100 protein-coding genes and 2 pseudogenes (1 of these 102 running past the window's edge) are annotated in these 114022 nt (G+C 63.8%); 58 read left to right on the forward strand and 44 right to left on the reverse strand.

Going from position 1 to position 114022, the window contains the following annotated elements; translation table 11 throughout:
- From L6639_RS21695 to L6639_RS21705, 3 genes are all read right to left on the reverse strand, one after another.
- Window positions 1-1373, reverse strand: the start of a protein-coding gene (locus L6639_RS21695) for a hypothetical protein (protein WP_237863659.1). 1486 nt of this gene lie to the left of the window's left edge; the window shows 1373 of its 2859 coding nt (coding positions 1-1373); it begins with the start codon at window positions 1371-1373; its stop codon lies beyond the left edge, outside the window.
- Between the two features lie 312 nt (window positions 1374-1685).
- The gene (locus L6639_RS21700; RefSeq protein ID WP_237863660.1) at window positions 1686-2363 is read right to left on the reverse strand and encodes a potassium channel family protein; all 678 of its coding nucleotides are present in this window, start codon (window positions 2361-2363) and stop codon (window positions 1686-1688) included.
- Window positions 2364-2369: 6 nt separating this feature from the next.
- Window positions 2370-3590: a cytochrome P450 gene (locus L6639_RS21705; RefSeq protein WP_237863661.1), complete on the reverse strand. Its 1221-nt coding sequence runs from the start codon at window positions 3588-3590 to the stop codon at window positions 2370-2372.
- Window positions 3591-3696: 106 nt separating this feature from the next.
- Here L6639_RS21705 and L6639_RS21710 point away from each other — a divergent pair, with 106 nt between their 5' ends.
- The 10 genes from L6639_RS21710 to cnbZ all read left to right on the forward strand — a co-directional run bounded on the left by L6639_RS21710 (window position 3697) and on the right by cnbZ (window position 16163).
- Window positions 3697-4242 (forward strand): phosphonopyruvate decarboxylase, encoded by a 546-nt coding sequence (locus L6639_RS21710; protein WP_237863662.1) that lies wholly within the window; start codon window positions 3697-3699, stop codon window positions 4240-4242.
- Window positions 4239-4829 (forward strand): thiamine pyrophosphate-dependent enzyme, encoded by a 591-nt coding sequence (locus tag L6639_RS21715; RefSeq protein WP_237863663.1) that lies wholly within the window; start codon window positions 4239-4241, stop codon window positions 4827-4829. Before L6639_RS21710 ends, L6639_RS21715 begins: the two co-directional genes overlap by 4 nt.
- Window positions 4830-4970: 141 nt before the next feature.
- Window positions 4971-5672, forward strand: a complete 702-nt coding sequence (locus tag L6639_RS21720; RefSeq protein WP_237863664.1) for a TetR/AcrR family transcriptional regulator — start codon at window positions 4971-4973, stop codon at window positions 5670-5672.
- A gap of 1 nt (window position 5673) precedes the next feature.
- A complete protein-coding gene (locus tag L6639_RS21725) occupies window positions 5674-6867 on the forward strand; it encodes an efflux RND transporter periplasmic adaptor subunit (protein WP_237863665.1) in 1194 nt (397 codons plus the stop codon).
- Window positions 6868-6939: 72 nt separating this feature from the next.
- A complete protein-coding gene (locus L6639_RS21730) occupies window positions 6940-10035 on the forward strand; it encodes a MexW/MexI family multidrug efflux RND transporter permease subunit (protein WP_237863666.1) in 3096 nt (1031 codons plus the stop codon).
- 123 nt (window positions 10036-10158) lie between these two features.
- On the forward strand, window positions 10159-11142 hold the full coding sequence (locus tag L6639_RS21735; protein ID WP_237863667.1) for an ABC transporter substrate-binding protein: 984 nt from the start codon (window positions 10159-10161) through the stop codon (window positions 11140-11142).
- Between the two features lie 53 nt (window positions 11143-11195).
- Window positions 11196-13775, forward strand: a complete 2580-nt coding sequence (locus L6639_RS21740; RefSeq protein ID WP_237863668.1) for a sensor histidine kinase — start codon at window positions 11196-11198, stop codon at window positions 13773-13775.
- Window positions 13772-14161: a response regulator gene (locus L6639_RS21745; RefSeq protein WP_237863669.1), complete on the forward strand. Its 390-nt coding sequence runs from the start codon at window positions 13772-13774 to the stop codon at window positions 14159-14161. The genes L6639_RS21740 and L6639_RS21745 overlap by 4 nt, the downstream gene beginning before the upstream one ends.
- Window positions 14158-15408, forward strand: coding sequence for an adenylate/guanylate cyclase domain-containing protein (locus L6639_RS21750; RefSeq protein WP_237863670.1), 1251 nt, complete (start codon window positions 14158-14160; stop codon window positions 15406-15408). The genes L6639_RS21745 and L6639_RS21750 overlap by 4 nt, the downstream gene beginning before the upstream one ends.
- An 8-nt stretch (window positions 15409-15416) precedes the next feature.
- On the forward strand, window positions 15417-16163 hold the full coding sequence (gene cnbZ / locus L6639_RS21755) for a 2-amino-5-chloromuconate deaminase CnbZ (RefSeq protein ID WP_237863671.1): 747 nt from the start codon (window positions 15417-15419) through the stop codon (window positions 16161-16163).
- On the opposite strand, the gene L6639_RS21760 is transcribed toward cnbZ, so the two are convergent.
- The 12 genes from L6639_RS21760 to L6639_RS21815 all read right to left on the reverse strand — a co-directional run bounded on the left by L6639_RS21760 (window position 16160) and on the right by L6639_RS21815 (window position 29888).
- Window positions 16160-17047, reverse strand: coding sequence for an ABC transporter permease (locus L6639_RS21760; RefSeq protein WP_237863672.1), 888 nt, complete (start codon window positions 17045-17047; stop codon window positions 16160-16162). The genes cnbZ and L6639_RS21760 overlap by 4 nt on opposite strands.
- Before the next feature lie 3 nt (window positions 17048-17050).
- Complete coding sequence (locus L6639_RS21765; RefSeq protein ID WP_237863673.1) at window positions 17051-17992, reverse strand: ABC transporter permease; 942 nt, start codon at window positions 17990-17992, stop codon at window positions 17051-17053.
- A 10-nt stretch (window positions 17993-18002) separates the two neighbouring features.
- On the reverse strand, window positions 18003-19511 hold the full coding sequence (locus L6639_RS21770) for an ABC transporter substrate-binding protein (protein ID WP_237863674.1): 1509 nt from the start codon (window positions 19509-19511) through the stop codon (window positions 18003-18005).
- 22 nt (window positions 19512-19533) lie between these two features.
- Entirely contained in the window at window positions 19534-20640 is a 1107-nt protein-coding gene (locus L6639_RS21775) for an ABC transporter ATP-binding protein (protein WP_237863675.1), read from the reverse strand.
- The gene (locus L6639_RS21780; RefSeq protein ID WP_237863676.1) at window positions 20640-21623 is read right to left on the reverse strand and encodes an ABC transporter ATP-binding protein; all 984 of its coding nucleotides are present in this window, start codon (window positions 21621-21623) and stop codon (window positions 20640-20642) included. Before L6639_RS21780 ends, L6639_RS21775 begins: the two co-directional genes overlap by 1 nt.
- The gene (locus L6639_RS21785) at window positions 21620-22330 is read right to left on the reverse strand and encodes a DUF1028 domain-containing protein (RefSeq protein WP_237863677.1); all 711 of its coding nucleotides are present in this window, start codon (window positions 22328-22330) and stop codon (window positions 21620-21622) included. The genes L6639_RS21780 and L6639_RS21785 overlap by 4 nt, the downstream gene beginning before the upstream one ends.
- Before the next feature lie 9 nt (window positions 22331-22339).
- Window positions 22340-24145: a gamma-glutamyltransferase family protein gene (locus tag L6639_RS21790; RefSeq protein ID WP_237863678.1), complete on the reverse strand. Its 1806-nt coding sequence runs from the start codon at window positions 24143-24145 to the stop codon at window positions 22340-22342.
- An 82-nt stretch (window positions 24146-24227) separates the two neighbouring features.
- Window positions 24228-25217: an ABC transporter ATP-binding protein gene (locus tag L6639_RS21795; RefSeq protein ID WP_237863679.1), complete on the reverse strand. Its 990-nt coding sequence runs from the start codon at window positions 25215-25217 to the stop codon at window positions 24228-24230.
- Window positions 25214-26200, reverse strand: coding sequence for an ABC transporter ATP-binding protein (locus L6639_RS21800; protein WP_237863680.1), 987 nt, complete (start codon window positions 26198-26200; stop codon window positions 25214-25216). The genes L6639_RS21795 and L6639_RS21800 overlap by 4 nt, the downstream gene beginning before the upstream one ends.
- A gap of 13 nt (window positions 26201-26213) precedes the next feature.
- On the reverse strand, window positions 26214-27176 hold the full coding sequence (locus tag L6639_RS21805) for an ABC transporter permease (RefSeq protein WP_237863681.1): 963 nt from the start codon (window positions 27174-27176) through the stop codon (window positions 26214-26216).
- A gap of 1 nt (window position 27177) precedes the next feature.
- Entirely contained in the window at window positions 27178-28158 is a 981-nt protein-coding gene (locus L6639_RS21810) for an ABC transporter permease (protein WP_237863682.1), read from the reverse strand.
- Between the two features lie 131 nt (window positions 28159-28289).
- Window positions 28290-29888, reverse strand: coding sequence for an ABC transporter substrate-binding protein (locus tag L6639_RS21815; RefSeq protein WP_237863683.1), 1599 nt, complete (start codon window positions 29886-29888; stop codon window positions 28290-28292).
- 375 nt (window positions 29889-30263) lie between these two features.
- Between L6639_RS21815 and L6639_RS21820 the strand changes: the two genes are divergently transcribed.
- Genes L6639_RS21820 through L6639_RS21845 form a run of 6 tightly spaced genes read left to right on the forward strand, consistent with a single transcriptional unit; the run spans window position 30264 to window position 37904 of the window.
- Complete coding sequence (locus tag L6639_RS21820; RefSeq protein WP_128953009.1) at window positions 30264-30521, forward strand: DUF6489 family protein; 258 nt, start codon at window positions 30264-30266, stop codon at window positions 30519-30521.
- Window positions 30521-31321 (forward strand): alpha/beta hydrolase family protein, encoded by an 801-nt coding sequence (locus L6639_RS21825; RefSeq protein ID WP_237863684.1) that lies wholly within the window; start codon window positions 30521-30523, stop codon window positions 31319-31321. Before L6639_RS21820 ends, L6639_RS21825 begins: the two co-directional genes overlap by 1 nt.
- 46 nt (window positions 31322-31367) lie before the next feature.
- Window positions 31368-32918 carry a wax ester/triacylglycerol synthase family O-acyltransferase gene (locus L6639_RS21830; RefSeq protein WP_237863685.1) on the forward strand — a complete coding sequence of 517 codons (1551 nt, stop codon included), beginning with the start codon at window positions 31368-31370 and terminating at the stop codon, window positions 32916-32918.
- An 18-nt stretch (window positions 32919-32936) separates the two neighbouring features.
- Window positions 32937-33932 carry an alpha/beta fold hydrolase gene (locus L6639_RS21835; protein ID WP_237863686.1) on the forward strand — a complete coding sequence of 332 codons (996 nt, stop codon included), beginning with the start codon at window positions 32937-32939 and terminating at the stop codon, window positions 33930-33932.
- A gap of 31 nt (window positions 33933-33963) precedes the next feature.
- Entirely contained in the window at window positions 33964-37200 is a 3237-nt protein-coding gene (locus L6639_RS21840) for a bifunctional cytochrome P450/NADPH--P450 reductase (protein ID WP_237863687.1), read from the forward strand.
- Window positions 37201-37229: 29 nt separating this feature from the next.
- The gene (locus L6639_RS21845) at window positions 37230-37904 is read left to right on the forward strand and encodes a spermidine synthase family protein (RefSeq protein WP_237863688.1); all 675 of its coding nucleotides are present in this window, start codon (window positions 37230-37232) and stop codon (window positions 37902-37904) included.
- Here L6639_RS21845 and L6639_RS21850 read toward each other — a convergent pair.
- Window positions 37901-38860, reverse strand: coding sequence for an alpha/beta fold hydrolase (locus L6639_RS21850; RefSeq protein ID WP_237863689.1), 960 nt, complete (start codon window positions 38858-38860; stop codon window positions 37901-37903). The genes L6639_RS21845 and L6639_RS21850 overlap by 4 nt on opposite strands.
- 130 nt (window positions 38861-38990) lie before the next feature.
- Here L6639_RS21850 and L6639_RS21855 point away from each other — a divergent pair, with 130 nt between their 5' ends.
- The 16 genes from L6639_RS21855 to L6639_RS21930 all read left to right on the forward strand — a co-directional run bounded on the left by L6639_RS21855 (window position 38991) and on the right by L6639_RS21930 (window position 52988).
- A complete protein-coding gene (locus L6639_RS21855) occupies window positions 38991-39371 on the forward strand; it encodes a hypothetical protein (RefSeq protein WP_237863690.1) in 381 nt (126 codons plus the stop codon).
- Entirely contained in the window at window positions 39368-40450 is a 1083-nt protein-coding gene (locus tag L6639_RS21860) for a PHA/PHB synthase family protein (protein WP_237863691.1), read from the forward strand. Before L6639_RS21855 ends, L6639_RS21860 begins: the two co-directional genes overlap by 4 nt.
- Window positions 40447-41040, forward strand: a complete 594-nt coding sequence (locus tag L6639_RS21865; RefSeq protein ID WP_237863692.1) for a GNAT family N-acetyltransferase — start codon at window positions 40447-40449, stop codon at window positions 41038-41040. The genes L6639_RS21860 and L6639_RS21865 overlap by 4 nt, the downstream gene beginning before the upstream one ends.
- Window positions 41041-41267: 227 nt before the next feature.
- The gene (locus L6639_RS21870) at window positions 41268-41723 is read left to right on the forward strand and encodes a phasin (protein WP_237863693.1); all 456 of its coding nucleotides are present in this window, start codon (window positions 41268-41270) and stop codon (window positions 41721-41723) included.
- A gap of 199 nt (window positions 41724-41922) precedes the next feature.
- On the forward strand, window positions 41923-43209 hold the full coding sequence (locus tag L6639_RS21875; protein ID WP_237863694.1) for a DUF445 domain-containing protein: 1287 nt from the start codon (window positions 41923-41925) through the stop codon (window positions 43207-43209).
- A 202-nt stretch (window positions 43210-43411) separates the two neighbouring features.
- Window positions 43412-44182, forward strand: a complete 771-nt coding sequence (locus L6639_RS21880) for an esterase/lipase family protein (RefSeq protein WP_237863695.1) — start codon at window positions 43412-43414, stop codon at window positions 44180-44182.
- Between the two features lie 209 nt (window positions 44183-44391).
- Window positions 44392-45258 carry a phenylacetic acid degradation operon negative regulatory protein PaaX gene (paaX, locus tag L6639_RS21885; protein WP_237863696.1) on the forward strand — a complete coding sequence of 289 codons (867 nt, stop codon included), beginning with the start codon at window positions 44392-44394 and terminating at the stop codon, window positions 45256-45258.
- 76 nt (window positions 45259-45334) lie between these two features.
- Window positions 45335-46327, forward strand: coding sequence for a 1,2-phenylacetyl-CoA epoxidase subunit PaaA (gene paaA, locus L6639_RS21890; protein WP_237863697.1), 993 nt, complete (start codon window positions 45335-45337; stop codon window positions 46325-46327).
- A gap of 10 nt (window positions 46328-46337) precedes the next feature.
- Window positions 46338-46625, forward strand: coding sequence for a 1,2-phenylacetyl-CoA epoxidase subunit PaaB (paaB, locus tag L6639_RS21895; RefSeq protein ID WP_008136594.1), 288 nt, complete (start codon window positions 46338-46340; stop codon window positions 46623-46625).
- Complete coding sequence (paaC, locus tag L6639_RS21900; RefSeq protein ID WP_237863698.1) at window positions 46625-47401, forward strand: 1,2-phenylacetyl-CoA epoxidase subunit PaaC; 777 nt, start codon at window positions 46625-46627, stop codon at window positions 47399-47401. Before paaB ends, paaC begins: the two co-directional genes overlap by 1 nt.
- Window positions 47395-47898 (forward strand): 1,2-phenylacetyl-CoA epoxidase subunit PaaD, encoded by a 504-nt coding sequence (paaD, locus tag L6639_RS21905; protein WP_237863699.1) that lies wholly within the window; start codon window positions 47395-47397, stop codon window positions 47896-47898. The genes paaC and paaD overlap by 7 nt, the downstream gene beginning before the upstream one ends.
- A gap of 2 nt (window positions 47899-47900) precedes the next feature.
- Window positions 47901-48983, forward strand: coding sequence for a 1,2-phenylacetyl-CoA epoxidase subunit PaaE (gene paaE / locus L6639_RS21910; RefSeq protein WP_237863700.1), 1083 nt, complete (start codon window positions 47901-47903; stop codon window positions 48981-48983).
- A 55-nt stretch (window positions 48984-49038) separates the two neighbouring features.
- Window positions 49039-49488: a hydroxyphenylacetyl-CoA thioesterase PaaI gene (paaI, locus tag L6639_RS21915; protein WP_237863701.1), complete on the forward strand. Its 450-nt coding sequence runs from the start codon at window positions 49039-49041 to the stop codon at window positions 49486-49488.
- 30 nt (window positions 49489-49518) lie between these two features.
- Window positions 49519-50850, forward strand: a complete 1332-nt coding sequence (paaK, locus tag L6639_RS21920) for a phenylacetate--CoA ligase PaaK (RefSeq protein ID WP_237863702.1) — start codon at window positions 49519-49521, stop codon at window positions 50848-50850.
- Window positions 50851-50925: 75 nt separating this feature from the next.
- A complete protein-coding gene (locus L6639_RS21925) occupies window positions 50926-51930 on the forward strand; it encodes a quinone oxidoreductase family protein (RefSeq protein WP_237863703.1) in 1005 nt (334 codons plus the stop codon).
- Between the two features lie 2 nt (window positions 51931-51932).
- Complete coding sequence (locus L6639_RS21930; protein ID WP_237863704.1) at window positions 51933-52988, forward strand: YeeE/YedE family protein; 1056 nt, start codon at window positions 51933-51935, stop codon at window positions 52986-52988.
- Here L6639_RS21930 and L6639_RS21935 read toward each other — a convergent pair.
- Window positions 52967-53884, reverse strand: coding sequence for a DMT family transporter (locus L6639_RS21935; protein ID WP_237863705.1), 918 nt, complete (start codon window positions 53882-53884; stop codon window positions 52967-52969). The genes L6639_RS21930 and L6639_RS21935 overlap by 22 nt on opposite strands.
- A gap of 100 nt (window positions 53885-53984) precedes the next feature.
- On the opposite strand from L6639_RS21935, the gene pdxR reads away from it, so the two are divergent.
- Entirely contained in the window at window positions 53985-55415 is a 1431-nt protein-coding gene (gene pdxR / locus L6639_RS21940) for a MocR-like pyridoxine biosynthesis transcription factor PdxR (RefSeq protein ID WP_237863889.1), read from the forward strand.
- On the opposite strand, the gene L6639_RS21945 is transcribed toward pdxR, so the two are convergent.
- The 5 genes from L6639_RS21945 to L6639_RS21965 form a co-directional block, all read right to left on the reverse strand.
- Complete coding sequence (locus L6639_RS21945; protein ID WP_237863706.1) at window positions 55412-56635, reverse strand: bifunctional alpha/beta hydrolase/OsmC family protein; 1224 nt, start codon at window positions 56633-56635, stop codon at window positions 55412-55414. The genes pdxR and L6639_RS21945 overlap by 4 nt on opposite strands.
- Window positions 56636-56659: 24 nt before the next feature.
- Window positions 56660-57322: a sulfite oxidase-like oxidoreductase gene (locus L6639_RS21950; RefSeq protein WP_237863707.1), complete on the reverse strand. Its 663-nt coding sequence runs from the start codon at window positions 57320-57322 to the stop codon at window positions 56660-56662.
- Between the two features lie 17 nt (window positions 57323-57339).
- Window positions 57340-58662, reverse strand: coding sequence for an MFS transporter (locus tag L6639_RS21955; RefSeq protein ID WP_237863708.1), 1323 nt, complete (start codon window positions 58660-58662; stop codon window positions 57340-57342).
- Window positions 58663-58695: 33 nt separating this feature from the next.
- A complete protein-coding gene (locus L6639_RS21960; protein WP_237863709.1) occupies window positions 58696-59916 on the reverse strand; it encodes a cytochrome P450 in 1221 nt (406 codons plus the stop codon).
- Between the two features lie 110 nt (window positions 59917-60026).
- On the reverse strand, window positions 60027-60236 hold the full coding sequence (locus tag L6639_RS21965; protein ID WP_237863710.1) for a ferredoxin: 210 nt from the start codon (window positions 60234-60236) through the stop codon (window positions 60027-60029).
- Between the two features lie 153 nt (window positions 60237-60389).
- On the opposite strand from L6639_RS21965, the gene L6639_RS21970 reads away from it, so the two are divergent.
- Entirely contained in the window at window positions 60390-61037 is a 648-nt protein-coding gene (locus tag L6639_RS21970; RefSeq protein ID WP_237863711.1) for a TetR/AcrR family transcriptional regulator, read from the forward strand.
- Here L6639_RS21970 and L6639_RS21975 read toward each other — a convergent pair.
- The 4 genes from L6639_RS21975 to L6639_RS21990 form a co-directional block, all read right to left on the reverse strand.
- Window positions 61034-61684 carry an aspartate/glutamate racemase family protein gene (locus L6639_RS21975; protein WP_237863712.1) on the reverse strand — a complete coding sequence of 217 codons (651 nt, stop codon included), beginning with the start codon at window positions 61682-61684 and terminating at the stop codon, window positions 61034-61036. The genes L6639_RS21970 and L6639_RS21975 overlap by 4 nt on opposite strands.
- Before the next feature lie 149 nt (window positions 61685-61833).
- On the reverse strand, window positions 61834-62847 hold the full coding sequence (locus L6639_RS21980) for an amino acid ABC transporter substrate-binding protein (protein WP_237863713.1): 1014 nt from the start codon (window positions 62845-62847) through the stop codon (window positions 61834-61836).
- A 12-nt stretch (window positions 62848-62859) separates the two neighbouring features.
- Complete coding sequence (locus tag L6639_RS21985; RefSeq protein WP_237863714.1) at window positions 62860-64209, reverse strand: aspartate aminotransferase family protein; 1350 nt, start codon at window positions 64207-64209, stop codon at window positions 62860-62862.
- 3 nt (window positions 64210-64212) lie between these two features.
- Window positions 64213-65085: a MurR/RpiR family transcriptional regulator gene (locus L6639_RS21990; protein ID WP_237863715.1), complete on the reverse strand. Its 873-nt coding sequence runs from the start codon at window positions 65083-65085 to the stop codon at window positions 64213-64215.
- An 87-nt stretch (window positions 65086-65172) separates the two neighbouring features.
- On the opposite strand from L6639_RS21990, the gene L6639_RS21995 reads away from it, so the two are divergent.
- Window positions 65173-66360: an amino acid ABC transporter permease gene (locus L6639_RS21995; RefSeq protein ID WP_237863716.1), complete on the forward strand. Its 1188-nt coding sequence runs from the start codon at window positions 65173-65175 to the stop codon at window positions 66358-66360.
- A 2-nt stretch (window positions 66361-66362) separates the two neighbouring features.
- Complete coding sequence (locus L6639_RS22000) at window positions 66363-67469, forward strand: amino acid ABC transporter permease (protein WP_237863717.1); 1107 nt, start codon at window positions 66363-66365, stop codon at window positions 67467-67469.
- 49 nt (window positions 67470-67518) lie between these two features.
- Here the strand turns inward: L6639_RS22000 and L6639_RS22005 are convergent, their stop codons facing one another.
- Together L6639_RS22005 and L6639_RS22010 are read right to left on the reverse strand one after the other, a co-directional pair.
- Entirely contained in the window at window positions 67519-68937 is a 1419-nt protein-coding gene (locus L6639_RS22005) for an amidase (RefSeq protein WP_237863718.1), read from the reverse strand.
- Window positions 68938-68986: 49 nt separating this feature from the next.
- Window positions 68987-69763: an SDR family oxidoreductase gene (locus tag L6639_RS22010; RefSeq protein WP_237863719.1), complete on the reverse strand. Its 777-nt coding sequence runs from the start codon at window positions 69761-69763 to the stop codon at window positions 68987-68989.
- A 156-nt stretch (window positions 69764-69919) separates the two neighbouring features.
- On the opposite strand from L6639_RS22010, the gene L6639_RS22015 reads away from it, so the two are divergent.
- Window positions 69920-70993 (forward strand): tartrate dehydrogenase, encoded by a 1074-nt coding sequence (locus L6639_RS22015; RefSeq protein ID WP_237863720.1) that lies wholly within the window; start codon window positions 69920-69922, stop codon window positions 70991-70993.
- Between the two features lie 59 nt (window positions 70994-71052).
- Here the strand turns inward: L6639_RS22015 and L6639_RS22020 are convergent, their stop codons facing one another.
- The 4 genes from L6639_RS22020 to L6639_RS22035 all read right to left on the reverse strand — a co-directional run bounded on the left by L6639_RS22020 (window position 71053) and on the right by L6639_RS22035 (window position 75357).
- Entirely contained in the window at window positions 71053-72126 is a 1074-nt protein-coding gene (locus L6639_RS22020; protein WP_237863721.1) for a malate/lactate/ureidoglycolate dehydrogenase, read from the reverse strand.
- An 11-nt stretch (window positions 72127-72137) separates the two neighbouring features.
- A complete protein-coding gene (locus L6639_RS22025) occupies window positions 72138-73049 on the reverse strand; it encodes an NAD(P)-dependent oxidoreductase (RefSeq protein ID WP_237863722.1) in 912 nt (303 codons plus the stop codon).
- 12 nt (window positions 73050-73061) lie between these two features.
- Window positions 73062-74312, reverse strand: coding sequence for a Zn-dependent hydrolase (locus L6639_RS22030; RefSeq protein ID WP_237863723.1), 1251 nt, complete (start codon window positions 74310-74312; stop codon window positions 73062-73064).
- A gap of 127 nt (window positions 74313-74439) precedes the next feature.
- Complete coding sequence (locus tag L6639_RS22035; protein WP_237863724.1) at window positions 74440-75357, reverse strand: LysR family transcriptional regulator; 918 nt, start codon at window positions 75355-75357, stop codon at window positions 74440-74442.
- Window positions 75358-75476: 119 nt separating this feature from the next.
- Here L6639_RS22035 and L6639_RS22040 point away from each other — a divergent pair, with 119 nt between their 5' ends.
- From L6639_RS22040 to L6639_RS22065, 6 genes are all read left to right on the forward strand, one after another.
- Window positions 75477-76292, forward strand: a complete 816-nt coding sequence (locus L6639_RS22040) for a putative hydro-lyase (protein WP_237863725.1) — start codon at window positions 75477-75479, stop codon at window positions 76290-76292.
- A gap of 91 nt (window positions 76293-76383) precedes the next feature.
- A complete protein-coding gene (locus tag L6639_RS22045) occupies window positions 76384-77628 on the forward strand; it encodes an ABC transporter substrate-binding protein (protein WP_237863726.1) in 1245 nt (414 codons plus the stop codon).
- A 199-nt stretch (window positions 77629-77827) separates the two neighbouring features.
- Window positions 77828-78661, forward strand: coding sequence for a branched-chain amino acid ABC transporter permease (locus L6639_RS22050; RefSeq protein WP_237863727.1), 834 nt, complete (start codon window positions 77828-77830; stop codon window positions 78659-78661).
- A complete protein-coding gene (locus L6639_RS22055) occupies window positions 78661-79644 on the forward strand; it encodes a branched-chain amino acid ABC transporter permease (RefSeq protein ID WP_237863728.1) in 984 nt (327 codons plus the stop codon). The genes L6639_RS22050 and L6639_RS22055 overlap by 1 nt, the downstream gene beginning before the upstream one ends.
- Window positions 79641-80372, forward strand: a complete 732-nt coding sequence (locus L6639_RS22060) for an ABC transporter ATP-binding protein (RefSeq protein ID WP_237863729.1) — start codon at window positions 79641-79643, stop codon at window positions 80370-80372. Before L6639_RS22055 ends, L6639_RS22060 begins: the two co-directional genes overlap by 4 nt.
- Window positions 80356-81060 carry an ABC transporter ATP-binding protein gene (locus L6639_RS22065; RefSeq protein WP_237863730.1) on the forward strand — a complete coding sequence of 235 codons (705 nt, stop codon included), beginning with the start codon at window positions 80356-80358 and terminating at the stop codon, window positions 81058-81060. Before L6639_RS22060 ends, L6639_RS22065 begins: the two co-directional genes overlap by 17 nt.
- 120 nt (window positions 81061-81180) lie before the next feature.
- Here the strand turns inward: L6639_RS22065 and otnC are convergent, their stop codons facing one another.
- Window positions 81181-81855 carry a 3-oxo-tetronate 4-phosphate decarboxylase gene (otnC, locus tag L6639_RS22070; RefSeq protein WP_237863731.1) on the reverse strand — a complete coding sequence of 225 codons (675 nt, stop codon included), beginning with the start codon at window positions 81853-81855 and terminating at the stop codon, window positions 81181-81183.
- 96 nt (window positions 81856-81951) lie between these two features.
- Between otnC and ltnD the strand changes: the two genes are divergently transcribed.
- From ltnD to L6639_RS22100, 6 genes are all read left to right on the forward strand, one after another.
- Window positions 81952-82878, forward strand: a complete 927-nt coding sequence (gene ltnD, locus L6639_RS22075; protein ID WP_465251678.1) for an L-threonate dehydrogenase — start codon at window positions 81952-81954, stop codon at window positions 82876-82878.
- A 13-nt stretch (window positions 82879-82891) separates the two neighbouring features.
- Window positions 82892-83674, forward strand: coding sequence for a 2-oxo-tetronate isomerase (gene otnI / locus L6639_RS22080; protein ID WP_237863733.1), 783 nt, complete (start codon window positions 82892-82894; stop codon window positions 83672-83674).
- Window positions 83671-84948: a 3-oxo-tetronate kinase gene (otnK, locus tag L6639_RS22085; RefSeq protein WP_237863734.1), complete on the forward strand. Its 1278-nt coding sequence runs from the start codon at window positions 83671-83673 to the stop codon at window positions 84946-84948. Before otnI ends, otnK begins: the two co-directional genes overlap by 4 nt.
- 159 nt (window positions 84949-85107) lie before the next feature.
- Entirely contained in the window at window positions 85108-86799 is a 1692-nt protein-coding gene (locus L6639_RS22090) for a methyl-accepting chemotaxis protein (protein ID WP_237863735.1), read from the forward strand.
- A gap of 246 nt (window positions 86800-87045) precedes the next feature.
- Window positions 87046-90225: an efflux RND transporter permease subunit gene (locus L6639_RS22095; RefSeq protein WP_237863736.1), complete on the forward strand. Its 3180-nt coding sequence runs from the start codon at window positions 87046-87048 to the stop codon at window positions 90223-90225.
- Window positions 90212-91408 carry an efflux RND transporter periplasmic adaptor subunit gene (locus tag L6639_RS22100; RefSeq protein ID WP_237863737.1) on the forward strand — a complete coding sequence of 399 codons (1197 nt, stop codon included), beginning with the start codon at window positions 90212-90214 and terminating at the stop codon, window positions 91406-91408. Before L6639_RS22095 ends, L6639_RS22100 begins: the two co-directional genes overlap by 14 nt.
- Before the next feature lie 103 nt (window positions 91409-91511).
- Here L6639_RS22100 and L6639_RS22105 read toward each other — a convergent pair whose 3' ends face one another.
- Window positions 91512-93020, reverse strand: a complete 1509-nt coding sequence (locus tag L6639_RS22105) for an acetyl-CoA acetyltransferase (protein ID WP_237863890.1) — start codon at window positions 93018-93020, stop codon at window positions 91512-91514.
- Between the two features lie 197 nt (window positions 93021-93217).
- A complete protein-coding gene (locus L6639_RS22110; protein WP_237863738.1) occupies window positions 93218-94351 on the reverse strand; it encodes a nitronate monooxygenase in 1134 nt (377 codons plus the stop codon).
- Between the two features lie 314 nt (window positions 94352-94665).
- Between L6639_RS22110 and yghU the strand changes: the two genes are divergently transcribed.
- Entirely contained in the window at window positions 94666-95538 is an 873-nt protein-coding gene (yghU, locus tag L6639_RS22115) for a glutathione-dependent disulfide-bond oxidoreductase (protein ID WP_237863739.1), read from the forward strand.
- Between the two features lie 48 nt (window positions 95539-95586).
- On the opposite strand, the gene L6639_RS43295 is transcribed toward yghU, so the two are convergent.
- The 5 genes and pseudogenes from L6639_RS43295 to L6639_RS22145 form a co-directional block, all read right to left on the reverse strand.
- The gene (locus L6639_RS43295; protein ID WP_338076552.1) at window positions 95587-96312 is read right to left on the reverse strand and encodes an N-acetyltransferase; all 726 of its coding nucleotides are present in this window, start codon (window positions 96310-96312) and stop codon (window positions 95587-95589) included.
- A 20-nt stretch (window positions 96313-96332) separates the two neighbouring features.
- Window positions 96333-96951: pseudogene (locus tag L6639_RS22130) on the reverse strand (flavin reductase family protein).
- A gap of 59 nt (window positions 96952-97010) precedes the next feature.
- Window positions 97011-98288, reverse strand: coding sequence for an acyl-CoA dehydrogenase family protein (locus tag L6639_RS22135; RefSeq protein ID WP_237863740.1), 1278 nt, complete (start codon window positions 98286-98288; stop codon window positions 97011-97013).
- Window positions 98289-98578: 290 nt separating this feature from the next.
- Window positions 98579-98959, reverse strand: coding sequence for a VOC family protein (locus tag L6639_RS22140; RefSeq protein WP_237863741.1), 381 nt, complete (start codon window positions 98957-98959; stop codon window positions 98579-98581).
- Between the two features lie 110 nt (window positions 98960-99069).
- Window positions 99070-99849, reverse strand: a complete 780-nt coding sequence (locus L6639_RS22145) for an SDR family NAD(P)-dependent oxidoreductase (RefSeq protein ID WP_237863742.1) — start codon at window positions 99847-99849, stop codon at window positions 99070-99072.
- A 180-nt stretch (window positions 99850-100029) separates the two neighbouring features.
- On the opposite strand from L6639_RS22145, the gene L6639_RS22150 reads away from it, so the two are divergent.
- Genes L6639_RS22150 through L6639_RS22160 form a run of 3 tightly spaced genes read left to right on the forward strand, consistent with a single transcriptional unit; the run spans window position 100030 to window position 102182 of the window.
- Window positions 100030-100818, forward strand: coding sequence for an enoyl-CoA hydratase/isomerase (locus L6639_RS22150; RefSeq protein ID WP_237863743.1), 789 nt, complete (start codon window positions 100030-100032; stop codon window positions 100816-100818).
- Complete coding sequence (locus tag L6639_RS22155) at window positions 100815-101801, forward strand: phosphotransferase family protein (protein ID WP_237863744.1); 987 nt, start codon at window positions 100815-100817, stop codon at window positions 101799-101801. Before L6639_RS22150 ends, L6639_RS22155 begins: the two co-directional genes overlap by 4 nt.
- Before the next feature lie 3 nt (window positions 101802-101804).
- Window positions 101805-102182: a DUF6285 domain-containing protein gene (locus tag L6639_RS22160; RefSeq protein ID WP_237863745.1), complete on the forward strand. Its 378-nt coding sequence runs from the start codon at window positions 101805-101807 to the stop codon at window positions 102180-102182.
- A 164-nt stretch (window positions 102183-102346) separates the two neighbouring features.
- Here the strand turns inward: L6639_RS22160 and L6639_RS22165 are convergent, their stop codons facing one another.
- Window positions 102347-103126 carry an enoyl-CoA hydratase-related protein gene (locus L6639_RS22165; protein ID WP_237863746.1) on the reverse strand — a complete coding sequence of 260 codons (780 nt, stop codon included), beginning with the start codon at window positions 103124-103126 and terminating at the stop codon, window positions 102347-102349.
- A gap of 212 nt (window positions 103127-103338) precedes the next feature.
- Between L6639_RS22165 and L6639_RS22170 the strand changes: the two genes are divergently transcribed.
- A complete protein-coding gene (locus tag L6639_RS22170; RefSeq protein WP_237863747.1) occupies window positions 103339-104613 on the forward strand; it encodes an acyl-CoA dehydrogenase family protein in 1275 nt (424 codons plus the stop codon).
- Window positions 104614-104728: 115 nt separating this feature from the next.
- Here L6639_RS22170 and L6639_RS22175 read toward each other — a convergent pair whose 3' ends face one another.
- Together L6639_RS22175 and L6639_RS22180 are read right to left on the reverse strand one after the other, a co-directional pair.
- The gene (locus tag L6639_RS22175) at window positions 104729-106306 is read right to left on the reverse strand and encodes a fatty acid--CoA ligase (RefSeq protein WP_237863748.1); all 1578 of its coding nucleotides are present in this window, start codon (window positions 106304-106306) and stop codon (window positions 104729-104731) included.
- A 117-nt stretch (window positions 106307-106423) separates the two neighbouring features.
- Window positions 106424-107296, reverse strand: a complete 873-nt coding sequence (locus L6639_RS22180; protein ID WP_237863749.1) for an SDR family oxidoreductase — start codon at window positions 107294-107296, stop codon at window positions 106424-106426.
- A gap of 104 nt (window positions 107297-107400) precedes the next feature.
- Between L6639_RS22180 and L6639_RS22185 the strand changes: the two genes are divergently transcribed.
- Window positions 107401-108210, forward strand: coding sequence for a crotonase/enoyl-CoA hydratase family protein (locus L6639_RS22185; protein WP_237863750.1), 810 nt, complete (start codon window positions 107401-107403; stop codon window positions 108208-108210).
- A gap of 161 nt (window positions 108211-108371) precedes the next feature.
- A complete protein-coding gene (locus tag L6639_RS22190) occupies window positions 108372-109916 on the forward strand; it encodes an acyl-CoA synthetase (protein ID WP_237863751.1) in 1545 nt (514 codons plus the stop codon).
- Window positions 109917-109959: 43 nt separating this feature from the next.
- On the opposite strand, the gene glgX is transcribed toward L6639_RS22190, so the two are convergent.
- Window positions 109960-112077 carry a glycogen debranching protein GlgX gene (glgX, locus tag L6639_RS22195; protein WP_237863752.1) on the reverse strand — a complete coding sequence of 706 codons (2118 nt, stop codon included), beginning with the start codon at window positions 112075-112077 and terminating at the stop codon, window positions 109960-109962.
- 538 nt (window positions 112078-112615) lie between these two features.
- Between glgX and L6639_RS22200 the strand changes: the two are divergent.
- Together L6639_RS22200 and L6639_RS22205 are read left to right on the forward strand one after the other, a co-directional pair.
- Window positions 112616-113462, forward strand: a pseudogene (locus tag L6639_RS22200) (rhomboid family intramembrane serine protease).
- 49 nt (window positions 113463-113511) lie between these two features.
- Window positions 113512-113916: a YccF domain-containing protein gene (locus L6639_RS22205; RefSeq protein ID WP_237863753.1), complete on the forward strand. Its 405-nt coding sequence runs from the start codon at window positions 113512-113514 to the stop codon at window positions 113914-113916.
- Window positions 113917-114022: the final 106 nt, after the last annotated feature.

Below are 114022 nucleotides of genomic sequence, written 5' to 3' on the forward strand. Positions count from 1 at the left end.
CGATAAAAGATCTTGAGCGGCAGGCTCGTGATCCGAAAGTAGGAAGCCGCACTCATTCCATACGCATCGAGCCGCAGGAAGAATTGCCTGACATTGTTGTAGGCGCTGATTGCCGCGAAGCCGTTCGATCGAACGGGAGGCGCGGACGTGCCAGGCAGATCGACTGTCTTCGGATCTCCCGGCTTGGGGTAAGGGGGAGGAGGATAGGGATAGGGAGGGGGAGGACCGTCGGCAATGACAAATCCGGGGCAAACCACCACCCTTTCATCTTCGGTGAATCCTGATGGCAGCGGAAACGTCGTTGGCGGGAAGATCAACGGATCCGACCGATACGCGGTGATTGCCTCATCGTCGCGATATTGGTCGAGTGTCTCTTCGCTGCGTGTCGGGCGCCGCTTGCGAAGATCGGCCGGCGGCTGCTGCGAGGCAGGATCAATCGGAAACACCCACGCGTGTCCAGGCGTTATCGCGTCGGCGACGAGCTCAACCTTGCTGACAAGAGCCCCAGCCTCAGTCGGCGTCCCGGAGAACACGAACGAATATGGTGTGGCCCCGGTTCGCCCGCCCTCCGTTTCGGGCTTGCTCGTAGCTTGCCATTGGACAAGCGCTGTCTCTCCGTCGGATGTGGTGGCGATCCGGACGCCGCGAATGGAGACGGATTGATCTTTCAAACCAAGCTGACCGGACATCTCGGCTTTGACCCGAGCAAGCTTGTCCGTATTGAAGATCGCTGCGAACGCTTTCTCGTCCTTGTTCAATAAACCGAACACTTCGGCGGTGCTGTAAGGACCGAACGGAAGTGACGCGGTCATCCCGGTGATGCGTATTTCGTATTTTTTATTCTTGGGCCGCACATGCGCGACGACGCGGATGCCGAACCCCGAGCCCAGGAAATGGCCGGTCGATTTAAGTTTGGAGCTGGGATCGGGAATCCACTCGGAAGCCACCAAAATCACGGTCTGATCGAAGATCTCGCCCGCCCGCTCGCGCTCAACTCGGAACGACACGAACGGGTCGCCGGCCGTGTCATCGTGTGGATCGGCAGGAGGCCAGCCAAGGGGCAGCCACCGCATCAAGCCCGAAAAGCGACGCTTGAAGAAGTCCGGCGAGTTGGTCTTGAACACTCGCGGCAGACGGATGGGCGGATCGATATCGGGATTGCCTGCCACCGCTTCGAGGTAAGCATTTCCCACGCGTTGTATATTGGAATCATCAATTTTGGGAACGGTTCTCAGAAACGGAGCCGTTGGATGACGCAGCACGATAGAGGTCGGTTCGTTGACCGCATCGCCCCAGCGCTCACTCCAGAGCGCATATTTGCTGGGATGCCATTCTGCTAAATCGCGCGGTCGGCGAGCAACTTTATCTGCCATCTGCCACCCCTCCTGCTTGAGGCCGCCTCGCTGTGACGGAGCTCAATGGTGTGCGCACTTGTGCCTGGCGTCGTTGTCGATGAATTCTACTCCATGCCGCCATCTCGCGATAGCCAATCGCACAGGCAAGCAGCTTGCCGCCAAAGGTTGAGCCCTGCTGCCGGGGGGCGCAATGTCCCGAGCGCCTCGTCATGCGCGATGCTGCCGATTTGCTCTGGCGTATCAAATGGTTCTGTGTGCCCACCTGTTATTGTCGATCAACCCGCCGTCTACTGTGCATGGGGTTGTTTTCGACTTTTGGATCGTTGGGGCTCAGGAATCCTGCCTGCGATGCTCGATCTCGAGCGTGACCAGCCGGGCCAGCAGCGTCGCCGGATAGAGCTGGCCGAAAATCGCCTCCATGTTGCACAGGCTGCGCGCGACGGGATGCAGCGGCGCGACGTCGCCATATCCGGTCGTGGTCATCGTCGCGAAGCTGAAGTAGATCACCTCGCTCGCGAGCTTCGGACTGTCCTCCACCTTCATGCTGACAAAGGCGGCTGGATCGAGCGAGCCGATGAAAGTGTAGAGCGCCGCGAAGATCACCGCGACGGTCAGATAGAGCAGCACCGCGCCGATCACGCGATGGTAGGTCACGCGACCCGGCGCAAAGGTCTGCCGCGCCACCGCCCAGGCCATGGTTGTTCCCACGATGAACCACGAGCCGGCAAACAAATTCAGGTCGAGGATGGATGGCGATCTGATCCTCAGGATAGCGCCTGTTACGATCATGCCGAGCGCGATCAGCATGCCGACCACCGCGAACGGGCTGCCTGATATCACGAAGATGCCGACGACGAGCAGCAGCGCCAGCACCAGCTCGGACACCTGGAACGCGAACAGCCCCAGCGCCTGCAACGGCGCGACCACGAACATCATGACCACCATCAGCACTGTCAGCACCGTCAGGGCGGGATCTGCCCAGCGTTCGCGCAATTGATCGATGGTCATGACGCCTCAGCCGATCGAGCAGGGGACGCTCAGAAAGCCACGAAACCGCACGCGGCCGCCGCGCACGGGCTGGCCGCTCACGGCATAGTTCGGGAAGCGCGCCAGGAAGCGCGAAATCGCAATCGCGCCCTCGAGCCGTGCCAGCGCCATGCCGGCGCATTGATGCGCGCCGGTGGCAAAGGCAAGATGCCGGTTCGGCGTGCGCGCGATGTCGAAGCGTTCAGGGTCGGGAAACTGCGCGGGGTCGCGGTTGGCAGCGCCAATGCACAGCGTCACCGATGTGCCGGCCTCCAGCATGACGCCGCCGAGCTCGACCGGCTCGGTCGTCATGCGGTTGCCGAGCTGGTTCGAGCTTTCGTAGCGAAGGATCTCTTCCACCGCGGTCTTGATCAGGTCAGGGCTGTCGATCAGCCTTTGCTTCTGGTCGGGATTGCGATGCAGCGCCACGAGGCCGTTACCGATCAGATTGGTGGTGGTCTCGTGACCGGCATTGAGCAGGAAGATGCAATTGTGCAGCAGCTCCTTCTCGGTCAGCCGCTCGCCGTTGTCTTCACCCTGGATCAGGCGTGTCAGCACGTCGCGATCAGGGTTGCCCGGCTGCTGGCGCCGGCGCGCGACCAGCGTTTCGAGATAGGTGAGGAAATCCGTCACGGCCTTGTTGCCGCGCGCGGCAACCTCCGGCGAGACGACCGGCTCGAGCGCGCCAAGGATCGCCAGCGACCAGTCGCGCAGCGGCGCACGTTCGTCATGGGGCACGTCGAGCAGATTGCCGATCACCTCGATCGGGATCGAGGCGGCAAAATCCTCGATCAGCTCGCAATGGCCCTTGGCGGCGATGGCATCGAGCAATCCGTCGACCAGCTTGACGAGGTCGCCCTCCATGCCGGCGATCGCGCGCGGCGACAGCGCGCCCATGATCAGGCGCCGCACGCGGGTGTGAGCGGGCGGATCATTGAAGACGAGACTCGTGGTGTGATGCTCGTAGAGCGGCGTATCGCCATATTTCGGCGCGAACTCGCGCTTCTTGTCGGAGCTGAACGACTTTGTGTTCTTGTAGGTGGTGAGAAGGTCGTCGTAGCGCGTCAGGAACACGGTGCCGCTCGCAAGGCGCTTGACCGGTTCGTTCTCCCGCAGTGCACGATAAGTCGGGTAGGGATCGTCGTAGAATTCACTGGTCAGCTTCGCCAGATCGAACCTGGCCGCCAATTCTTTCGCACTTGCGTTCATCCGCCATACTCGCCTGATGAGACCGATATGCCGTTTTCGCTCTTTCGAGCCGTGCGGATCACCGTCTACAGTCTCGCCGTGATTTGCTAGCCGACCGGACAGAAAAATGCACGCCCGCGCTGACGCTGCCGACACGACGACGCCGACCTGGCCCGACGACATTTTCGCGACCTTGCAACGCTTCGACGTGCGGCAGGTGCCTTACGTGCCCGACGCCGGCCATTCGAAGCTGATCCAGCGTGTGCTCGGCTCATCCACGATGCGGGGCATTCCCCTGACGACGGAGGAGGAGGGCGTGGCGCTGCTCGCGGGCGCCTGGACCGGCGGCCAGCGCGGCGTCCTGCTGATGCAGTCGAGCGGCGTCGGCAACTGTATCAACATGCTGTCGCTGATCCCGATCCTGCGCTTTCCGTTCCTCACCCTCGTGACCATGCGCGGCGAGTGGGGCGAGTTCAATCCGTGGCAGGTGCCGATGGGCTCGACCACGCAGGGCGTGCTCGAACTGTCCGGCGTCAAGGTGCTCCGCGCCTCGAACGCAGCCGAAGTGCCGGCGGTGCTGGAGGCGGCAGCCGCCCAGGCCTACAACGCGCTCACGCCCACCGCCGTCCTGCTGTCGCAACGCCTGATCGGGGCCAAGGTTTTCACCAAATGAGCAAGGCCAATCTTCTCGACCGCCGCCAGGTGGTCTCCGCGCTGCTTGCGGATCGTAAGGACGTGGTCGCCATCGGGGGCCTCGGCGCCTCCACTAACGACATCACTGCCGCCGGCGACCATGCCCGCAATTTCTATCTCTGGGGTGGCATGGGCGGCGCTGCGATGATTGGGCTAGGCTTGGCGCTGGCGCAGCCAAAACTGCCGGTGCTGGTCATCACCGGCGACGGCGAGATGCTGATGGGGATGGGGAGCCTTGCCACCATCGGCCTGCAGAAGCCGTCCAATCTCTCAATCGTGGTGCTCGACAACGAGGCCTATGGCGAGACCGGCGGCCAGACCAGCCACACCTCGGCCGCCGCCGACCTGGTCGGCGTCGCCAGGGCCTGTGGCATTGCCGACAGCCGTGCGATCTCGACCATGGCCGAGGTCGAAGCCTTCGCCAAGACCATCCACGACCTCTCGGGAGGGCCGCGCTTTGCCAATGTGAAGATCGACAGCGCCAACGTCGAGCGGATCCTGCCGAGCCGGGACGGGACTTACATCGTCAATCGGATCCGCGGCGACCTCGGTTTCCAGCCGATCTGACGCGGTGCCCGATCCGGTCCCCGCAGGCGGCGTTCTCCCCGCGGAGGTAACCTGTGACCAATTTCCAACAGATCCCACCCATCTAGGTTGCGTCGCACCATTTGGCTTGACTTTTGCGTGGGTGAGTGCTTACTCACTAGCATGAGCTCATTGCGTATGACGAGCGACCTGAGGCGTCAATTGATCCTCGGAGCCGCAAAACGCTGCTTTGCCCGACACGGCTATACCGGCACCACGACCAAGAGCGTGGCGGCCGCCGCTGCCATTTCCGAGGCACTGCTGTTCAAGCATTTCCCTTCCAAGGCGGCGCTGTATGCCGAAATCCTCAGCGATGAGTGCGAGGCAGACCCGGCGCTGATGGAACTGCTCGAGCGGGAGCCGTCGACGGCCACCCTGGTCGAGCTGATCCGCAGCATGGTCCAGCATTTCCTGGAGACCGCCGACGGCCCCGACCAGGAAGAGGCCCAGCGTCTGCGACTGATGGTCACCAGTCATCTGGATGACGGCGAGTTTGCCCGTTTGCTATATGCCAAGATCGAGACGCTGATCGGCGCGGTCTTCGTCGCCTCGCTCGAACGCGCAGTCGCTGCCGGGGATGCGCGGGCCTGCGGCAGCGAACCGCTCAACCTGTTCTGGTTTGCGCACCACACGGTGATGACCGCTGCGCTGACCAGGCTGCCCTCGGTGCACTGTCTCGCCTATGGCGGGGCGAACGATCTGGAGCGGCAGCTCTGTGAGTTTCTCCTGAGAGGCATCGGACTTAACGACGCCGCAATTGCTTCGCATCTGGGCCACGAATTGGCCCCGGGTGCGGACAAGACGGCGATTGCAGAGAGTGCATGACATGAACATCGTAGCCGAACACAAGATTTCGGGCGAACCGATCGACAGCAAGGCCCCCAAGCGTCCGGTTCGGCCGGTGCTCTGGTTCATCATCATCGGCACGCTTCTGGGCGTGCTCGTCGGTGGTTTCGTCTGGTTCAATTATTTCCGTGGCCAGATGATCAAGCAGTTCTTTGCCAACAACAAGCCGCCGCCGACCCTGGTGAGCGCGGCCGAAGCGAAGTCCGAAGTGGTGCCGAACCTGCTGACCGCAGTCGGCGGCCTCGCTGCCGTGCACCAGGTCGACGTCACCTCCGACGTCAATGGACGCGTCATCGAGATCAAGTTTGAGCCGGGCATGCACGTCGAGGCCGGCATGCCGCTGGTGCAGCTGTTCGACGGGCCGGAGCAGGGCGATCTTGCCAACTACAAGGCGCAGGCGACTGGCGCGCAACTCGCGCTCGACCGCGCCAAGCAATTGGCGGCGCGCCAGTTCGGTCCGCAGTCGACCGTCGATGCCGCGCAGGCGACCTATGACCAGGCCATGGCCGGCATTAGCAAGACGGAAGCGCTGATCTCGCAGAAGCTGGTGCGCGCGCCGTTCTCCGGCGATCTCGGTGTCCGCAAGGTCGAGGTCGGACAATACCTCACCGCTGGTACGGCGATCGTGTCGCTGACCGACCTGTCGGAGCTCTGGGCCAACTTCACGGTGACGGAAAAGGACTCGGGCAACCTCAAGGTTGGCCAGTCGGTACGGCTGAAGGTCGACGCCTATCCGGGCCGCACCTTCGACGGCAAGATCACCACGATCGAGCCTCAGATTGCTGCCGAAACCCGCAACATTCGCGTGCAGGCAACGGTTGCCAACCCGGAGAAGATCCTGAAGCCCGGCATGTTCGTGACCACCACGGTGGTGCTGCCGGACAAGCCGGCCGTGATCACCGTTCCGGAAACGGCGGTCGACTACACGCTGTACGGCGACTCCGTGTTCATGATCACCGAGAAGAAGGAAGACGACGGCAAGACGACGCTGAGCGCGGTGCGCACGTTCGTGCAGACCGGCAATCGGGTCAACGGCCGCGTCGAGATCATCAAGGGCGTGAAGGCGGGCGACAAGGTCGTCGCCGTCGGCCAGCTCAAGCTGCAGTCGGGCGCCGCTGTCGCAATTTCGACCGACCCCGCTCCGTCGGTCCCGGCGCAGCCGCCGCGCTACTGACAATAAATACATCGCGTGATCCGGCCTGGCCGGATCACGTTTCTTGAGACAAGCGAAATCGAGATCGCCGCGATGGCCTTTACTGATATTTTCATCAAGCGCCCGGTTCTGTCGGTCGTCGTCAGTCTGCTGATCCTGCTGATCGGGCTGCGCGCGGCGATGGTGCTGCCGATCCGGCAGTACCCGAAGCTGTCGAATACGGTCATCAACATCACGACCGTCTATCCCGGCGCGTCCGCGGATTTGATCCAGGGCTTCATCACGACGCCGATCGAGCAGGCGGTCGCCTCGGCCGAGGGCGTCGACTACATGACCTCGTCCTCGGTGCTCGGCACCTCGACGATCCAGGTCTACATCAAGCTGAACTTCGATCCGAACCAGGCGCTCACCGAGGTGCTGGCCAAGACGAACTCGGTCAAATATCTGATTCCGAAGGAATCGAACGACCCGATCGTCACCAAGACCACGGGCCAGACCACGGCCGTGATGTATCTCGGCTTCTCCTCGGAGGAACTGTCGGGCTCGGCGATATCGGATTATCTGACGCGCGTGGTGCAGCCGGTGCTGTCCACCGTCGACGGCGTCGCCTCCGCCGACATTCTTGGCGGACAGACCTTTGCGATGCGGATCTGGCTCGATCCCGTGAAGATGGCCGGCCGCAGCGTGTCGCCGTCCGATGTTGCGGCCGCGATTCAGGCCAACAACTTCCAGTCCGCCGCGGGCCAGACCAAGGGCTATCTGGTCGTTTCCAACATCTCGACCAACACCAGTCTGACCGACGTCAACCAGTTCAGGAAGATGATCGTCAAGGCCAAGGATGGTGGCTTCGTCCGCATGGAGGACATAGCCACGGTCGAGCTTGCCGCGCAGAGCACCGATGCGAGTGTCGCCTTCAACGGCGAGCACGCGATCTTCATTGGCGTGAACGCGACGCCGCAGGGCAATCCGCTGACGCTGGTCAAGGGCGTCCGGGCGTTGTTCCCCGAGCTCGAGCGCAACCTGCCGCCATCGATGAAGATGAAGGTCGCCTACGACTCGACCAAGTTCATCCAATCCTCGATCGACGAGGTGAAGAAGACGCTGGGCGAAGCCGTGATCATCGTGATCGTGGTGATCTTCCTGTTCCTGGCCTCGCTGCGATCGGTCATCATTCCTGTTGTCACCATCCCGTTGTCGATGATCGGTGTCTGTACCCTGATGCTGGCGCTCGGGTTCACCTTCAATCTGCTGACCTTGCTCGCGATGGTGCTCGCGATCGGCCTCGTGGTCGACGACGCCATCGTGGTGGTGGAGAACATCCATCGACATCTCGAGGAGGGAAAGACACCGGTACAGTCGGCGCTCGAAGGCGCGCGCGAGATCGTCGGTCCCGTCGTGTCGATGACCATTACCCTTGCCGCGGTGTATGCCCCGATCGGCTTCCTCGGCGGTCTCACCGGTTCGCTGTTCCGGGAATTCGCCTTCACGCTCGCCGGCTCGGTGATCGTATCGGGCGTGATCGCGCTGACCTTGTCGCCGATGATGTGCTCAGTGCTGCTCAAGAACACCGAAGAAGGCCGCTTCGCCAAGCTGGTCAACAAGGTGTTTGGCGCAGTGACGCGCTGGTATGGCCGCAGGCTCGACCGGTCGCTCGATTACAAGGCGATTACCGGCCTGTTCGCGATCACGATCCTCGGGCTTGTCGGCTTCCTCTATATGCACACCTCGAAGGAGCTGGCACCTGAGGAGGACCAGGGCATTGTCTTCGCGGTGACCAAGGCGCCGAAATACGCCAACATCGATTACGTCGATTTCTACGGCGACAAGCTCGACAAGAAGTTTCAAAGCTTCCCCGAGACCGATCTGCGTTTCGTGCTGAACGGCATCAACGGCCCGCAGGGCGGTATTGCCGGCATGCTGCTCAAGCCGTGGGAGGAGCGCAAGCGCTCGTCGATCGCGCTGAAGCCGCTGGTTCAGGCCGAGCTCTCCAAGATCGAGGGCGTGCAGGCGTTCGCATTCAACCTGCCGCCGCTGCCGGGTGGTCCGGGCGGTCTGCCGGTGCAGATGGTCATCAATTCCACCGCGGGCTATCAGACCGTCTTTGAGCAGATGGAGAAGCTGAAGGACGCTGCGCGCAAGAGCGGCATGTTCATCGTTTCCGACAGCGACCTCGCCTTTAACCAGCCGAGCGTGACGGTCACGATCGACCGCAGCAAGGCGCAGGATCTCGGCGTCAACATGCAGAACCTCGGTAGTACGCTCGCGGTTCTGCTCGGCGGCAACTACATCAACCGCTTCAATCTCGAGGGCCGGTCCTACCAGGTGATCCCGCAGGTGCCGCGCAGCGACCGTCTCTCGCCGGAATCGCTTGGTGGCTTTTACGTGACGACCAACACCGGCCAGCAGCTCCCGCTGTCGACCGTAGTGTCGATCAAGACCAAGACCGATCCGAACTCGCTGACGCACTACAATCAGCTCAACTCGGCGACGTTCTCGGCCGTGCCGATGCCCGGCGTGACCGTCGGCGCCGCAGTGGACTTCCTCGAGGGTGAGGCCAAGAAGCTGCCGCAGGGCTTCAGCCACGACTATCTCGCGGATTCAAGGCAGTATGTGCAGGAGGGCAACCAGCTCGCGATCACCTTCGGTTTCGCGCTGATCATCATCTTCCTGGTGCTGGCGGCCCAGTTCGAGAGCTTGCGCGATCCACTGGTGATCATGATTTCGGTGCCGATGGCGATCGTCGGTGCCTTGATCCCGCTGTTCTTCGGCGTGGCGACCATGAACATCTACACTCAGGTCGGTCTGCTCACCCTGGTCGGCCTGATCACCAAGCACGGCATCCTGATGGTGGAGTTCGCCAACGAGCTCCAGGTGAATGAACGGCTTGACCGCCGCTCGGCCATCGAAATGTCGGCCCGCATCCGCTTGCGGCCGATCTTGATGACGACGGCTGCGATGGTGACCGGTCTGATCCCGCTGCTGACTGCGACCGGCGCTGGCGCCGCCAGCCGCTTCTCGATCGGCCTCGTGGTCGTCGCCGGTATGTCGATCGGGACGCTGTTCACCCTGTTCGTACTGCCGGCCGTCTATGTCGTGCTGGCGACCGACCATCGCGCGGCCGCCGATTCCGAGCGGAACAAGCAGGTCAACGAGCTCGACCTCAATGCCAAGGCGCTGCGGCCGACCTGACCGACGCTCCATGAACGTGCGAAGCGGCAACAGCCATCGCTGTTGCCGCTTTTTTTTGTCGTGCAGAATCTCATAATATGATGGCTGGAGCGCCACGAATGTGCGCTTGAGGCGAGGCGTCGGATGAAGAGGCGTGAATTTCTGGCGGTGCTTGGCGGGGCGGCATTGGCTCGGCCGGGCATGGCGTCGGCCGATACGCCGGGCCGCATCTATCGCATCGGCACCGTGACGCCGATCGTGCCTGTTACGGCGGAGAGCCCCGGCGGCAAGATCCTGGTCAAGGTGCTTGAAGAGCGGGGGTTCAAGCTTGGCCAGAACCTGACCTTTGAGGCGCGGGGTGCGCTGGGCGACGTCGCGATGCTGCCGTCTTTGATGTCGGAACTGAAGGCCAAGAATGTCGACGTCATCGTCATCATTGGCTACCCGACCGCGATGGCCGCCAAAGCGGCCGGCCTCGCCACCGTTGCGGCCAGCGGTGTCGGCGATCCCGTCGAAACCAGGCTGATCGAGAGCCTGGCGCATCCGGGTGGCAAGATCACCGGGATTTCGGATGTCGCGGCGACGCTCAGCGCCAAGCGGCTGTCGCTGCTCAAGGAGCTGTCGCCAAAGCTGACCAAGGTTGCGATGCTCTGGAATAAGGACGATCTTGGCATGACCATGCGCTATCAGGCGTCCGCAAAGGCAGCCCAGGCGCTTGGACTGACCGTACAGGCGCTCGGCGTGCGCGAGCCGGACGATTTCGACGAAGCCTTCTCGGTGATGAACAACGATTTGCCTGACGGCATCCTGATGGTGGCGGATGCGCTGACCATTCTCAACCGGGAGCGCGTGTTCGAGTTTGCTGCCGTCCGGAAACTGCCGGCGATCTACGAATTCGACCAGTTCGCCCGCGACGGCGGTCTGATGTCCTATGGCGCGGATTCCTCGGAATCCTTCGAGCGGGCGGCGGCCCTGGTCGCCCGCATTTTCAACGGGGCCAACCCCGGCGATCTGCCATTCGAGCTGCCGACCCGCTATCCCCTGGTGATCAATCTGAAGACGGCCAAGTCGACCGGGCTTGAAATTCCCCCGACCTTGCTTGCACTTGCCGACGAGGTCATCGAGTAATCTTGCCGTTGTGGCAAGAGACAAGGTGCGGCCTTCTTGCTAGGCTCGGGGCAATGAGCATTTCGGTCCATCCCGACACCCCGCAAACCAGGACTCTGCCGAGCGCGGCCGGGAACGGGATCGCATCCGCCGAGGCGGGTCGGGGGATCAGGACCCGGCTGTTCACCAAATATGTCGTGCTGTTCGTGGCCGTGGTCGCGGTCGCCCTGCTGGCCAATGGCCTGTTCGAGGTCTTCTTCTACTACAGGGAGCACAAGGCCGCTCTGATCCGGGTCCAGCACGAGCAGGCCGAGGCGGCCGCCGCCAAGATCAGCCAGTTCGTCAAGGAGATCGAGAGCCAGCTCGGCTGGACCACGCAGCTGCCCTGGTCTGCGGGTTCGGTCGAGCCGCGCCGGTTCGACGCGCTGCGCCTGCTGCGCCAGGTGCCTGCGATCACCGAGCTCGCCCAGGTGGATTCGACCGGCAAGGAGCGCCTGCGCGTCTCACGGCTGGCGATGGACGCGATCGACAGCGGCATCGATCTGTCTGGTGATCCAAAGTTCACGGAAGCCGTGGCGCACAAGGTCTATTACGGACCGGTCTATTTTCGCCGCGAGTCCGAGCCCTACATGACGCTGGCACTGGCCGGGGCACGGAAGGATGCCGGGGTCAGCATCGCGGAAGTGAACCTGAAGCTGATCTGGGATGTCGTCTCCCAGATCAAGGTCGGCCAGCATGGGCACGCCTACGTGGTCGGCCCCGAAGGGCGGCTGATCGCGCATCCCGACATCAGCTTGGTGCTGCGCAACACTGACATGTCCGGCCTTGCACAGGTACGCGCAGCGCAGGCCGGCGGCGGCGCCGTGCCCGATGCGCTTCAGGAGGCGGTCAACATCCAGGGTCAGAAGGTTCTGACCGCCTCGGCCCCGATCGAGCCGCTGCATTGGACCATGTTCGTCGAGCTGCCCGTCGAGGAGGCCTATGCCTCGCTCTACGCCTCGTTGCAGCGGCTCGCGTTCGTGCTGCTCGCCGCATCGATTTTTGCGGTGCTCGCGGGAATTTTCCTGGCGCGCCGCATGGTCGGCCCGATCCAGGCACTGCGCAGCGGCGCCGAGCGGATCGGCGGCGGCGATTTTTCTCAGCGCATCTCGATCAAGACTGGCGACGAGCTGGAGGGGCTGGCGGACCAGTTCAATGACATGGGCTCGCGCTTGCAGGAATCCTATGCCGACCTCGAGAACAAGGTCGAGCGGCGGACCGCCGAATTGCGCGAAGCGCTACAGCAGCAGACCGCAACCGCCGATGTGCTGAAGGTGATCAGCCGCTCGACATTTGATCTGCAGACCGTGCTCGACACGCTGGTGGGATCGGCTGCCCGCTTGTGCGATGCCGACGAAGGAACGATCTTCAGACCCCGCGATGGCGTCTTTTATCTGTCAGCAAGCTGCGGCCTCGATGCGGAGCAGGAGAACAAGCTTCGGACATTTGCTTCCGTGCCGGAGCGCGGAAGCGTCGTGGGACGCACATTGCTCGATCGCAAGACAGTCCATATTCCCGATGTGCAGGCCGATCCGGAGTATGCACCTTCGTCTGCGCGAAGACGCGCCAACGTGCGTACGATGCTAGGTGTTCCACTGCTGCGGGAGGGGGCGCCCATCGGCGTCTTCGTCTTGACGCGGCATGTCGTGCGTCCCTTCAGCGAAAAACAGATCGAGCTCGCAACGACCTTTGCAGACCAGGCCTTGATCGCGATTGAGAATGTACGCTTGTTCGACGAAGTCCAGGAGCGCACCAGAGAGCTATCACGATCCCTCGACGACCTGCGCGCCGCTCAAGGCCGCCTGATCCAGACCGAAAAGCTTGCTTCGCTCGGCCAGCTCACGGCGGGCATCGCCCACGAGATCAAGAACCCGCTCAACTTCGTCAATAATTTCTCCTCGGTATCGACCGAGCTGATCGACGAGCTCAAGGAGGTTCTGCACACGGCTTCTCTCGACGACAAGACCAAGGAAGAGGTCGACGAGCTGACAAGTATGCTCAAGGGCAATCTCGAGAAGGTCGTGCAGCACGGCAAGCGCGCCGATTCCATCGTCAGGAACATGCTGCTGCATTCCCGCGAAGGCTCCGGCGAGCATCGCCCCGCCGACATCAACGCGATCGTGGAGGAGAGCCTCAATCTGGCCTATCACGGCGCGCGCGCCGAGAAGCCCAACTTCAACGTCACGCTCAAGCGCGATCTCGACCCCGCAGCCGGCATGGTCGATGTCTACCCGCAGGAAATCACCCGCGTCTTCCTCAACCTGATCTCGAACGGGTTCTATGCGGCGGCCAAGCACAAGGAGAGCGCTGCTGACAGCTTCGAGCCGACCCTGAGCGCAGCGACGAAGGATCTCGGCAACAGGGTCGAGATCCGGATCCGCGACAACGGCACGGGTATTCCGCAGGAGGTGAAGGAGAAGATGTTCAATCCCTTCTTCACCACCAAGCCGGCAGGCGAGGGAACGGGGCTTGGCCTGTCCATGAGCCACGACATCGTCGTGAAACAGCATGGCGGCACGATCGACGTGAACACCACACCCGGTGTCTTCACCGAATTCATCATCACCTTGCCGCGCGCAATGGCGGCAGGCGGCACTTCCGGAGGCAAGACGTGAACGTTTACATCCTGGTCGTCGATGACGAGCCCGATGTCGAGGCGCTGTTCCGGCAGCAATTCCGGCGCGACCTGCGCGCCGGCCGTTTCCAGATGGAATTCGCACCCTCTGCGCCCGATGCGCTGAAGCGTGCCGCCGAGGTGCGCGACCCCTCGTTGATCCTGATCCTGTCTGATATCAACATGCCCGGCATGAGCGGGCTCGATATGCTGCCCAGGGTGCGCGCGGAGCATCCGCATGTTCCTGTGATCATGATCACGGCCTACGGCGATGCCGAGACGTATCGCAAGGCGATCGAGCGCGGCGCCACCGGGCTCCTCACCAAGCCGATCGATTTCGCGCTGCTGCGCCAGCAGATCGACACGAGGCTCGAGCAGGCGGCATGACCCCGACCATCCTCTTCGTCGACGATGAGCCCGATCTCGAGGCGCTGATCCTGCAAAAATTCCGCAGGCAGATCCGTGATGGGCTCGTCGCCATAATGTTCGCACGCGATGGTCTCGAAGCGCTGGAGTCGCTCGAGCAGAATCCGCATGTCGACATGGTGGTCTCGGACATCAATATGCCCAGGATGGACGGGCTGTCGCTGTTGCAAAAGCTGCAGGAAGCCGAGGACAAGAAGTCGACCATCATCGTCTCGGCCTATGGCGACATGAGCAATATCCGCACCGCCATGAACCGCGGCGCATTCGATTTTCTCACCAAGCCGATAGATTTCGCCGACCTCGAGACCACGATCGCGAAGACCCTTCGCCACATCGAGATGCTGCGCGAGGTGCGGCGCCGTCAGGCGGAGGCTGAGCGGGCCCACGCCGCGTTGTCGCGCCATTTCTCGCCCGAGCTCGCCAAACGTCTGGCGTCAAGCGGTGACGGCGAGGGAATCGAGGTGCAATGGCGCGATGTCGCCGTCATCTTCACTGACATCACCGGCTTCACATCGCTGGTCGAGAGCGCGGCGCCTGAGACCCTGGGCGCGCTCCTCAATGAATATGTCGGTGGGATGACCGAAGTGATCTTCGCGCATGAGGGGACGGTGGCCAAGATCATCGGCGACGCGATCCATGTGCTGTTCAATGCGCCCGGCGATCAGCCCGATTATGCGACGCGCGCGGTCGCCTGCGCGCACGATCTCGACCGCTGGGCGCAGGATTTTTGCGTGCGTCAGAAGGCGAGCGGCGTCAATTTTGGCACAACCCGTATCGGCATTCACGCAGGATCCGCACTGGTCGGCAATTTCGGCGGCAATCGCTTCTTCGATTACACCGCCTATGGGGACACGATCAACATCGCGGCGCGGCTGGAGGCCGCCAACAAGCAGCTCGGCACCCGCATCTGTGTCAGCTCCAGTGTCGCCGAGGCAGCCTCGAACTTTCAGGGTCGCCCGGTGGGTGATTTGATGCTCCGCGGACGCAGCGAACCGTTGCGCGCATTCGAGCCGCTGCCACATGACAGGTTTGATGCACCCGCGACAGCACAATATGCCGAGGCGTTTGCCAGGATGCAGACGGGCGACGTCGCGGCGATGCCGGCCTTCGCCGCGCTGGTCGGGATGCACGCCGATGATCCGCTCGCCGGCTTTCACTTGAGACGCCTGCTCAACGGCGCCAAAGGCATTCGTATCCAACTGGATTAGGGTTCGACATGACGCGTGAATTCTCCGCCGGAAATTACCGGTTCATCCCCTCCGTGTTCCAGTATTCTGCTGGTGCTGCTGCCGACGACGGCTATGAGATCGAGCGTGTCAGGTTCGATCGTCTGGTCCCGCTCGCCGACGGGTTTGCGCTGGCTGCAAACTACATCCAGGCGGCGGGGCGTCCACTGACGGCCTTCTGTGCCTGCGAGTTACGCTCGCCGGCGGCCTTCAGCGAAGAAGGCTTTCGCGCGTTCAACCTGCACTATGTGAAGACGCTGTCGGAGTGGGGCATCTTCGACGGCAGCATCAATCCGGTCGCACGCAGCAATGTCTGTCCCGAGATCGATCCGCCCGCGGAGCCGTCGTTCTACGCGTTCTCGTTCACTCGCCCGACGAATTCGAAGGCGCCGTCCTTCGTGATCGCCGGTGGTGCTGAGGCACGCGAGGGCAGCGGCACTTATGTCGAGCGCACGGTGCGCTACCGCGACCTCAGTCCGGAAGGCCTGCGCGAGAAGGTACGCTTCACCACGACCTCGCAGATGGAGAGCCGGATGACGACGTTCGGATTCGGCTGGAAGGATACCACGGGCGTGCAGGCCTATTCCGTGCATGACTTCCATCACACGCTGGTCGACGAACTGGTTCGGCGCGGCGCGCTGCGCTCGGGGCTCACCTGGCACTTCGCGCGGCCGCCGGTGGTCGATCTCGAATATGAGATGGATTGCCGGCGCGTGATGCGCGAGATTGTTATCTAACGTTGCCGCGGATCCAGCGCATCGCGCAGCCCGTCGCCAAGCAGGTTTAGTGACAAGACCACGAGGAAGATCGCCAGCCCCGGCCAGATCGCCATCCAGGGTGCCTGGGTCAGGAAACGTTGCGCTGCATTGAGCATGCTGCCCCAGGATGGCGAAGGCGGCTGCTGGCCTAACCCGAGGAACGACAGGGCGGCTTCCGCGATGATGGCTGCGGCGATCGACAGCGTCGCCTGGACCAGCAGTGCGGGCAGGATGTTCGGCAGGATGTGCGAGACCGCGATTCGCCAGTCGGGATTGCCGAGCGCGCGGGCCGCCTCGACATAGTCCTCGGCCTTGACGCTCAGCACCTGACCACGGGTGAGACGGATGAAGACCGGCGTTGCCGAGATGCCGATCGCGATCATGGCATTGCCGAGGCTCGGACCAAGGAACGCCGCCAACGCAATGGCCAGGATCAGGAACGGACAGGCGAGCATCGCATCGGTGATCCGGCTGATCAGCGCATCGACGAATCCGCCGCGATAGCCGGAGAGCAGGCCAAGAGGGACGCCGATGCCAAGCGCAATCGCAACCGAGATCAGGCCTGCCAGCAGCGAGGCGCGTGCGCCATAGATGACGCGGCTCAGGATATCGCGGCCGAGCTCGTCAGTGCCGAACCAGTGCGCTGCTGTCGGCGGCTTGCGCACCAGGCTCCAGCTTGTCGCGATGGGGTCGTATGGCACGATCAGAGGCGCCAGCAGCGCAAGCAGGATGAACACGATGAGGACCAAAAGGCCCGCGACCGCAGCCTTGCGCTTGAACAGGCGACGTCGTGCCCGGCGCGCCGGACTGTCGAGCTCCCCGGCATCGGTGACGGAGGTGGCCGCGAGCACGGCGTCGGTCATGGCCTAGCCCCTCAGCCGCGGATTGACGAGGATATAGGCGACGTCGGCGACCAGATTGAGCGTGATGTAGACCGTGGCGGTCACCAGCACCACGCCCTGCACGACGGCGTAATCGCGGTTGAACACGGCGTCCACGATCAGCTTGCCGAATCCGGGAATGGAGAAGATCTGCTCGGTCAGTACCGCGCCGGACAAGAGCGTACCGAGTTCGAGGGCGCCGAGTGTGATGATGGGCGTGAGCGCGTTGCGCATGGCGTGCTTGAGAATCACCGAGCGCTCGGACAGGCCCTTGGCACGCGCGGTGCGGACGTAATCGCTTTCCAGCACCTGGAGCATGGCGCTGCGGGTATGCCGCATCAGGATCGCTGCAATGGCGTTCCCGAGCACGAAGGCCGGCATGATGGTGGCGGCAAGGCTCGCCCGCCAGTTCTCGGTCAGAGGCACATAGCCGGAGGCCGGCAGCCAGCCGAGCTCGATCGAGAACAGGAAGATGAGCATGATGCCGAGCCAGAAATTCGGCGTCGAGATGCCCCACAGCGCAAAGAAATTGGCGCCGTAGTCCCAAGCCGTCCCCTTCTTCACGGCCGCGACGATCCCGGCGGGGATGCCGATCAGGAAGGCGATGATGATCGCCATGGCGCCGAGCTGCAGCGTCACCGGCAGCTTTTGCGCAATCAGCTCGCGCACTGGCATCTTGTTGCGTAGCGATTCGCCGAAATCGCCGACAAGCACACCCTTGATCCAGTACGCATATTGTACGGGGACGGGCTGATCGAGCCGGTATTGGTGCCGGATTTGCTCGATAACGGCCGGATCGCGTTCTTCGCCCGCCATCACCAGCGCGGGATCGCCCGGCAGCAATTGCTGCAGCGAGAAAATCAGCACTGACACGAAGAATAGCGTCGGGACGATCTGCGCAAGCCGGCGGGCGAGGAAGTTCAGCATCCTTGCAGCGTTACTTCAGCTTGAGGCCGACAACGCGCACGAGGCCGTCGGGCATCTGCTTGTAGCCTTCGAGCTTGGTGGTGTGCGCAATGATGATGCGGCGATGGTAGAGATAGAGGATCGGCTCTTCGTCCTGGACGAGCTTGGCCAGGATTTCGTAGCTGGCCTTGCGCTTGGCGGGATCCGTCACGAGCCGCGCGTCTTCCAGTGCCTTGTCTGCCTGCGCATTATTCCAGTCGCCGTAATTCTGAGGCGCGTTGCTGTGCAGGAAGATGAAGCTGTTGCCGTCAGGATCGACACGGCCGCTCCAGCCGAGCATGAAGGCCTGGTAGTCACCGGCCTCAGCCTGCTTCAGTCCGGTTGCGAATTCGGTGACGCGGATCTTCATGTCGAAGCCGGCTTCCGCGGCCATCGATTGGATCACCTGCGCGGGCGTCTCCGTCTCCGCGCCCTTCGGCACCAGGAAATCGACGCTGACCGGCGGCTTCACGCCAGCTTCCTTCAGCAGGGCCTTGGCCTTCTCCACGTCGCGGGCACGGACCGGAAGGGATTTCTGATAGTAGGGATGGTCAGGATTGACCCATTGATTGCCGACCTGGAACTCGCCGTTGAAGACGACCTGATTGATCGCCTCGCGGTCGATGGCAAGATCGAGCGCCTGCCTGACTTTTGCTGATTGGCTGAGCGGCCCCTTGGCCTTGTCCTTGCCGATGTTGAGCGTGACGCCTTGATAGCCGAGCTCGATGGCGGTGGCGACCTTGAGCCGTGAATCACTGCGCACCTCCTTGAGGTCAGTGGCGAGCACGCGCTCGATCAGATCGAGGCCGCCGGATTTCAGGTTCGCCAGCCGCACAGTGGCGTCGACGATCGGCTGGAACACGATCTTGTCGATGAAGACGTTGTCCTTGTTCCAGTAGTCGGCGAACTTCTCGAATACGATGCGATCCTGCTGCACGCGCTCGACGAATTTGTAAGGGCCGGCGCAGACCGGATGCAGGCCGAACTTGTCGCCGGCTTCCTTCGCGGCCTTTGGCGACACCATCATGCCGGCGCGATCGGTGAGCTGGGCGAGCAGCGGTGAGAACGGCGATTTCAGCACCAGCTTGATGGTGAGGGGATCGACGACATCGATGTGGTCGAGCGAGGCGAGCTCCGGCTTGCGGAACGAGCCGGGGAAGGTCAGATGGCGCTCCAGTGAGAACTTGGCGGCCTCAGCATCGAACGGCTCGCCGTCGTGGAATTTCACGCCGGGCCGGAGCTTTATCACGAGGCCCTTGCCGTCATCGACGGTCTCGCTCGACAGCGCGAGCTGCGGCACGATGTTCAGCTTCTCGTCGATGTCGAACAGCTTGTCGCAGAAGGCGGCGAACACGATGCGGCCGACATAGGTGCGCGCCATGGTGGGATCGAGGATATCAGGATCCTCGGCAAGCCCAATCCGCAGCGTGGTCTGGGCTTGGGCGGCTCCAAGCGTCAGCAGGGCGACGGCAGCCGTCGCGGCCAGGCGAAACATATTCATCGGACAGTCCCCATTGCTCCGGCTACGTCGTTGTAGGCCTTGCACTCTGTATACCAACACCAGCCGGGTTCGCGCCTTCCGTCTTTCGGCTGAAAGCCGCGACTAATTTTGTCAGTGCCGGTGAAAATCCGGCCGTTGCGGGCAGGATCGTGTCGGCCGAAGGCAGTTCGCTGACCCGGTGGCAGGCAGTGGCGTGGCCAGCGCCGTCCGCCACCAGCGCTGGCGCCTCAGCGCGGCAGCGGTCGATCACGAAGGGGCAGCGGGTGTGGAAGCGGCAGCCAGATGGCGGATTAAGAGCGCTCGGGATCTCGCCTTGTAGTACGACCTTCGCCCGCTTGGCGTGGGGTTGCGGCAGGGGAATCGCGGACAGCAGCGCGCGACTATAGGGATGGCGGGGCTGGGCGAACAACTTGTCCGCGTCGGCCTCTTCGACGATGCAGCCGAGATTCATCACTGCGACGCGGTCTGCGATGTGCTTGACCACGGCGAGGTCGTGCGAGACGAAGATATAGGCGAGGCCAAGTCTATCCTGAAGCTCGCGCAGCAGGTTTAGGATCTGCGAGCGGATCGATACGTCGAGCGCCGAGACCGGCTCGTCGCAGATGATCAGCTTCGGCTGGACCGCGAGCGCGCGCGCAATGGCGATGCGCTGGCGCTGGCCGCCGGAGAACTCGTGCGGATAGCGCCGCGCCAGTCGCGGCTCGAGCCCGACCAGCCGCAAGATTTCCGCGACGCGCTCGCGCCGCTGCGCCGGTGGCACGAGATCGTGCAGCGCCAGCGGCTCGGTCAGAATCTGCGCAACCGTCATGCGTGGATTGAGCGAGGCGTAGGGGTCCTGGAAGATGATCTGCGCCTCGCGGCGGAATTTGCGGAGCGCATCGGCATCGAGGGAGAGCAGATCGCGGCCGTCGAACTGCACGCTGCCTGCATCCGGCTCGATCAGCCGCAGCACCAGGCGGCTGACGGTGGACTTGCCGCAGCCGGACTCGCCGACCAGGGCGAGAGTCTTTCCGGCCTCGAGCGAGAACGACACGCCATCGACGGCTTTGACATGCGCGCGCGCCCGGCCGAGCAACGAGCGCTCGGCGACGAAATGCTTGACCAGGCCGTTGACCTCGAGGAGAGCCATCACGACACCAGCAATTCGAGCGGCGTGCGGATGCAGCGCGAGACGTGGCCGGGGCTGACGGCGATCAGTGGCGGCGGCGCCTTGGTGCAGGCCTCCAGCACGAAGGGACAGCGCGCCGCGAAGCGGCAGCCGGCGGGCGGCTGCGCCATGTTCGGCACCATGCCTTCGATGGTCGCCAGCTGCTCGGCGCGATGGTCGAGCCGCGGGATCGAGCCAAGCAGACCAATGGTGTAGGGATGCTGCGGAACCGAAAACAATTCTTCGACCGGCGCGCGCTCGACGATTTCGCCGGCATACATCACCGCGACTTCGTCGCAGACTTCGGCGACGACGCCGAGATCGTGAGTAATCAGGATGATGGCGGCGCCGCTGGCGGCCTTCAACTCGCGCATCAACTCCAGGATCTGGGCTTGTAGCGTGACGTCGAGCGCGGTGGTCGGCTCGTCCGCGATCAGCAGCTGCGGATCGCAGGCGAGCGCCATCGCGATCATCACGCGCTGGCGCATGCCGCCGGAGAGCTTGTGCGGATATTCGTCGATCCTCCGCTCGGGCGAGGGGATGTGCACGCGGCGCAGCAACTCGATGGCCCGCTCGCGCGCGCTTTTCCGCGAGCCGCCGCGATGGCGCAAAATCGTCTCGATGATCTGGTCGCCGATCGTAAAACTCGGGTTGAGCGACGTCATGGGCTCCTGAAAGATCATCGCGAGCCGGTTGCCACGCAAATCGCGCAGAGTCTGGTCCGGGGTCTTCAGGAGATCAAAACCGTCGAAGCGGATCGCGCCAGTAATCTCCGTCGTCTGCTTTGGCAAAAGCCCCATGATCGCCAATGAAGTCACGCTCTTGCCGCACCCGGATTCGCCAACGAGACCGAGCGTCGCGCCATTAGCAACGCTGAGATCGACGCTATCGACGGCATGGGTGATACGGCCGTCGTCGCCGTGAAAGCGGATACGCAGGTCCCTGATCTCGATGAGAGGGCTCATGCTTGTCTTGCCCGCGCCGCAGCGATGCTGGCATCGATGACACTGCGATCGGTGTTGCCGGCCGGATTTTGCCGGGTCGGCATGGAGGGGCGGAAGTGGACCCAGAGCTCGTGGCTGACCCGTTCGAGCCGCTCGAGCTCGCCGAGCGGATCGGGATGATCGTCGGCGCGGATGTCCAGCGCCGGCCATTCCTCCTCGCCGTGGATAAGCAGCGCAGCCGATTGCTTGCCGCGCTTGTCGCCGCCGGCAGCTTCGCCTGCACGCATTGCCGCGAGCAGGCGGCGCGGGAAGGGCAGGCTGTCATTGGCGATGTAGGTTTTCGCCGTCTCGGCGAGCACATCGGCGCCCGCAAGCATGTTGCCGGCGACCGAGAATCCGCTGCCGGCGATGTGCCCGCACCAGTCGACACAGTCGCGCCCGGTATGCGCGGCGACCGCGCCGCTCGCATCCATGATGTGGATCTGGCGGCTCTCGCGGCCGTCATCGGTCGCGAGCAGCGTGGCGAGCGCGTCATGCGCGTTAAGGCCTTCGCGGAGCAGCTTGACGCCATCGATGCCGTAATAGGGATTGACGAAGGCCTGGGTTGCGATCGCGCCGAGGCCGGCCGCGATATAGGGCACGCGGGCGCCGACGGCAAAGAAGCGGGTCGCGACCGCAATGCCGAACTGGCCGGTGGCAGGATCTCGCGCGATGATCGACCAGGTCATGAGATGCCTTCAGCGTCCGGCGGCGTAGCCTTGCATGCCGCGCGGATTGGCGGCGGCGCGGCGGCGCACGCCGACACGGGAGGCCGCGGTGAGACGGCCCTCCGACCAGTCGGGCCCGACCTCGACGATATGGCGGCGCTCGCGCAAATTCTCGATCGTTGCCTTCGGCACGCGGTTCTCGACCACGAGCACGCCAGGACGCGCGGTGCGCGGCCAGAACGAGATCGGGAAATGCTCGGAGTGCCAGGCCGGGGCGTCGATAGACTCCTGCAGATTCAGGTTGCAATGGACGTGGCGCAGGAAGAACTGCGTGATCCATTGGTCCTGCTGATCGCCGCCGGGCGAGCCCCAGGCGAGATACGGCTCGCCGTCGCGCAGTGCCATGGTCGGCGACAACGTCGTGCGTGGCCGCTTGCCGGGCGCGAGCGAGCCGGGATGATTTTCCTCCAGCCAGAACATCTGGGCCCGGCTGCCGAGGCAGAAACCGAGCTCGGGAATAACAGGCGAGGATTGCAGCCAGCCACCTGACGGTGTCGAAGACACCATGTTGCCGGCCTTGTCGATGATATCGAAATGCACGGTATCGCCGCGCACCTCGCCGAAGCGTCCCACGGTCGGCTCGCCGGCGCCGAGCGCGCCAACCGCCTCGCGCTGTCCCTCGGCGCGGCGCAGCTTCACCACACCACCAAAACCTTCGACCGTGCCGGGCACGAAATCGAGCGATGCCTTGTCGGTGACGAGCTTGCGGCGCTCGTCGTTATATGCGTCCGATAGCAGCGTTCCGATCGGGATGTCGGAGAACTTGGGGTCGCCGTAGAATTTTTCGCGGTCGGCAAAGGCGAGTTTCGCGCATTCGATCTGGAGATGGATGAACTCCGGCCCGGTCGGATCGAGCTCGTCGAGTGCAAAGCCTTTCAACAGCGCCAGCTGTTGCAGTGTCACAGGGCCCTGGCTCCAGACGCCGGCCTTGCAGACCGTGTAGCGGCCATAATCATAGGTGAGCGGCGCCTCGACCGTCGGCTGCCAGCGCGCCATGTCATCGGCGGATAGCACGCCGCGATGCGGGGAGCCGCTGACGTCCATCACCTCCTGCGTCCGGCAGAACCTGTCGATGGCTTCGGCCACGAAGCCTTGCGACCAGGCCTTGCGTGCGCGCTCGATTTCGGCATCGCGGCCGCCACCGCCGCTCTCGGCCTCATTCAAAATGCGGGCGTAGGTCGCAGCCAGCGTCTTGTTGGTGAAGATCGTGCCGGGTTTCGGCACCTCGCCGTTCGGCAGATAGACCGCGGCCGAAGTTGGCCAGTGCTTGCGGAACAATTGCTCGACGGTCTGGATCGTGGCGCAGGCGCGCTCAACCAGCGGATAGCCGTCGCGGGCGTAGGAGATCGCGGGCTCCAGCACGTCGCGCACGCGCATCGTGCCGTAGTCGCGCAGCAGCATCATCCAGGATTCGAAGGTGCCGGGCACGCAGGCGGCGAGCAGGCCGGTGCCTGGCACCATATCGAGGCCTTCGCTCTTGTAGTGCGCGATGGTGGCGCGCGCCGGGGCCGGGCCCTGGCCGCAGATCACCTCGGTGCGACCACGTTTCACGTCGTGCACGATGATGGGGACATCGCCGCCGGGGCCATTCAGATGCGGCTCGACCACCTGAAGGGCGAAGGCGGTAGCGACGCCCGCATCGAACGCGTTGCCGCCCTTTTCCAGGATAGCCATGCCGACGGCAGTCGCGATCCAGTGCGTTGACGCGACGACCCCGAACGTGCCCTCGATCTCGGGACGCGTCGTGAAAGGGTCTGGATTGACTTTGCTGGCCATGGGCTACCTCGTTGACGGCGCGCGCAATTGATCACATCAGGCGCTGGGATGCCAAATGCACAGGCCGCATGGCACGCGCGCGTTATGCCGGGACCGGCGCGGTGTTAACGGCATGGCACGCGACGCCGTCGATCAGCTTTGGAACTTCCTTGCGGCAAAGCTCGAACGCCAGCGGACATCGCGGATTGAAGGCACAGCCCGACGGCGGATTAATCGGGTTCGGGATCTCGCCTTTCACCGGAATGCGCTGGCGGCCGCTCATGGCGAGGTCAGGCACAGCGCCCAACAGCATCTTCGTGTAGGGCATGCGCGGGCGGGCAAACAGCTCGCGCCCCTCCGCGATCTCGACGATACGGCCGAGATACATCACGCCGACCCGGCTCGCCATGTGGCGGACCACGGCGAGGTTGTGGCTGATGAACATGTAGGTCAGGCCGAACTTGTCCTGGAGGTCGCGCATCAGGTTCAGGATCTGTGCCTGCACGGAGACGTCGAGCGCCGAGGTCGGCTCGTCACAGACGATGAATTCCGCGTCGGAGGCGAGCGCCCGCGCGATCGCGATACGCTGGCGCTGGCCGCCGGAGAATTCGTGTGGGAATTTCAGCCGGTCGTCGGGATGCAGGCCGACGAGGCTGAGCAGCTCGCCGACGCGGGCCTGGATGTCGCGTTCGCCCTGGATCAGGTCGAAGGCGCGGATCGGCTCGGAGATGATGCCATCGACCCGGAAGCGCGGGTTCAGGCTCGCATAGGGATCCTGGAAGATCATTTGGATGCGCCGGCGCAGCTTTCGGCGAGCCGGGGCTTGCCGTGGATCGGTCATCGAGACGCCGTCGATCAGGACGTCGCCGGAGCTCGGCGGCAACAGGCCGACGACCATCCGCGCCACCGTGGTTTTGCCCGAACCGGACTCACCGACCAGCGCAAAGGTCTCGCCCTTCTTGATATCGAAGGTGACGCCGTCGACGGCCTTGAGATATTCGAGTTGGCCGCCCTCGAGCACGCGGTTGAGCCAAGGCTTTGAAACGTCGAAGACGCGGCGCAGATTTGTGCCCTGGACGAAGGGAGTGCTCATGCCGCGGTCTCCGCCGACGCGGGGTCATAGAGATGGCAGGCAACCGATTGCGCGCCGCGCGACAGCGGCTCCGGCCGGTCCACCCGGCAACGATCGAAAACGGAGGCGCAGCGCGGGTTGAACGAGCAGCCGCGCGGGATGTTCGAGAGCCGCGGCATCGAGCCGGGGATCTGCACCAGGCGCTTGTCGTCGCCGGCAAGCGTCGGGATCGCGCCCATCAGGCCCTTGGCGTAGGGGTGCAGCGGATTCCTGACAACGTCCTGCACCGGACCGATCTCGGCGACACGACCGGCATACATCACCGCGACGCGATCCGAGGTCTCCGCGATCACGCCCATGTCGTGGGTGACCAGCATCACGGCGGTGCCGTGGTCGCGGCCGAGCCGCTTGATCAGCGAGATGATCTGCGCCTGTACGGAGACGTCGAGCGCGGTGGTCGGCTCGTCCGCGATGATCAGTTCGGGCTCGGCGCAGATCGCAAGCGCAATCACCACGCGCTGGCGCATGCCGCCGGAGAACTCGTGCGGGTAGCCGTCGATGCGCTTGTCCGGCGCGGGGATGCCGACTTCGGCGAGCAGGTCGATGGCGCGGCGGCGCGCGGCCTGTTCGGACAGATTGAGATGGGTCCGGATCGTCTCCACGATCTGGTCGCCGACCCTGTACAGCGGATTGAGCGAGGTCAGCGGATCCTGGAAGATCATGCCGATGCGTTTGCCGCGGATACGGCGCATCTCCTCCGGCGGCAAATCGTCGATGCGCAGGCCGGCGAGGCGAATCTCGCCGCCGGCAATGCGGCCGGGCGGGTCGATCAGGCCGATCACCGAAAGGCCGGTCACGGATTTGCCGGCGCCGGATTCGCCGACCACCCCGAGCACTTCACCCTTGGCGATGTCGAAGGAGACGCCGTCGATGGCGCGCAACGTGCCGCGGCGAGAGGCGAACTCCACCTTGAGATTGCGGACGGAAAGAACGGGTTCGGTCATGAACGCTGTAGACTCATCGGAGTTTGGGGTTGAGCGCGTCGCGCAGCCAGTCGCCGAGCAGATTGATCGACAGGATCAGCGCCGCGAGTGCGATCCCGGGGAAGGCGACGATCCACCATTCGCCTGCGAACAGATAGCCGTTGCCGATGCGGATCAGCGTGCCGAGCGACGGCATGGTTTCGGGCATGCCCGAGCCGAGGAACGACAGCGTTGCCTCGGTGATGATGGCGAGCGCGAGGTTGATGGTGGCGATCACGAGGATCGGCCCCGTGGTGTTCGGCAGCACGTGGCGCAGCATGATCACGGGGGCGGGAAGGCCGATCAATTGCGCGGCCGCGACGTAATCCTTGTTCTTCTCGACCAGGACCGAACCACGCACCGTACGCGCATACTGCACCCAAAAGCTCAGACCGATCGCGAAGACCAGAACGGCCAGCATGCTCATCTCGTCGAGCTTGTTGCCAAAGACCGATTTGGCAATGCCGTTGATCAAGAGCGCGATCAGGATGGCCGGAAACGAAAGCTGCACGTCGGCAATGCGCATGATCAGCCCATCGACGGCGCCGCCGAAATAGCCCGCCGTCAGCCCAAGCAGGATGCCGATCGCGCCGGACAAAACCACGCCGAGCACGCCGACGAGCAGCGAGATGCGCAGGCCGTAGAGGATCGCCGACAGCACGTCGCGGCCCTGCTCGTCGGTGCCGAGCAGGAACGGGCTCTGGCCGTCGGCGGTCCAGAGCGGCGAGATGCGCGAATTCATCAGCTGGAGCTGCGCCGGATCGAACGGATTTTGCACCGATAGCACCGAGGCGAAGATCGCGATCAGGAAGAACAGCAGCGTCACACCCGCCGCGATCATGGTGATCTTGGAGCGGCGGAACGAATAGAACAGGTCGCTGTCGAGCGCGCGCCTGAACCAGCCAGGCGCCGCCGCAGGACGCTTCTCGGTCGGATGGGAAACGACGGCTTCGCTCATGTCAGTGTGCCCGGCTGACCGTCGAGCGCAGCCGCGGATCGACGATGGTGTAGAGGATATCAACCACGAGGTTGATGGTGACGAAGATCAAGGACACCATCATCAAATACGCTGCCATGATTGGGATATCGACGTTCTGAACGGCCTGCACGAACAGGAGCCCCATGCCAGGCCATTGGAACACGGTTTCGGTGATGATCGCGAAAGCAATGACCGAGCCGAATTGTAGACCTGCAACGGTGATCACGGGAACCAGCGTGTTGCGCAGCGCGTGTCCGAAATGGATTGCCCGCGTGGTCAGACCGCGGGCGCGGGCGAAGCGGATATAGTCGGTTCGCAGCACTTCCAGCATCTCGGCGCGCACCAGCCGCATGATCAGCGTCATCTGGAACAGGCCAAGCGTGATCGAGGGCATGATGAGCGCCTTCAGGCCCGACAGCGTCAGCAGCCCCGTCGTCCACCAGCCGATATGCACGACGTCGCCACGGCCAAACGAGGGCAGCCAACCGAGCGTCACCGAGAAAAGGTAGATCATGAGAATGCCGATCAGGAAGGTCGGCAGCGAGATGCCGATCAGCGAGACGGCCTGGAAGATGTGCGCGAGCCAGCTGTCGCGGCGAAGCGCCGAATAGACCCCCATCAGGATTCCGCTAATCATCGCGAAGATGGTGGCGCAAATCGCGAGCTCCAGCGTTGCGGGCATCCGCTCCATCAGCAGGTCGGAGACGGGCAGGCGGAACTGGTAGGACACGCCGAATTTGAACTGCGCAGCGTTGCCGACGTAGCGGCCGAACTGCACGATGAAGGGATCGTCCAGGCCGAGCGATTTGCGGATCGCGGCGCGCTCGGCGCCTGAGGTATCCATTCCGACCATCTGGTTCACGGGGTCGCCGGCGAAGCGGAACATCGAAAATGAGATGATCCCGACGGCGATCATGACACCGATGGCCTGGATGGCTCGGCGCAGTGTGAAAGCGAGCATCTGTTCCTTTCACATCTCTTCAGCAGCACGCATCATTGCGTTAACCTGAAACGGCAAGTCTTCCAAATAGCAAGTCCCGGAAGCCAGATCTTGAAAGCGATGGCTTCCGGGACTTCACAAGAGGTCGATACTTACTCTTCCTGCTTGGTCGCCCAGTAGAGCATGACCATGTTGTCCGCACGCTGGGTCAGCTTCACCTTTTTCGATACGCCCCAGGCAAGCGCCTGCTGGTGCAGCGGAATATAGGCCCAGTCCTTCATCGACAGCTCGAAGGCCTGCTTGATCAGCTGATCGCGCTTGGCCGCATCGGACTCCACGAGAACCTTGTCGGCGAGCTCGTCGAACTGCTTGTTGCAATAGCCGGCGAGATTGGCTTCGCCGCGGTTGGGATCCTTGGGATCGTCCCGGCAGCCCATGATGTCGTGCAGCACGTTCTGGGAATCGAGCGTATCCGGGGTCCAGCCCAGCAAGAACAGCGAGGTCTTGTAGCCGCCGGGCTTCAGCACCTTGGCGAAATACTGGGCCTTGGGCTGCGCCAACAGATCCACCTTGATGTTGATGCGGGCGAGCATGCCGACGATCGCCTGGCAGATGGCCGCGTCATTGACGTAGCGGTCGTTCGGACAGTCCATCGTCACTTCGAAACCGTCGGCATATCCGGCGTCCGCCAGAAGCTTCTTGGCGGCGTCGGGGTCGAACTTCGGCCGGATTAAGTCCTTCGCGGAAAAGATCTCTGGTGCGACCATCAGTGCGGACGGCGTGGACAGCCCGCGCATGACGCGATTCTTGATCAAGTCGACGTCGATCGCCCGGTAGACGGCTTCGCGGACGCGAACGTCCTTGAACGGGTTCTTGCCCTTGACGTTCGAATAAAGGAGCTCGTCGCGCGCCTGATCCATGCCGACGAAGATGGTGCGGAGTTCAGGTCCGGTCAGGACGGTGGCATTGGGGCTCGCCTTCACGCGCTCGATGTCCTGCACCGGAACTGGCTCGATCACATCGACCTCGCCCGACAACAGGGCCGCGACACGCGTGGCGGGGTTGGCGATCGGCGTGAAGACGATCTCCTTCAAATTATGTTCCGGCTTGCGCCACCAGTTCGGGTTGGCCTTGAAGACAGTCTTCACGCCCGGCTGATGGCTCTCGATGGTGAAGGGCCCGGTGCCGTTTTCATGCAGCGAGGCGTAGCTCGGGGTCGTCGCGGCCGCGGGCGTCGGTGCCACCGCATCGTTCGCCTCTGCCCATTTCTTGTCCATGATGTACCAGGTCGCCCACAACGCGGTCAGGATCGGATTGGGCGAGGTCAGGACGAAATCGACGGTGTAATCGTCGATCTTGACGACCTTGGCGTCGGCAGGAACGCGGCTCTGGAAGTTCGAGCCTTTCGCTCGCACGCGCTCGGCCGAGAATACGACGTCATCAGCGGTGAAGGGGTCACCGTTGTGGAATTTCACACCCTTGCGCAGATGAAAGCGCCAGCGTGTCGGCTCCGGCGTCTCCCAGCTTTCGGCGAGCGCCGGGATGATCTTCAGGTCCTTGCCGCGGGCCACCAGGCCCTCATAGACATGGCCGAGATGCGCACTGGTGGTCGACTCATTCAGCGTGTAGGGATCGAGCGACTTCAGCTCACCCTGGTTGGCGTAGCGCAGCGTCTGGCTCGACGCCGGCGAGACCGCCAACGCAACCACACCGGCGAGCGTCGCCGCAAACAAACTTCGTCCGACTGACATTCTTGACCCTCTCCACTCGCCCGCACCGTGATTTTTGATTGTTCGGTGGGGATGATCGATCCATGTTGCCCAGAGTTCTCGGCCCGTGCAAGCGCCATTCCAGCAAGGAACGCGCCAAGTTGCGCCGCTGTGCAGCAATGCTGACCAGCTTTTAGGGGAGAGAGGCGTGCGGGCGACATTGGACTTTCGGCCCGGTCAGGCCTCGAAAATGAGGGTGGAAACGGTCCGCCAGCGCCCGTTCGCGCCGACAATTTGATTGACCATATCCGCCGGTTGCGGAAGCCGGCTCCCCGTCCCCCGGCTCAGGTCGCTTGCGTCGCACACCGTGTCGCGGTGATACTGCGTGACGCCGCTCGAATCTCATCCGGAGGGGACATGAAAGTTAACATCGAAATCGACTGCACCCCCCTCGAGGCCCGCCAGTTTTTCGGATTGCCTGATGTGTCGCCGATGCAGACCGCGGTGATGGACAAGCTCCAGCAGCAGGTTTTGAGCAACATCGAGAAGGTCTCGCCGGAATCGCTGATCCAGAGTTGGTTCACCTTCGATCCCAAGCTGGCGGAACGGTTTCAGGACATGTTCGTCACCATGGCCGGTCTCGGCGCCCCGCGCAGCGGCGACAAGAAGAAGTAATGCCCGACGCGCGCGACGGAGCGCCAGGCTCGGACGGGCTTCGTCCGCCAGCCCTTGGCCTGCTGCTCGCCGAGGCGCGCAGTCTGTTCGAATTCAACGCCAGCGTCCTGCTGTCACCACTGCTGATGCGCGCGCCCAGGGGCGATGGCCATCCGGTGCTGGCGCTGCCGGGCTTTCTCGCCAGCGATCTGTCGATGGCACCGATGCGGCGCTATCTCGGCGGACTCGGCTATGAGGCCCATGCCTGGCGGATGGGTCGAAATCTCGGCGGGCTGGCGCGGATGCGGGAAGCCTTGCGCGCCCGTCTCACCGAGATCCATGCCGCAACTGGGCGCAAGGTCAGCCTGGTCGGATGGAGCCTCGGCGGTGTCTATGCTCGCGATCTCGCGCTGCAGGCGCCCGAGCTGGTCCGTTATGTCATCACACTCGGCAGCCCTTTTGCCAATGATGTGCGGGCGACCAATGCGACCGCGCTGTACGAGGCGCTATCCGGCGAGCGGGTCGAGGACTTTGCCGAGCTGCGCGAGGCGATCGCCGGGGATCTCAAGGTGCCGGCGACATCGATCTATTCGCGCGCAGATGGCGTCGTGAATTGGCGGACCTGCCTGTTGCGCCCCTCCGAGCGCGCCGAGAACCTCGAAGTGTATTTCGCCAGCCATATCGGGCTCGGGGTGAACCCCGCGGCGTTGTGGGCCGTGGCCGATCGCCTGGCGCAACCGGAGGGGGAGTTCTGGCCATTTGATCGGGCCGGACCGTTTGCCATTGCATATGCCCCGCCGGAGCGGGCAATATCGGCCTGACGAGAAGCGCCAGCAAGGCGCCAGTCGAATATGAGTGGAGGGAACTATGGCTGACGGTAAGAAACTGTCGTCGCTGGACGCATCATTTCTCTATCTGGAAACGCCTGAGATGCCGATGCATGTCGGCAGCATGGCGATCTTTCGCCTGCCCGACGACTACAAGGGCGACTTTTTCGAAGACTTCAAGGCGATGATCGTCTCGCGGCTGCACATCGCGCCGATCCTCAAGGCGCGCCTGGAGAAGGCGCCGCTCGACATTGATCATCCGACCTGGGTTGAAGACGACCAGTTCGACATCGACCGTCACATCTTCCGCGCCAGCCTGCCGGCGCCGCGCGACCGCGCCACGCTCGAACGCATCGTCGGCTGGATGCATGCCAAGCTCCTGAACCGTGCCCGCCCGCTCTGGGAATTCTATGTGTTCGAAGGCATGAAGGACAATGAGGTCGGGCTCTATTCCAAGATGCACCATGCCGCCATCGACGGCGGCGCCGGCGCGGCCCTGACCAACATGATCTACGACATCTCGCCGATCCCGCGGAAGGTCGAGCCGCCGACGGGCGCGTCCAAGCCCGGGCAGGAGCCGCGCGACATCGCAGCCAACCTGCTCGATTCCTATCAGCAACTCTTCAGCCAGCCGCTCGAAGCGTCGGCGGCTGCGAAGAATCTGCAGTTGCCGCGCACCGGCAAGAGCGACATCGGCTCGATCCTGTTCGACAACGCGATGTACCAGATCGAGAGCGCAGTACGCTTCGCCGGAAATATTCCAACCATGGTCAAGAGCGTCTCCGACGTTCTCGGAAAGATCTCCGATCCGAAGTCGCGCGAAAGCCTCGCCAGCATGGTGTCGCCGCCGACCATGCTCAACAAGACGATTTCATCGGAGCGGAGCTTTGCCGGCGTGTCGATCTCGCTGTCGCGCTCCAAGGCGCTGGCCAAGCAGGCCGGCGGCAAGCTCAACGACGTCGTGCTGGCGCTCGCCTCCGGCGTCGTCCGCCGCTACCTCCTGCAGTACGGCACGCTGCCGGCGAAATCGTTGACCGCTGCAGTGCCGATCTCGCTACGCGAAGAGGGTAACACCGAGGCCAACAACCAGGTGTTCGGCATGATCTGCTCGATCGCGACCAATATCGCGGATCCCAAGGCGCGGCTCGAGGCTATCATCGCGCAGTCGACCAAGTCCAAGGAGATGTCGCATCCGTTGCGGGCCCTGATGCCGCAAGTCTCCAACATCTCGATGCTGGGGACTCCGATCATCGTCCAGATCCTGGCGCTGCTCTACAGCCGCTCGGACCTGTCGGATGTGCTGCCGCCGGCGGCCAACATCACCGTGTCCAACGTGCCGGGGCCGCGGCAGACGCTCTATGCGGCCGGCGCCGAGCTGTTGCACATCTTCCCAGTGTCGATCTCGACGCACGGGCAGGCGCTCAACATCACCGTGCAGAGCTATCGCGACCAGCTCGATTTCGGCTTCATCGTCGGCGCCAACATCATTCCGCATGTGCAGGTGATGTGCGACATGCTGCCGGAGGAGTTCGCTGCGTTGGAGGCGGCCTATGCGCCGCCCGCGGCCGAAGTCAAAGGCGCGGCTGAATAGGAAGTCAGGATTATTGCAATGATCGAAATGCCGCCGCTCAAGTTCGCGCAGACGAACGGAATCCGCATGGGCTATTACGAGGCGGGCCCAGTGACTGACAAGCCGCCGGTTGTCTTGTGTCATGGCTGGCCCGAGCTCGCCTTCTCCTGGCGCCACCAGATCAAAGCGCTGAGCGAAGCCGGCATCCGCGTGATCGCACCGGACCAGCGCGGCTATGGCGCAACCGACCGGCCAGAGCCGGTCGAAGCCTATGACATGGAGCACCTGACCGGCGATCTCGTCGGGCTGCTCGATCATCTCGACATCGAGAAGGCGATCTTCGTCGGCCACGATTGGGGCGGCTTCGTTGTCTGGCAGATGCCGCTTCGGCACCCTAAGCGCGTTGCCGGCGTTGTCGGTGTCAACACGCCGCACTGGGACCGTGCGCCAATGGATCCGATCGCGCTGTTCCGCCAGCGCTTCGGCGACGACATGTACATTGTCCAGTTCCAGGATCCCGCGCGCGAGCCGGACAGGATTTTCGGTAGCCGCGTCGAGCAGACCTTTGATGCCTTCATGCGCAAACCGTTGGCGCGGCCGGCGGCGAAATCAGAGGAGCCGCCGATCGCCGGCGTTGGCGCATCGTCAAAGACCAATCTGGCGTTTCCTCAGATGATCGCGGCCTATGATGCCAAGGTCGATCCGCGTACGCCGATCCTCTCGGCAGACGAGAAGAAAGTATTCGTCGACACCTTCACGACAACCGGCTTCACCGGCGGCATCAATTGGTATCGTAATTTCACCCGCAATTGGGAACGCTCGAAGGGGCTCGATCACCACATCACCGTGCCGTCGCTGATGATCATGGCCGAGAACGACGCGGTGCTGCCGCCGTCGGTGGCCGACGGCATGGAGAGACTGGTGGCTGACCTCGAGAAATACCTGGTGAAGGACAGCGGCCATTGGACGCAGCAGGAGAAGCCGGAAGAGGTCAGCGCCATCTTGATCGAATGGCGTAGAAGGCGGTTTGGTTAGCTCGTCATTGCGAGCAGGGGGAAGCGTAGCAATGTCATCGAAGAACCGTCTGGACCCGATTCCGCAGCCGCCGACCAAGCCAGTGGTCGGCAACATGCTGTCGCTGGATTCGGCTGCGCCCGTGCAGCATCTGACGCGACTTGCCAAGGAGCTCGGCCCTATCTTCTGGCTCGATATGATGGGCTCGCCGATCGTCGTCGTGTCCGGCCATGATCTCGTCGACGAGCTCTCCGATGAGAAGCGCTTCGACAAGACGGTGCGCGGTGCGCTGCGGCGTGTGCGTGCGGTCGGCGGCGACGGCCTGTTCACGGCTGATACCAAGGAGCCGAACTGGAGCAAGGCGCACAACATCCTGCTCCAGCCGTTCGGTAACCGCGCCATGCAGTCCTACCATCCGAGCATGGTCGATATCGCCGAGCAGCTCGTCCACAAATGGGAGCGTCTGAACGCCGACGACGAAATCGACGTCGTCCACGACATGACCGCGCTGACACTCGATACCATCGGCCTCTGTGGCTTCGAATACCGCTTCAACTCGTTCTACCGGCGCGACTACCACCCCTTCGTCGAGGCGCTGGTGCGCTCGCTCGAAACCATCATGATGACGCGCGGCCTGCCGTTCGAGCAGCTCTGGATGCAGAAGCGCAGAAAGACGCTTGGCGAAGACGTCGCCTTCATGAACAAGATGGTCGACGAGATCATCGCCGAGCGCCGCAAGAGCGCGGAAGGCATTGACGACAAGAAGGACATGCTCGCCGCGATGATGACCGGCGTCGACCGCTCGACCGGCGAGCAGCTCGACGACGTCAACATCCGCTACCAGATCAACACCTTCCTGATCGCGGGCCACGAGACCACCAGCGGCCTTTTGTCCTACACGCTCTATGCGCTTCTGAAGCACCCGGATATTCTCAAGAAGGCCTATGACGAGGTCGATCGCGTCTTCGGCCCAGACGTCAACGCGAAGCCGACCTACCAGCAGGTCACGCAGCTCACTTACATCACGCAGATCCTGAAGGAGGCGCTGCGGCTGTGGCCACCGGCGCCGGCCTACGGCATCTCACCACTGAATGACGAGACCATTGGCGGCGGCAAGTACAAGCTCAGGAAAGGCACGTTCATCACGATCCTGGTGACCGCTCTGCATCGCGACCCCAGCGTCTGGGGACCCAATCCCGATGCGTTCGATCCCGAGAATTTCAGCAAGGAAGCCGAAGCAAAACGGCCGATCAATGCCTGGAAGCCGTTTGGCAACGGCCAGCGTGCCTGCATCGGTCGCGGCTTCGCCATGCACGAGGCCGCGCTCGCGCTCGGCATGATCCTCCAGCGCTTCAAGCTGATCGACCATCAGCGCTATCAGATGCACCTGAAGGAAACGCTGACGATGAAGCCGGAAGGCTTCAAGATCAAGGTGCGTCCGCGCGCCGATCGCGAGCGCGGTGCCTATGGCGGTCCGGTCGCAGCTACGGCGTCTACGCCACGGGCACCGCGCCAGCCGACCACGCGGCCCGGTCACAACACGCCGATGCTGGTTCTTTATGGCTCCAATCTCGGCACCGCCGAGGAGCTTGCAACGCGCATGGCCGATCTTGCCGAGATCAACGGCTTTGCCGTGCATCTTGGGCCGCTCGACGAGTATGTCGGGAAGCTGCCGCAGCAGGGCGGCGTGCTGATCATCTGCGCGTCGTATAACGGCGCCCCGCCCGACAATGCGACGCAATTCGTCAAATGGCTCGGCGAGGATCTGCCGAAGGATGCCTTTGCCGGTGTGCGCTACGCCGTGTTCGGCTGCGGCAACAGCGACTGGGCCGCGACCTATCAATCGGTGCCGCGCTTCATCGACGAGCAATTGTCCAAGCATGGCGCCCGCGCGGTCTATCCGCGCGGCGAGGGCGATGCGCGCAGCGATCTCGACGGTCAGTTCCAGAAATGGTTCCCAGCGGCTGCCCAGGTCGCCACCAAGGAATTCGGCATCGACTGGAATTTCACCCGCACCGCAGAGGACGATCCGCTCTACGCGATCGAGCCTGTCGCGGTGACCGCCGTCAACACCATCGTCGCCCAAGGTGGCGCCGTCGCGATGAAGGTGCTGGCCAATGACGAGCTTCAGAACAAGTCAGGGGCCAATCCGTCGGAGCGCTCGACACGTCATATCGAGGTTCAACTGCCGGCCAATATCAGCTACCGCGTCGGGGATCACTTGAGCGTCGTTCCGCGCAACGATCCGACGCTGGTGGATTCCGTCGCCCGGCGGTTCGGCTTCCTGCCGGCCGACCAGATCAGGCTTCAGGTTGCCGAGGGCCGCCGCGCGCAATTGCCGGTTGGCAATGCCGTGTCCGTCGGACGCCTGCTCAGCGAGTTCGTCGAGTTGCAGCAGGTTGCGACACGGAAGCAAATCCAGACCATGGCCGAGCACACCCGCTGCCCGGTCACCAAGCCGAAGCTGCTGGCTTTCGTCGGCGACGAGCCTGACACGCTCGAGCGATACCGCGCCGAGATTTTGGGCAAGCGCAAGTCGGTGTTTGACCTGTTGCTCGAATACCCAGCCTGCGAATTGCCATTCCACGTCTATCTGGAAATGCTCTCGCTGCTTGCGCCGCGCTATTACTCAATCTCGTCCTCGCCATCGGTCGACCCTGCGCGTTGCAGCGTCACCGTCGGCGTGGTCGAAGGACCGGCGGCCTCAGGGCGCGGCACCTACAAGGGCATCTGCTCGAACTACCTCGCCAACCGGCGCGCGGGCGATACGGTCTACGCGACTGTCCGCGAGACCAAGGCTGGCTTCCGGCTGCCCGACGATCCATCCGTGCCTGTTATCATGATTGGCCCGGGCACGGGACTCGCGCCGTTCCGCGGCTTCCTCCAGGAGCGAGCGGCGCGCAAGGCCAAGGGGGCCAGCCTCGGCTCGTCCATGTTGTTTTTCGGTTGCCGCCATCCCGATCAGGATTTTCTCTATGCTGACGAGCTGAAGGCACTGGCTGCGAGCGGCATCACCGAGCTGTTCACTGCGTTCTCGCGGGCGGAAGGACCGAAGACCTATGTCCAGCACGTGCTCGCCGTGCAGAAGGACAAGGTCTGGCCGCTGATCGAGCAGGGCGCGATCATCTACGTCTGCGGCGACGGCAGCAGGATGGAGCCTGACGTGAAGGCGGCGCTGGTTGCGATCTACCGGGAGAAGAGCGGTGGCGATGCGGCTGCGGGCGCCCGCTGGATCGAGGAGATGGGTACGAAGAACCGCTACGTGCTGGACGTGTGGGCCGGCGGGTGACCGCCAGCCAATCGTGCTAAACGTCCGCCATGATTCCCTGGGAAAAGCTCGACACCGCCAAAATCCCCGGCTCCGACGAGGAGCTCCGCCTGATGCGGCGGGGCAAGGAGTTCTCGATCAAGCTCGGCACTAACGAGCTGATGAATAACCGCCTGTCGGGCTCCGAAGCCGCGCTCGCGACGCTTGCGGCGAAGCAGATCGAGAAAGTCGCAAAGCCCGCTGTTCTGATCGGGGGCCTCGGCATGGGCTTTACGCTGCGCGCTGCGCTCGCCGTGCTCGGAAGCAAGGCAAAGATCATAGTCTCTGAACTGGTGCCGGCGGTGGTTGCGTGGGCGCGAGGTCCGATGGCGGAGGTCTTCGGCGACAGCCTCGATGATGCCAGGGTGAGCATCCGGGAGACCGATGTTGGCGAAATCATCCGTGCGAAGGACTCGGCCTTCGACGCGATCCTGCTCGACGTCGACAATGGGCCGGAAGGGCTGACGCGGAAGGGCAATGACGCGCTCTACAGTGCGAGCGGATTGGCGGCGGCGAAGGCTGCGCTGCGGCCCGGCGGTGTGCTCGCTGTCTGGTCGTCAGGACCGAACCCCGCCTTCACCAAGCGTCTCGGGCGCGCCGGCTTCGACGTCAACGAGGTCGCCGTCCGCGCCACCGGCAGAGGCGGCGGCGCGCGCCATGTGATCTGGATCGCGAAGAAGTCTTAAGCTGCCTTCGCCGCTGCACCATGCGCGTGCTTGTCGATCGCGCCGATGATCTCTGGCCAGAACCGCATCGGCAGCGCGTGGCCCATGCCCTCGATCATCAACAACTTCGCGCCATGAACTGACTCCGCCGTGTCCTTGCCGCCTTCAGGGCGGACCAGCGGATCGACCGTGCCGTGGATCACGAGCGTCGGCGTCTTCACGCCATGCAGCCGTTCCTTGCGGCTGCCGGAGGCCAGCACGGCACGGAGCTGCCGGCCGACGCCAGCGGGATTGAGCCCGCGGGCGAAGACGCGTTCGGCACGACCTGGGTCGAGCGCTTCTTCCTCGGGAAAGGAGCCGGCGCGCAAGACCTTCCAGGTCTCGCCGAAGCGGGTGACGAACTCTTCCTTGCTGCGCGGCGGCGGCGCCATTAGCATCGCGGCGGCCTCCCGCGTCGGCGGCGGCACGCGCGGATTGCCTGTCGTCGACATGATCGAGGTCAGCGAGCGCACGCGCTGCGGAAACGATAGCGTCACCTCCTGCGCGATCATGCCGCCCATCGATGCGCCGACCAGATGTGCCGATTTGATCCCGAGCGCGTCCATCAGGCCGACCGTGTCCTTGGCCATGTCGATCAGCTTGTACGTCGCGGCGACCGGAATCCTAAGGAAGCGAAGCTTGAGCAGTTCGAGCGGCGTCAGGCGCTTGCCCCCGGTCAGATGGCTCGACTTTCCGATGTCGCGGTTGTCGAAACGGATCACGCGAAAGCCGCGGGCGGCGAGCTGCTCGCAGAACGCATCGTCCCAATGGATCATTTGCGCCCCGAGCCCCATGATCAGCAGCAGCGGCTCGGCATTGTCGTTGCCGAAGATCTCATAGCAGATGTCGATGCCGTTGGCGCGGACGGTCTGCGGCGGCTGATGGGTGGAGGCGTTCACCGGATTGTTCCCCTGTGGCAGGCCGGAATTGTATCGCATGGTTTGCCGTCGCAAAGAAGCCGTGCGTGCGACATCGCCCTGTCGCTTAGCCGTTGACCGGCCCGTCGCAACGGTGTGGTATGGCGACAAAAGAGGGGCGCAAGAAGCCCTCGAGACCTGGAGGACGCCGATGACCGACAAGATCACCGACCCTGTCGCCCTGTGGCAGAAGATGGTTGGCGAGATGGAGAAGGGCTTCAACTCCTTCGCCACCAAGGCGATGGAGACGCCCGAATTCTCGCAGGCCATGAATCGCGCCGGCGGCGCTGCTGCGGGTGCTCAGAAACAGTTCGGCGATCTCATGGAGAAATATCTCCTCTCGATGAATCTGCCGAGCCGCGAGCAGATGACCGGCATTGCCGAGCGCCTGCAAGCCATCGAGGGGCAGATCGGCGAGATCAAGTCGATGCTGAGCCAGATGTCGGCGGCGTCAGGTGGATCGCCGATCGATACCGCACCGCGGCCGCCTCGCACCAAACGCCCGCCGTCCGAAGGCGGAGGGCCGAAATGAACGCGCCGACGGGACTTGATTTCGCAGCAATCCCGGAGCGCATCCAGGCCGAGGTGCAGCGCGCCATCCAGCGCAGCATCAAGGGCGTGGAATATTTCTCGACCTCCGGTCCGACACTCGGATCGACCCCAAAGGACGTGCTGCATTCGCGCGGCACGATGAGCCTCTACCACTACCGGCCGATGTCGGACGAGATCTATCGCGTGCCGGTGCTGGTCGTGATGGCGACCACCAATCGCGGCTACATCCTCGACCTCGTGCCGGGCCAGAGTTTCATCGAGTTCCTGCTGAGGCGCGGCTACGACGTCTACATGCTCGACTGGAGCGCACCGCGGCCGGAGGAGCGAAGCCTGCGCATGGAGGACTATGTCCTCGACTTCATCCCGGATTGCGTCCGCCGGGTGCAGGCCGATTCCGGCGAGCAGGACGTCTCGGTGATCGGCTATTGCTTCGGCGGCGTATTGTCGCTGCTCTACGGCTCGATCTTCCCGGACGGGCCGATGAAGAATCTGATCTGCTTCACCACGCCGATCGACTTTCGCGAGATGAAGCTGTTCTCCAATTTCTCCGACCGCCGCTATTTCGACGTCGACCGCCTCGTCGACAGCGTCGGCAACGTGCCGCCGGAGATGATCCTGTCCTCGTTCGAGATGCTTCGTCCGGCCTCGCGCGCCGCGAGCCAGATCCAGCTGTGGGAAAACATCTGGAACGACGAGTTCGTGAAATCGTACCGGATGTTCGACCGCTGGGCGACCGACACGCTGCCGCTGGCGGGCGAATATTTCCGCACCATCACCAAAGACCTGATGTGGGACAACAAGCTCTACAACGACACCATGTCGGTCGGGGGGCGGCCAGCGAAGCTCGCGAACATCAAGGTGCCGATCCTGCACGCGGTCGCCGAGCACGATCACATCGTGCCTTATGATGCGGCCAAGCATCTGATCGCGAAGATCGGCTCGGTGGACAAGGAAGAGGTGATGCTGAAAGGCGGTCACGTTTCGCTGGTCGCCGGCGCCAACGCCATCAAGCGGCTATGGCCGAAACTGGATTCCTGGCTGGGGACAAGATCGACATGAGTGAGCAGCGTTCCTATCCGCGTCACGTCAAGACCGACGCGGGCGATATCGAGATCCGCCTGATGTCGCCTGCTGATGAAGCGGCCGTGCTCGCCTTCGGCAAGGGCCTGCCGACCCATGACCTGCTGTTCCTGCCGCGCAACATCAGCGAGCCGAAGGTGCTGTCGGCCTGGGTCAAGGAGATCGAGCGCGGCGCCATTCAGAGCCTGCTCGCGGTGAAGGACGGCAAGGTCGTCGGCTGCGGCACGCTGGTGCGCGATCCGCACTCCTGGTCGCCCCATGTCGGCGAGATCCGCATGGTGGTGTCGCAGGACGTGCGCGGGAAGGGGGTGGGGAAGGCGCTGTCCCAGGAGACCTTTGCGCTCGCGCTCGGGGCGGGGCTGGAGAAGCTCTCGGTCCAGATGACGGTCGACCAGCAGGCGGCGATCGCGCTGTTCGAGAGCCTCGGCTTCAAGGCCGAGGCGCTGCTCCGGGACCATGTCCGGGACGTCGCCGGCAAGACCCACGACATCGTCGTGCTCGGCCACAACATCGCGCAGGTCCAGGCCCAGATGGAGGCGTATGGGCTGCCAGGCGCCGTCCAGCATTAAAGGCGTCGCCTACCGACCAAAACTCGAAATCAACCCCATGCACAGTAGGGCGGCGGGCCAGGGAGGCATCAGAATGCCTCCAAATAAGGCTGATCACGAATTCGTGATATCGCGATGCAACATGATTGTTGCATCGCACAATTAACTATGCCATATAAGCCGTGCCCCGGGCCATCGAGGACGGGGTGAGCCCATAGCTCAACCCAATGAGGATGGAGAGAACCCCCATGACCACCGAAACCAACACCGCCTTCGAGGGCTTCAAAGACGCTTTCAAGAACATCCAGAACCTGGAAGTTCCCGAGGCTGCCCGCGAATTCGTCAAGAAGACCGCCAACACCGCCAAGGACCGTGCTGCCGAGGTGTTCGCTGGCTCCGAGCGCGTGACCGCCGCCGTCGAGAACGCGGTGACCGAGTCCGTCACTGAAGCCGGCAAGATCAGCCGCAACATTCAGCAGGCGATCTACGAGGACGCCGAGGCGTTCTTCGCGGGTATCGACAAGCTCGCGTCCGCCAAGTCGTTCAGCGAAGCCGTCGAGATCCAGTCGAGCCTGCTCCGCGCCCGCGGCGAAGCGTTCGTCTCGCGCACCAAGGCGACCGCCGACTATCTCGGCAAGCTCGCCGCCAACGGTGCGAAGTCCGCTCAGGACAACTTTGCCAAGGTCTACAACAAGACCGCCTGATCTGGCGCCCTGAGACCAAACTGAAATTTGAGGCCCGCTTCGGCGGGCCTTTTGTTTGCGCTGCCGTCATTGCGAGGAGCTCGCGACAAAATTGCGTAGCAATTTTGCGCTGATGCGACGAAGCAATCCAGAGTCCCTCCGTGGAAAGACTCTGGATTGCTTCGCTTCGCTCGCAATGACGGAGTACTGTGATGCAGTCATGGATTCATCTACCAACTTCTCGTTTGATACACCTGCCGACGCGGAACGGGCAGCCGAGCTGCGCCGCGTCAAGGCGCTGGCGACGCTGGTGCTGGCCTCGACGCTTCTGCTGTTCGTCGTCGCGAAATGGCTGCTGCCGGTGCATCCCGCGTTCGGCTTCATCGCCGCTTTCGCGGAAGCCGCCACCATCGGCGGGCTCGCCGACTGGTATGCTGTGGTCGCGCTGTTCAAGCGGCCGCTCGGCCTGCCGATTCCGCACACCGCGATCATCCAGAGCAATCAGGCCCGCATCGCCGACAAGCTCGGCGAGTTCATCCAGGTGCATTTCCTCGAGGCTGGTCCGGTCGACGCCAAGCTGAGAGAGATCGATTTCGGCTCTTTCGTCGCCGACTGGCTGCGCGATCGCAAACGCAGCGATGATCTTGCTCGCTTTGCTCTGCGGCTATTGCCGGAGGCCGTGTCCGCGACGGAAAGCTCCGGCCTGATGACCTTCATCATCCGCCGCATGTCGACACAAATCCAGGCGATCGACCTCGCGCCGCTCGCAGCCGGCACGCTGCGCGGCTTCGTCGCGGAGGGGCGGCACCAGATCCTGTTTGACGATCTGCTGCGCGTGATGCACGAGACGCTGACCCAGAAAGAGACCATGGCAATGATCCGCGACAAGGTGCGCGCGGAGTTGCCGACCCTGCTCAACCTCTATCGCGCCGACAAGTTTCTCGTGAACAAGATTGTCTCGTCGGCAACGGCTTTCTTCAACGAGGTGCGCAGCGATCCCAAGCATCCGTTCCGCGGCGAGTTCGACCGCATGGTGCTGAGCTTCGTCGATCGGCTCGGTACCGACCAGGCCTATATCGATCGCATCGATGGCTTGAAGCGCGATTTCCTGGCGCGGCCAGAGCTTGCCGATCTCGCCCGCACCGTCTGGGCCAACACGCGCTCCTTCATCGAGCGCAGCGCATCCGGTGAAACGCAGGTGCTGCAGCATCATCTCGCCGGCATGTTCGTTTCGGCGGGCGATGCGCTCGCCGGCGATGCCGAGCTGCGCGGTGAGATCAACCAGGGCCTGGTGACGGTGCTGCGCAGCTTCGTCGCCGACCAGAAGAGCGGCGTCTCGACCTTCATCTCCGACCAGGTCAAGTCGTGGGACATGGCGCAGCTGATTTCGCTGATCGAAATCAACATCGGACGCGACCTGCAATACATCCGCTTCAACGGCTCGCTGATCGGCGGACTCGCGGGATTGGCGCTGTACTGCGTAGAATTCCTGCTCCGATTGTTGTGACTTTTGCGTCACGCCCAACAGCATTAACGCGCGAGCCTATTGTGGCCCGGCATCTCTCCCGCTTGAATGTGTGGAACCGGCCGCCTAGCTGATTCATGTTGCGCTGCGGAACGATCAAGAAGCCGGCGTATTGGAATTCATGCCCATTGCCGGCATCGCGGCCGGCGGGCTCTTCAGGAATTCTTCCCAAGGGGATCCATTGATGACCGCAACTGCCCAGACGCTGCGTCCGCCGTCCCGCACTCTGATGTTTCTGGAAGGGCGCGCGATCCACGAGTTCGGCGCATTCCTCGGCGCGTTGCCGCTGCTGAGCCTCGCGCCGCGTGGCGACGGGCATCCGGTGCTGGTGCTGCCCGGCCTTGTGGCCTCCGATGCCTCCACGGGCGCGCTGCGCACCTTTCTGACCAGCAAGGGCTATGCGGTCAGCGGCTGGCGTCAGGGCCGCAATTACGGCCTGCGCGAGGGCGTGCAGGATGGGATGATCGATCTGGTCGAGGAGCTCAACGATACGCACGGTCGCAAGATCAGCCTGGTCGGCTGGAGCCTTGGTGGCCTCTATGCGCGCCAACTCGCCAAGATGATGCCTGAGCGCGTGCGCCAGGTGATCACCCTCGGCAGCCCCTTCGCGGGTAACCCCCGGTCGACCAATGCCTGGCGCGTCTACGAATGGGCGAGCGGACGGAAGTCCGACGAAGTTGATCCGCGCTTCGGTGGCGAGCTTGCCGTGCCGCCGCCGGTGCCAACCACCGCCATCTTCAGCCGCACCGACGGCGTCTGCGCCTGGCAAGGCTGCATGGAAAAGACCGGCGCGCAGACCGAGAGCATCGAGGTCGACAGCAGCCATTGCGGCATGGGCCATCATCCCGCCGCCGTCTACGCGGTCGCCGACCGTCTCGCGCAGAAGGAAGGCGCGTGGCGGCCGTTCGATCGCAGCGGCTGGCGCAGCCTCGCCTATCCCGATCCGCATCGGTAGCGCGCATCTTCACCTCTCCCCGCTTGCGGGGAGAGGTCGGATCGCTCTCTTGCGATCCGGGTGAGGGGGTACAGGTCTCACGTCGATCTCATTCGAGGAGAGAGGCCCCTCACCCCAACCCTCTCCCCCCGTAAGAACGGGGAGAGGGAGAGTAAGACCGTCGCTCCCATCCATTGTCCCGCCCGCACCAAACGCGCTATGCCTCGCGCATGGCGCATCCGCTTTCTCGCATCATCGATCAGCTCAAGCGTGAGCCGTCACGTACCGGCTCCATCGTCATCACGATGTTCGGCGATGCCGTCGTGCCGCGCGGCGGCTCGGTTTGGCTCGGCACGCTGCTGGCGTTCTTCGAGGGCCTGGACATCGATGGCAGCGTGGTGCGCACGGCGATGTCGCGCCTTGCGGCCGATGGCTGGCTGACGCGCGAGAAGGTGGGCCGTAACAGCTTTTATCGCCTCGCCGAGAAAGGTCGTGAGACGTTCGAAGCCGCGACGCGTCACATCTACGATCCGCCGCCGTCCGACTGGACCGGCCGCTTCGAGCTGCTGCTGATCGGCAATGGCGAAGACCGCGACGCCTCGCGCGAGGCGCTGCGCAATGCCGGCTTCGGCAGCCCGCTGCCGGGCGTGTGGGTCGCGCCGTCAGGCGTGCCGGTGCCGGAGGAGGCGGCAGGCGCCATCCGCCTCGAAGTCTCGGCTGAGGATGATAGCGGCCGTCGCCTGCTCAGTGCGAGCTGGCCGCTGGAACGAACGGCGGACGCCTATCTGAAATTCATGAAGACGTTCGAGCCGCTGCGCGCCGCACTCGCGCGCGGCACGGAACTGTCCGAGGCCGACGCTTTCACGGCGCGGATCCTGCTGATCCACTATTACCGCCGTGTCGTGCTGCGCGATCCGCTGCTGCCCGAAAGCCTGTTGCCGGCGGACTGGCCGGGCAGGGCGGCCCGCACGCTCTGCGGCGAGATCTATCGCGCGCTGCTTGCTCCGTCGGAACAATGGCTTGATCGCCATGGGACCAATGAAAAAGGCCCGCTGCCCCCGGCGCGAAAGCTCCTGGAAAGGAGGTTCGAGGCCTGATCTGCATGTTACAGAAATATCTTGCATGACATAATTCTTGTTATATATTGCCTCCAAGAAAATGGGAGGACTGCGCATGTATACCCAGGCGCTGAATACGGCCGAGACCGACGACCGGGGTCTTGAGGACGCGGGCCGAGCCGCGCAGTTCCAGGCCCGCATCGATGCCGAGGAGCGCATCGAGCCGAATGACTGGATGCCGGCGGCGTATCGCAAGACGCTGACACGTCAGATCTCCCAGCACGCTCATTCCGAAATCGTCGGCATGCTGCCCGAGGGCAACTGGATCACGCGCGCGCCGACCTTGCGCCGCAAGGCTGCGCTGCTCGCCAAGGTGCAGGACGAGTGCGGCCACGGGCTCTATCTGTATGCCGCCGCTGAAACGCTCGGCAGTTCACGCGAAGAACTCGTTGATGCCATGCTCGCGGGGAAAGCAAAGTATTCCTCGATCTTCAACTATCCGACGCTGACCTGGGCCGACATCGGCACCATTGGCTGGCTGGTCGACGGCGCCGCGATCATGAACCAGATTCCGCTATGCCGCTGCTCCTACGGCCCCTATGCGCGCGCGATGATCCGCGTCTGCAAGGAGGAGTCGTTCCACCAGCGCCAGGGCTACGAGATCATGCTCACCCTGTGCCGCGGCTCGGACGAGCAGAAGGCGATGGCGCAGGATGCGTTGAACCGCTGGTGGTGGCCGGTGCTGATGATGTTCGGTCCGCCCGATGCGACCAGCCAGCATAGCGACACCTCGACGAAGTGGAAGATCAAGCGCTTTTCCAATGACGAGCTGCGCCAGAAGTTCGTCGACGCCACTGTGCCGCAGGCGCAATATCTCGGCCTTACTATTCCCGATCCCGGCATGACGCAGGATGCGGACGGGCACTGGCGTTACAGCGAGATCGACTGGACCGAGTTCAAGCAGGTGCTTGCCGGCAACGGTCCCTGCAACCGCGACCGCATGGCCGCGCGCCGCAAGGCACATGATGACGGCGCCTGGGTGCGCGAGGCCGCGGCCGCCTATGCCGCAAAGCGCGCGCAGCGTCAGACCGCACAAGCCGCGGAATAGGGAGATCAATATGGCCACGCCGAACACTCCGTTGTGGGAAGTCTTCATTCGCAGCCGCAACGGGCTCGCGCACAAGCATGTCGGCTCGCTGCATGCGAGCGATGCCACCATGGCCCTGCAAGCCGCCCGCGACATCTACACCCGGCGCGGTGAGGGCCTGTCGATCTGGGTCGTGCCGTCGACCGCGATCACCGCGAGCGACCCCGCCGAGAAGGGCATGATGTTCGAGCCGGCGGAATCGAAGATCTACCGGCATCCGACCTTTTACGAGGTGCCCGAGGAAGTGGGGCACATGTGATGCCCACTGCAAACATCCAGGTCTCCGAAACGCCGCTGGTGCTCTACGCCCTGCGCCGTGCTGACGATGCGCTGATCCTCGGTCACCGGCTGTCGGAATGGTGTGGGCACGCGCCGATGCTGGAAGAGGACATGGCGCTCTCCAACATCGCGCTCGACCTCATCGGCCAGGCGCGCGAGCTTTACAGCTACGCCGCCAAGGCCGAAGGCGGGAATAACGACGAGGACAAGCTCGCTTACCTGCGGGATGTCAGGCAGTACCGCAATCTGCTGCTGGTCGAGCAGCCGAATGGCGACTTCGCCCAGACGCTGGTGCGGCAGTTCTTCTATTCCGCTTTCGCCGACCTCTATTGGCGCGCGATGATGACCTCGCGCGATACGACGCTCGCCGCCATCGCCGCGAAGTCGGAGAAGGAGAGCGCCTATCATCTGCGCCACGCTTCGGAATGGATCATCCGGCTCGGCGACGGCACGGACGAGAGCCACGCACGCGCGCAACGGGCGATCGATCACCTCTGGGCCTTTACCGGCGAGATGTTCGCCGTCGATGACGGCGAGCGCGCGCTGATCCACGCCGGTATCGCTATCGATCCCGGCACCTTGCGCGGCCGCTGGCTGACGACGCTCTCCGATGTCATCAGTGAAGCAACGCTTCGACTGCCTGAGAACGACTGGATGCAGCAGGGTGGCCGTGCCGGCCGCCATAGCGAGCATCTCGGCCACCTCCTGTCCGAGCTGCAATCGATGCAGCGCACGTTTCCGGGGCAGACATGGTGACGATGCTGGAGCGCGACAGCGAGCTGCACCAGCGCGCCTGGGACGCCGCGGCGAGCGTGGTCGACCCCGAGATTCCGGTGTTGACCATCGCTGATCTCGGTGTGCTCCGCGACGTTACCCTCGATGGTGACCATGTCGAGGTCGCGATCACGCCGACCTATTCGGGCTGCCCGGCGATGAACATGATCGCGCTCGAAATCGAGATCGCGCTGGAACGTGCCGGCTTCCGCCGTCCGAAAGTGCGGACCGTGCTGTCGCCGGCCTGGACCACAGACTGGATGAGCGAGGAAGGCCGTCAGAAGCTGCGCGACTACGGCATCGCGCCGCCGCAATCTTCACACTCGCGCCGCGCGCTATTTGGCGAACAGACGGTGGCGTGTCCGCAATGCGGCTCGGACAAGACCGAGCTGCTGTCTGAATTCGGCTCGACATCCTGCAAGGCGCTGTGGCGCTGCAAGGCTTGCCGCGAACCCTTCGATTACTTCAAGTGTCATTGACCATGTCAGCAGCCGCACCGCGTTTTCACCGCCTTGCCGTCAACGACCTCCGCCGGGAGGCATCCGACGCCGTCTCGATGACTTTCGCCATCCCCCGCGAACTTGCCGGCGACTATGCTTTCAGTCCCGGCCAGTACCTCACGCTGCGCACCACGCTCGATGGCGAGGAGGTGCGCCGCTCCTATTCGATCTGCTCCGGCCCTGACGACGGCGAGATCCGCATTGCCGTGAAGAAAGTCGACGGCGGCGCGTTTTCGAGCTGGGCCGCGGACGAGCTGAGACATGGCGACGAGCTCGACGTGATGACGCCGACGGGCCGTTTTGGCGTGATCCCTCCGGCCGAGGCCGGACGCATCCATGTCGGCTTTGCCGCAGGCTCCGGCATCACGCCGATCCTGTCGATCGTCAAGGGCGTGCTGGCACGCGAGCCGGACAGCCGCTTCTTCCTGTTCTACGGCAACCGCGCGACCGACAACATCATGTTCCTGGAGGCGCTCGAGGAGCTGAAGGATCGCTTCATCGACCGCCTGTCCATCTTCCACGTCATCTCCGGCGAGGAGCAGGACATCCCGATCCTGCATGGCCGGCTCGATGGCGAAAAGGTGAGGGTGCTGCTGCGCTCGCTGGTGCCAGCCGAGAGCGTCGACCACGTCTTCATCTGCGGTCCATCTGGCATGAGCGAAGACATCGAGGCGACCTGCCGCAACCTGGGCATCGCCGATGATCGTATCCATGTCGAGCGTTTCGTTTCGGAGTTCGGCGGCAAGCCGCGACCGAAAAAGACCGTGGCACCCGATGCGCCGCCCAAGGCGATCGCCTCGCTGATCATTGACGGCAAACGCCGCGACGTGCCGGTCGCCGAGGACGAGGCCATCCTCGATGCCGCGCTGCGCGCCGGTGTCGATCTGCCCTTCGCCTGCAAGGGCGGCATGTGCTCGACCTGTCGCGCCAAGCTGGTCGAGGGCGAGGCGCCCATGGACATCAATTATTCGCTGGAGCCCTGGGAGCTGAAGGCCGGCTTTGTTCTGACCTGCCAGGCCAAGCCGTCGTCCGAGCAGGTCGTGGTCGACTACGACCACGTTTGACAGCCTTGACCATCAAGCAGAACATCATGAGCAAAGAGTTCGCCGGGAGAAGCGCGTGAACGTCAAAGCCGCCATGTCGCCTGAAGATGCTGCCCGCGCCTGCGCTGATGCGATGTGGGCGGAGGACGATGCGTCCAAGGGCCTCGGCATGGAGATCGTGGAGATCGGCCCGGGCTTTGCGACGCTGGCCATGACGGTGCGGCCGGACATGGTCAACGGTCAGCGCATCGCCCATGGCGGCTTCATCTTCACGCTAGCCGATTCCGCCTTCGCTTTTGCCTGCAACTCCCACAATGACCGTGTCGTCGCGGCGCAGGGGCAGATCACGTTTATCAAGCCGGGCAAGCTCGGCGACCGTCTCGTCGCCAAGGCGCGCGAGGTGACCCGCGGTGGCCGCTCCGGCATCTATGATGTGCGCGTCATGGCAGGCGATACCGTCATTGCTGAATTCCGTGGGCATTCGCGTGTCATTCCCGGCGCGTGGCTGCCGACGCAAGATCAATAAAGAGAAGAACACATATGTGGGGAAACGAGTATGGCTTCGACGAAGCTGAAGGACGACGGCCGCAGCTATAGGGCCGAGATGGATGCACAGGAGCGCGCCTCACGCGATGAGATCATGGCGCTGCAGACGCAGCGGCTGGCCTGGTCGCTGAAGCACGCCTATGACAACGTCGCGCATTACCGCAAGGCTTTTGACAAGGCTGGGGTGCATCCCTCGGACTTTCGCGAGCTCTCCGATCTCGCAAAGTTTCCGTTTACGGTGAAGACGGACCTGCGCGACAACTATCCCTTCAACATGTTCGCCGTGCCGCGCGAAAAACTGGTGCGCGTGCATGCCTCCTCTGGCACGACGGGCAAGCCGATCGTGGTCGGTTATACCCAGCGCGATATCGACACCTGGTCGGATGTGATGGCGCGCTCGATCCGCGCCGCCGGCGGCCGCAACGGCATGATCATCCACAATGCCTACGGTTATGGCCTGTTCACCGGCGGGCTCGGTGTGCATTACGGTGCCGAGAAGCTCGGCTGCACGGTGGTTCCGATCTCCGGCGGAATGACCGAGCGGCAGGTGCAGCTTATCAACGACTTTCGGCCTGACATCATCACGGTGACGCCGAGCTACATGCTGGCGATCCTCGACGAGTTCAAGCGCCAGAAGCTCGATCCGCGCCAGTGCTCGCTCAAGGTCGGCATCTTCGGGGCCGAGCCCTGGACCAACGCCATGCGCGGCGAGATCGAGGACGCCTTCGACATGGACGCGACCGACATCTACGGCTTGTCCGAGGTGATCGGCCCCGGCGTCGCGCAGGAATGCATCGAGACCAAGGACGGCTTGCACATCTGGGAGGACCATTTCTATCCCGAAGTGATCGACCCCGAGACCGGCGCGGTGCTGCCTGACGGCGAGAAGGGCGAGCTGGTGTTCACCTCGCTGACCAAGGAAGCTTTCCCTGTGATCCGCTATCGCACCCGCGACCTGACGCGGCTGCTGCCGGGCACGGCGCGGCCGGGCATGCGGCGGATGGAGAAGGTGACGGGCCGCTCGGACGACATGATCATCCTGCGCGGTGTCAATTTGTTCCCGACCCAGATCGAGGAGGTGCTGCTCGCGACCGACTGGTGCGGCGGCCACTTCATCCTGGAGCTGACCCGCGAAGGACGCATGGACGAGCTGACCATCATCGCCGAGGCGCGGCCCGAAAGCTGGGACGGTCGCGGGCTTGTCGACCATGCCGACCGGATTTCAACTCACATCAAGAACACGATCGGCGTCAGCTCGAGGGTCCAGGTGGTCGCGCCGGCGACGCTGGAGCGCTCGCTCGGCAAGGCCAAGCGGCTCTACGACAAGCGGCCCAAGGACTGACCAAGGACTGACTTGACGGATTGACTTGACCGCCCCCAAAGGCGACAAGGCCCGCGAGAAATCCCGGGTCTTTCCATGTCACCAGCCGATCCCAAAACTGTCGAAGCACGCTGCGTTCGCCTCACCGCCAAGGCCGAGAACGCCGCCGCGCTTGCTCCGACCGTGGAGCGTCACACGCTCGCGCGTGGGCCGAACGATCTGCTGATCGAGGTGAAGGCCGCGGCCGTCAACCCGTCCGACGTCAAGGCTGCGACCGGGCTGATGCCCTATGCCGTTTTCCCGCGCACGCCGGGCCGCGACTACGCCGGCGTGGTGATCGACGGCCCCGCCGGTACGATCGGCCGCGAGGTGTTCGGCTCTTCAGGCGATCTCGGCATCCGCCGCGATGGCACGCACGCGAGTCATCTCGTCGTCGAAGCCGATGCCGTGGTGGAGAAGCCGAAGACGGTGTCCTGGGAGGAGGCCGCCGGCATCGGCGTGCCCTTCGTCACCGCCATGGAAGGTTTTCGCCGCGCCGGCATTCCGAAACCGGGCGAGACCGTGCTTGTGTTCGGCGTCAACGGCAAGGTCGGTCAGGCCGCAGTGCAGATCGCGACCTGGCAAGGCGCGCGCGTCGCCGGCGTGGTCCGCAAGGCCGAGGCCTATGAGGGTCACAGCAATGCGCCAATCGAGGTGATCGATGCATCCGCCGTCGATGTCGCCACACGCGTGCGCGAACTGACCGGCGGCAAGGGTGCCGACATCGTCTTCAACACGGTCGGCGATCCCTATTTCCAGGCGGCACACAAATCACTCGGCTTGCGCGGCCGCCAGATTCTGATCGCCGCGATCGACCGCATCGTGCAGTTCAACATCCTCGAATTCTATCGCGGCCAGCATACCTATGTCGGGATTGATACGCTCGGCCTGTCGTCCGCGGCGACGGGCGCGGTGCTGCGCGATCTTGGCCCGGGCTTTGCGAGCGGCCAGTTGAAGCCGTTCCCGATCAAGGCGAGTGCGATCTATCCGCTGGAGCGCGCGAAGGAGGCCTATGTCGCTGTCGCGGGCTCCTCGCGCGATAGGGTGATCCTGAAGCCGTGACGATGGAAACCACCCAACTCGTCATCCTCGCCGGCCTCGTCATTGGCCTCGTCTATGGTTCCGTCGGCCTGCTCAGCGGCTTCTGCCTGATGAGCAGCATGCGCGGATGGTTGGCGGAGGGAGACGGACGGCTTGTGCGCTCCTATGCACTGGCGATCGCAGTCGCGATTACCGCGAGCCAGCTCCTCGCCGGTTACGGCATGGTCGATCTCGGCAAGTCGATCTATCTGCAACAGACTTTTTCGGTGCCGGTGCTGTTCCTGGGCGGCCTGCTGTTCGGCTACGGCATGGTGCTGTCGAACGGCTGCGGCTCGCGCGCGCTGGTGCTGCTTGGGCGCGGCAATCTCCGCTCCTTCGTCGTGGTGATCGTGCTCGCCATCGCCGCCCAGATGACGCTCAAGGGCCTGATCGCGCCGGCGCGTATCGCGCTGGTTCAGGCCTCGCAGATCACCGTCAACGCGACTTCTTTGCCGTCGGTGCTCGCGACGCTCGGTGTCACGGAGGTGGTTTCGCGCGCGCTGGCCGCGACCGTGATCGTCGTTGCGCTGATTCTGTTTGCCTTCGCCCATCCGGCATTCCGTCGCTCGCCGGGCCAGATCGCGGCGGGCATTATTGTGGGCCTTCTCGTTGCCGGCGGCTGGTACGTCTCCGGCTATCTCGGCGCCGACGACTTCAATCCCGTCCCGGTGACCTCACTCACCTTCATCGCGCCAATCGCCGATAGTCTGCAATATGCGATGCTCTCGACCGGGCTGACGCTCAACTTCGGCATCGCGACGGTTGGCGGGGTCTTTGCCGGCAGCCTGGTTACCGCCCTCGTCACCGGTCGCTTCAAGCTCGAAGGCTATTCCTCGCCGCGTCACATGCTGCGCTCTGCCGGTGGAGCTGCGCTGATGGGGATCGGCGGCGTGATGGCGTTTGGCTGCTCGATCGGGCAGGGGCTCACCGGCGTCTCGACGCTTGCCGTCGGTTCGTTCATCGCAGTCGCCGGCATCCTGCTCGGCACGACGGCAGGCCTGCGCGGCACCTTGCGCGTTCAGCCGCTCGCGGTCGCCTGACGGCGCAACATCCGGTCGCCCAGAGTCGCAAGGCCAATTCCGGTCACGATCAGCGCGGCCGCGACGACGAGGCTGATGTCGATCGGCTCGCCCAGCAGGATCGCCGCGCTGGCGATGCCGACGAGCGGTGTCCCCGTGGTGCCAAGCGCCGTCGTCAGCGCCGAGATGCTCTTGTTGACCATCGACATCGCCCAATAGGCGAGCGCCGTCCCGATCAGGCCGGAATACAGGAACAGCAGCACAAGCTTCCACGACCATTCCGCGTGCGGCAGGCCATCGGTGATGACAGCCAATGCGGTGAGCACGATGGTCGCGACCAGCACCTGCCAGATCAGGAGCTGGAGCGGAGAGCCGATCCAGCGATGCGCCCGGAGATAGATGATGTTCGCGGCCCAGGAGATCGCGGCGAGGATCACCATGCCGGCGCCGAGCAGGACGTTGCGATTGGCCCAGTCGATGGATGTGGGGTTCAGGATGACGGCAAGCCCGACCAGGCCGAACAAGGCGCCGGCAAGCTTGGGTGCCGTCAGCGTATCCTTGCCGTGCATGGGCGCGGCGATCGCAACCCAGAGCGGCGTGGTGTAGCCGAGCACGACGGCCTTGCTCGCAGGCAGGAAGCGCACGCCGGCTGCAACCAGGACGGAGAATATCGTCATGTGCAGCAGCGCTACGCTGAGGATGACAGGGATGTCGCGCCGCTCCGGGATCACCAGATTGTTGCTCAGCCTGAGGATCACGAACAATCCGGCCAGCGCGATCCAGCTGCGGATCGCCGACGTCCAGAGGGGCGGCAGGAATTGCACGAGCTGCTTGGTCATCGACCAGTTCACGCCCCAGGCCAGCACGACGATCAGGAACAGGCCGATGGCGGCGCGGGGAGACAAAGAAGAGTTCATCGCAAGGTCCTTGAAGCAGTCCGATGCGGTGGATAGCATTCAAGCTGGCACCTGAAAAAGTGCCAGATTGGAAAGGAATAGAGTGCCAGTATCGGACAGCATGATCTCCGGCCTGATCGACCTGAACCGCGCCGACGATGAGGGGCTGGTGGCGCAGTTGACGAGCCAGCTTCGCGGCCTGATCGCGGCCGGCCGTATCGCCAAGGGTCGCGCGCTGCCGTCGAGCCGCCAGCTTGCGAGCGATCTCGGTGTCTCCCGCAACACCGTCACCTATGCGTTCGAGCAGCTTGCCGCGGAGGGATATCTTGCGGCGTCGCATGGACGTCGTCCTGTGGTGACAGTCGACGGCGGCGAGCGCATCGAGGGCGCGGGCGTTGCCGCATCTGGCGTGCGCTCAGCGAGGCCGCAGCTCTCGCCCTGGGCCTCGAAGCTCAAGCAGACCGACTGGCCGATGTCCTATCAGGCGCTGCTCAAGCCGTTGCGACCGGGGCATGGAGATGCACGGGAGTTTCCGAACGAGGTCTGGGCGCGGTGCCTGCGCCGCAGCGCCGTGCACGCCGCCAAGCGTGAGCTTGGTCCGGTCAATCGCACACGGCTGCGCGAGGCGCTGGCGCATTACCTGGCGACCAGCAGAGGCGTTCGCGCAGCAGCGGACCAGATCATGATCCTGCCGAGCGCGCAGGCCGCGCTGACGCTGATCGCAGCCGTGCTCATCACGAAGGGGGACGCGGTCTGGGTCGAGGACCCTGGGTATCCCGGCGCCGCGGCCGCCTTCCGCGCGTCCGGCGCGCGCGTCATCGGCATCAGGCTGGATGAGCAGGGCATGCAGCCGATGCCCGGAATGGCCGCGCCAAAGCTCGTCTTCATGACGCCATCGCATCAGCACCCGACTGGACGGCTGATGTCGCTGGCCCGCCGCACCGCGTTTCTCGGATCAAGCAGGCCCGGCAGGACCTGGATCGTCGAGGACGATTACGATGGCGAATTCCACTATGACAGCCGCCCGGTCCCGGCCCTGCAAGGGCTTGATGCCCATGGCCGCGTGTTCTATGTCGGCACCTTCTCGAAGGCGATGACGTCGGATATCCGGCTTGGCTATCTCGTCGTGCCTCCGGCGCTGGTCGGCACATTCGAGATCGCGCAGCGGCACATCGGGCTGATCGCATCCAGTCACATCCAGGAGGCGCTCGCCGAGTTCATCGCCGACGGGCATTTCCTCGCACATCTGCGCCGGATGCGCCGGCTCTATCATTGCAGGCGCGATCATCTCGTCGCCGGACTGGAACGCCATCTCGGCGAGGTGCTCACGGCCGAGGTGCCCTCGGGCGGCATTCAGCTCGTCGCCCGGCTCAGGCGTGGTCGCGCCGATCAGGCTGTGGTGAAGCGGCTGGTCGAGGCCGGCGTCGAAACGCGCGCCTTGTCGAGCCTGGCGCTCGGAAAGCCGCGCGATCATGGCCTGCTGCTCGGCTTTGCGGCTTGGCGCGAGAGCGAGATCAGCGCGGCGGTGCGAACGATGGCGGCGTGCTTCTAGTCCACGGCCCTGGTGACGATGCGAATCTCCGACGTCAGCGTCCGGTGCACCGGGCACTTGTCGGCGATCTCCATCAGCTTCTTGCGCTGTTCGGCATCGAGCGCGCCGTCCATCGCGATATCGCGCTCGATCTGGTCGAGCATGCCGTCGCGCGTCTCGCATTCCGCGCAGTCCTTGGCATAGATCTTGGAATGCTTCAGCGTGACGGTGACGCGGTCGAGCGGCAGCGATTTGCGGTCGGCATAGAGGCGCATGGTCATGGAGGTGCAGGCGCCGAGACCGGCGAGCAGGAAATCATAGGGCCCGGGACCGGCATCCTCGCCGCCAGCGGCTTTCGGCTCGTCCGCCACGAGATGATGAGGCCCGACGGTGATGAGCTGGTTGAACTTGCTCTTGCGGGTCTCCTGCACCACGACCCTGCGCGGCTCTTCCGCACGATCCATCACTTTCGCAGGCTTTGCCGTGTCGATGTAGCGGCTGGCCCAGGCGGCGATCACGTCGGCCGCATAGAGCGCATCTGCCGGCTTGGTCAGGAGATGATCGGCATGGTCGAGCGAGACGAAGCTCTTGGGATGCCTGGCCGCAACGAAGATCTTGGTCGCGTTGTCGATGCCGACGGTGTCGTCCACAGGCGACTGCATCACCAGCAGCGCCTTGTGCAGGCCGGTGACGTCCTTCATCAGCTCGTGCTCGACGATGTCATCGAGGAACTCACGCTTGATCCGGAATGGTCGACCCGCAAGCGACACTTCGACCTCGCCCTTCTCTCGGATCGCATCGACATGTTCCCTGAACAGGCCGGTGACATGAGCAGGGTCGGAAGGTGCTGCGATCGTCGCAACCGCCTTGGCCTCCGGAATCTTGCCGGCTACCGCCAGGATCGCGGCACCCCCCAGGCTATGGCCGATCAGGATCGACGGTGCCTTGCGGGTCGTGCGGAGATGATCGGCGGCGCGCACGAGGTCGGCGACGTTCGATGAGAAAGTCGAATTGGCGAAATCGCCTTCGCTGGAGCCGAGCCCGGTGAAGTCGAAGCGCAAGACCGCGATGCCCTTGGCGGCGAGCGCGACCGAGATGCGCTTAGCTGCCAGCGTGTCCTTGCCGCAGGTGAAGCAGTGCGCGAACAGCGCGTAGGATGAGGGCTCGCCGTCCGGCAGCTCCAGCGCCGCCGCGAGTTGATGGCCGCCTTCACCCGTGAATTGGAAGCGTTCCGTCGGCATGGGCTTCCCCTTGATTGCTCGAGCCTAGTCTCCTGAATAGCGCTGTTCGGCCCAGGGATCGCCGCGATTATGATAGCCGCGGACTTCCCAAAAGCCCGGCGCATCCTCAGTCACGAATTCGATGGCCTGCAGCCATTTGGCGCTCTTCCAGAAGTACAGATGCGGCACGACGAGCCTGACAGGGCCGCCATGCTCGTCCGACAGCGGCTGGCCCGACCAGCTATGGGCCAGCAGCGCATCCTCGGCGGCAAAGTCTTCCAGCGCGAGGTTGGTGGTGTAGCCGTCATAGGAATGCAGCACCACGAAGCGAGCATCGTCGCGTGGTTGGCAGGCCGCAAGCAGCTCACGCGTGGCGAGCCCTTCCCACTGATTGTCGTAGCGCGACCAGGTTGTCACGCAATGGATGTCGGAGGTGAACTGGTCCTGCTTTTGCGCCGCGAACTCGGCGTAGGTCCAGAATATGGGGTTCTCGACCGCGCCGTAGACGTCCAGCCGCCAGCGCTCGCGCGACACAGGCGGCACCACACCGAGATCGAGCACCGGCCAGTCCTTGGTCAGATGCTGTCCGGGCGGCAGCCGCTGCTCCTCGGGGCGCGTAATTTTGCCGGTGAGGAAGCGGCCCTCGCGCGCCCACTTCTGTTTGGTGCGGGTCAGCTTGCTGTCGGGCGGCTCGTTGTCGTCGGCCATGATCTGCTCGAAGTCAGCTATTCGTGGCGGTGCATCGCGGATTCGCGCTTGGTGTCACGCATGGTGGAATAGATGATCAGCGACAGGAAGATGACACTGGCGAGATAGTAGTAGAACCACTGCTCATGGCCGATGGTCTTGAAATAGAGCGCGATCGCCGGCGCCGTGCCGCCGAAGATCGAGACTGTGATCGCATAGGGCAGGCCGACGCCCAACGCGCGGACATTGGTCGGGAACAGCTCGGCTTTCACCACGGCGTTGATCGAGGTGTAGCCGGCAACGAACAGCCAGGCGCAGCAGATCAGGATGAACGCCATGAACGGCGATTTGGTCTCCTTCAGCGTCATCAACAGCGGCACCGTCGCGAGCGTGCCTGCGACGCCGAAGAAGATCAGCAGCGGCTTGCGGCCGATCTTGTCGGAGATCGCGCCGTAGATCGGCTGCAGGATTGTCGCGAAGATCAGCGTGCCGAAGATCACGAAGGTGGTCTGGTCCTCGGTCAGCCCGACCGACAGCTTCACGAAGGTCTGCATGTAGGTGGTGAAGGTGTAGAATGCCGCAGTGCCGCCGGCGGTGAGGCCGACCACAAGCAGCAGCTCGCGGGGGTAGCGCAAGAGATTGGTGATCGAGCCGGTCGGCTTCACCACCTTCTTGGCTTCCTCGAAGGCCTCGGTCTCATGCAGGTTGCGCCGCATCACCGCGGCAAAAATCGCAAGCGCCGCGCCGATCGCAAACGGAATACGCCAGCCCCAGGTTTTCAGCTCATCTGGCGTGAGGAAGACCTTTTGCAGGAGCAGCAGCACGATAATCGCGGTCAGCTGGCCGCCGATCAGCGTGACGTACTGGAAGCTCGAGTAGAAGCCGCGATGCTTGGGATCGGCGACCTCGCTCAGGTAAGTGGCGCTGGCGCCGTATTCGCCACCTAAGCTCAGGCCCTCGATGACGCGGGCGAGCGCCAGGATGACCGGCGCAGCGAAGCCGATCGTCGCGTAGGTCGGGGTCAGCGCGATGATCAACGAGCCGAAGCACATGAACACGACCGACAGCGTCAGCGAGATGCGCCGGCCGTAATGGTCGGCGAGGTAGCCGAAGAACCAGCCGCCCAGGGGGCGCATCAGGAATGTCGCCGCGAATATCACGGCGGCATTCAATTGCTGAACCACGGGGTCGTTGCCCGGAAAGAAGGCCGGGGCGAAATACAGCGCGAACGCCGTATAGGCGTAAAAGTCATACCATTCGACGAGATTGCCGATGGAGCCGATGAAGATCGCCTTTATGCGCCGCTCGGCGTCGGCGATGTCGAAATGGTCGGAGGCCGGTTTGATTGCTTGCTCTGTCACGTCCGGCCTCCCAGAAATCCATTGTCTGGGAGCCTACATCGCCTTTCCCAGCAGAAATGGCAACTGGCGGGGTCCCCGCACCGTGCCCTGCGACCAGGTCACGGTCCCGCCAGGATCGAGTCGGAAGTCCGGAATCCGCTTCAGCCATTCCTCAAGCGCAACCTGCATCTCCATCCGCGCCAGGTTGGAACCGACGCAGCGATGGATGCCGAGGCCGAAGGCGGCATGGCGATTCTCCCGGCGATCGATCACGACCTTGTCGGCGTCCGGAAACATTTTTGGGTCCCGGTTGGCGGCCGGGAAGGACAGCAGCACCATGTTGCCCGCCTTGACCGGACAGCCCGAGACCGTGGTCTCCTTGACCACCTCGCGAGCCATCGTCACCGGCGAATAGGCGCGCAGCAGTTCCTCCACGGCGGTGGGAATCAGCTCTGGCTCCGCGATCAGCCGCTCGCGGTCGGCCGGCGTGCGAGCGAGATGCCACAGCGAGGAGCCGATCGCGCTCCAGGTGGTGTCGATCCCGGCGATCAGGAGCAACCGCAGCGAGCCCAGCACGTGCGACTCTTCCAGCGGCTGGCCCTCCTTGTCCTTGGCATTCATCAGATAGGAGATGAGGTCGTTGGTCGGCTTCGACCGGCGCTCCTCGATATGCGCCCTGAAGTAGTCGCTCATCTCGTGCACAGCCTCGAGCAGCTTGGTCTCATCCTTGATGCCGACCTCCAGGATCATGTGGATCCAGTTGATGAAGAGGTCGCTGTCGCTCTCGGGGATGCCGAGCATGTGCGCGATGGCCCGAACCGGGATGTATTTGGCGTAGCGCGCGGCGGCGTCGACCTTGCCATCGGCAATGAACCCGTCGATCAGTTCGTTGCAGATCGCCCGCATCCGCGGTTCCAGCTTCTTCATCGCATCCGGCGTGAAGGGCGGCAGCAGCAACTGCTTGGCCGGCTTGTGCACGGGTGGATCCGAGGTGATCGGCGGGGCCGCGTTCCTGGCGACCTCGGGCCGGACGTCGCGGACGATAATGCGGCGCGAGGAGAAATGTTCGGTGTCGTTGGCGATCTCGCGCACGGCTTCATAGGTCGTCGGCATGTAGCAGCCGAGAAAGCGCTCCGTGTGCACGACGGGGCTCGCGGCGCGCAGCTCCTCCCAGATCGGGAAGGGATCGTTCGTCCATTGCGGGTCGGTGTGGTCGAAATCGTTGATCCAGTCGGTGACGGGCGGATGGGCGACAGGCTGGCTGACGTCGGACATGGCTGGAAAATCCCTTGAATAACCCTTAGGGCTCGTTCGCTTGGGGCTCGTTCCCTTGGGGCTCGTGTTCGCTGAAGGTACGCAAAGCGCGCGCGGGCAGGGGCCGCGCGCTACTCCTCGATCACATCGATCGCGATTTCCGGGCAATTGGATTTGGCAAGCCAGGCCTTGTCCTCGAGGCCCGGCGGAACCGTGCCATCTCCGACCTCATGGGCGTTGCCGTATTCGTCGAGCTCGAACAGCTCCGGCGCCAGCGCCTTGCAGCGCGCGTGGCCCTGGCATTTGTCGGGATCGACGTGAACTTTCAGTCGCGCTGCCATTGCGGCTCCCTCGGTCGTGTGCGCGTCGCCCGAAGGGCCACGCGTTCCTCTTGTCTATTGTCCGCGGCATTTGCGGCTCATTCTAAGTTATAGCATATTACATTCGCGACAGGCTTCCCCTGTCAAGCGCAAACTTATAGGCTTGCCCGCAACATGCGATCACAACTCGCCCGCAAGCCCGAGAACACCTACCACCATGGCGATCTCCGTGACGCCCTGATCAAGGCTGCGTTGCGCGAGGCGGAGCAGGGCGGGGCGGAAGCGATCAGCATCAAGGCCCTCGCAAAGCAGCTCGGCGTCTCACAGCCGGCGCCCTACCGTCATTTTGCCGACCGCGAGGCATTGCTGACCGCGGCGACGGCGGAGGCGTTCCGGCAGTTCAGCGCGATGTTGCGCGACGCCATGATGAAGCCGTCGAAGCAATCGAAATTGTCACGGCTGGCGCAGGCAACGCTCGATTTCGGTCTGCGCCGTAACGGTGTCTACCGTTTGATGTTTGCGTCCCGCACCGTCTCATGCGCGGCCAAGGGCAGCGAGCTGCACGAGGCCACCCGGGAGACCTTTGCGCTCGTGATCGAAGCGCTGGAGGCGCCCGCGGTCGGCTATTTGCGCGAACGGCAGGCGCTCAAGATCTGGGCGGCGCTACATGGCGTGGTGATGCTGGCCGAGCAAGGCCTGTTCACCGGCGAGGCCGCTCATGCCACGCGCGAGGAACTGGTCGAGGATTTTGTCAACGAGACGAAGGCCGCGCTCGCTGTTGCGATCAAGGATGCGCAGCGTCGCAAGAAGGCGGGCGCTTAGGCCTTCGCCTTCAGCAGCCCCATCAGCTTCGCGACGGCGCTGTCCGGCGTCGTCACAACCGGACGGCCGGTGGCTTCCGCGACCAGCGGCGCTGATGATGCGATGCTGAACTGGGCCAGCGCGATCACCTCGCAATCGCGCAGATCCTTCGACGCTTCGACGATCAGCCGGTCGTGGGTCGAGCGGTCGCCGCGATCGAGTGCGGCCAGCGCGCCCTCGGCAAGTTTCGGCACGATCTGGACGAAGGTCGGAAACTCCGGCGGCATCGAGACCAGCGTCGGCGGGAAGGTGGAGAGCAGGCCGATGCGCTTGCCCATCGTCACCGCCCGTTCGATCATGGCTTCGTTCGGTTTGAGCACCGGCATCGGCGAATGCGCCCGTGCGACGGCCTCGATGCAGGGGCCGAAGGCCGAACAGGTGAACAGGATCGCGTTTGCCCCCGTAGCTGCGGCGTAATCGCCGAGCGCAAGAAAGCGCTCGGTCATAGCGTCGTTGAGCTTGCCGTCGCGCGCCAGATCCGCCGACAGGCTGTCGTCGAGCAGGTTCATCAGCCGCGCCTCCGGCCACGCTTGTGCGAACGCCGCCTCGATCGGGGCGATGGAGTGCTTAAGGGCGTGGATCAGGGCGATGCGAGGAGACGTCGTCATTGAGCGTGACTACCTGGGAGGTCTTGTGCCCCGGACGCAGCGCAATGCGAAGTATTGCGCTGCAGAGCCGGGGCCCATTGTAGTTGCTGGGTCCCGGCTCTGCGCAGCGGCGTTGCACGCCGCAGCGCGTCCGAGACACGGGAAGATGTCTACTTGAACGGCACCGCGTACATCAAGCCGCCCTTGCTCCAGAGGCCGTTGAGGCCGCGCTCGAGCTTGAGCGGGCTCGCCTTGCCGACGTTGCGCTCGTAGATCTCACCGTAATTGCCGGTGGCCTTGATCACCGTGACCAGCCATTTGTTGTCCAGCCCAAGCCGCGAGCCGAGATCGCCGGTGGCGCCGAGCAGGCGCTGGATGGCGGGGGTCTGCGACTTCGTCATCTCGTCGACATTGGCCTGGGTGACGCCGAGCTCCTCGGCTTCGATCAGGCCGTAATGCAGCCAGGTGACGATATCGCTCCAGACCTCGTCGCCGTTGCGGGTGAAGGGGCCGAGCGGCTCCTTGCTGATGGTCTGCGGCAGCACGACGTAATCGGCGGGGTTCGGCGCCGCGGTGGTGACGGCACCGGCGAGCGCCGAGGCGTCCTGGGTCATGGCGTCGCAGCGGCCGCCAAAGAAGGTCTGGTACATGGTGTCGACGCGGTCGAACACCAGCGGCTTCCAGTCGATGTTGTTGGCGCGGCCGTAATCGCCGAGCGTCACTTCATGGGTCGTTCCCTGCGCGACGCAGACGGTCGCGCCCTTGAGATCCTTGATCTCCTTCACGCCGAGGTCTTTCTTCACGACGAAGCCCTGGCCGTCGTAGAAATTGATCGGGCCCTGGCGCAGACCGAGCGTGACGCCGCGCAAGTACGTCTGCGTCGAATTGCGGTAGAGCACGTCAATCTCGCCGGACTGCAGCGCGGTGAAGCGGTTCTGCGCGGTCAGCGAGACGTAGCGCACCTTGTTGGGGTCGCCGAGCACGCCGGCGGCGAGCGCACGACAGTAGTCGACGTCGAGGCCCTTGTAATTGCCCTGCGAGTCCGGTGCCGAGAAGCCAGCAAAGCCGGCGCTGACGCCGCACACCAGCGTGCCGCGGCTCTTGACCGTGTCCAGCGTCGCCGCCTGGGCGATCACCGTCGATGCCGCGAGCACGCCCGCTGCGATAACCATTTTCCTCATCATGCTACTCTCCCCTCAGTGATTGACACTACGCAACACAACGTCGACGGCCGTGCCGAGCTTGTCGACGATCTGGTCGATCTCATCCGCGGACGCGATATAGGGCGGCGCCAGCAGCACATGGTCGCCGCGGACGCCATCCACGGTGCCGCCGCCGGGATAGCAGCCGAGCCCGTTGGCGAACGCTTCCGCCTTGATCTTCTGGTGCAGCTTGAGCGCCGGATCGAACGAGGTGCGGCTGGCGCGGTCGGCGACGAGCTCGATCGCCCAGAACAGGCCACGTCCCCTGATGTCGCCGACGTGGCGGTGATTGCCGAAGCGCTCGGTGAGCCGCTGCTCGAGCTGCTTGCCGCGCTGCTTCACTTGTTCGAGCAGATTGTCTTCGCGGATCACGTCCTGCACAGCGAGCGCCGCCGCGCAGGCGAGGGGATGCGCGAGATAGGTATGGCCGTGTTGGAACGCGCCGGAGCCGGCGCGGATCGTGTCGATGATCCTGCCACTTGCCAGCATTGCGCCGATCGGCTGGTAGCCGCCGCCGAGACCTTTTGCGATCGCCTGGATGTCGGGCACGATGCCTTCCTGCTCCCAGGCATGCGTGGTCCCGGTGCGACCCATGCCGCTCATGACCTCGTCGAGGATCAGCAGCGCGCCATGCCGGTCGCAGATCTCGCGAACCGCCTTGAAGTAACCGTCGGGTGCGGTCACCGCGCCGGCGGTGGCGCCGACGACGGGTTCGGCCAGGAACGCGGCGACCGTGTTGGGACCAAGTCGCTGAAACTCGGCTTCGAGCTCGGCCGCAAGCCGGGCCACGAACTGCGCATCGGATTCACCCTCGTGCTTCTCGTGATAGGCAAAGGCCGGCGTCACATGGCTGAAAGCGGCCGAGAGCAGCGGCGCATAGGGCGCGCGGCGCCAGGCATTGCCGCCGGCGGCGAGCGCGCCGAGCGTGTTGCCGTGGTAACTCTGCCGCCGTGCGATGAAATGCTGCCGCTGCGGCTCGCCGCGCTCGATGAAATATTGCCGCGCGAGCTTGATGCTGGCCTCGATCGCTTCCGATCCGCCGCTGACGAAATAGGCGTAAGCGAGACCACCGGGCTCATGGCCGACCAACGTCTCGGCGAGCGCCTCGGCGGGTTCGGAGGAGAAGAAAGCAGTGTGCGCATAAGCAAGGGTCGAAGCCTGCTTTGCCATCGCTGCGATCACACGGGGATGCTGATGGCCGAGGCAGGACACCGCCGCGCCGCCGGAAGCGTCGATGATGCGACGGCCGTCCTCGGCAAACAAATAGACGCCCTCGCCGCCGATCGCCTTGGGCGGCGTCTCGCGCAGCGAGCGGTGCAGCACGCGGCTGGTGCGGGTGCTCATGGGTCAACCTTTCTCTGAAACGTAGGTAGAGGCCGCCGCGAGCCTCGCCTCGGTATTTTCCAGGCGCTTCTTGGCGGCCGTGCCGCCGAGCGAGAACGTTACCGCCGCAAGCGACTGCGCGATCGCAATGGCGCCGGTGAGGCTCGGAAAGAAGCCGGGGGAAGAGGCCGCTTCGAACAGAAGCACGTGATCGGCGCCTTCGGCCATCGGTGCCGAGAGGCTGTCGGCGATGGCGATCAGCGTCGCACCTGCACGATGGGCCGCTTGCGCAACGCGGACGCTCGCATTTGTGTAAGGCAGAAAGCCAACGACGATGACGGCCTCGCCGGGACGGAAAGCCCCGAGATCCAGATCGTCGGGGCCCGAGGTGCCGACGATCTGCACCTGTTCGGGCCGGAACAGCCTGAGCTCGTAATTGAGCAATTCCGCAACGCTGCGGCAGCTGCGATAGCCCGCAATCCAGATCCGCTTTGCATCATGCAGCGTGCGGGCCGCGTCCGCGATCGCCTGCGCGGAGATGCACGGCAGGCCCGCAGCTTCGGCCTCGAGCTTATCGGTGATGAGTGCGACATCGGCGTTCGGGCCGTGGCGGCTGGTCTTGGCGCGGCCGGAGAAGGGCGAGGTCGGGGACGGCCGGCGCGCCTCGGTCAGCGCGGCGCGCAACTCGTCCCAGCCGGAATAGCCGATCGCCTTCGCAAGCCGCGTGAAAGCGGCGGGATCGGCGCCGGCCTCCGCCGCGAGATCGCGCATCGAGCGCGTGGTGGCGTCGTAATCATTGGCCGCAACAAAACGCCCGACCTCCTGCAAGCGCAGGGGGAGCGATGGCAACGCAATGCGCAGTTCGCTCAACGGCGAGGATTTCGCTGATACGGCCATGAAACATTTGTTGCATGAATGCACGTTTGGTGCAACAGTTGATGCGCGCCGCCGGAAATCGCTGTTTTCAGGAAGGATTTTTGTGCTGTGACCTCAGATGATCCCAGGCCGCCGCCGCGCCGCAGCTTTTTCGGTGCGCTCGGGCCAAACGAGCTGAAGGGCCTGTTTTGGCAGGTGCTGGTGGTCGGCATTGCCGTCGCCGTCGTCGTCTTCCTCTGGTCCAACACCGTCACCAACCTCTCGGCCCGCCGCATCACCACCGGCTTTGCCTTTCTCGGCCGCGAGGCCAGCATGCCGATTGCCGACAGCCTGCTCGCGTATAATCCGAGGGACAGCTACCTCTGGGCCTTCGTCGTCGGCGTCGCCAACACGCTACGCGTCGCGGTGATCGGCATCGTGCTTGCGACCATTCTGGGGACGCTGATCGGCGTCTCGCGGCTGTCGGCGAACTGGCTGCTGTCGCGACTCGCCGCTCTCTACGTCGAAGTCCTGCGTGACATCCCGCTGCTGCTTCAGCTGCTGTTCTGGTACGTGCTGATGCAGGGTTTGCCGGCGGCGCGCGCGGCGTGGCGGCCGCTCGACGGCGTGTTCCTCTCCAATCGCGGCCTGATCCTGCCGGCGATCCCGATCGGCATGCCGCAACTCTGGGTGCTCGGCACGTTCGTGTTGGGTTTCATCGCATTCCTTGCTATCGGGCGATGGCTGGTCGCGCAGCAGATGCGTGATGGCAAGCCGCGGCCGGCGTGGCCCTTTGCGCTTGGTCTCATTGTCGTGCTGCCGGCCGCTGTGTCGTTGTTGCTTGGCGTGTCCTGGACGATCGAATGGCCGCAACTGCGCGGCTTCAATTTCGTCGGAGGGTTGACGCTCGCGCCGGAATATTTCGCGCTGTTGATCGCGCTCGTCACCTACACTTCGGCCTTCATCGCCGAGATCGTGCGCAGCGGCATCCAGTCGGTGCCGCGCGGGCAGTGGGATGCCGCCAGCGCGCTCGGCCTGCGCCGCAGCTTCATGCTGCGGCAGATCATCCTGCCGCAGGCTTTGCGCGTGATCGTGCCGCCGATGACGAGCCAGTACCTCAATCTGACCAAGAACTCGTCGCTTGCGGTCGCGATCGGTTATCAGGACGTGGTCTCGGTCGCCAACACCACGTTGAACCAGACCGGGCAGGCGATCGAGGTGATTTCGCTGATCATGGCCGTCTTCCTCACCATCAGCCTCGGCATCAGCTTTTTCATGAACTGGTTCAATGCGCGCATCGCGCTGGCGGAGCGCTGAGCATGACGGCGATCACTGACATGCCCGACCTGCCGCGCGCCGCCCGCCGTCCGCAAATCGGCAACCCGGTGCTGCGGTGGCTCCGCACCAACCTGTTCTCGTCGATCCCCAACGGTATCCTCACGATCATCCTGCTGGCGATACTGGCGAAAGGCGTGATTGGCTTCGTGCAATGGGGAATTGCGCATGCTGTCTGGCTCACGCCGGCCAATGATTCCAGCGCTTGCAAGGCGGTCCGCGGCTTAGGTGCCTGCTGGGCGATCATTCCTGAAAAGTACCGCTTCATCCTGTTCGGCACCTATCCGTTCGACGAGCAGTGGCGGCCCGCGTTGTCGGTCGCGCTGTTCATCGCGCTGTTCTATCTCTCCAGCCGCCGCACGCTGTGGCGGCGTGAGCTCGCGTTCCTCTGGATCGGTGCGCTGGCGCTGATCAGCGTGCTGATGTGGGGCGGCGTGTTCGGGCTGTCGTTCGTCTCGCAGGACCGCTGGGGCGGATTGCCGGTGACACTGATCCTGGCGACGTTCGGATTGGCGTTCGGTTTTCCGCTCGGCATCCTCGTCGCGCTCGGCCGGCGCTCGAAGCTGCCGGCGATCCGTTCGCTCTCGGTGCTGTATGTCGAACTGATCCGTGGCGTGCCGCTGGTCAGCCTTCTGTTCATGGCGAGCGTGATGTTCCCGCTGTTCATGCCCAGCGGCTTCAACATCGACAAGCTGCTGCGCGCCCAGATTGCGATCATCCTGTTCGCAGGCGCCTATCTGGCCGAAGTGATCCGCGGCGGTCTCCAGGCCGTGCCGCGCGGGCAGTATGAGGCAGCGGACGCGCTCGGCCTGTCCTACTGGCGCAAGCACCGGCTGGTCGTGCTGCCGCAGGCGATCCGCCACGTCATCCCGCCGCTGGTCAACACCTTCATCGCGTTCTTCAAGGACACCAGCCTGGTGCTGATCATCGGCATCTTCGACCTGCTGACGACGGCCAAGACCGCCATCATCGATCCGGCCTGGCAGCAATTCTCGGTCGAGGTCTACATTTTCGTCGCCGCGATCTATTTCGTGTTCTGCTTCGCGATGTCGCGCTACAGCCGCAGCCTGGAGGCGACGAGCGGGAGGTGAGGCCAGGTGTCCCGGACAAGGTGCAGCGCGCAAGCGTTGCGTTCGGGGGTTACTTCTTCCCCCGCGGATCAATCGGCGTCTGGCCGCGCAGACCCAAAATATCCTCGAGCACCTTCGCGCCGGCAATCACTTGCGCATCCGCGCGCGGTGCGCCCACCACCTGCACACCCACCGGCAAACCAGAGGCCGTGAAGCCGCAGGGCAGCGACAGCGACGGGCAGCAGGCGAGTGTAATGGCGTAGACGATGCCGAGCCACTCGACATAGTTTTCGAACCGCTTGCCGGCGCATTCCGCGACATAGCGGTGCTCGATCGGGAAGGGCGGCACGATCGTCGTCGGCGTCAGCAGCAGATCATAGGTCTTGAAGAATTCGATCGCGCGTGCGGTCATGCCGACGCGCTGCGCTTCGGCGCGCGCGAGCTGATCGACCGTCAGCTTGAGGCCTTCCTCGATGTTCCAGATCACCTCGGGCTTGAGCAGGTCGCGCTTGGTGCGCAGCAGATTGGCCTTGGTGATGGCGAAGTCAAAGGCGCGCAGTACGTGGAAGCACTCATGCGCCTCGCGCCAATCCGGATGCGCCTCCTCGACGATTGCGCCGGCCTCTGCGAAGCGTTCGGCGGCCTTCTGGGTGATCGCCTTCACCTCGGGATCGACAGGCGTAATGCCGAGATTGGGCGAATAGGCGATGCGCTTCGGCTTCTTGCCGGACTGAGCCGCCGACAGGAACGAGGTCATGGGCGCCGGCAGCGACAGCGGATCGTCCGCATAATCGCCGCTCATGGCATCGAGCAGCAGCGCGAGATCCTCGACATTGCGTGCCATCGGCCCCACGACGCCGAGATTGCGGTCGATGCCCGATTTGGGCGTGTGCGCGACGCGGCCGATGCTCGGCCGCATGCCGACGACGCCGCAGAAGGCCGCGGGGCTGCGCAAGGAGCCGCCCATGTCGGAGCCCTGGGCGAGCCACGCCATGCCGGTGGCCAGCGCCACCGCGGCGCCGCCGGAGGAGCCGGCCGCCGACTTTGACGTATCCCAGGGATTGAGCGTCGCGCCGAACACTTCGTTGAAGGTGTTGGCGCCGGCGCCGAATTCCGGCGTGTTGGATTTTGCGTAGACCACCGCGCCATTGGCTTCGAGGTTCTCGACCATGAGGTCGGACTTGGCTGGGATATTGTCCTTGAAGATCGGCGAGCCCTGGGTGTTCAGCACGCCTGCGACATCAGTCAGATCCTTGATCGGCACCGGCAGGCCGGCAAGCAGTCCGCGCGCGCCGGCCGGTTTCTGCATCATTGCCTTCGCATGCGTCCGCGCGCGATCGAAGCAAAGGGTCGGCAGCGCGTTGACCTTGCCGTCAACCTCCTTGACGCGCTTCTCCACCACGTCGAGTAGCTCAAGCGGAGAGACGTCGCCGGAGCGCAGCTTGTCGACGACGACGCAGGCGGTTTCGCGGATCAGGTCTTGAGACAACTGTTTTGCTCCTCAGCTTACTTTTCGCTCGCGATCGAACGGATCGATCTTAGCCCGATCCAGCGCTGATGCCGCCGTCGACCGTGTAGATCACGCCCGATGTATAGCCCGCACGATCCGATGCCAGGAATGCCATGAGGTCGCCGATCTCGCGCGCATGGGCGGGGCGGCCGAGCGGCAGGCCCTTCTGGAATTCCCTGTAGCGGCTCTCGTCGCCGAACTGGTGCTTGGCCCGCGTCTTTAGCAGCGTGACGTGGCGGTCGGTGCCGACAGGGCCGGGATTGATGCCGACCACGCGAATGTTGTCGGCGAGGCTTTTGCCGCCGAGCGCGCGGGTGAAGGCCATCAGCGCGGCATTGCCGGCGCTGCCGCAGATATAATTGGCGTCGAACTTCTCGCCCGCTGCACCGATGTCGTTGACGATGACGCCGCCGCCTTTGGCCTTCATCTGCGCATAGACCTGCCGCGTGAGGTTGATATAGCCGAACACCTTCAATTCCCACGCGTGCCGCCATGTGGCTTCATCGATCTTGTCGATGGAGCCACCGGGGATATCGCCGGCATTGTTGACGAGCACGTCGATGTCGGCGGCTTCTTTTGCGAGCCGGGCGACGTCCTCGGCCTTGCGCAGATCCACGACGCTCGTCGCCGCATCGATCTGGTGCGCGGAGCGCAGTCGATCGGCCAGCGCCTTGAGCTGATCGCCGCTGCGGGCGGCGAGCAGGAGGTTTGCGCCTTCCTCGGCAAACGCCTCGGCGGCGGCGGCGCCAATTCCCTTGGACGCGCCAGTGATCAGGACGCGCTTGCCACGCAGATGCAGATCCATGAGAGATGCTCGCAGGATGGATACAGGATGAAATCAGTAGGCGCTCGGTTGCGCCATGGTCAACATTGCAGTGCAGCGTTGCACTGCCGCCGACTTTGGTCCATTGCAGTGCGGTCAAGAAGGCGGCGGCTGCCGGACTAACCAAGGACGTTCTCGATGAGCAAGAAACAATACCGGATCGCAGTCATTCCCGGCGACGGCATCGGCAAGGAAGTGATGCCCGAAGGCCTGCGCGTTTTGGAGGCGGCCGCGAAGAAACACGGCGTGGCCCTGCATTTCGATCACTTCGATTTCTCGTCCTACGACTATTACGAGAAGCACGGCCAGATGATGCCTGACGACTGGAAGGAGAAGATCGGCAAGCACGATGCGATCTATTTCGGCGCCGTCGGCTGGCCTGCCAAAATTCCGGATCACATCTCGCTGTGGGGCTCGCTGATCAAGTTTCGCCGCGAGTTCGACCAGTATGTGAATTTGCGCCCGGTGCGATTGATGCCCGGCGTGCCGTCACCGCTGGCGGGGCGCAGGCCCGGCGATATCGACTTCTGGGTGGTGCGCGAGAACACCGAAGGCGAATATTCCTCCGTCGGCGGCCGCATGTTCCCCGACACTGACCGCGAGTTCGTGACGCAGCAGACGGTGATGACCCGTACCGGCGTCGACCGCATCCTGAAATTCGCCTTCGAGCTTGCGCAGTCGCGGCCGAAGAAGCATTTGACCTCGGCGACCAAGTCGAACGGCATCTCCATCACCATGCCCTATTGGGACGAGCGCGTGGAGGCGATGGCCAAGAAGTTCCCGGGCGTGAAGTGGGACAAGTATCATATCGACATTCTCACCGCGAACTTCGTGCTGCATCCGGACTGGTTCGACGTCGTCGTCGGCTCGAACCTGTTCGGCGACATCCTCTCCGACCTCGGCCCGGCCTGCACCGGCACGATCGGCATCGCGCCGTCGGGCAACATCAACCCTGAAGGCAACTTCCCATCGGTGTTCGAGCCGGTGCACGGCTCGGCTCCCGATATCGCGGGGCAGGGCATCGCCAACCCGATCGGCATGATCTGGTCCGGCGCGATGATGTTCGAGCATCTCGGCGAGAAGGAAGCCGGCAAGTCGATCGTCGAGGCGATCGAGCGCACGCTGGCCGAACGCACGCTCCGCACCAAGGATCTCGGTGGCAATGCCGACACCACGGCCTGCGGCAAGGCTGTGGCGGATATGGTGGACTAGATCAGATCAACAACATGGTGTCGTCCCGGCCTCCGCCGGGACGACAATGACTTTCCCGTTCAGCCGGCGATCTTCTCGATCGCCGCCTGATCAAGCCCGAACTTCTTTCCGGCCTCGATAATCTCCTGCCAGGTGGTCGGATCGACGGGAATGCCTTCGGCGAGACGCTTCTGCTTGGTCTCGCGTTCGAGATCGCCGGCGATCTTGACCTTGTCGACGCCCGGGCCGGGAGGCGAGCCGGTGTGCCAGGCGACGAAACTCTCGACTTCGCTCGCGAGGTTCTCGCCAGTGCCGAGCTTGCCCGGATCGATGATGATCGAGAGCATGCCGTTGATGACGTTGTACTTGCCGTCGGACGGGCCCTTGACCACCTGACCGCCGGAGAGTGCGCCGCCGAGGATTTCGCACACCAGTGCCAGCCCCGATCCCTTGTGCTCGCCGAACGGCAGGATGGCGCCGTATGGCGGGATCACGGTGTAGCGCGGCTTGACGGTGGGCTTGCCCTCGTTGTCGATGATGGTGCCGGGCTCGAGTTCGGCGCCCTTGTTGTGAGCAACGCGGGTCTTGCCCTGCGCGATCCTGCTGGTGGCGAAGTCGAGCACGATCGGCTCCTTGCCCCGGCGCGGGATGCCGACGCAGAACGGGTTGGTGCCGTGACGCGCATCGCTGCCACCCCAAGGCGCCACGATCGGGCGCGAGATCACATTGACGAAGTGGATCGAGACCAGCCCGTGGTCGATACATTGCTCGGCCCAGTGGCCGATGCGGCCGATGTGGTGCGAATTGGAGAGGCCGACGAGGCAGACGCCGTTGCGCTTGGCGCGCTCGGCCGCCAGTTCCATCGCTTCGTGTCCGATCACCTGACCGTAGCCGGTGAGGCCGTCGAGGGTGAGAAGCGGACCGGTGTCGAGCACGATCTTAACGTGCGCGTTCACGGCAAGGCCGCCATTGACGACGCTCTGGACGTAGCGCGGGATCATTCCAACGCCGTGGGAGTCATGCCCCTTGAGGTTTGCCTCGACGAGATTGGTGCAGACGAGCTCGGCCTCGCGGTCCGAGGAGCCGCCGGCCTTGACGATGGCGCGGATGGCGTTGGTGAGCGGCTCTGCCTTGATGGTGCGATAGTCGGCCATTGTTGTTGCTCTTATCCTTTCACGATCCGGCGGCAATGGACCCATGCCGCTTCAATCAGGTTCTCGCTCGCTTCCGGGGTGCGGAAGGCGGAATGCGCCGACAGCGTCACGTTGGGAATCTTGGTCAGCGGATGGTCCGCCGGCAGCGGCTCGATGTTGAACACATCTAAGCCGGCGTGGCGAATGTGGCCCGAGTTCAAGGCATCGATCATCGCCTGCTCGTCGACGATGGCGCCGCGCGCGGTGTTGATGAAGACCACGCCCGGCTTCATCTTTGCGATCTTCTCCCGGGTGATCATGCCGCGCGTCTCATCGTTGAGCAGCAGGTGCAGCGACACGACGTCGCTCCGCGCCAGCAACGTATCGAGATCGGTGAACTCGACGCTCGCGTGGCTCTTCGGCGAACGGTTCCAGGCGATCACCTTCATGCCGCTGCCGGATGCGATCCGCGCCACTTCGGCGGCGATGCCGCCGAAGCCGATCAGGCCGAGCGTCTTGCCGGTGAGCTGCATGCCATCCTCGCGCAGCCAGTTTCCGGCGCGCATCTCGCGGTCCATCATCGCAATGACGCGGGCCGAGGCCCACATCAGCGCGACTGCGGATTCCGCCACCGCCGTATCGCCATAGCCCTTGATGAGATGCACGGAGATGCCGAGTTCGGCGAGCTCCTCCGGGTTCATGTAGCTGCGCGCGCCGGTGCCGAGGAACACGACGTGCTTGAGGCCCGTGCAATTCTTGGCGACTTCGGTCGGAAGCGCCGTGTGGTCCACGATCGCGATCTCGGCGCCGTCGAGGATCTCAGGATATTGTTCGGGCTTGATATCAGGATCCCTGTGGATCCGAACCTTGGGATCGCCGGGCTTCTCAAGCCGCTCCATGATGACCGCGAGCGCCTCGTTGGCGTCGACGAATACTCCGCGCATGGCTCTCTCCGATCAGGACGCGACGCCGGCAATCGCCAGCACGGTGTGCATCAGCACGTTGGTGCCTGCGGCGCAGTCGGGCTGCGTGGCGTCTTCCAGCTCGTTGTGGCTGATGCCGTCCTTGCACGGCACGAATACCATCGCGGCGGGCATGACGGTATTCAGGTTACAGGCGTCGTGGCCGGCGCCGGAGGTGATGCGGCGGGAAGAATAGCCGAGCGTCTTGGCCGCATTCTCGACCGCGGCGATCAGCTTCGGATCGAAATGCGTCGGTGCCTTGCGCCAGACGAGATCGATCTTGACCTCGACCTTGCGCCGCGCGGCGATCTCGGCGATGGCCGCACGCAGATCGCGATCGAGCGCGTCCATGATGGCGCCATCGGCACTCCGGCAGTCCATGGTGAAGGCGATCTCGCCGGGAATGACATTGCGCGAGGGATTTGCGATCACGGCTTCGCCGATGGTCCCGACCGCGTTCGGCCCGTGCTTCTTCGCGATGGCCTCCATCGCCAGCACGATCTCCGACAGGGTCGCCAGCGCATCGCGTCGCAGCGGCATCGGGGTCGAGCCCGCATGGCTCTCGAAGCCGGAAATCTTTCCATCGTACCACAGCACGCCCTGGCCGGAATCGACCACGCCGATGGTCTTGCCCTCGGCTTCGAGGATTGGTCCCTGCTCGATGTGTAGCTCGACGAAGCAGCCGAGCTTCTGGAAACCGACCGGCTTGTCGCCGCGATAGCCGATGCTGTCGAGGGCCTGGCCGACGGTGGTGCCATCGATGTCCTTGCGCGACAGGATGTCGTCGGTGGTGAAGTCGCCGACATAAGCGGCGGAGGCCATCATCGCCGGCGCGAAGCGCGAGCCTTCTTCGTTGGTCCAGTTGACGACGCAGATCGGTGCCTCGGTCTCGATGCCGGCGTCGTTCAGCGTACGGATCACTTCGAGCGCGCCGAGTGTTCCCAGAATGCCGTCATACTTGCCGCCGGTCGGCTGGGTGTCGAGGTGCGAGCCGATGCCGACGGGCAGTTTCGACATGTCGCGGCCCTTGCGCAGGCCGAATTGCGAGCCGAGCGCATCGGTGTGAACCTCGAGCCCGGCGTCCTCACAGGCCCTTCGGAACCAGTCGCGGACCTGCTTGTCTTCGCTGCTCAAGGTCAGCCGCCGCACACCGCCCTTGGCCGTCCTGCCGAACTGCGCGGTCTCGTGGATGGAGCCCCAGAGGCGGGCGGAATCAATTTGCAGGTTGGTCGCGGCTCGGCTCATGCGTTCAGTCCATTCGTAATCCGTCATCCCGGGGCGATGCGAAGCATCGGACCCGGAATCTCGAGATTCCGGGTCTGGTGCTTGCGCACCATCCCGAAATGACGGGAAAGGTTGTCCGGCGCCTTTTTCAATGACGCGCCAGCGCGGGCGCGTCAACCGCGAGGCTGCTCTGCGCAATCTGACATGCAAGCTCGGCGACGCGCTGCACCGCCACGACGTCTGGCGAGGCGAGCCAGCTCGCCGTAAATGTCAGCGGCGCGATCTTAAGATCTGTGTCGAGCAATTGCAGCCGGCCGTCGGCGAGCTCGTTCTCGACGATGGCGTCTGGGATCACGGCGATGCCGAGGCCTTCCACCGCCATGTGGATCACGGTGGCGAGCGAGGCGGAGGCGTGAAGACGGATCGGCGGCAAGTCGGGCCGGTCGAACACCTCGCGTACCACCTCGTAGGGCCTGGTCTTGCGCGGGAAGGTGATGATCGGAAACCGCGCGAGATCGGTGAGCGTCACCGGGCCGTGGCCGAGCCCGAGTGATGGGCTCGCGAGAAAGCCGATCGGATAGTCGGCAAGCATGCGGTTGTGCACGCCCGAGGCCGAGAGGGGACCGACGACGAAAGCCAGCTCGATCTCCTGTGCAAGCAATCGCGCGGTGAGGTTCGGCGTGATGTCGACCTCGATCTCCAGCGACAGGTTCGGATAGATCTCGTTGACGCTCTTCACCAGCCGCGGCAGCCAAGTATGCACGATGGTTTCGGCGACGCCGAGCCGCATCACGCCGCGCATTGCCGAGCGATCGCCGATCTCGGCCATCATCGCGGCGCGCAAGCCGATCAGCTTCTCGGCGTAGACCATCATCTGCCGCCCGCTCGGGGTCGGTGACGCCACGCGATGATCGCGGTTCAGGAGTTTGACGCCCATCTCACGTTCGAGCTGGGCGATCCGTTGGGAGATCGCCGGCTGGGTCGTATTGAGCCGCGCCGCGGCACCTCGGAAGCTGCCGAGCTTCACAACCCAAAGGAAGGTTTCGATCGACCTGAAGTCCAGCATTGGAAGGATTTTCCCGATCGATAAAATGATTTTATCGATATCGATTAAAAAGGACGATTAGACTTTATAGTATGCTTGATGTTGGCTAGGCTTGTCGAGTTCATAGGCAGGTCGATGAAATGACTGTTTTGGTGGCAGCGCAGCAAACTGAAACGCCTGACACGCTCCCGAGCCGCCAGGCGCGGCTCGCCTATCGCGGCGGCCAGGTCGGCTCCACCGCGGGGGTTGCCCCCGGCTTCGTCCAGGGCAATTTGGCGATCCTGCCGGCGGCATACGCCAGCGCCTTCCATCGCTTCTGCCAGCTCAATCCGAAACCATGCCCGATCATCGGCATGTCCGACGTCGGCAGCCCATACATCCCCGCGCTCGGCGCCGATCTCGACATCCGCACCGACGTGCCGCGCTACCGCGTCTGGCGCGACGGCGAAGTCGTGGACGAGCCGACCGACGTCACCAGGTATTGGCGCGACGATCTCGTGACTTTCGTGCTCGGCTGCTCGTTTTCGTTCGAAGAGGCACTGCTCGACGAGGGCATGCCGATCCGTCACATCGAAGAGAACGTGCGCGTGCCGATGTACCGCACCAACATTGCCTGCGGCGAGGCTGGTCCGTTCGCTGGTCCCATGGTGGTGTCGATGCGTCCGTTCAAGCCGGCTGACGCCATCCGCGCGGTGCAGATCACCTCGCGTTATCCCGCCGTGCACGGTGCGCCCGTGCATCTCGGCCATCCGCATCTGATCGGCATCAAGGATATCGCCAAGCCCGACTATGGCGATCCCGTACCTGTCGCCGACGACGAGATCCCGGTGTTTTGGGCCTGCGGCGTGACGCCGCAATCGGTGATCAACGCCGCCAAGCTACCTTTCGCAATTACGCATTCGCCGGGCCTGATGCTGGTGACGGATCTGAAGAACAGGAACATGGCCGTGATTTAGTAGGCAGCGTTTGCTGCTTCTTCGGGCTTTACGCAGTTTGCCAATCGCTTCATCGATACGCACAAAATTCGAATAACAGGGGACTTTACCAATGACGATCTCTCGCCGCGACGTTCTGCTCGGAGCCACCGCCGCTGCCGCACTGCTGCCGCTAGCCGCACGCGCGCAAACGTCCGAGGTGGTGATCGGCGCGACCTACCCGCTGTCGGGTGCCGGCGCCCAGGTGGGTGTCGATGCGCAGCGCGCGTTCGAGACCGCAATCGACATCATCAACAACGATCAGGATTTCGATCTTCCGCTGGCAAAGGGCGTCGGCTTGCCGGGTCTTGGTGGTGCCAAGATCCGCATGGTTTATGCCGACCACCAGGGCGACCCGCAAAAAGGCCGCGCCGAAGCCGAGCGACTGATCACCCAGGAGAAGGTCTGCGCGGTGCTCGGCTCCTATCAGAGCGCGGTCGCGGTCACGGTAAGCCAGATCTGCGAGCGTTATCAGGTCCCGTTCCTGTCGGCGGACAATTCCTCGCCGAGCCTGCATCGCCGCGGACTGAAGTACTATTTCCGCGCCTCGCCGCATGACGAGATGTTCTCGACCGCGATGTTCGATTTCCTCGACGCGATGAAGAAGAAGGGCGCTAAGGCCAATACGCTGGCGCTATTCCACGAAGACACGATCTTCGGCACCGACTCCGCCAATGCCCAGACCAAGCTCGCGACCGAGCGCGGCTACAAGATCGTCGCCGACATCAAGTACCGCGCCAACTCGCCGTCGCTGTCGGCCGAAGTCCAGCAGCTCAAGGCCGCCAATGCCGACGTGCTGCTGCCTTCGAGCTACACCACGGATGGTATCCTGCTGGTCAAGACCATGGCGGAGCTCGGCTACAAGCCTAACGCGATCCTGGCCCAGGCGGCCGGCTTCTCCGAAAAGGCGCTGTACGATGCCGTCGGCGACAAGCTCGAAGGTGCGATCACCCGCGGCAGCTTCTCGCTCGATCTCGCCGCCAAGCGGCCGATGGTCGGCAAGATCAACGATCTGTTCAAGGCCAAGTCGGGCAAGGATCTCAACGACAACACCTCGCGGCAGTTCATGGCGATGATCGTGATCGCGGACGCCATCAACCGCGCCAAGTCGACTGACGGCGAGAAGATCCGCGACGCGATGGCTGCAACCGACATTCCGGGCGAGCAGACCATCATGCCCTGGAAGCGGGTCAAGTTCGACGACATGGGCCAGAACAACGACGCCGATCCGGTGCTGCTGCAATATCTCGGCGGCAAGTTTGTCACCATCTTCCCGGCTCAGGCGGCGGTGGCCGAAGCTGTCTGGCCGATGAAGTGATGATGGTATCGGAAGCTCGCACGATAGCTTCCGATCCTGATCCTGCGAAGTAAGACGGAGGGCCGCGTCGGGAAAGACGAGGGCGGGCCCCTTCTTTGCGATGAGCATTCGATGTCGCCCCTCGGGGTGAGGGCTTTTTCTGGGGGACGAGTTGCTGACAGTTGAAACAATTGTCCAAAGTCTCGCGAGCGGGTTGCTGATGGGCCTGCTCTACGGACTGATCGCCGTCGGCCTCGCGCTGATCTTCGGCCTGATGGACGTCACGAACTTCGCCCATGGCGAGTTCCTGATGATCGCGATGTATGCGTCCTTCTTCCTGTTCGCGTTCTTCGCCATCGATCCGTTGCTCTCCGCGCCGCTGGTCGCGGCGGCGATGTTCGTGTTCGGAGCGGTGGTCTACCTGTTGATTGTGCGTTTCGCCATGCGGGCCAAGGCCAATGCCGGCATGGTGCAGATCTTCACCACCTTCGGTCTTGCTATCGTCATGCGGGGGCTGGCCCAGCTGTTCTTTACGCCGGACTATCGCAGCATTCCGCAATCCTGGCTCGGCGGCAAGACCGTCTCGATTGCGGGCATCTTCCTGCCGGAGCCGCAGCTGGTCGGCGCGCTGGTCTCGATCGCAGCCTTTGCCGGCCTCTATTTCTTCATCCACCGCACCGATTTCGGCCGCGCGCTGGAAGCCACCCGCGAGGATCCCGGTGCGGTCGCGCTCGTCGGTATCGACAAGAACCGGGTGTTCGCGTTCGGCTGGGGCCTTGGCGCCGCGCTTGTCGGTCTCGCCGGCGCGATCATGGCGGTGTTCTTCTACATCTATCCCGACGTCGGCGCGTCCTTTGCGCTGATTGCCTATGTCACGGTGGCGCTCGGCGGCTTCGGCAGCGTATTCGGGGCCTTTGCCGGCGGTATCATCGTCGGCCTGGTTGAAGCGGTCACCGCCCTGATGCTGCCGCCCTCGCTGAAGTCGGTCGGCATCTACGCGGTGTACCTGCTCGTCGTCTTCATTCGGCCGCGCGGCCTGTTCGGGTCGATGTGATGGACAAGAATTTTGCCGCGCGGCGTCGCCGCGATCTCATCATTGCCGCAGTGCTGGCGGCGCTTGCTGCGCTCGCGCCGCTGTTCGTCAAGAACGTCTATATCCAGAACATCCTGGTTCTGACCTTGATGTATGCGGCGCTGTCACAGAGCTGGAACATCCTCTCCGGCTATTGCGGGCAGATCTCGCTGGGCCACGCGCTCTATTTCGGCATCGGCGCCTATACCACCGAGCTTCTGTTCACCAAGTTCGGCGTGTTGCCCTGGTTCGGTATGCTCGCCGGCGGCGGGATCGCGGCTGTCATTGCGATGGGGCTCGGCTATCCCTTCTTCCGCCTGCGCGGCCATTACTTCGTGATCGCGACCATCGTCATCGCGGAGATCGGGCTCTTGCTGTTCCAGAACTGGGAATGGGCGGGAGCTGCGCTCGGAATCACCATTCCCGTGCGCGGCGACAGCTGGCTGAAATTCCAGTTCATGCGCAGCAAGCTGCCGTATTTCTATTTCGCGCTGGCGCTGTGTTGCCTCGCCTGGTTCGTCACCTGGTGGCTTGAGGACTCCAAATGGGGTTTCTGGTGGCGCGCGGTGAAGGACAATCCTGAAGCGGCCGAGAGCCTGGGTGTCGTCGTGTTCAATTCCAAGATGGGGGCGGCTGCGGTCTCCGCATTTCTCGTGGCCATCGGCGGCGCCTTCTATGCGCAGTTTCTTGCCTATATCGATCCTGAGAGCGTGATGGGCTTCCAGTTCTCGCTGCTGATGGCACTGCCGGCAGTTCTCGGCGGCATCGGCACGCTCTGGGGGCCAGTGTTAGGGGCGGCCATCCTGATTCCGATGACGGAGCTGACGCGCTCTTATATCGGCGGCTCCGGTCGCGGCGTCGATCTCATCGTCTACGGCACGCTGATCGTTCTGATCTCGCTGGCCTTGCCGCAGGGCCTGGTGAGCTTGTTCTCCCGCTCCAAGGCAAAAGGAGCCACGCGATGACCGCGCTCCTTGAAACCCGCGGCGTCTGGCAGCGGTTCGGCGGCCTCGTCGCCAACTCCGATGTCTCGATCTCGGTCGGTCGGGGCGAGATCGTCGGCCTGATTGGCCCGAACGGCGCCGGCAAGTCGACGCTGTTCAATCTCATCGCCGGCGTCTTGCCGCCGACGCAGGGCTCCATCTGGTTCGACGGCGAGGATGTCACCAACCTGCCGGCGGCCGAGCGCTGTCAGCGCGGGGTGGGGCGCACCTTCCAGGTGGTCAAGAGCTTCGAGACCATGACCGTCATCGACAACGTCATTGTCGGTGCACTGGTGCGCAACACCGTGATGCGCGAAGCGCGCCGCAAGGCGCATGAGGTGCTTGAGTTCACCGGCCTTGCCGCGCGCGCCAATGTGCTCGCGAGCGACCTCGTGCCGGCCGAGAAGCGGCGGCTCGAAGTCGCCCGCGCGCTTGCGACCGAACCAAAACTCCTGCTGCTCGACGAAGTCCTCACCGGCCTGACGCCGACCGAGGCCCAGACCGGCGTCGCGCTGGTGCGCAAGGTGCGCGATGCCGGCATCACCGTGCTGATGGTCGAGCATGTCATGGAGATCGTGATGCCGCTGGTCGATCGCGCCATCGTGCTCGACCTCGGCAAGGTGCTCGTCGAGGGCAAGCCCGCTGAGGTCGTCCGCGATCCCAAGGTGATCAAGGCATATCTGGGAGATCGTCATGCTGTCGGTGCGTGAAGTCACGACCGCCTATCAGGGCCTGGTCGCGATCTCCGCGGTCAGTATCGAGGTCGCCAAGGGCGAGATCGTCTGTGTCGCCGGCGCCAATGGTGCCGGCAAGTCGACGCTGCTGAAATCGATCGCCGGTGCCGAGCGCCCGCGCTCGGGCACCGTGACCTTCGACGGCAAGCAGATCAACGGCATGGCGCAGCACCACATCACGGCCGCCGGCATCGCCTATGTACCGGAGAATCGCCGCCTGTTCCCGCGTCTGTCGGTGCGGGACAACCTTCGCCTCGGCAGCTATCTCTATCGCGGCGAGGCAAATCGTGAGGGGCCGCTCGAGCTCGTCTTCAAGCTGTTTCCGCGTCTGTCCGAACGGCTCGAGCAGCGCGCCGAAACGCTCTCGGGCGGCGAGCAGCAGATGCTCGCGATCGGCCGCGCGCTGATGACGCGCCCGCGGCTGTTGATGCTGGACGAGCCCTCGCAGGGCATCATGCCCAAACTTGTCGATGAGATTTTTCAGGCCGTGAAGCTCATCCGGGACTCCGGCATGACCGTGTTGATCGTCGAGCAGCGTATGGCCGAGTGCCTGGAGATCGCCGACCGCGCCTACATCCTGCAAACCGGCCGCGTCCTGATGCAGGGCCCGTCGGCGGAGATCAGGGGCAATCCGGACGTGCGGAAGGCGTATCTGGGGCTGTAGTTGAGCTGCCGGCCGTCGCCACGTTCTCCGTCATTGCGAGCGCAGCGAAGCCAGAACGCCACCGCGGAAAGACTCTGGATTGCTTCGCTGCGCTCGCAATGACGGGGGATAGAGCCGGGCTCAATGTTCGTGCCCATGCTCCGGTAACGACACCCCGAACACCTTCACCAGATCCGCGACCTGCTCCGGTGAAAGATACCGTGGGTTCATCCCGCGCAGCAGCAGATACAGCTTCGCCGTCTCCTCCAACTCCTCCGTCGCAAACACCGCTGCTTCCAGCGTGTCGCCGGCGACGACCGGGCCGTGATTGGCGAGCAGCACGGATGAATATTTCCCGGCCAGCCCCTTGATGGCATCGGCGACCGCGGGATCGCCGGGGCGGTAATAGGGCACGAGCGCGGTGGCGCCGCATTTCATGAGATAGTAGGCGGTCATCGGCGGCAGCATGGCGCGCGGGTCGATTTCGGGCAGCATCGAGAGCGCGACCGAATGCGTCGAATGCAGATGCACGATCGCCCGCGCACTCCCGCGCGTGTCATAGAGCGCGGTGTGCAGCGGAACTTCCTTGGTGGGGGCGTCGCCTGAGACCAGCCGGCCCTGTTCATCCAGCCGTGACAGCTTTGCAGGATCGAGGAAGCCGAGCGAGGCGTTGGTTGGCGTCACCAGCCAGCCGCCGCTATCCAGCCTGACGCTGATATTGCCTGATGAGCCCGGCGTCAGCCCGCGCTCGAACAGGGACCGCCCGAACCGGCAGATATCTTCGCGCAGCCTTGTTTCATTGCTCATGGCCGTCATGTCCGCTTGTCTCACGCTTTGGCAGCGCGGCCAAGCCGTGTTATTCGAGATCGTGAGCTGCCGCAAAGGGCGGCCGTCCAGGAAACGTTCGCAAGGGTGAGTTGCATGTCCGCCTCCACGTCGCAAAACCAGCGCATCGCCGTCATCGGGCTTGGCTCGATGGGATACGGCATGGCGACTTCGCTGAAGCGCGCCGGCCATTCCGTCACCGGTTGCGACGTTTCGGCTGATGCGGTCGCGCGGTTTGTGAAGGACGGCGGCGCCGGCGCCACAACGCCGGCCGAGGCGGCCAAGGGCGCGGACATCGTCGTCAGCGTCGTCGTCAATGCCGCGCAGACCGAAGCGATCCTGTTCGGCAAGGACGGCGTCGCCGAGACGCTGCCGAAGGACAGCGTGTTCATTTCCTCCGCCACCATGGATCCCGACGTGGCGCGTCGCCTCGCCAAGCAATTGGAGGCGACCGGCCGCAATTACCTGGATGCGCCGATCTCCGGCGGTGCGCAGCGCGCCGCGCAAGGTGAGCTGACGATCCTTGCCTCCGGGAGTGCGGCCGCCTTCGCGAAGGCGCGTCCGGCGCTCGATGCCATGGCGGCAAAGCTCTACGAGCTTGGCGATGCTGCAGGCCAGGGCGCGGCCTTCAAGATGATCAACCAGCTGCTGGCTGGTGTGCACATCGCGGCTGCCTCGGAGGCGATCGCGTTTGCGGCCAAGCAGGGCCTCGACATCCGCAAGGTCTATGAGGTGATCACGGCATCCGCCGGCAATTCCTGGATGTTCGAGAACCGCATGCCGCATGTGCTCGATGGCGATTACACGCCGCGTAGTGCCGTGGAGATTTTCGTGAAGGACCTCGGCATCATCCAGGACATGGCACGCAGCGCCAGATTTCCGGTGCCGGTCTCCGCCGCGGCGCTCCAGATGTTCCTGATGACATCGGCCGCCGGCATGGGCCGCGACGACGATGCGTCGGTGGCGCGCATGTACGCGCAGGTCACCGGCGTCAAGCTCCCCGGCGACAAGTAAAAGAGGATTTCCAATGCCCCGTTTCGCCGCCAACCTCTCGATGATGTTCACCGAGGTGCCGTTCCTCGATCGCTTCGATGCCGCCGCGCAGGCCGGCTTCACCGCCGTCGAATTTCTCTTCCCTTACGACCATCCGGTCGAAGCGGTCGGCGAGCGGCTCAGGCGCAACGGCCTGACCCAGGCGCTGTTCAACCTGCCGCCGGGCGACTGGAACGCCGGCGAGAAGGGATTTGCTGCGCTTCCCTCACGCTTCAACGACCTCAAGGCGAGCCTGGAAACGGCGCTGCCTTACGCCAAGGCTACTGGCGTCAAGCGGCTGCATCTGATGGCGGGCATCGCCAACCGCGGCGAACGCCTCGCGATCGAGGCCTTCTACAAATCGGTGGCATGGGCCGCCGAGTTCTTCGCGCCGCATGGCATCGATATCGTGCTCGAGCCGATCAATGCGCGCAACGTGCCCGGCTACTTCCTCAACGATTTCGGCTTCGCGCGCGACCTGATCCAGGAGCTGCGGTTGCCCAACCTGAAGCTCCAGTTCGACATCTATCACTGCCAGATCATCCATGGCGACGTCACGATGCGGCTGCGCGAGATGATGCCGATCATCGGCCATATCCAGATCGCCAGCATTCCCTCGCGCAACGAGCCCGACGGCGAGGAGCTGAATTATCCCTTCCTGTTCGATGAGCTCGACCGTCTCGGCTATGCCGGCTTCGTCGGCTGCGAATACAATCCGCGCGGCAAGACCACCGACGGTCTCGCCTGGTTCAAGCCCTATGCCGGAGCGAAATCGTGACACTTGCGTTGGGCTGCATCGCCGACGATTACACCGGCGCCTCCGATCTCGCCAACACGCTGACGCGCGCCGGCTTGCGCACCGTCCAGACCATCGGTGTGCCCGCCGATGATCTGAAGCTGCCGGAGGTCGACGCCGTCGTGGTGTCGCTGAAGAGCCGCTCGATCGAGGCGAGCCTTGCGGTGTCGCGATCGCGCGCGGCCGAGACATGGCTGCGCGGGCGCGGCGCAAGCCACGTGCTGTTCAAGATCTGCTCGACCTTCGATTCCACTGACGCCGGCAATATCGGCCCCGTCATGGATGCGCTGCGCGCCGATTGCGGCGAGGCCGTCGTGCTGGTGACGCCGGCCTTTCCCGAGACCGGCCGCACCGTCTATCAGGGCAATCTGTTCGTCGGCGCCGTACCGCTGAACGAGAGCCCGCTGAAGGACCATCCGCTCAACCCGATGCACGATTCCAACCTGGTGCGCGTACTGGCGCGGCAGAGCAAGACGCAGGTCGGCCTCGTCGATCTCGCGACATTGACGCGCGGGGCGGAGGCCGTGCGAAGCCTGCTTGCCGAATTCTCGGGCAAGGGTATTGGCGCTGCGATCATCGACGCCGTGTTCGACCGCGACCTCGAGACCATTGGCCTTGTCGCGGCGGAGCACCGGCTCTCGGTCGGCGCCTCCGGCATCGGCCTCGGGCTGGCACGCGCGCTGGTATCGACCGGCAAGGTCAAGTCGGCTGCCGCCGGCAGCGGGCAGGGCGCCGCCGTCGGCGGACAGGTGGCGTGCCTCGCCGGGAGCTGCTCGCAGGCCACCTTGCAGCAGATCGCCAACGCCGAGCGCGTCATGCCGGTGCTTCACCTCGACACCGAACGTATTCTTACGGGGGCCAATGAAGCGCAGCGGGCGTTGGACTGGGCAGGGCCGCGATTGGCCCAGGGTCCGGTGCTGATTGCATCGAGTGCCACGCCGACCGACGTCGCTGCGCTTCAGGCGCGCCACGGCCGCGACGCCGCAGGACACGCAATCGAGCAGACGATGGCCGACATTGCCGAAAACCTCGTGAAATCAGGCGTGCGGCGACTGATCGTCGCAGGCGGCGAGACCTCAGGGGCGGTCGTTGACCGGTTGAAGATCCCCGGATTTCTCGTGGGAGCGGAGATCGCCGCGGGTGTCCCGGTGCTGCGCGCGGTGGGCGCCGCGGCAGGAGAGATGTTGCTGGCGCTGAAGTCCGGCAATTTCGGCGGGCCGGAGTTTTTCTCGGATGCGATGAGGCTCATGCGCTGAGCGCAGGGCATCCTTAGTTCATCATTCACTTCTTTAAGGTTCCGTGCTCGTACGGAGTCGTAGTTAACAACAGTCGCTTTGCTGTTGGGCGTCGGCGCCGCTTTTGGTTGATCCCTAATTCCAGGACGCGCCGCCGCGCCAACGCAAAGAGACCCGCTTATGCTCGCCGCTATTTCCATCCGCGCCAAGATCATCAGTGTCGTGGCGTTTCTGCTGGTCGCAATGGCCGGCATGGGCCTGCTCGCCGTCATGAAGATGCGGTCGATGAATGCCAACACCAGCGACATCACGACGAGCTGGATGCCGAGCGTGCGCGTGATCGGCGATCTCCGCGCCGGCGTGATCACCTATCGCAACGTCATCCGTGAGCACATGTTGGCGGAAACGCTGGAAGAGAAGCTCGCGGCCGAGAAGACGCTTGCGACCGTCGTCGAGGCTAATACCAAGTTCCGCAAGACGTATGAGACCATGATTACGTCGCCCGAAGAGCGCACGCTCTATGACCAATGGTCCAAGGCTTGGGATACCTACAAGAAGGGCACGCAGGAAGTCATGGCGCTGTCGCGTCAGGAGGCCGGCAAGATCCCCCACGAGGCACACGAGCTGAACACGAAGACGGTCAACAAGATCGGGCTTGAGGCTGACGCCATCCTGGCCAAGGACATCGAGCTCAACACCAAGGGCGGAGATCAGGCAGCTCAGGACGCCGCCGACAGCTATTCCTTCGCATTCATGCTGGTCGCGATCATCCTCGGTGCTGCCGTGATTACCGGCATCGGCGTTGGCTTCTACCTCGTCCACGACGTCTCCAGCGGCATCGACTCGATCACCCAGCCGATGCAGGCGCTCGGCCGGGGCGATCTCTCCGCCAAGGTCCCGCACCGCGGCGAGAAGACCGAGATCGGCGCCATGGCCGACGTGCTCCAGGTCTTCAAGGAAGCGCTGATCGCCAAGAAGGCTGCCGACGAGGCCGCTGCGGCCGACGCCGAAGCCAAGATCGAACGCGGCCGCCGCGTCGACAATATCACCCGCGAATTCGAGACGATGATCGGCGAGATCGTCCAGACCGTATCGTCGGCCTCGAGCCAGCTGGAGGCTTCCGCCTCGACGCTGACCTCAACCGCCGACCGCTCGCAGCGGATGGCGACCACGGTCGCTGCGGCGTCGGAAGAAGCCTCCACCAACGTCCAGTCGGTCGCTTCCGCAACTGAAGAGATGGCTTCATCGGTTGGCGAGATCGGCCGCCAGGTGCAGGAATCGGCGCGAATGGCGGGCGACGCCGTCGGCCAGGCCCGTGCCACCACCGAGCGCGTCAGCGAACTCTCCAAGGCTGCCTCGCGCATCGGCGATGTCGTCGAGCTGATCAACACCATCGCTGGCCAGACTAACCTCCTGGCGCTAAACGCCACCATCGAGGCGGCGCGCGCCGGTGAAGCCGGCCGCGGCTTCGCGGTCGTTGCCTCCGAGGTGAAGGCGCTGGCTGAGCAGACCGCCAAGGCGACCGGCGAGATCGGCCAGCAGATTTCCGGCATCCAGGCGGCGACCAACGACTCGGTCGGCGCGATCAAGGAGATCTCCTCGACCATCGAGCGTCTCTCGGAGATCTCCTCGGCCATCGCGGCCGCCGTGGAAGAGCAGGGCGCTGCGACTCAGGAAATCGCCCGCAACGTGCAGCAGGCGGCCCAGGGCACCCAGCAGGTCTCCTCCAACATCACCGACGTGCAGCAGGGGGCGACCGAGACCGGCACGGCATCGTCGCAAGTGCTCTCGGCCGCGCAGATGCTGTCCAATGACTCGAGCCGGCTGAAGACCGAGGTCAGCAAGTTCCTGACCAACGTCCGCGCAGCCTAAGCCCAAAGGCGAAGCAAGTTCTGAAAGCGGCGCCTCTCGGGGCGCCGCTTTTTTACGTGCATGAAAGCCTTCTCTGCGATCTTCCGGGCGCCGCTGCATATCTGGAATGCGATTTCGCAGTGCGATAGCAGGGAAGTGACCGCGTGTGAGAGCCTGTCGTTGGCCATTTCTGCGGGGTTCGGGTAAAGCGACGATAGGAACCGTGGGGGCGTGTTCCCCGCCCCAGTATTTGGAATTGCCTGACGAATGATTGCTCTGGTCCGTATTGCCCTGAGCCGGCCCTACACGTTTGTCGTGCTGGCGCTCCTGCTTCTGATCATCGGACCGCTGGCAGCGCTGCGGACGCCGACCGACATCTTTCCGGACATTCGCATCCCCGTGATCGGCGTGGTCTGGCAGTACACCGGACTGCCGCCCGACCAGATGTCGGGCCGTATCACCACGCCGTTCCAACGGGCGCTGACGACGACCGTCAACGACATCGAGCACATCACGGCCAACTCTTATAACGGCTTTGGCATCATCAAGATCTTCTTCCAGCCCAATGTCGACATCCGCACCGCCAACGCGCAGGTCACCGCGATCTCGCAGACACTGATCAAGCAGATGCCGCCGGGCGCGACGCCGCCCTTGATCCTGAACTACTCCGCCTCGACCGTGCCGATCATTCAGGTGGCGCTGTCTGGCGACGGATTGACCGAGCAGAACCTCGCCGACATCGGCATCAACCAGCTCCGCACCCCGCTCGTCACCGTGCCGGGCGCCGCGATCCCGTATCCGTTCGGCGGCAAGCAGCGCCAGGTTACGATCGACCTCGACCCGACCGCGCTCCAAGCGCGCGGGCTATCAGGCCAGGACGTCGCCAATGCGCTCGCTGCGCAAAACCTGATCACGCCGGTCGGTACCCAGAAGATCGGGACCTTCGAGTACAACATCCAGCTCAACAACTCGCCGCTCAAGATCGACGAGCTCGGCAACCTGCCGATCAGGGCCGTCAACGGCGCGATGGTCTATGTCCGCGACGTCGCGTCCGTGCGCGACGGCAATCCGCCGCAGACCAACATCGTCCATGTCGACGGCAACCGCTCGGTGCTGATGATGGTGCTGAAGGCGGGAGCGACCTCGACGCTCGATATCATCGCCGGCATCAAGCAGAAGGTGATCGACGTCAAGGATCAGCTGCCGGATGCCTTGAAGATCGGCTTCATTGGCGACCAGTCGGTGTTCGTCCGCGGCGCGATCAAAGGCGTCGCGTTCGAGGGCGTGATCGCCGCGCTGCTCACCAGCGTCATGATCCTCTTGTTCCTCGGCAGCTGGCGCTCGACCATCATCATCGCGATCTCGATTCCGCTCTCGGTGCTCGGTGCCATCATCATGCTGTCGGCGATCGGCGAGACGCTGAACATCATGACGCTCGGCGGCCTTGCGCTCGCGGTCGGCATCCTCGTCGACGACGCCACGGTCACTATCGAGAACATCAACTACCATCTCGAACAGGGCAAGCCGGTCGAACAGTCGATCCTCGACGGCGCCAACCAGATCGTGACGCCGGCCTTCGTCTCGCTGCTCTGTATCTGCATCGTGTTCGTGCCGATGTTCTTCCTCTCCGGCGTCGCGCGCTTCCTGTTCGTGCCGATGGCCGAAGCGGTGATGTTCGCGATGATCTGGTCGTTCATCCTGTCGCGCACGCTGGTGCCGACCATGGCGAACTATCTGCTGCAGGCGCATGTCCATCACGAGGGTGAGCCGCCGAAGTCGCGCAATCCCCTCGTCTGGTTCCAGCGCGGTTTCGAGGCCCGTTTCGAACGCATCCGCGGCGGTTACCGCGGGCTGCTGGGCCTGGCGCTGGCGCACCGCGCGGTGTTCGTGATCGGCTTTCTCTGCGCGGTCGGCGCGTCCTTCGCGCTGGTGCCGTTCCTGGGCCGCAACTTCTTCCCCGCGGTGGACGCGGGCAACATCCTGATGCATGTCCGCACCCAGGTCGGCACCCGCGTCGAGGAGACCGCCAACCAGCTCGCCGACGTGCAAAGGGCCGTCCGCAAGCTGATCCCGGGCGAGATCGAGACCATGACCGACAACATCGGCATGCCGATCTCCGGCATCAACATGACCTACAACAACACCGGCTTGATCGGTCCGCAGGACGGCGACATCCAGATCAAGCTCAGGGAAGGCCACAAGCCGACCGAACAGCATGTGAAGGTTCTGCGCGAGCAATTGCCGCGGCTGTTTCCGGGCGTCAGCTTCGCGTTCCTCCCCGCAGACATCGTCAGCCAGATCCTGAATTTTGGCGCCCCGGCGCCGATCGACCTGCAAGTCCGCGGCGCCAATCTCGAAGCCAACTTCGCCTATGCCAACAAACTGCTGGCCAAGGTGCGCCGGGTCACCGGCGTTGCCGATGCGCGCATTCAGCAATCGCCGAGCAATCCCACATTCAACATCGATGTCGATCGCACCCGCGCGCAATATGTCGGTCTGACCGAGCGCGACGTCACCAACAGTCTCGTGGTCAATCTTGCCGGCTCCTCGCAGGTCGCGCCGACCTACTATCTCAACCCTGATAACGGCGTGTCCTATTCGATCGTGATGCAGACGCCGCAATACCAGATCGACTCGCTCAGCGCGCTGCAGACGCTGCCGATCACGGCGGCCGGCAATTCGCAGTCGCCGATCCTGGGCGGCATTGCCGACATCAAACGCTCGACCTCGAGCGCGGTGGTGTCGCAATACGACATCCAGTCGATGGTGCAGATATTTGCGACAACGTCGGGCCGCGATCTCGGGGCCGTCTCCAATGACATCCGCCAGCTGATCGCCGACACCGCCAAGGAGGTGCCGAAGGGCTCCTCCGTGGTGCTGCTCGGCCAGGTGCAGACCATGAACAGTGCCTTCACGGGTCTTCTCTTCGGCCTGCTCGGCGCCGTCGTGCTGATCTACTTCCTGATCGTCGTGAACTTCCAGTCCTGGTCCGATCCGTTCGTGATCATCACGGCGCTGCCGGCCGCGCTTGCTGGCATCGTCTGGATGCTGTTCACGACCCAGACGACGCTCTCCGTACCGGCCCTGACCGGCGCCATCATGTGCATGGGCGTCGCCACTGCGAACAGCGTGCTGGTGATCTCCTTTGCACGTGAGCGCTATGAGGAGCTCGGCGATCCCATCGCGGCCGCGCTGGAAGCCGGCTTCGTCCGGTTCCGTCCGGTGCTGATGACCGCGCTCGCCATGATCATCGGCATGGCGCCGATGGCATTGGGGCTCGGCGAGGGTGGCGAGCAGAACGCGCCGCTTGGCCGCGCCGTGATCGGCGGCCTGATCTTTGCAACTTTCGCCACGCTGATGTTTGTTCCCGTGGTGTTCAGTATGGTACACAAGAAACAAGGCGCCAAGGCCGCCGCCCCTTTGGAGACCCCGCATGTCGCCCACTGAACCCCGCTCCCCGGTGTCGCACCGGAAACTGGGCATTTTCGGCGTGGTGGCGCTGATTGCGGCTGGCCTCGTGGTAGGCACCGGCATCCGTGCCCGGGAGGACCAGGGCTCCAAGCTGAAGGAATGGACCGACGACCAGGCCATTTCCAGCGTGGCGGTGACGCTGCCCAACGCCAAGGCGCTCAGTTCTACCATCGACCTGCCGGGCCGGCTCGAAGCCTATTATCGTGCGCCGATCTTCGCGCGCGTCTCCGGCTATCTCAAAAGCTGGAGCGTCGATATTGGGGCCCGCGTCAAGGCAGGGCAGGTGATCGCCGAGATCGAGGCGCCCGATCTCGACCAGCAGCTGTTGCAGGCCCGCGCCGACCTCGCCAGCCAGCAGGCCAGCGCCAGACTGTCCGAGGCCACGCTCAATCGGCGCAAGACGCTGGTCGCCTCCAACTTCGTCTCGGCGCAGGAGATCGACGAGCGCACCGCAGACCTCTCCAACAAGAACGCGGCGGTCAAGTCCGGCCAGGCCAATGTCGAGCGGCTCGAGGCGCTCGCCGGCTACAAGAAGATCACGGTGCCGTTCGACGGGGTGGTGACCTCGCGCGACACCGATGTCGGTGCGCTGATCAATGCCGGCGGCGGCTCGGGGCCGGCGATGTTCGTGGTCTCTGACATCACCAAGCTGCGCGTCTACGTCAACGTGCCCCAGAACTACGTTCCGGCGATCAAGATCGGCGCCAAGGCCACGATTGCGCTGCCGGAATATCCGAACCGGACTTTTCAGGCCACGGTGGAAGCGTCCTCGCAGGCCGTCGATGTCGCCTCGGGCACCACGCGCATGCAGCTCGGTCTCGACAACTCCAGCGGCGAGCTGATGCCTGGCGGCTATGCCAGCGTGAAGTTGAGCCTGCAGCGCGAGTCCGCGCCGCTCAGCATTCCCGCCAGCGCCCTGATATTCAACGGGAGCGGCCTGCGCGTCGCGACCGTCGGCGCCGACGACAAGGTGCAGTTCAAGACCGTGACCATCGCCCGCGATCTCGGCAAGGAGATCGAGCTCGCGTCCGGTATCGCGCCTGATGACCGCGTCATCACCGCGCCGCCGGACGGTCTGTCTGACGGCGACCAGGTGCGCGTCGTCGGCGCAGGCGGCAAGCCAGCGACTGCGTCGGAGAAGCAGCCGCCGAAGGGCTAGGTTCGGTCTTGTAGGATGGGCAAAGGCGCTCTTGCGCCGTGCCCACGTCTTTTCGTCAAATAGGCAAGACGCGGGCACGCTTCGCTTTGTCCACCCTACGGGATCACGCCACGCGCCACTCCGGCACGCCGTCGGCGGCCATCGTGGTCTCACCCAGTGAGCCCACCGGCGTGTGGTCCATGTTCAACAGGTGCGCCAGCGTCGTGCTGTCGTTCGCCGGAATCCGCGCCAGCGTGCGCTGGCCATCTTCCGTCTGCAGCATCACCACGCCGTGCTCCACATCTCCGCCGCGGCCATAGAGCACCGTAAAGCTCTCGACCTTACCCTTGCCCGAGGCCTCCGTGATGAACTCCGGCACCGCACGCTTGTTGCGATCCGCTGCTGCTTGCACACTCGTCTCCTGCGCGAGCGCATCGCGCGGCGGCGCCTTCGCCACGACCAGCCCGTGATGTTTGGTGACGAAGCCGCCCTGGCCGTAGAGCAGGCCGAGCTTGGCGCCGCCGCGGATCCGACGCACCATCGCGCAGGCTGCATGCGTCATGTAAGTGTTGAGCGGTGCGCCGAAGAAGGTGAGGCCGCCGTTCACGGTGGGCTGCACGTCGGCGGAAAGGCCGAGCGTCCGCCGCGCCATCTTCGGCACGCATGGAAAGCAGCTATAGAGTTCGATCGCATCGAACTTTCTGCCGTCTCCGCCTGCAAGATCCATCACGGCCTTCAGCACGGCGTTCTGTGGGTGGCTCTCGAAAAACTGGTCGCGCACGAGATAGTCGGGCGGTTCCTCGGCTGATGCGCCGCCGAGCGGATAGACCAGCTTCTCTTCCGCGATGCCGAGCGCGCGCGCCTTGGCGAGGCTGGTGAGCAGCAGTGCGCCGCCCATGTTGACGCTGGGATTGGCCACCATCAGCTTGTTGTAGGGCCAGGCGATGAGCCGGTTGTCGGCCGTCGGCGTCGTGATCTCTTCAGCGGCATAGCGCCGCTTCAGCCAGGCATTGGGATTTTGCGCGGCGGTTTCCGAATAGCGTGACCACAGCGTTCCCGATTCCGCCAGCGCTTCGCGCGGCGTCTGGCCCCAATGCGCGGAGGAGGCGGCTTCGTAGAATGGATAGACCGTCACGGGTCGAAACACGCCGAGCTTGATGGCGAGCGGCTTCTGGAACGCCGCGCCGCGCTTGGGCTCCGCGACATCATGGGCGAACGGCGCCCATGGCAGCTTGACGCCGGCGCGATCGGCTTTCGTCGCCGTTGATTGCGCTTCGGCGCCGCAGACGGCAGCCACGGTGCACTCACCGCGCGCGATGCGCTTTGCCGCCTCGTGGATGTAGCGGATCGGGCTCTCGCCGCCGACCGGGCCGTAATAGCAATGCGCCGGCGAGACGCCGAGGCGTTGCGCCAGCAGCTTCTCGGGATCGCGATAGCGCCAGCTCAGGAAGTTGACCACGTCGAGCGACTGCACCTCGCCCAGCAGCTTTGCGCCGGCGTCAGCTTCTGCGCGCCGCAAGGCCTGTTCGAGCAGGTCGAGCGGTTCGAGGCCTTCGGTGATCTCCTTGGGGCGGTCGACGATCTCGCCGATGCCGACGATGACGGGGATGCGGTCTTCGGGGATGTTGGTCATTTCTTCTTGCTTCACGTTTCAGATCTTGGACACGCCGTCGCCCTTCGAGGGCCGCTGAAGTAGCGGCCACCTCCAGCAACAATGGCTTCGCCATTGCGCGGGGGTGACGGCTACGGAGGAAGCGTCATCTTGAGGTGCGAGCTGAGCGACGCTTGCGGCGCTTGGCGAGCCTCGAAGGATGGGCCACACACAACATGCTACTCCGCCACCAGCGCATTCATGTGCTCGACGGCTTCGGCGAACTCTTCCTTGAATTCCTGCACCACGGCGCCCGCGGACTTCACGCTGTCGATCAATCCGACGCCCTGGCCGACGAAGTAGCTGACAAGGTCGCGCGCCTTGGCGTTGCCGGCCGCGGCGGCACGGTCGATGGCGTTGAAGGCGTCGCGGCTGATGATGCTCTGAAGCGGCATCGGCAGGGCGCCCGGGCTTTCGGGTGCGCGGTCCCAGGCATCGGTCCAGACCGAGCGAAGCTGCCGCGCCGGCTTGCCGGTGCGGCCCTTCGAGCGGATCGCATCGCGCGACGAGGCCGCGATCATCTTCTCGCGAAAGATCTCGCTGGTCTCGGACTCGACCGTCGCCAGCCACACCGAGCCGGTCCACGCGCCAGCCGCGCCCATCGCCATGCAGGCCGCCATCTGCCTGCCGGTCATGATGCCGCCGGCCGCAAGCACCGGCACGTCGCGGATCTCCTTGATCGCTTTGATCACTTCGGGCACCAGCACCATGGTCGAAACCTCGCCGCAATGGCCACCGGCCTCGGTGCCTTGCACGACGAGGATATCGACACCGGCCGCGACCTGGCGCAGCGCGTGCTCCTTGGCACCGACGAGGGCGGCAACCGGCACGTTATGCTTCCTGCCCATCTCGATCATCGCCTTCGGGGGCACGCCGAGCGCATTCGCGATCAACCGTATCGGATGATTGAAGGAGACTTTTAACAGCTCTAGCGCGGTCTCGGCATCGAAGGGTTGCGGCCGGTCGCCGTCCACCTGTGATGTCGTCAGCTCGATATCGTATTTCTTCAGGAGGTCGCGCGTGTAGGCGCGGTGCTGCTGCGGCACGCGCGCTTCCAGGCTCTTCCAGGTGACGTGCTTCTCGCCTGCGGTGGAGATGTTTTCCGGGATCAGCACGTCGATGCCATAGGGTTTGCCGTCGACGTGATCGTCGATCCATTTCAGCTCGCGTTCGAGCGTATCGGGCGTATGCACAGTGGCGCCCAGCACGCCGAAGCCGCCGGCGCGGCTGACCGCGGCAACGACGTCGCGGCAATGGCTGAAGGCGAGCAGCGGGAACTCGATCCCCAGCATGCCGCAGATCGGCGATTTCATGGTCTTCTCCCGGCGGCTTTGGCGTTGCTCTTCGTTTTGCCCTGCGGGGGCCGCTCGACGCCAGCCCTTCGTTGCGGATGATGCCACGCCGGATTCGGGCAAGCATCTTGCGCGCAGGCGTTGCGTCGTGGACGAACCATTCTGATCCGGAAGATGTCGGCCGTGTGGGCCAGATCATCAGGGGCGCAGGCTGGCGACAGCCAGACTGCATGACGCCGGCCTGAGGCCCGCGTGGGGCGCAGAGCCGGTGGGGCTTGCCATCGGCCGTTCGCGGGCTAATTAATGCAGGCGCATCTTTCCGCCGGAGCACCCGCATGACCGATACCCCTTACGTGCCGCCGAAAGTCTGGACCTGGAACAAGGAGAATGGCGGCCAATTCGCCAGCATCAACCGGCCGATCGCTGGCCCCACCCACGACAAGGAGTTGCCGGTCGGCAAGCATCCCTTCCAGCTCTACTCCCTGGCGACGCCGAACGGGGTGAAGGTCACGGTGATGCTGGAGGAGCTCCTGGCACTCGGCCACAAGGGCGCCGAATACGATGCCTGGCTCATCAAGATCGGAAATGGCGACCAGTTCGGCAGCGGCTTCGTCGACATCAATCCGAATTCGAAAATTCCGGCGCTGATGGACCGCTCCGGCCCCGAGCCGATCCGCATCTTCGAGTCCGGCTCGATCCTGTTCTACCTCGCCGAGAAGTTCGGCGCCTTCCTGCCCAAGGATATCAAGGCCCGCACCGAGGCGATGTCCTGGCTGTTCTGGCAGATGGGCAGCGCGCCGTATCTCGGCGGCGGCTTTGGCCATTTCTACGCCTACGCGCCGTTCAAGATCGAGTACGCGATCGATCGCTTCGCGATGGAGGTCAAGCGCCAGCTCGATGTGCTCGACCGGCGCCTTGCCGATAACGAATATCTCGCGGGCAAGGAGTATACGATCGCGGACATGGCCGTGTGGCCCTGGTACGGGGCGCTCGCCAAGGGGCTGGTCTATGGCGCCGGCGAGTTCCTGTCCGTGCAGGACTACAAGAACGTGCAGCGCTGGACCGATCAGATCGCGCAGCGCCCGGCCGTGAAGCGCGGCCGCATGGTCAACCGCGTCTCCGGCGATCCCGCCAGCCAGCTCCACGAGCGCCACGACGCATCCGATTTCGAGACCAAGACGCAGGACAAGGTCGCGCCCGCGACGTAGCAGATCTCGTCCTTCGCCTCGCCCCGCAAGCGGGGCGAGGATGCACCATCAATCCGGTAACATCTCCCCGGATCCACCCAGCTCCGCCGGCAGATCGGCGTATTTCGGCAGGCCGTCCCTCACCGATACCATCTTGCTTGCGTAGTTCGCATGCAGGGTTGGCTGGTGCTGGTAGCCCTTCAAGAGATTGGCATAGACGTCGATCAGCCGCATGCGCGGGTGCTCGGTCATGACATGGCCGCCGCAGCGCCTGCAGAATTTACGATAGGAATGCTCGGTCCTGTTGAAGGTCCCGAGCTCCGCTTCTCCTGTGGTGATGCGGACGCTGTCCGACTTCCAAAGGCTGAAGGCATTGATCGGTGCGGCCGACCAGGCCTGGCAATCGGCGCAGTGGCAATAGCCGGCGAAGACCGGCTTGCCCGTAACCTCGACCTCAACGGCGCCGCAGAAACAACCAGCACGGTAGCTTGCGACCGGCTGCTCATGCGCGTCCTCGCCCTCGGCAAGAAGATCGTTGTAGCCAGGATTCTTGCTCATGAAATTGCGGATGAAGTCGCATTCGACGGACAGCTTGCGTCCCTGTGCACGCACCGCCTCAAGCGTGGCGCGGCCGAGCCTGGAGCCGACGCCGCGGCCGCCGAGCTCGGGCGGCACCTCGGTGTGCACCAGCGTGATCGCGCCGTCGCTCTTGCGGTAGGTGACGAAGGCAGCGAGCCCGTCGACATCGAGCTCGAACCGGCTGCGCTCCTCGTTGTCGTGAAAGGGTTCCGGCATCGTCTCGCCCCCTGTGTCAGCTATTTTCCCTTCGTACCTTCAGCCGCCGGAAACACCACGCGGTCGTCGGTGCGACAATAGCGGTCGGCGAACATGCGGCCGATCGGGTGATAGCGGTCCATATGCACCCGCATCGCCTTGTCGTCCCAGAGCTCGTCGCGGATGTGGAAGTGGATGCCTTCACCCAAGATCAGGCGGCGATCGTCATTGACGTCGATCATCTTCCAGAGCTTGCATTCCATCGCCCAGGGCGTATCGGCCAGCCGAGGTACGGCAATCTTGCTTGAGGGCGCAAGTTTCAAGCCGAGATAGTCGGGCTCGCCCGACCTCGGGCGGGAAGTCGCCGCTGCTCTCGTGCATGGCCCTGGCGAGCGGCTCGTCGGCGACGTTCACCACGAACTCGCCGGTCTTCTGGATGTTGCGGAAGGTGTCTTTGTCCTGGCCGTTCGGCTTGCGGTTCGCCGCAAACATGCACAGCGGCGGATCCTCGCAGAAGGCGTTGAAGAAACTGAACGGGGCTGCGTTGACGACGCCGGTGGGTCCGACCGAGGTCACCCACGCGATCGGCCGCGGCAGGATGAAGGAGGTCAGCACCTTGTAGCACTCGCGTGGCGTCAGGTCGCTGGCGGCATAATCCATGGTGGCCCCGATGAGATTCTTCCCCTCTTTCCCAAGCGCGAAGCGGGGAAACAACCAGCCTACGCCATGCTCAACTCATGCCGTCCGACCACCATCCAGTGCACCTCGTCCGGACCATCGGCGAAGCGCAGGTGGCGGACGTCCTGGTACATCTCGGCGAGCGGGGTCCAGTGCGAGATGCCGGTGGCGCCATGCATCTGGATTGCCTGATCGATGATCTTGCAGGCGCGCTCGGGCACCATGGCCTTGACCATGGAGACCCAGACACGGGCCTCCTTGTTGCCGAGCACGTCCATCGCCTTGGCGGCCTTCAGCACCATCAGCCGCATCGCCTCGATCTCGCAGCGCGCCTGCGCGATGATCTGCATGTTGCCGCCGAGATGGGCGATCTTCTTGCCGAAGGCTTCGCGGGTGAGGCCCCGCTGCACCATGAGATCGAGCGCCTTCTCGGCCTTGCCGATGGTGCGCATGCAGTGATGGATGCGGCCCGGCCCGAGGCGAAGCTGCGAGATCTCGAAGCCGCGGCCTTCGCCGAGCAGCATGTTCTCTTTCGGCACGCGCACATTGTTGAAGCGCATGTGCATGTGGCCGCGCGGCGCGTGGTCCTGCCCGAACACGTACATGGGCCCGAGCACCTCGACGCCGGGCGTGTCGCGCGGCACCAGGATCTGTGACTGCTGCTTGCTCGGCGCTGCATCCGGATTGGTCTTCACCATCACGATCAGGATCTTGCAGCGGGGGTCGCCGAGGCCGGAGATATAATACTTCTCGCCGTTGATCACCCATTCATCGCCGACGAGCTTTGCGGTCGTCGAGATGTTCTTGGCGTCGGAGGAAGCAACATTCGGCTCGGTCATGACATAGGCGGAGCGGATTTCGCCATTGAGCAGCGGCTTCAGCCACTTCTCCTTCTGCTCCTTGGTGCCGACGCGCTCCAGCACTTCCATATTGCCGGTGTCGGGCGCCGAGCAATTCATGGTCTCGGACGCGAGCGGGCTCTTGCCGAGCTCGGCGGCGATATAGGCGTAGTCGAGATTCTTCAGGCCCTGGCCGGTCTCGTCATCGGGCAGGAAGAAATTCCAGAGGCCTTCCTTCTTGGCCTTGTTCTTGGCGGCCTCGAGCACCTCGAGCTGCTTCGGCGTAAAACTCCAGCGATCCTCTTTGCCTTCGCCGGCCTTGGCGAACTCGATCGACATCGGCTCGACCGTCTCGCGGATGAACTTCTTGACGTGATCGTAGAGCGGCCGGACCTGATCGGACATCCTGAGGTCATTGAGCTCATCGCCCGGGTTGAGCGCATAGTTGGTGGTGCGGGGAATGTAGGTGTGCTTTGTCATTGTTCCTCCCGGAGGCGCTGAGATCGTGTTGGCCGGGAGAATAGTCGCAGCGCCGCGAAAGTGCGAGCGGGTATTTTTCCGCGCGAGCCATGCCATGCGATGGAATTTCGCGGGACGTTTGAAATGTTGTTTGAATGACGGCAGGGACGTGACGTGGATAGAGCACGGACCGGTGCCCAGGATCCCGTCATTGCGAGCGCAGCGAAGCAATCCAGAATCTTACCGCGGCGGCAGTCTGGATTGCTTCGTCGCAAGTGTTCCTCGCAATGACGAGCAGAGTACGGCACGCCTCAGCTCGGCATCCGATGCATCGCGCAGATCTTGTTGCCGTCGAGGTCGCGCAAATAGGCGAGATAGAGCTTGTTCCCCGCGCCCTCGCGGATGCCGGGTGGATTCTCGATCGGCGTTCCGCCAGCGGCGACACCGGCGGCGTGCCACTTGTCGACCTGCTCGGGTGAGTTGGCGGCAAAGCCGATGGTGCCGCCGTTCGCGCAGGTCGCCGGCTCGCCGTTGATCGGCTTGGTCACCGAGAACACACCAGTCTTGGTGAAGTAGAAGATGCGATGGCCGTCGACCTTGGCCGGGCGTACCTCGAGCGTGCTGAGCAGGTTGTCGTAGAACGCCTTGGCCTTGTCGAGGTCGTTGGTGCCGATCATGATGTGCGAGAACATTTGCCCATTCCCCTCAGAGTTGTAGCCCGGATGGAGCGCCGCGCAATCCGGGTCTTGCTTGCTTTTTGGAAGTCCCGGATTGCGCTGCGCTCCATCCGGGCTACGAAATCTCAAAACGCCGTATAGCCGCCGTCGATCACGAACGTATCCGCGGTGTGATACGACGACGCCTTGCTCATCAGATAGACGGCGATGCCGCCGAAATCGCTGGCCTCGCCGAAGCGCCGCATCGGAATCCGCGGCATCACGTTGGCGACGAATTTTTCGTTGGCCATGATGCCCGCCGTCATGTCGCTCTTGATCCAGCCGGGCAGGATCGCATTCGCGGTGACGCCGTGGCGGGCGAGCTCGACGCCGAGCGCGCGCACCAGCGCGTTGATGGCGGCTTTCGTCGCGGCATAATGTTCGTTGCGCGCGGTGCCGAAGATCGAGGCGAGGCTCGAGGTGGCGACCAGCCGGCCGAAGGGATCTCCCGCATTCGCGCGATCGGTCATGTGCTTCGCGGCCGCCTGGAAGGCGTGGAACACGCCGTCGAGATTGGTCGCAAACATCGTGCGCCATTCTTCTTCGGTGCGTTCGATGAATGACCTGCGGCCACCGCCGCCGATGCCGGCGTTGGCGAAGCAGCCGTCGACCCGGCCAAGCGTGTCGAGCGTCGCCTTCATCGCGGCATTGACTGACGCGGCATCCGTGACGTCGCAGACGCGGCTGTCGACCTTGCCCGACAGTCCTGCCATGCTCGCGGCAGCGGCCTTGTTCTTGTCAGCATTTCGGCCCCAGATCGAGACGTTGCAGCCCTGGCCCGCGAGCGCCTGCGCGATGCCGAGCCCGATGCCGCCATTGCCGCCGGTGATCACGGCGACGCGGCCAGTGAGGTCGAAAAGATTCATGGCGCGTTTCCTGTTTTTGGCAAGACGTCTTGGGTATGCGGCGCATCAGCCGCTGCGCGCAAGATTGCTTGCTATGCTGCGATCACCATGGACAAGACCGCGCCAAAAATCAAATATGCGCCCCGGCAATGCTAATTCCGGTCTGCGAAACTGACGCCGGCCGCAACTGACGAGGAAACGATGCAGTTCAAACACGTCACGCTCGAATTCGATGGCTCGGTCGCGATCCTCAAGCTCGACCATCACGAAGTGATGAACGCGGTCTCTGTGGATATGCTGGGCGGTCTTTCCGAGGCGCTCGACGCGATCGAGGAGAAGAAGGACGAGGTGCGCTGTGTCGTGCTGACCGGCGCAGGCCGAGCGTTCTGCACGGGTGCGAATCTGCAGGGCCGCAACAACCAGTCGAAGAAGACCAAGGCCGGCCTGACGCTGGAGACCGGCTTTCATCCGTTCCTGCGCCGCATCCGCAATCTGCATTGCCCGATCGTCACCGCGGTCAACGGCCCGGCCGCGGGTGCCGGCATGAGCTTTGCGCTGCTCGGCGACATGATCTTGTGCGCGCGTTCCTCCTATTTCCTGCAAGCCTTCCGGCGCATCGGCCTCGTGCCGGATTGTGGCTCGACCTGGCTGTTGCCGCGTCTGATCGGCAAGGCGCGCTCGATCGAGTTGTCGTTGATGGGCGAGCGGCTCCCGGCCGAGAAGGCGCTGGAATGGGGCCTCGTCAATCGCGTCTATGATGACGGCGTGCTGATGGAAGAGGCGATGAAGCTCGCACGCGAGCTTGCCAGCGGCCCGACGGTCGCACTGTCGCTGATCCGCAAGCTCTATTGGGACAGCCCGGAAAACTCCTTCGAGGAGCAGCTCAATCTCGAATTCCAGTGCCAGCTCCGCGCCGGCGATACGCAGGATTTCCGCGAGGGCGTCGGCGCGTTCCTGGAGAAGCGGCCCGCGCAGTTCAAAGGCAAATGATCGAGACGGAGCTTTCCCGCAGCGTTCAGCGCTGGTGTCGAGGTGCGACCGGCGTCACCGGCGCGGCAAAACTGTCCGGTGGTGCTAGCCAGGAGACCTGGCGTTTCGATATCACGCATCCCGACGGCCCGATCGGTGCAATTCTGCGCCGCTCGCCGAAGGGCTATGGCGCGGCGCCGACGCGGGCCGCGGGGCTCGCGGCCGAAGCGCAGCTGATGCAACTGGCCTTCGAGGCTGGCGTGCCGTCGCCGCGCGTGATGCATGTGTTGACGCCGGATGACGATCTCGGCACCGGCTTCATCATGCAGCGGGTCGAGGGCGAGACCATCGCCCGCAAGATTCTTCGCGATGACGAATTCGCCGCAGCGCGGCCACTGCTCGCGCGGCAGATCGGCGGCGTGCTTGCGGGCCTGCACCAACTGCCGCAGGACAAGCTGCCCGAGCTGCGCAGCAGGTCGGCGACGCAGGAGATCTCCGAGTTCGATCGCGACTATCGCAGCCTGAACTGGCCAAAGCCCGTGTTCGAGCTTGCACTGCGCTGGCTGCGCGACCATGATCCCGGCCCATCGACTGAAGTGACGCTGGTGCACGGCGATTTCCGCAACGGCAATCTCATCATCGGCGCCGACGGCGTCCGTGCCGTGCTGGACTGGGAGCTCGCTCATCTCGGCGATCCCATGGAGGATCTCGGCTGGGTCTGCGTGAACTCCTGGCGCTTTGGCGAGATCGACAAGCCCGTCGGCGGCTTTGGCTCACGCGAAGAGCTCTTTGCCGGCTACGAGGCTGCCGGCCGCAAGGTCGATGCAGCGCGCGTCAAGTTCTGGGAAGTGATGGGGACGCTACGCTGGGGCATCATGTGCGGCGGCATGATGCAGCGCTTCCGCGAGGGGCCGGACCATTCCATGGAGCGCGCCATGATCGGGCGCCGTGCATCCGAGACCGAGATCGATCTCTTACGGCTGCTCGCGCCGCGGGGAGGATAGGCAATGCAGGACGAACCGACCCCGATCGAGCTGACCAAGGCGGTCGCCGATTTCCTCCGCAGCGACATCACGCCGCTGATCTCGGGCCATCAGGCGTTCAAGCTGCGGGTGGCGATCAACATCCTCTATCTTGTCACGCGGCAACTGACACAGGAGGAGGGGAGTGATGCGAGGGAAGTGGAACGGCTGCGTGCGCTGCTCGGTGTCGAGGGCTCGGTGACGGAGCTGAACCGCGCTCTCGCGGAGCGTATCGCCAGGGGCGAGGTCGATCTCGCGACGCCGGGGCTGGCCGAGCATCTGTGGGCGACCACGATGGACAAGCTTGCGGTCGATCAGCCGAATTACGCGTCTTACAAGCGAGAGCTATCGCGAGGCGGCTAGGCGGCGCCATATTCTCAGCTGTCATCGCCCGCGAAAGCGGGCGATCCAGTATTCCAGAGGCCGCAGTGAGATACGGAGAAGGCGCGGCGTACTGGATGCCCCGGTCAAGCCGGGGCATGACACCGGTGATGTTGGACGCACTCAGGTTACGGCGGTGAGACCGCCTATCTCCCCACCCACTTCGGTGGCCGCTTCTCCGAAAACGCCTTCGGGCCTTCGATGTAATCCTGCGAGGCCACCATCGCCTTCACGGCCGGATATTCGCGCTGCTCCTCGATCGCTTGCTCCAGCGATACCGCAAGCCCCTTCCGGATGGTTTGCTTCGAAGCGCGGATCGACATCGGCGAGTTCTTGGTAATCATCTCGGCCCAGCGCAGCGCGCCGGCGAGTGCCTCGCCCTGCGGGACCACCTCGTTGACGAAGCCGAGCTCATGGCCTTCCTTGGCGCTGACATGGCGCGCGGTGAGGATCATGCCCATGGCGCGCTTCAGGCCGATCTGGCGCGGCAAGCGGTGCAGGCCGCCGGCAAGTGCGGCAAGGCCGACGCGCGGCTCGGGCAGGGCGAAAGTTGCGTTCTCCGAGGCGATGATGAGGTCGCAGGCCAGCGCTATTTCGAAGCCGCCGCCCATGGCGACGCCATTGACCGCGGCGATGATCGGCTTGTCACAGTCGAAGCGCGAGGTAAGGCCGGCAAAGCCTCCCTTGTCCCAGCCACGCTTGCCGCCCGCGGCCTGCCACTTCAAATCGTTGCCGGCGCAGAACGCCTTGTCGCCGGCGCCGGTGACGACCGCGACCCACTGTTCCGGATCGGCGGCGAAATCGTCAAAAACCTTGTTGAGTTCGAAATGCGCATCGATGTGCAGCGCGTTGTAGACCTCAGGTCGCGACAGCGTGATGATCGTGACCGGTCCCTTGCGTTCCACCTTTGAGAATTTCAGCTCCATCGTGCGCTCCCGCATTTTCTCGTAAAGGAATATTGGCGTCATACTACCGCGCGTCAGCGTCACAACACCATCGAATTGCGGGGGTGCGCCTTGCGCTTCTCACGCGCCTGGGCTCGCTTGACTTGCGCGCGCTCTTCTCACCTTAATCGTGTGAAGCAGAAACGCGCCTAGCGCCTTAACGCAAAACGATAAAATCAGCCCGGGAGAGCACCGTGGATTTCTCATTGCCTGTCGATCTCGTCGCCTATCTCGGAGAGCTCGATCGTTTCATCGAGCGCGAGATCAAGCCGCTGGAACAGGCCGACGACAACATTCGCTTCTTCGATCACCGGCGCGAATGGGCGCGCACCGATTTCGAGAATGGCGGCCTGCCGCGGCACGAATGGGAAGCGCTGCTGCGCAAGGCAAAGGATCTCGCAGATGCCGCCGGTCATTTGCGCTTCCCGGTGCCCAAGCAATATGGCGGCAAGGACGGCTCCAATCTCTGGATGGCCGTGATCCGCGAGCATTTTGCGGCGAAGGGCCTCGGCCTGCACAACGACCTCCAGAACGAGCACTCGATCGTCGGCAATTTTCCTGTCGTCACCATGCTCGACCGCTACGGCCGCGACGATCAGAAGGCGATGATCGACGGCTCGATCAAGGGCAAGTATCGCATCACCTTTGGCCTCACCGAGCCGCATCACGGCTCCGACGCGACCCACATGGAAACGCGGGCGGTGCCTGTCGTCAGAGACAACGTCAAGGGCTGGATCATCAACGGCGAGAAGATGTGGACGACCGGCATGCACGTCGCCACGCATTGCGCGCTGTTCGCGCGCACGTCGGGCAATGACGGCGATGCCCGCGGCATCACCTGCTTCCTGGTGCCGGCCAAGAGCCACGGCGTGAAGGTCGAGGAATATATGTGGACCTTCAACATGCCGACCGACCATCCGCGCGTCAGCTTTACGGATGTGTTCGTGCCTGAGGATGCGCAGTTCGGCGAAGTCGGCCGCGGCCTGTCGCTGGCGCAATGCTTCGTGCATCAGAACCGCATCCGCCAGGCGGCGAGCTCGCTGGGCGCGGCCGTCTACTGCATCAACGAGAGCGTCAAATACGCACGCGAGCGAAAGCCGTTCGGCAAGGCGCTCGCCGAGAACCAGGCGATTCAGTTCCCGCTGGTCGAGCTTGCCACGCAAGCCGAGATGCTGCGTCTGTTGATCCGCAAGACCGCCTGGGAGATGGACCAGCTTACCGAGGAGCAGATCGAGCGCACGCTCTCGGACCGCGTCTCGATGTGCAACTACTGGGCAAACCGCCTCTGCTGCGAATCCGCCGACCGCGCCATGCAGGTCCACGGCGGCATGGGCTATTCACGCCACAAGCCGTTCGAGCATATCTACCGCCACCACCGCCGCTACCGCATCACCGAAGGCAGCGAGGAGATCCAGATGCGCAAGGTGGCGGGGTTCTTGTTCGGGTATATGGGGCCCGGGAAGCACTGAAGCTTGCACCGGTCCCGCAGGGTGGGCAAAGCGAAGCGTGCCCACCACTCGCCATTGCGGAGAGAGATGGTGGGCACGGCGCTTCGCGCCTTTGCCCACCCTACGGCACCGTGGATCAATTTACCCTTCTATCCTTCCCCGCCCAATATGGCTCGCGCAATTGCCGCCGCAGGATCTTGCCTGATGGATTCCTCGGCAATGCCGGCAGAAACTCCACGCTCTTCGGCGTCTTGAATCCGGCGATGCGTTCGCGGGTGAAGTTGATGATGTCGGTGGCGGTTGCCTCTTTGCCTGGCTTCATCACCACGACGGCCTTCACCGCCTCGCCCCATTTATCGTCCGGCACGCCGATCACGGCGGCTTCCGCGACGTCAGGATGATCGCACAGCGCGCTCTCCACTTCGGCGGGATAGATGTTCTCGCCGCCGGAGATGATCATGTCCTTGATGCGGTCGTGGATGTAGAGGTAGCCGTCCTCATCCATGTAGCCGGCGTCGCCCGTGCGCAGCCAGCCGTCACCGCGCAATGTTGAGGCGGTCGCCTCTGGCAGATTCCAGTAGCCGGCCATGTTGGAGCCCGAGCGCGTCGCGATCTCGCCGACCTGGCGCGGCGGCAGCGGTTTGCCGTCAGCATCCAAAATCGCGATCTCGACGCCCGGCAGCGCCTTGCCGGCCGAGCGCATCCGCTCGAGCCCCTCGACGTGATCCTCCGGCGGCAGCGCAACGATGGTGCCGGTCGTTTCGGTCATGCCGTACATCTGCACGAAGCCGCATTTGAAGACCTCGATGCATTCCTTCAGCCGCGCCGCTGGAATCGGCGAGGCGCCGTACAGCATGTATTTCAGCCTGGAGAAATCGACTGTCTTGGCGCGTGGCTGCCGCACCACGAACTGCATAGCAGCCGGCACCATGAAGAGTTTCGTAATGCCCGACTGCTCGAAGAAGTCCAGCACCTTGGTCGGATCGAACTCGCGCGCGATGACGCCGCGGGCGCCGTGATAGAGCCCCATCACGCCCCAGCCTGAGCCGCCGATATGGAAGATCGGCATCGCGACCAGTGACACGTCGTCCGTCGACCACCGGTTCCACTCCGGCTTGTCCTCGGCATTGCCTGTCTGCACGAGGTTGAGGAAGTTCGCGTGGCTCAGCATCGCGCCCTTCGGCTTGCCTGTGGTGCCTGACGTATAAAGCTGGATCGCGATGTCCTTGGTATCGATCGGCACCTTCGGATCGTCGCCGTTCTGTGCATCGCGCCACGCGGCAAAATCCTGCCATTCCGGTGCGCCGCCCTCGGTGGTGATGATAGTGCGTACGCCGGGAAGCTGGTCCTTGATCTGGCGGACCTGGGTGATGAACTCCGGCCCGACGAACAGTACGGGCGCCTTGCAGTCGGCGACGATAAAGGCGACCTCGGGTCCGGCGAGACGCCAGTTCACCGGCGCCATCACGACGCCGGCCTTCATCGCGCCCATCAGCAGCTCGAAGTAGAGGTCGCTGTTCTTGCCGAGATAGGCGATGCGGTCGCCCTTCTTTACGCCCATCGCTACAAGCGCGTTGGCGACCTTATTGGTCTTGATATCGAACTCGGCAAAGCTGGTCACGCGGCCCTCGAACTCGTAGGCAGTGGCGTTGCCGCGGCTCATCGCGCGCTCGCGCACCATGTCGGCGAGGTTCGCCAATGGCTGTGTAGACATGTCTCTCCCGTGGTGTTTTGTCTTTATGCGGGGAGTTTGGCGTTATCGGCGGGTGAAGACAAGATGGGGGCCCCGCTGTCGTCCTGGCTTTTGCCAGGACGACAGCGGAGAGAGCAGCTACCCACGCTTCGCCCGGTCCTTCTCGTTCTGTGCCATGATACTCTCGCGCGCGGTCTTCCAGTCGTCGTCGCTCCAGTCGCGCAGCTGGTAGAAATTGCCGCCCATCGCCAGCGCCTGGGCGCCGTCCATGGCGATGGTCTCACCCGTGATCCAGTTGCAGCCGCCGGAGATCAGGAACACGGCGAGGTTCTGCAGTTCCTCCATGGTGCCGACGCGGCCCATCGGATTCATCGCCTTGGTGCGCGCGCCGGCCTCGTCGCCGGGCTTGATGCGCTTGCTCATGCCCTCGGTCGGGATCTCGCCCGGCGCGATGGTGTTGAGGCGGATGCCGTAGCGGCCCCATTCGGTCGCCAGCGACATCGTCATGGCGTGGATCGCCGACTTGCTCATCGCCGACGGCACCACATAGGGCGAGCCGTTGCGCACCCATGTCACGGTGATCGAGACGACGTTGCCCGGCTGCTTCAACGCGATCCAGCGCTTGCCGACCGCCTGGGTCACGTAGAACGTGCCGTGCATGACGATGTTGGCGACGGCATCGAAGCCGCGCGGCGAGAGCTCTTCCGTGCGCGAGATAAAATTGCCGGCGGCGTTGTTGATGAGATCGGTCAGCGGCGCCTCGCGAAAGATGTTGTCGATCATCTCCTCGACCGCCAGCGCGTTGCGGATGTCGACACCATGGCTGGTGACGCGGCCGCCATACTCACCCATCAGCTCGATCGCGGTCTCGTCGCAGACGATCTTGCGGCGTCCGCAGATGTGCACCTCGGCGCCGAGCTCGAGGAAGCGAGCCGCCATCGATTTGCCGAGCCCTGTGCCGCCGCCGGTCACGAGAATGCGCCGCCCAGCCAGAAGATTTTCCTTGAACATGGCTGTTTCTCCCGTACGGATTGTCAGTTAATTGGTCGATTGACTAAATCCGGCCGTCAGCTTTCTGTAAAGCGGCACCGAACAAGAACAGGGAGAATTCATCCATGGAAGAGCGCGTCTCGATCTCGATCTCGGAAGGCGTCGCCGACGTGCGCCTGGTGCGCGCGGACAAGATGAATGCACTCGATCAGGCCATGTTCGAGGCCCTTGTTGCGGCAACCGAGCGTCTTTCGAAGGAAAAAGGCGTGCGCGTCGTCGTGCTGTCGGGTGAAGGCCGCGCCTTCTGCGCCGGTCTCGACATGGGGCGTTTCGCCGCCATGAAGGAGAAGGGCGGCAACGGAATTCCGGGTGGCGAAAATCGCGATCTCGCCAAGCGCACGCATGGCCAGGCCAACTTCCCGCAACAAGCGGTGTGGGGCTGGCGCCAGCTTCCGGTTCCCGTGATCGCGGCCGTGCACGGCGTTGCCTTCGGCGGCGGCTTTCAGCTCTCGCTCGGCGCCGACATGCGTTTCCTTAGCCCCGATGCGCGGATGTCGGTGATGGAAATCAAATGGGGACTCGTGCCTGACATGGCGGGCACGCCGATCCTGGCGAGCCTCGTGCGCGACGACATCCTGCGCGATCTCACCTACACGGGGCGCATCTTCTCCGCGCAGGAGGCGATGGCTTACGGCCTCGCCACCCGCATCTGCGATGATCCGCGCGCTGCGGCGCTCGAAGTCGCGCGCGAGATCGCCGGCAAGAGCCCCGATGCGATCCGTGCCGCGAAGCGGCTGCTGAACAATCTCTCGGTCGATCCGGGGCCGGCGCTGCTTGCGGAGTCGATCGAGCAGCAGAAGCTGATCGGCAGCCCGAACCAGACCGAAGCGGTGCGCTCCAATCTGGAGAAGCGCGCAGCGAAGTATGCGGATTAAGTTCGTCATTCCGGGATGCGCCGTAGGCGCAGGCCCGGAATCCATCGGGCCGCACGGTCCGCTGTGAAATGGATTCCGGGTTCGATGCTGCGCATCGCCCCGGAATGACTGCCTGAATAGCAGTTGCCTCTCTCAACCCGACGAAAGATCGGACAACAAAAATGAGCGAAACGTCCAACTTCCTCGGCATCGTCTCCGGTGAGCGCCGCCGCACCCACGCCGAAGTCGCCGATCGCGCCGACCGCGTCGCCTCCGGCCTTGCCAAGATCGGTGTCAAGCAAGGCGATTGCGTCTGCATGTTGATGCGCAACGACATCGCCTTCCTCGAGGCCGCCTACGCCGCGATGCGGCTGGGCGCCTATGGCGTGCCGATCAACTGGCACTTCAAGCCGGAGGAGATCAATTACATCCTCGGCGACACCGGCACCTCCGTGCTGATCGGACATGCCGACATGCTGCACGCTTTGCGTGACGCGATTCCGAGAGGCGTCACCGTTCTCAGCGTGCCGACGCCGCCGGAAATCCTGAAGACCTACAAGATCGATCCCGATCACCTCGAGACGCCGGACTTCGCGATCGATTTCGAATCCTGGCTCGCGCAATTCCAGCCCTATGACGGCCCGGTCGTGCCGCAGCCGATGAACATGATCTACACGTCAGGCACGACGGGTCATCCCAAGGGCGTGCGGCGCAATGCGCCGACGCCGGAACAGCAGGCCGCCGGCGAGCGCATGCGGGCGATGATCTACGGCTTGAAGCCCGGTGCCCGCGCCATCCTGCCGGGTCCGCTCTATCACTCCGCGCCGAACTCGTTCGGCATCCGCTCCGGCAAGCTTGGCGGCGCACTGGTCTTGATGCCGCGCTTCGAGGCGGAAGAGTTTCTGGAGCTGATCGAGCGCTACAAGATCGATACCATCTTCATGGTGCCGACCATGTTCATCCGCCTGATGAAGCTGCCGGAGGAGACCCGCAAGAAGTACGACGTCTCCTCGCTGCGCCACATCATTCACGCCGCAGCGCCCTGTCCGGCCGACGTCAAGCGCGCCATGATCGAATGGTGGGGGCCGGTGATCTATGAATTCTACGGCTCGACTGAATCGAGTGCCGTGACCTTCGCGACATCAGAGGATGCGCTGAAGAAGCCGGGTACGGTCGGCAAGATCTCGCCCGGCGCCGAGCTGCGCTTCATCGGCGACGACGGAAGCGTGCTCGGCGTCGGCGAAATCGGCGAGATCTATTCCCGCATGCGTGAAATGGCCGACTTCACCTATCACAACAAGCCGGAGAAGCGCGCCGAGATCGACCGCGACGGTTTCATCACCTCGGGCGACGTCGGCTACATCGACGAAGACGGCTACGTCTTCATCTGCGACCGCAAGCGCGACATGGTGATATCGGGCGGCGTGAACATCTATCCGGCCGAGATCGAGTCGGTGCTGCACGCCGTCCCGGGCGTGCATGATTGCGCCGTGTTCGGCATCCCCGATGCCGAGTTCGGCGAGGCGCTGATGGCGGTGGTCGAGCCCCAACCTGACGTCACGCTCGGTGTCGCCGACATCCGTGCGCGACTGAAGGGCTCGCTCGCCGACTACAAGGTGCCGAAGCATATCGAGATCCGCTCGGGCCTGCCGCGCGAGGACTCCGGAAAAATCTTCAAGCGCCGCCTGCGCGATCCCTATTGGGAGCAGGCGGGGCGGAAGATCTGAAGGCCGTGTCCCCGGATGGAGCCAAGCTCTAAAACGCTATGCCCTAGACCAGCTCCCCGCCAACGAACAGCAGGAACGACCGGCCCGGCACCTTGTAGACGCTGTCGAACTCGAACCGCGCGCCGGATGCGCCATCGGCGGCATTGGTGTCGAGCAGCAGTGACCAGCACGGTCCGGCCGTGGTGTGCGGCAGCTTGAAGTCGACCTCGCCCGCATAGCTGTTGAGGATGATGAGCACGCTGTCGTCCTCGCCATGGCGCGGGATGGCTGTTTTGCGCGCCCGGCCGTCGAGCATGGCGCCGAAGCATTTCAGCCAGCCGTTTTCCCATTCGTCGCTCGACATCTCGCTGCCATTGGCATTGACCCAGACGACGTCGCGGATGTCGAGCTGCGCGTCATGTGCGCCGGTGAGGAAGCGGCTGCGGCGCAGGATCGGATAGTCTCGTCTCAGCTGGATCACCCGCTTGGTGAAGTCGAGCAGCTTTTGCGCGTCCTCGCCCATGTTCCAGTCGAACCAGGAGATATCGCTGTCCTGGCAATAGGCGTTGTTGTTGCCCTGTTGGGTCCGGCCAAACTCGTCGCCGCCGAGCAGCATCGGCGTTCCCTGCGAGAGCAGCAGCGTTGCCAGCATGTTTCGCTTCTGCCGCTCGCGCAGCGCAATGACATCCTTGTTGTCGGTCGGGCCTTCGACGCCGCAGTTCCAGGAGCGGTTGCTGGAGTTGCCGTCGCGGTTGCCCTCGCCATTGGCTTCGTTGTGCTTGTCGTTGTAGCTCGCCCAATCATTCAGCGTGAAGCCGTCATGAGCCGTGATGAAGTTGACGCTGGCCCATGAGCGCCGGCCGCCCCAGCGGCCGAAGATGTCGCCCGAGCCAAGCAGCCGCGAGGCCAGCGCGGACGGCGGCGCCTCGCCGCGCCAATAATCGCGTACCGTGTCGCGATATTTGTCGTTCCACTCGGCCCAGCCGGGCGGGAAGCCGCCGACCTGATAGCCGCCGGGTCCGCAGTCCCAGGGCTCGGCGATCAACTTGACGGTCGAGAGCAGCGGATCCTGATCCATCGCCTTCAGGAATCCGCTCTGCTCGTCGAAGCCGTAGACCTCGCGCGCGAGAATGGTGCCGAGATCGAAGCGGAAGCCGTCGATATGCATATGGCCGGCCCAGTAGCGCAAGCTGTCCATCACCATCTGGATCACGCGCGGATGGGACAGGTTGACGGTGTTTCCGGTACCGGTGTCGTTGATGTAATAGCGCTTCCGGTCGGGCAGGAGGCGATAATAGCTCGCATTGTCGATGCCCTTGAAGGACAGCGTCGGCCCGAGCTCGTTGCCTTCGGCGGTGTGGTTGTAGACGACGTCGAGGAACACCTCGAGCCCGGCGCCGTGCAGCTTCGAGACCATCTCCTTGAACTCGCGCAGGCTGTTCGGCACGTCCGATGCATAGCGAGGGTCGGGCGCGAAGAAGCCGATGGTGTTGTAGCCCCAGTAATTGACCAGGTTCTTCTTCAGAAGATTGTCGTCGTTGATGAAGGAATGGACCGGCAGCAGCTCGATCGAGGTCACGCCGAGCGATGTTAGATGCGCGATCATTTCGGGCGCCGCGAAGCCGGCATAGGTGCCGCGCAGGTTTTCCGGCACGGCAGGATGCTTCTTGGTGAAACCCTTGACGTGGGTCTCGTAGACGATGGTCTCGTCCCAATGAACGTTCTGACGGGCCGCCTCGGCCTGCCAGTCGAAATCAGGATCGACCACGACGCATTTCGGCATGAACGGCGCGCTGTCGCGTTCGTCGAAGGTCGTGTCGTCGCCGGTCTCCATGATGTAGCCGAACACCGCCGGATTCCAGGTCAAGCTCCCGGCATGCGCGCGGGCATAGGGATCGAGCAGCAGCTTGTTGGGATTGAAGCGGTGACCGGCGTCGGGTTGATAGGGCCCATAGACGCGGTAGCCGTAAAAGGTGCCGGGGCCGACGCCGGCGATATAGCCGTGGAAGACCTGGTCGGTATATTCCGGCAGCTCGAAGCGATGCGTCTCGCGATCGCCGTCGTAGAAGCAGACTTCCACCTTGGTGGCGTTGGCTGAAAACACCGCGAAATTGGTGCCGTTGCCGCTCCAATGGGCACCCAGCGGATAAGGCAGGCCTTCCTCGATGACGAAATCGGACATTGAAGCCCCCAGCCAATAGCGACCGCCTCAGCAACGCCATTGGCTTCCGAATGTTTCAGGCGGCCGGCATATTCTGCCGGGTGCGTGCGTCAGTTCGATGAAGCGGAAGTACACCCCCGCGACGCTCGCTCCTTCCAGCCTCCAAACTGACGATCGACGACGCACCCTCGCGGTCTTGCCGCGTCCCGGGTGCAGAAGAAAATCCAACGTTCACAGCAAGCTGTAGCCGATCTGATGCACGTATGGGTAGAGTTATTTGATCGGCTCGGCTACGCTGTCGCTCCCATTTCATCCGGTCCCGATATTCATGCCATCGTTTCGCCCCGGCTTCTTCGAGGTCCCTCATGCGGCCGTCTACGCCCTCATGACCGTGACGGTGCTCGCGTCGGGGTTTTGCTTCATCCAGGCGGGCGGTCCGGCGGCGCCGGCGGAATTGCTGTATCGTTACGGCGGCATGTATTCGGGCGCCATCGCGCGGCATGAGTATTGGCGCCTGCTCGCCTATGGCTTCCTGCACGTCAATTTCGTCCACCTCACCATGAACATGCTGTGCCTGGTCCTGTGGGGCGGGCATCTCGAGCGGCGGATCGGACCGGCTTACTTCCTCATCATCTATCTCTGCGCGATGGTGTTCGGCGCGATCATCGGCAATGGTATCCATTCCACCCTTGACGGTCGGCGCGTCCGGCGCCACGTCGGGCATCCTGGGTGCGCTGCTTTGCCTGTGGATCCTCGGCAAGCTCGACGTCGGGTTCGACTTCTTCGCGATCAACATCGGATTGAACATCGCGTTTGCGCTCGGCAATTCGCGGATCGACTGGGGGGTCCATCTCGGCGGGTTTGCGGCCGGACTGATCGCCTGCGCCGTGCTTGATATCATCGAGAAGGCGAACTCCTGGGCGCTTCGCTGCAAGTTTCCCGAAGCCGTGAAGGTCAATCTGACCCTGCTTGCCTGCGTTGCTGCGCTGTGGGCCTGGAGCGGCCAGGCTCAAGCCATCGCCGCCGCGCCCGGATGGGGCCTGGTCATCATCATCGTGGTCGCATGTTGCGCCGTCGTGAAGATGGTTGATCTCGCACTCTCCATGAAGAAGGGTCTTGCGATCGTCGTGACGGTGTCGGCCGCAGCGAATGCTGTTGCTGTAATGCTTTCCGGTTGGGCGCTGGGATCGTCTTGCAGTCCGCGCTGGCCAACTGGATCAATTCCGCTCGATAATTTTCTTGTCATATTCTGCCCAAATCCTGTTCTGATCTCGGGACTGGCCGCGATTGGCGTCGCCGCGCTGACGCTTTGGCTTTGCGCGAAGGAGATTTCGCGCGGGATCGAGGATGTCGGGTTTGTCGGCACGTCGCTGCGTGCCGAACGCAGCCGGCGTCATGGACTATGACCTCCGAGGTCGTGCTATATTGAGGGATCATTGACCTCCGGATGATCCCATGTCCCCAGTTTCCATCCTGCTCAACCTGATCTGGATTCTCATCGGCGGCGCCTGGATGGCGTTCGGCTGGCTGGTGGCTTCTGTCATCATGGCCATCACCATCATCGGGCTGCCCTGGGCGCGGGCGGCGTTCAACATCGCCATTTACACGCTGCTGCCGTTCGGCTCGCGCGCGGTCAGCCGTGACGAGGTCACCGGCATGAGCGATATCGGCACCGGCGCCCTCGGGATGATCGGCAACATCATCTGGCTCGTGCTGGCCGGCTGGTGGCTGGCGCTCGGCCACATCCTGACGGCCGTGCTCTTCGCCATCACCATTATCGGCATTCCCTTCGCATGGGCCCATCTGAAGCTCGCGGGGATCGCGCTCTGGCCGATCGGCAAGGTGATCGTGCCGGCCTGACCCTGCCGGCGCTCTTGGCCCCGGCGCACGGCTGTGTGCGCCGCCCCCAACTTCATCTTGCACTGCGGCAGAAAAATATCGCACACTCGGTCCGCCGGGGAGCCAT

This window comes from Bradyrhizobium zhengyangense, assembly GCF_022012555.1.
Lineage (GTDB): Bacteria > Pseudomonadota > Alphaproteobacteria > Rhizobiales > Xanthobacteraceae > Bradyrhizobium > Bradyrhizobium zhengyangense.

What these genes read in the sequence shown, in the direction of transcription:
- L6639_RS22015 (WP_237863720.1), top strand. Translation starts at nt 69,920, where the DNA reads ATGAGCAAGAAACAATACCGGATCGCAGTCATTCCCGGCGACGGCATC.
- L6639_RS21725 (WP_237863665.1), top strand. Translation starts at nt 5,674, where the DNA reads ATGAACATCGTAGCCGAACACAAGATTTCGGGCGAACCGATCGACAGC.
- L6639_RS22000 (WP_237863717.1), top strand. Translation starts at nt 66,363, where the DNA reads ATGACGGCGATCACTGACATGCCCGACCTGCCGCGCGCCGCCCGCCGT.
- pdxR (WP_237863889.1), top strand. Translation starts at nt 53,985, where the DNA reads ATGATCTCCGGCCTGATCGACCTGAACCGCGCCGACGATGAGGGGCTG.
- L6639_RS22175 (WP_237863748.1), bottom strand. Translation starts at nt 106,306, where the DNA reads ATGTCTACACAGCCATTGGCGAACCTCGCCGACATGGTGCGCGAGCGC.
- L6639_RS22100 (WP_237863737.1), top strand. Translation starts at nt 90,212, where the DNA reads ATGTCGCCCACTGAACCCCGCTCCCCGGTGTCGCACCGGAAACTGGGC.
- L6639_RS22140 (WP_237863741.1), bottom strand. Translation starts at nt 98,959, where the DNA reads ATGTTCTCGCACATCATGATCGGCACCAACGACCTCGACAAGGCCAAG.
- L6639_RS22155 (WP_237863744.1), top strand. Translation starts at nt 100,815, where the DNA reads ATGATCGAGACGGAGCTTTCCCGCAGCGTTCAGCGCTGGTGTCGAGGT.
- glgX (WP_237863752.1), bottom strand. Translation starts at nt 112,077, where the DNA reads ATGTCCGATTTCGTCATCGAGGAAGGCCTGCCTTATCCGCTGGGTGCC.
- L6639_RS21980 (WP_237863713.1), bottom strand. Translation starts at nt 62,847, where the DNA reads ATGATGAGGAAAATGGTTATCGCAGCGGGCGTGCTCGCGGCATCGACG.
- L6639_RS21790 (WP_237863678.1), bottom strand. Translation starts at nt 24,145, where the DNA reads ATGGCCAGCAAAGTCAATCCAGACCCTTTCACGACGCGTCCCGAGATC.
- L6639_RS21830 (WP_237863685.1), top strand. Translation starts at nt 31,368, where the DNA reads ATGGCTGACGGTAAGAAACTGTCGTCGCTGGACGCATCATTTCTCTAT.
- L6639_RS21765 (WP_237863673.1), bottom strand. Translation starts at nt 17,992, where the DNA reads ATGCTGAACTTCCTCGCCCGCCGGCTTGCGCAGATCGTCCCGACGCTA.
- L6639_RS21960 (WP_237863709.1), bottom strand. Translation starts at nt 59,916, where the DNA reads ATGTCCGACGTCAGCCAGCCTGTCGCCCATCCGCCCGTCACCGACTGG.
- L6639_RS22025 (WP_237863722.1), bottom strand. Translation starts at nt 73,049, where the DNA reads ATGCGCGGAGTATTCGTCGACGCCAACGAGGCGCTCGCGGTCATCATG.
- L6639_RS22090 (WP_237863735.1), top strand. Translation starts at nt 85,108, where the DNA reads ATGCTCGCCGCTATTTCCATCCGCGCCAAGATCATCAGTGTCGTGGCG.
- L6639_RS21820 (WP_128953009.1), top strand. Translation starts at nt 30,264, where the DNA reads ATGAAAGTTAACATCGAAATCGACTGCACCCCCCTCGAGGCCCGCCAG.
- L6639_RS22185 (WP_237863750.1), top strand. Translation starts at nt 107,401, where the DNA reads ATGGAAGAGCGCGTCTCGATCTCGATCTCGGAAGGCGTCGCCGACGTG.
- L6639_RS21925 (WP_237863703.1), top strand. Translation starts at nt 50,926, where the DNA reads ATGTCACCAGCCGATCCCAAAACTGTCGAAGCACGCTGCGTTCGCCTC.
- L6639_RS21805 (WP_237863681.1), bottom strand. Translation starts at nt 27,176, where the DNA reads ATGAGCGAAGCCGTCGTTTCCCATCCGACCGAGAAGCGTCCTGCGGCG.
- L6639_RS43295 (WP_338076552.1), bottom strand. Translation starts at nt 96,312, where the DNA reads ATGCCGGAACCCTTTCACGACAACGAGGAGCGCAGCCGGTTCGAGCTC.
- L6639_RS22035 (WP_237863724.1), bottom strand. Translation starts at nt 75,357, where the DNA reads ATGCTGGACTTCAGGTCGATCGAAACCTTCCTTTGGGTTGTGAAGCTC.
- otnC (WP_237863731.1), bottom strand. Translation starts at nt 81,855, where the DNA reads ATGACGGCCATGAGCAATGAAACAAGGCTGCGCGAAGATATCTGCCGG.
- L6639_RS22160 (WP_237863745.1), top strand. Translation starts at nt 101,805, where the DNA reads ATGCAGGACGAACCGACCCCGATCGAGCTGACCAAGGCGGTCGCCGAT.
- L6639_RS21935 (WP_237863705.1), bottom strand. Translation starts at nt 53,884, where the DNA reads ATGAACTCTTCTTTGTCTCCCCGCGCCGCCATCGGCCTGTTCCTGATC.
- L6639_RS21945 (WP_237863706.1), bottom strand. Translation starts at nt 56,635, where the DNA reads ATGCCGACGGAACGCTTCCAATTCACGGGTGAAGGCGGCCATCAACTC.
- L6639_RS21965 (WP_237863710.1), bottom strand. Translation starts at nt 60,236, where the DNA reads ATGGCAGCGCGACTGAAAGTTCACGTCGATCCCGACAAATGCCAGGGC.
- L6639_RS21795 (WP_237863679.1), bottom strand. Translation starts at nt 25,217, where the DNA reads ATGAGCACTCCCTTCGTCCAGGGCACAAATCTGCGCCGCGTCTTCGAC.
- L6639_RS22020 (WP_237863721.1), bottom strand. Translation starts at nt 72,126, where the DNA reads ATGGCCGACTATCGCACCATCAAGGCAGAGCCGCTCACCAACGCCATC.
- L6639_RS22105 (WP_237863890.1), bottom strand. Translation starts at nt 93,020, where the DNA reads ATGACCAACATCCCCGAAGACCGCATCCCCGTCATCGTCGGCATCGGC.
- paaX (WP_237863696.1), top strand. Translation starts at nt 44,392, where the DNA reads ATGGCGCATCCGCTTTCTCGCATCATCGATCAGCTCAAGCGTGAGCCG.
- L6639_RS22150 (WP_237863743.1), top strand. Translation starts at nt 100,030, where the DNA reads ATGCAGTTCAAACACGTCACGCTCGAATTCGATGGCTCGGTCGCGATC.
- L6639_RS22180 (WP_237863749.1), bottom strand. Translation starts at nt 107,296, where the DNA reads ATGTTCAAGGAAAATCTTCTGGCTGGGCGGCGCATTCTCGTGACCGGC.
- L6639_RS22190 (WP_237863751.1), top strand. Translation starts at nt 108,372, where the DNA reads ATGAGCGAAACGTCCAACTTCCTCGGCATCGTCTCCGGTGAGCGCCGC.
- L6639_RS21775 (WP_237863675.1), bottom strand. Translation starts at nt 20,640, where the DNA reads ATGGCTCTCCTCGAGGTCAACGGCCTGGTCAAGCATTTCGTCGCCGAG.
- paaK (WP_237863702.1), top strand. Translation starts at nt 49,519, where the DNA reads ATGGCTTCGACGAAGCTGAAGGACGACGGCCGCAGCTATAGGGCCGAG.
- L6639_RS21715 (WP_237863663.1), top strand. Translation starts at nt 4,239, where the DNA reads ATGAGCAAGGCCAATCTTCTCGACCGCCGCCAGGTGGTCTCCGCGCTG.
- L6639_RS21950 (WP_237863707.1), bottom strand. Translation starts at nt 57,322, where the DNA reads ATGGCCGACGACAACGAGCCGCCCGACAGCAAGCTGACCCGCACCAAA.
- L6639_RS21720 (WP_237863664.1), top strand. Translation starts at nt 4,971, where the DNA reads ATGAGCTCATTGCGTATGACGAGCGACCTGAGGCGTCAATTGATCCTC.
- L6639_RS22065 (WP_237863730.1), top strand. Translation starts at nt 80,356, where the DNA reads ATGCTGTCGGTGCGTGAAGTCACGACCGCCTATCAGGGCCTGGTCGCG.
- L6639_RS21970 (WP_237863711.1), top strand. Translation starts at nt 60,390, where the DNA reads ATGCGATCACAACTCGCCCGCAAGCCCGAGAACACCTACCACCATGGC.
- otnI (WP_237863733.1), top strand. Translation starts at nt 82,892, where the DNA reads ATGCCCCGTTTCGCCGCCAACCTCTCGATGATGTTCACCGAGGTGCCG.
- L6639_RS21850 (WP_237863689.1), bottom strand. Translation starts at nt 38,860, where the DNA reads ATGCGATACAATTCCGGCCTGCCACAGGGGAACAATCCGGTGAACGCC.
- L6639_RS21975 (WP_237863712.1), bottom strand. Translation starts at nt 61,684, where the DNA reads ATGACGACGTCTCCTCGCATCGCCCTGATCCACGCCCTTAAGCACTCC.
- L6639_RS21985 (WP_237863714.1), bottom strand. Translation starts at nt 64,209, where the DNA reads ATGAGCACCCGCACCAGCCGCGTGCTGCACCGCTCGCTGCGCGAGACG.
- paaE (WP_237863700.1), top strand. Translation starts at nt 47,901, where the DNA reads ATGTCAGCAGCCGCACCGCGTTTTCACCGCCTTGCCGTCAACGACCTC.
- L6639_RS21780 (WP_237863676.1), bottom strand. Translation starts at nt 21,623, where the DNA reads ATGAGCCCTCTCATCGAGATCAGGGACCTGCGTATCCGCTTTCACGGC.
- L6639_RS22050 (WP_237863727.1), top strand. Translation starts at nt 77,828, where the DNA reads ATGGGCCTGCTCTACGGACTGATCGCCGTCGGCCTCGCGCTGATCTTC.
- paaC (WP_237863698.1), top strand. Translation starts at nt 46,625, where the DNA reads ATGCCCACTGCAAACATCCAGGTCTCCGAAACGCCGCTGGTGCTCTAC.
- L6639_RS22040 (WP_237863725.1), top strand. Translation starts at nt 75,477, where the DNA reads ATGACTGTTTTGGTGGCAGCGCAGCAAACTGAAACGCCTGACACGCTC.
- L6639_RS22060 (WP_237863729.1), top strand. Translation starts at nt 79,641, where the DNA reads ATGACCGCGCTCCTTGAAACCCGCGGCGTCTGGCAGCGGTTCGGCGGC.
- L6639_RS22055 (WP_237863728.1), top strand. Translation starts at nt 78,661, where the DNA reads ATGGACAAGAATTTTGCCGCGCGGCGTCGCCGCGATCTCATCATTGCC.
- L6639_RS21845 (WP_237863688.1), top strand. Translation starts at nt 37,230, where the DNA reads ATGATTCCCTGGGAAAAGCTCGACACCGCCAAAATCCCCGGCTCCGAC.
- L6639_RS21855 (WP_237863690.1), top strand. Translation starts at nt 38,991, where the DNA reads ATGACCGACAAGATCACCGACCCTGTCGCCCTGTGGCAGAAGATGGTT.
- L6639_RS21810 (WP_237863682.1), bottom strand. Translation starts at nt 28,158, where the DNA reads ATGCTCGCTTTCACACTGCGCCGAGCCATCCAGGCCATCGGTGTCATG.
- L6639_RS22205 (WP_237863753.1), top strand. Translation starts at nt 113,512, where the DNA reads ATGTCCCCAGTTTCCATCCTGCTCAACCTGATCTGGATTCTCATCGGC.
- L6639_RS21825 (WP_237863684.1), top strand. Translation starts at nt 30,521, where the DNA reads ATGCCCGACGCGCGCGACGGAGCGCCAGGCTCGGACGGGCTTCGTCCG.
- L6639_RS21735 (WP_237863667.1), top strand. Translation starts at nt 10,159, where the DNA reads ATGAAGAGGCGTGAATTTCTGGCGGTGCTTGGCGGGGCGGCATTGGCT.
- L6639_RS21840 (WP_237863687.1), top strand. Translation starts at nt 33,964, where the DNA reads ATGTCATCGAAGAACCGTCTGGACCCGATTCCGCAGCCGCCGACCAAG.
- L6639_RS21740 (WP_237863668.1), top strand. Translation starts at nt 11,196, where the DNA reads ATGAGCATTTCGGTCCATCCCGACACCCCGCAAACCAGGACTCTGCCG.
- L6639_RS21990 (WP_237863715.1), bottom strand. Translation starts at nt 65,085, where the DNA reads ATGGCCGTATCAGCGAAATCCTCGCCGTTGAGCGAACTGCGCATTGCG.
- L6639_RS21930 (WP_237863704.1), top strand. Translation starts at nt 51,933, where the DNA reads ATGGAAACCACCCAACTCGTCATCCTCGCCGGCCTCGTCATTGGCCTC.
- yghU (WP_237863739.1), top strand. Translation starts at nt 94,666, where the DNA reads ATGACCGATACCCCTTACGTGCCGCCGAAAGTCTGGACCTGGAACAAG.
- L6639_RS21800 (WP_237863680.1), bottom strand. Translation starts at nt 26,200, where the DNA reads ATGACCGAACCCGTTCTTTCCGTCCGCAATCTCAAGGTGGAGTTCGCC.
- L6639_RS21860 (WP_237863691.1), top strand. Translation starts at nt 39,368, where the DNA reads ATGAACGCGCCGACGGGACTTGATTTCGCAGCAATCCCGGAGCGCATC.
- L6639_RS21760 (WP_237863672.1), bottom strand. Translation starts at nt 17,047, where the DNA reads ATGACCGACGCCGTGCTCGCGGCCACCTCCGTCACCGATGCCGGGGAG.
- paaB (WP_008136594.1), top strand. Translation starts at nt 46,338, where the DNA reads ATGGCCACGCCGAACACTCCGTTGTGGGAAGTCTTCATTCGCAGCCGC.
- paaD (WP_237863699.1), top strand. Translation starts at nt 47,395, where the DNA reads ATGGTGACGATGCTGGAGCGCGACAGCGAGCTGCACCAGCGCGCCTGG.
- L6639_RS22030 (WP_237863723.1), bottom strand. Translation starts at nt 74,312, where the DNA reads ATGAGCCGAGCCGCGACCAACCTGCAAATTGATTCCGCCCGCCTCTGG.
- L6639_RS21770 (WP_237863674.1), bottom strand. Translation starts at nt 19,511, where the DNA reads ATGAATATGTTTCGCCTGGCCGCGACGGCTGCCGTCGCCCTGCTGACG.
- L6639_RS22145 (WP_237863742.1), bottom strand. Translation starts at nt 99,849, where the DNA reads ATGAATCTTTTCGACCTCACTGGCCGCGTCGCCGTGATCACCGGCGGC.
- L6639_RS21710 (WP_237863662.1), top strand. Translation starts at nt 3,697, where the DNA reads ATGCACGCCCGCGCTGACGCTGCCGACACGACGACGCCGACCTGGCCC.
- cnbZ (WP_237863671.1), top strand. Translation starts at nt 15,417, where the DNA reads ATGACGCGTGAATTCTCCGCCGGAAATTACCGGTTCATCCCCTCCGTG.
- L6639_RS21700 (WP_237863660.1), bottom strand. Translation starts at nt 2,363, where the DNA reads ATGACCATCGATCAATTGCGCGAACGCTGGGCAGATCCCGCCCTGACG.
- L6639_RS22135 (WP_237863740.1), bottom strand. Translation starts at nt 98,288, where the DNA reads ATGACAAAGCACACCTACATTCCCCGCACCACCAACTATGCGCTCAAC.
- L6639_RS21870 (WP_237863693.1), top strand. Translation starts at nt 41,268, where the DNA reads ATGACCACCGAAACCAACACCGCCTTCGAGGGCTTCAAAGACGCTTTC.
- L6639_RS22095 (WP_237863736.1), top strand. Translation starts at nt 87,046, where the DNA reads ATGATTGCTCTGGTCCGTATTGCCCTGAGCCGGCCCTACACGTTTGTC.
- L6639_RS21815 (WP_237863683.1), bottom strand. Translation starts at nt 29,888, where the DNA reads ATGTCAGTCGGACGAAGTTTGTTTGCGGCGACGCTCGCCGGTGTGGTT.
- L6639_RS22165 (WP_237863746.1), bottom strand. Translation starts at nt 103,126, where the DNA reads ATGGAGCTGAAATTCTCAAAGGTGGAACGCAAGGGACCGGTCACGATC.
- L6639_RS21705 (WP_237863661.1), bottom strand. Translation starts at nt 3,590, where the DNA reads ATGAACGCAAGTGCGAAAGAATTGGCGGCCAGGTTCGATCTGGCGAAG.
- L6639_RS22010 (WP_237863719.1), bottom strand. Translation starts at nt 69,763, where the DNA reads ATGGATCTGCATCTGCGTGGCAAGCGCGTCCTGATCACTGGCGCGTCC.
- L6639_RS21750 (WP_237863670.1), top strand. Translation starts at nt 14,158, where the DNA reads ATGACCCCGACCATCCTCTTCGTCGACGATGAGCCCGATCTCGAGGCG.
- L6639_RS22110 (WP_237863738.1), bottom strand. Translation starts at nt 94,351, where the DNA reads ATGAAATCGCCGATCTGCGGCATGCTGGGGATCGAGTTCCCGCTGCTC.
- L6639_RS21785 (WP_237863677.1), bottom strand. Translation starts at nt 22,330, where the DNA reads ATGACCTGGTCGATCATCGCGCGAGATCCTGCCACCGGCCAGTTCGGC.
- paaA (WP_237863697.1), top strand. Translation starts at nt 45,335, where the DNA reads ATGTATACCCAGGCGCTGAATACGGCCGAGACCGACGACCGGGGTCTT.
- L6639_RS21835 (WP_237863686.1), top strand. Translation starts at nt 32,937, where the DNA reads ATGATCGAAATGCCGCCGCTCAAGTTCGCGCAGACGAACGGAATCCGC.
- L6639_RS21865 (WP_237863692.1), top strand. Translation starts at nt 40,447, where the DNA reads ATGAGTGAGCAGCGTTCCTATCCGCGTCACGTCAAGACCGACGCGGGC.
- L6639_RS21875 (WP_237863694.1), top strand. Translation starts at nt 41,923, where the DNA reads ATGGATTCATCTACCAACTTCTCGTTTGATACACCTGCCGACGCGGAA.
- L6639_RS21880 (WP_237863695.1), top strand. Translation starts at nt 43,412, where the DNA reads ATGACCGCAACTGCCCAGACGCTGCGTCCGCCGTCCCGCACTCTGATG.
- L6639_RS22045 (WP_237863726.1), top strand. Translation starts at nt 76,384, where the DNA reads ATGACGATCTCTCGCCGCGACGTTCTGCTCGGAGCCACCGCCGCTGCC.
- L6639_RS21730 (WP_237863666.1), top strand. Translation starts at nt 6,940, where the DNA reads ATGGCCTTTACTGATATTTTCATCAAGCGCCCGGTTCTGTCGGTCGTC.